This is a genomic window from Pararoseomonas baculiformis (assembly GCF_017813395.1).
Lineage (GTDB): Bacteria > Pseudomonadota > Alphaproteobacteria > Acetobacterales > Acetobacteraceae > Roseomonas > Roseomonas baculiformis.
Genome location: NZ_JAGIZB010000003.1, coordinates 1 through 114,630 on the forward strand (window position 1 = coordinate 1; position 114,630 = coordinate 114,630).

Here is a 114,630-nt window from a genome sequence, read left to right on the forward strand (position 1 = left end):
ATACCGTCAGCTGCAGCAGGTTCACCACAAGGCTGAACACACCAACGGCACCAAACTGAACCCGGCACCCCGACAAAGCACTCTCAAGCGCATTCAGCCGCGGCGGTACCATCCAATGCTCCTACAGGCACTTGCACGGGGCGATGCACCAGGGCGGTCATTTCGCCACGCCATCGTCCGATAGCACAAGTCATGATTCGAAAAGCAAACTATCGCTTTGCACCCGGGGCAGGTGAGCTCCATGCCGTTTCGAGGGCCTCTGGCCCGCCAGGGGCGGGCTGCGCCAGATACGCGATGCGCTTGGCCTCAATTCGCCCGCGGGTGACCGTATCGAGCACCAGGCCGCAGGTCAGGCAGAGGAAGGCCAGCAGCATGAACATGGTAGAGGCCAGGAAAGTAGGCAGGCGCGGCACCAGCCCGCTCACGAGATAGGTTTCGAGCACCGGCAGGAAGAGTGCCACGGAGAGCAGGGCCAGGAAGAGGGCAAGGAGCCCGAAGAAGAGCCGCGGCCGCTCCCGCTGCACCAGCGCCAGAATCATCCGCAATATCTTGAAGCCGTCCCGGTAGGTCCGCAGCTTGGAGACGGAGCCGGCGGGCCGCTCGCTATAGGCCGTACGGATCTCCCCCACAGGCATGCGCAGCTCCAGCGCATGCACCGTGAACTCGGTCTCGGTTTCGAAGCCCTGGGCGAGGGCAGGGAAGGACTTCACGAAACGCCGGGAAAAGCAGCGATAACCCGAGAGCATGTCTGTGACCCGGTTGCCGAAAACCTGCCGAACCACCCCGGTCAGCACCCGGTTGCCCAGGCGGTGGCCCAGGCGGTAGGCAGCCTGTGCCTCCGTGACCCGAACCCCCGTCACCATGTCCAGCCGCTCCTCCCAGAGCCTGCGGAGCATGGCCGGGGCGGCGATGGGATCGTAGGTGCCGTCCCCGTCCACCAGGACATAGATGTCGGCTTCCACATCGGCGAACATGCGCCGGACAACATTCCCCTTGCCCTGGAGAGGCTCGGTGCGGACGACCGCGCCCGCGGCGGCGGCCCGCTCGCGCGTGCGGTCGGAGGAGTTGTTGTCATAAACATAGACGACCGCCTCCGGCAGCGCTGCCCGGAGACCTGACACGACCTCGCCGATCGCCGCCTCCTCGTTGTGGCAGGGAATCAGGACGGCAATGCGGGTCAATGTCATGCGGGGCGGAAGACGAAGCGGCGCGAGAGCAGGAAATTCCCGCCCATTCCGGCCAGCGCCCCCGCGGCAACGGCCAGGACGGGGTGAGCAGCCGCCAAAGGCAGCCTCGCGACGAGCAGCGCGTAGGTGCCGTAATTCACGGCGAAGCCCACCAGGTTCACCAGGACGAAAAGCGCCCATTGCCGCCCGATCGTCCCGTGCCCCGTCTCCCGCGCCGCGTTGCTGAATGTCCAGGCCCGGTTGAGCGCCCAGGTTGTGCTGGCAGCCACCAGATAGGAGAGGGCGCGCCCGCCATAGAGCTCGGCCCCGGCCGCCAGGGCAGCGTAGAGCACCACGGTGTCGACGACGAAGCCTGCCGCGCCCACCACCCCGAAGCGGAGGAACTCGGCGGTCAGGGCACGATGCCTGGGCGACAGAATCCGGTCCGGCCGGAGGGTGCAGCGCATCAGGCCGGTGTAGCGGCTGCCCGGGCTGGCGTGAAGGCAGGGCTTGCGCGCCGGGCGCGGCTGCGCTTGCCTCTCCGGATTCCGCCCGAAAGGATCGAAAGAGCGCATGCCTACGGATCGACGTCGCTTCCTCGCCGGCGGCGCCGGCCTTGCCCTCGCAGGCACCGGCCCGATCGGCCTCGCGCGCCCCGCCCTGGCCCAGCCGGCCGGCGCGCGCGTGCTCAAATTCATCCCCCAGTCCGACGTGACGGTCACGGACCCCATCATCACCACGGCCTATGTGACGCGCCACCATGGGTACGCGATCTGGGACACGCTGTACGGCTTTGACGAGGACTTCAACCCGCAGCCGCAGATGGCCGAGGGCCACCGGGTCGAGGATGACGGGAAGCGCGTGACCATCACGCTCCGCCAGGGGCTGAAGTGGCATGATGGCGGGGCGGTGACCGCCAAGGACTGCGTGGCCTCCATCCGCCGCTGGGCCGCGCGCGATGCGCTCGGCCAGGTGCTGATGGCGCGCACGGACGCACTGGAAGCGCCGGATGACCGTACGATCGTCTTCCGCCTGAAGCAGCCCTTCCCGATGCTTTTCACGGCGCTCGGCAAGCCGAGCACCCCGGTCTGCTTCATGATGCCCGAGCGCATCGCCAGCACCGACCCCAACCAGCCCATCCGCGAGCTGATCGGCAGCGGCCCGTTCCGCTGGAAGGCGGACGAGCGCGTGCCCGGCTCCCGCGTGGTCTATGAGCGCTTCGCCGACTACGTGCCCCGCGCCGATGGGACGGCCAGCTGGACCGCCGGGCCCAAGCGCGTGCATCTTGACCGGGTGGAGTGGCACGTCATCCCCGACGCCTCGACCGCGGCGAATGCGCTCACCAATGGTGAGATGGACTGGTGGGAGCAGCCGACCGCGGACCTGCAGCCCACGCTGCGCCGCAACCGCAACGTGGTGATGGAGATCCCGGACCCGACCGGCCTCTGTGCCATTGCGCGCTTCAACCACCTGCACCCGCCCTTCAACAACCCCGCCATTCGGCGCGCCCTGCTGGGTGCCGTGGTGCAGGGCGACTACATGACGGCCGTGATCGGCACCGACCGCTCGCTTTGGAAGGATGGCAACGGCTTCTTCCCGCCGGGCACGCCGCTGGCCAGTGATGTGGGCATGGAGGCGCTGACCAGCCCGCGCGACATGGAGAAGGTGAAGCGCGACCTGGCCGCCGCCGGGTATAAGGGGGAGAAGGTCGTCGTCATCGCCGCCTCCGACTTCCCCTCGCTCAATGCGCTGGCCCAGGTCGGCAACGACATGCTGACCCGGGCGGGCCTGAACGTGGAGTTCGTCTCCACCGACTGGGGCAGCGTGGTGCAGCGCCGCGCCAGCCGCGAGCCGGTGGAGCGTGGTGGCTGGAGCATGTTCTTCACCTTCTGGGCGGGGCTGGACATGATCAACCCCGGCGTCAGCCAGAGCCTCCGCGGGAATGGGCAGCAAGCCTGGTTCGGCTGGCCGACCATGCCCCGCATCGAGGAGCTGCGGACGGCCTGGTTCGATGCGCCGGACCTGAATGGCCAGAAGAAGATCGCGCAGGAAATCCAGCAGGTCGCCTTCCAGGAGGTGCCTTACCTGCCGCTCGGCCAGTATTTCCAGGCCACGGCGTACCGCCGGAACATCTCGGGCGTGCCGAAGGGCTTCCCGATGTTCTGGAGCCTGCAGAAGGCAGCCTGACCTATTCCTGGGACGTCGGGCTTGCCCCGGCGTCCCGCATGCTGCTCACATGACGGCGACGTTAAGGAGCAGGACGGATGATTCGACGCCGCCACCTCTTGGGTGCCGCGGGGGCCGCCGCTGTTGGGCCGGCCTCCTTCGCTCCCTCTAGCCCGGCCCTGGCCCAGCCTGCGGGGCAGCGCGTCCTCAAGATGGTTCCCCAGGCCAACCTGACCAGCCTGGACCCGATCTGGACCACGGCGAACATCACCCGCAACCATGGCTACATGGTCTATGACAACCTCTACGGCATGGACTCCCAGTTCCGGCCCCAGCCGCAGCTGGCCGAGGGCCATTCGGTGGAGGACGACGGAAAGCGCGTCATCATCACCCTGCGCCAGGGGCCGAAGTTCCATGATGGCGAGCCCGTGCGCGCGGCCGATGCGGTGCAGAGCCTCAAGCGGTGGATGCGCCGCTCTCCCTCCGGGCAGAAGCTCGCGGAGTTCGTGGATGAGCTCTCGGCTCTCGATGACCGGCGCCTCCAGTTCCGGCTGAAGCGGCCTTTCCCGTTCCTCTTCTCGGCGCTTGCCCAGGTCAGCAACAGCCCCGCCTTCATCATGCCTGAGCGGCTCGCGCAGACCGATGCCTTCCAGCAGATCCGGGAGTCCGTTGGTAGCGGCCCGTTCCGCTTCAAGGCGGACGAGTTCAACTCCGGCAGCCTCGTTGTCTATGAGCGGAACCCAAATTACAGCCCCACCCCGGTCGGCACGCCGAGCCTGACGGCCGGTCCGAAGGTGGTGCATTTCGACCGCGTCGAGTGGCAGATCATCACCGATGCCTCCACGGCCGCCGCTGCGCTGCAGGCCGGCGAGATCGACTGGTTCGAGCAGCCGCCCCCCGAAATCCAGCAGCTTCTCCGCCGCAGCCGCGCCCTTTCCGTGGAGGCGATCGACCCGCTTCCGCTGACGGGCATCCTCCGCTTCAACCACCTGCACCCGCCTTTCAACGACAAGAAAATGCGCCAGGCCTTGCTGCCGGCGATCGACCAGGCGGACTTCATGCAGGCCATCGTGGGCACGGAGCCCGGCCTGTGGGAGCCCGCTGGCATCTTCACCCCCGGCACGCCCCTGGCGAGCGATGTGGGGATGGAGCCGCTGAAGGGGCCGCGCAGCCTGGACCGTGCGAAGGCGCTGATGCGCGAGGCCGGCTACACGAACCAGCCGATGCGGCTCGTCGGCCCCACCGACATCCTGGCGCCCTCGGCCATGACGCAGGTCTGCGCGGATCTCGTCCGGCGCCTCGGCTTCAACGCCGATATCGTGCTCACGGACTGGGGCACCACCGTGCAGCGCCGCACGAGCCGCGAGCCGGTGGACAAGGGCGGCTGGAGCATCATCCTCACTGCCTTCTCCTCTTTCGATTTCGTGGACCCGTCCGCGCACTTCCCGCTGCGCGGCAACGGCACCAGCGCCTGGCCGGGCTGGCCGAACATCCCCCAATTGGAGACGCTGCGCGACGAGTGGTTCGTGGCGCCGAATCTCGAGGACCAGAAGCGCATCGCCCAGCAAATGCAGCGCGTGGCGATGGACGAGCTGCCCTATATCCCCGTGGGTGCCTATAAATCCCTCACGGGCATCCGGCGCGACCTCCGGGATCGCGTGCCGGGCTTTGCCATTTTCTGGAACATGAAGCGGGCCTGAGGGAGAGAGTCGATGCTGCACCGCCGCGACGCCTTCAAGGGACTTGTTGCGGCGGCTGCCGCAACAGGCCTTTCCTCACCGGCCCTCGCCCAGGGAAGTGCCGCGCGCGTGCTGCGCGTGGTGCCCCAGGCCAACCTCACCAGCCTGGATCCGGTCTGGACGACCGCGGTCGTCACCCGGAACCATGCCTATCTGGTCTATGACCAGATCTGCGCGGTGGATTCCACGAACACCCCCCGCCCGCAGATGGCGGAAGGGTGGGAGATCGGGAATGACGGTCGGGAATGGACCTTCACGCTCCGGACAGGGCTGAAGTTCCACGACAACGAGCCTGTCCGCGCGCAGGACTGCGTGGCCAGCCTGAAGCGCTGGATGGTGCGGGATGTCTTCGGACAGGCACTCGCGGCCCAGACTGACGAGCTTTCGGTGCTGGACGACCGGCGCTTCCGCTTCCGGCTGAAGAAGCCCTTCCCCTTCCTCGCCCTCGCCATCGGGAAAAGCCAGAACCCGTGCTTCATCATGCCGGAGCGGCTTGCGGCCACCGATCCGTTCACGCAGGTCCGGGACGCGACGGGCTCCGGCCCTTTCCGCTTCGTGCCGGGTGAATGGAACCCGGGCCAGACCGCGGTATGGGAGAAATTCGCCGGATACCAGCCGCGGCAGGAGGAGCCTGACGGCCTTGCGGGAGGGCGCATGCCGCGCCTGGACCGCATCGTCTGGACCGTGATCAGCGATCCCGCGACCGCGGCCTCGGCCATGGTCAATGGCGAGCAGGACTACTGGGAATATCCGCTGCACGACCTGCTGCCGTTGCTGCGGCGCTCGCGTGACCTGGTGGTCGAGCAGCGGCTGCTCGAGGGCACCTATGGGGTGATGCGCTTCAACCAGCTGCACCCACCCTTCAACAACCTCGCGGTACGGCGCGCCGTGGCCATGGCGGTGGACCAGCGCGACTATCTGCGGGCGGTTGCCGGCGACGACCCGAAGGGCTGGGGCACCTGCGAGGGTGTCTTCACCTGCGGCACCAGCCTGGCCAGCGATCAAGGCAGCGATATCCTGCGGACCCGCAACATCGACCGTGCCAAGGCCGCGCTGCGGGAGTCAGGCTACGCGGGGGAACGCGTGGTGCTGATCGCGCCCAGCGACTATCCGCAGATCAACGCGCTCTCCCTAGTCACCGCCGATCTGATGACCCGGATCGGGCTGAACGTGGAGGTCGTCTCGGCCGATTGGGGCACGGTGGTTCAGCGCAGGGCCAGCCGGGAGCCTGTGGAGAAAGGTGGGTGGAGCGTGGTGCACACCACCTCCTCGGGCAGCGACCTCGGGGTGCCCACCATCCATCTGTTCCTGCGCGCGAACGGGCCGAATGCCTGGTTCGGCTGGCCTCAGGACGACCAGATCGAGGCACTGCGCGCCCAATGGCTGGACGCCCCCAGCGAAGCCGAGAGCAAGCGCATCGGGGCGGCGCTGAACCAGCGTGCCATGGAGGTGCTGCCCTATATCCCGCTGGGCTTCTACTGGCAGCCCAGCGCCTGGCGCCGCAACCTCACCGGGGTGTTCCGCGCGCCCGCCACGGTGTTCTGGAACATCTCGAAGACCTGAATGGCACGCGCCGTGCTTGGGGCGGGTTGTCATCCGTCCGTCACGCTGGTGCGATGGATGAAATTCCGGCAGGCTCGCCGGGCAGGGAAGATGGGCACGGCGAAGGCCGGCCCGATGGGGGCTTGGAAATGGATCGTCGTTCGTTCTTGAAGGCTGGATCGGGGCTCGCCGCCGCCGGGCTTTCCGCCCCGGCGCTGTCACAGGGGGCCGATGCCCGTACCCTGCGCTTCGTGCCGCAGGCGAATCTCGCGAATTTCGACCCGATCTGGGGCACGCAATATGTGGTCCGCAATGCGGCGGCGATGGTGTGGGACACGCTCTATGGCGTGGACGCCCAGCTCCAGCCGCAGCGCCAGATGGTCGAGAGCGAGGAGGTTTCCTCGGATGGCCTGACCTGGACCTTCAAGCTGCGCACCGGCCTGAAGTTCCATGACGGCGAGCCGGTACTGGCCAAGGATGCCGTGGCCAGCATGAACCGCTGGGCCGTGCGCGATCCGATGGGCCAGATGATCCGCGCCATCCAGAACGAGTTGGTCGCGGTGGATGACCGGACCTTCCGTTGGTCCCTGAAGCAGCCCTATCCGAAGATGTTGTTGGCCCTGGCCAAGAACAACGCGCCCTGCAGCTTCGTCATGCCCGAGCGGATCGCACGGACGGATCCGTTCCAGCAGATCACGGAATATGTCGGTTCCGGGCCGTTCAAGTTCGCCCGTGGGGAGTGGGTGCCCGGCGCCAAGGCCGTCTTCGAGAAGTTCGGCGATTACCAGCCGCGCAGTGAGCCTGCCTCCTGGCTGGCCGGCGGCAAGCGCGTCATGGTGGATCGCGTCGAATGGGTGGTGATGCCCGATCCCGCCACGGCGGCCGCGGCCCTGCAGAATGGGGAGGTGGACTGGTGGGAAAACCCGATCAGCGACCTGATGCCGCTCCTGCGCCGCAACCGGAATGTCCAGGCCGATATCGCCGATCCGCTCGGAAATATCGGCACCTTCCGCATGAACCACCTGCACGCGCCCTTCAATGATGTGCGTGCCCGCCGCGCCGTGCTCATGGCCATCGACCAGGCGGACGTGATGCGCGCCATCGCCGGCGATGACGAGAACATGTGGAAGCGCCTGCCGAGCTTCTTCACCCCGGGCACCCCGCTCTATTCGGAAGCGGGCGGCGACCTGCTGAAGGGGCCGCGGAACTATGACGCCGCGAAGAAGCTCCTGATGGAGAGCGGCTACAAGGGCGAGCCGGTGGTCATGCTCGTGGCCCAGGACCAGCCCATCACCAAGGCCCAGGGCGACGTGACCGCCGAGGCCATGCGCAAGATCGGCATGAATGTCGATTATATCGCGACCGACTGGGGCACGGTGGGCAGCCGCCGCGCGATGAAGAACCCGCCCAGTCAGGGCGGCTGGAACGTGTTCTTCTCCTGGCATGCGGGGGCGGACTGCATCAACCCGGCCGCCTACACCGCCATTCGCGCGAATGGCGACAACGCCTGGTTCGGCTGGCCGAGGAGCGAAGAGGTCGAGGCCAAGCGCGATGCCTGGTTCGCCGCGACCACGCTGGACCAGGAGAAGGCCGCCATGGCCGAGCTGAACAAGGCGGCGATGGACCATGTGATCTTCGCGCCGACGGGCTTCTTCACCTTCTACACCGCCTGGCGCCGGAACGTGTCCGGCATCGTGAAGGGGCCGTTGCCCTTCTTCTGGGGTGTTTCCAAGAGCTAGGGTATCAGGATGTTCGCCTACGCCATACGCCGGATCATCGCCACCATCCCCGTGATGGCGGTCGTGGCCCTCTTCGTCTTCAGCCTGCTCTACATCTCGCCGGGTGACCCGGCGGCGGTGATCGCGGGCGACCAGGCCACGCCCCAGGATGTCGAGCGCATCCGGGCGAGCCTGGGCCTCGACCGGCCCTACCTCGTGCGCTTCGGCGAATGGGTCTGGCACATCGTGCGGGGAGACCTCGGGGTCTCGATCTTCACGAACCTGCCGGTCAGCACCATGATCCAGCAGCGGATCGAGCCGACCCTGTCGCTCATGGTGATCACCCTCATCCTGGCGGTCAGCATTGCCGTGCCGATGGGGGTCATCGCCGCCTGGAAGCAGGGCACCTGGATCGACCGGGCCGTGATGGGCTTCGCCGTGCTCGGCTTTTCGGTGCCGGTCTTTGTGGTCGGCTACCTGCTGGCCTATGTCTTCGCGCTCGAGCTCGACTGGCTGCCGGTGCAGGGCTACACGCCCTTCTCCCGTGGGATCTGGCCCTGGTTCCAGAACCTGATCCTGCCGGCGGTGGCCCTGGGCGGCGTCTATATCGCGCTGATCGCACGCATCACCCGTGCGACCATGCTCGAGGTGCTGCAGCAGGACTACATCCGGACCGCCAGGGCCAAGGGCGTCGCCCAGCCGGGTATCCTGTTCCTGCACGCGCTGAAGAATGCCGCCGTGCCCATCGTCACCGTCATCGGCATCGGCGTCGCGCTGCTGATCGGCGGTGCGGTGGTGACGGAAAGCGTCTTCGCCATTCCGGGGCTTGGCCGGCTGACGGTGGATGCCATCCTCCGCCGAGACTACCCAGTGATCCAGGGCGTGATCCTGCTGTTCTCCTTTACCTATGTTCTGGTGAACCTGGTGATCGACCTCCTCTACACCCTGTTCGATCCGAGGATCCGGTATTGAGCACCACCACCATCGCACCGGGCGCCCTTCGGGCTGAGGACGTCGCGGCTGCCGCGCCGCTGCCCGACGTGTTCCCCCCCGTGAAGGCCAGGCGCGGCTTCATCGGCTATATCCGCCGTAATCCGATCATGGCCTTCGGCGGCCTGCTGATGATCCTCATCCTGCTCATGGCGATCTTCGCCCCGTTCCTGTGGACGGTTGACCCGACGGCACTCGCCCCGGCCCGCCGCACGCGCGAGCCTTCGGCCATGTACTGGTTCGGCACGGACATGCTGGGCCGGGATGTGTATTCGCGCGTGCTCTATGGCGCTCGCGTCTCGCTGATCGTCGGCTTCTCGGTCGCCTTCTGCGCATCAGTGATCGGGCTGACCATCGGCCTGATCTCCGGCTTCGTGCGCTGGGCCGACGCGATCATCATGCGGATCATGGATGGGCTGATGTCCATCCCCTCCATCCTTCTCGCCATCGCCCTCATGGCGCTGACGCGGGGCAGCGTGGGGAACGTGATCCTGGCCATCACCATCGCCGAGGTTCCGCGCGTCTCCCGCCTCGTGCGCGGCGTCGTGCTGTCCCTGCGCGAGCAGCCCTATGTCGATGCGGCGGTCGCCTCCGGTACCACCACGCCCCGGATCATCATCCGCCACATCCTGCCCAACACGCTCGCGCCGCTCACGGTGCAGGCGACCTATATCTGCGCCAGCGCCATGATAGCGGAAAGCATTCTCTCCTTCATCGGCGCGGGCACGCCGCCCATCATCCCGTCCTGGGGCAACATCATGGCGGAGGGCAGGGCCCTCTGGCAGGTGAAGCCCTACATCGTCTTCTTCCCGGCCATCTTCCTCTCGCTCACCGTTCTCGCGGTGAACCTGCTGGGCGATGGGCTGCGGGATTGGCTCGACCCCCGTATGGCGAAGAAGGTCTGATCATGGCCGAGACACCTCTCCTCGACGTCCGGATGCTCCAGACCCATTTCCGCACGCCGGACGGCGTCAACCGCGCGGTGGACGGTCTCTCCTTTCATGTGAATGCGGGTGAGACCGTCGCGATCGTCGGTGAGTCGGGCTGCGGCAAGTCCGTGACCGCGATGTCCATCCTCCGGCTCATCCCGGAGCCGCCCGGGAAGATTGCCGGCGAGATCATGCTGCAGGGCAAGGATCTGCTGAAGCTGTCGGATCGCGAGATGCGCGCGATCCGCGGCAATGATGTCAGCATGATTTTCCAGGAGCCGATGACATCGCTGAACCCGGTCCTCACGGTCGGGCGGCAGATCGGCGAGACGCTCCGGCTTCACCAGGGGCTCAGCAGCCAGCAGGCCGAGGACAAGGCGGTGGAGATGCTGAAGCTGGTCGGCATCCCGGCGCCTGAACGGCGGGTCAAGGAATATCCGCACCAGCTCTCGGGCGGCATGCGCCAGCGCGTAATGATCGCCATGGCGCTTGCCTGCAACCCGAAGCTGCTGATCGCGGATGAGCCGACCACGGCGCTCGACGTGACGATCCAGGCCCAGATTCTGGACCTGATGAGGGATCTGAAGCACCGGGTCGGCGCCGCGATCGTCCTCATTACCCACGACCTAGGCGTGGTGGCCGAGGTCGCGGAGCGGGTTATCGTCATGTATGCGGGCCGGAAGGTCGAGGAAGCGCCGGTGCAGGAGCTCTTCAGCGACCCCAAGCACCCCTATACCCAGGGGCTGCTCGGGGCGGTACCGAAGCTGGGTTCCTCCCTGGATGGAACCACCGAGCGCCTGGCTGAGATCCCCGGCCTCGTGCCCAGCCTCAAGAAGCGCATCGATGGCTGCGTCTTCGCCACCCGCTGCCCCAAGGTGACCGATCTCTGCCGCGCCGTCGCGCCCGCGCTGGAGCCCAAGGCCCCGAACCATGTGGCCGCCTGCCACTATGCCGAAAAGGAGCTGATGGCGGCATGAGTGCCAAGCTTACCAACACCTCCGTCTCTCACGCATCCGCGCCCGGCCAGCCGATCCTGCAGGTCGATGACCTGAAGAAGCATTTTCCCCTCCGTGGCGGGCTGTTCGGCGGCGTCACGGGGCAGGTCTATGCGGTCGATGGCGTGTCCTTCGAGATCGCGAAGGGCGAGACGCTCTCCCTCGTGGGTGAGTCGGGTTGCGGGAAATCCACCGTCGGCAAGGCGGTGCTGCGCCTGTTCGACATCACCGCGGGCCAGGTGGTGCTCGACGGGACGCGGATCGACACGCTGCCCGCATCCACGCTGCGCCCGATGCGGCGGCGGGTGCAGGTGGTGTTTCAGGACCCCTTCTCCAGCCTCAACCCGCGCATGCGGGTGAAGGACATCCTGGCCGAGCCGATTCGCAATTTCGGCATGGCGAAGGATTCGGCCGATCTCGACCGGCGGCTCGCTCATCTCATGGACACGGTCCGCCTGCCGCGCGACGCCATCAACCGCTGGCCCCATGAGTTTTCCGGCGGGCAGCGCCAGCGCATCGGGATCGCCCGGGCGCTCGCGGCGGAGCCGGACCTCATCATCTGCGACGAGGCGGTCTCCGCCCTGGACGTGTCCGTGAAGGCGCAGATCGTGAACCTCCTGCAGGATCTGCAGAAGGAACTGGGCCTCGCGCTGCTCTTCATCAGCCACGACCTGGCGATTGTGGAGCACATGACCCATCGCGTCGCGGTGATGTATCTCGGCAAGATCGTGGAAGTGGCGCCCCGCCGCAGCCTCTTCGCCGCGCCGAAGCATCCCTACACCCAGGCGCTGCTCTCCGCCGTGCCGGTGCCCCAGCCCGGGGCGGCGCGCCAGCGCATCATCCTGAAGGGCGATGTGCCGAGCCCGATCAACCCGCCCAGCGGCTGCCGCTTCCACACCCGCTGCCCCTATGTCTTCGACCGTTGCCGGGTGGAGGAGCCGTTGTTGAAGCCCACTGAGCCCGGCCATACGGCGGCGTGCCATCTGCACGACCTCCCGGCCGCGCAGAACCCCCTCTCGGGAGAGGCATCGCCCCTCCATTAGGGCGAGGCTCGCTTGACGCCCCGGAGCCTCCGCGCGAGGTTCCGTGGCATGATTTGCGCGGGGAGGTGACCATGCCGAGTGTCAGCCTGACGGTGAACGGCCAGCGCCACAGCGTGGAGGTGGAGGGGCGAACCCTCCTTGTGGAACTGCTCCGGGAGCAGCTTCGCCTGACCGGCACACATGTGGGTTGCGACACCAGCCAGTGCGGCGCCTGCGTCGTCCATGTGGATGGCGAGAGCGTAAAGTCCTGCACCATGCTGGCCGTGCAGGCGGATGGCAGTTCCGTGACGACGATCGAGGGCCTGGCCGCCGCCGACGGCACGCTGCACCCGATGCAGGAAGCCTTCCGCGAATACCATGCCCTGCAATGCGGCTTCTGCACCCCGGGCATGGTGATGTCCGCGATCGACCTCGTGCAGAAGCACCCGCAGGGCATGACGGAGCACGAGATCCGCGAGGGGCTGGAGGGCAATCTCTGCCGCTGCACGGGCTACCACAACATCGTCAAGGCGATCGCGGCCGCGCAGGAGGTCATGCATGGCCGCCGCGAGGCGCTGGCTCCTGCCGAAGCGTGAACCGGAGGCACGATCGCCATGTATGATTTCGCCTTCCACAAGCCCGCCAGCCTCTCCGAGGCGGTGGCCCTGCTGGCCGATCCGGATGCCCGCCCGATCTCCGGCGGGCAGACCATCCTGCCGGCGCTGAAGCATCGCCTGGACCGCCCCTCGGCCCTCGTGGACCTTTCCGGCATCGCCGAACTCCGCGAGATCCGGCGGGAAGGGGACAAGCTGGTCATCGGTGCCATGTCCCGCCACGCCGAGATCAGCGCGGATGCGACGGTGCGGGCCGCCATTCCTGCCCTGGCCCGCATGGCCGGCAGCCTCGGCGATACCCAGGTGCGCAACCGTGGCACCATGGGCGGCTCCCTGGCCAATAACGACCCCGCGGCGGACTATCCCGCTGCCGCCATGGGCCTGGGTGCCACTTTCGTCACGAACCGCCGGCGCATCGGCGCGGATGACTATTTCCTCGGCATGTTCACCACCGCGCTGGAGCCGGGGGAGCTGCTGACCGCGATCGAGTTCCCGATCCCGGAGAAGGCAGGCTACGCGAAGATGCGGAACCCAGCTTCCCGCTACGTGATGACGGGCGTTTTCGTTGCGCGCGGGCCGGCGGGCGTGCGGGTGGCGGTGAATGGTGCCGGACCTGGCGTCTTCCGGCAGGCCGAGATGGAAGCGGCCCTGGCCGCCAATTGGTCGCCGGAGGCGGTGGCAGGGATCCGCCAGTCCCCCGACGAGCTGAATGGCGACATTCATGGCAGCGCGGAATATCGGGCACATCTCGTCAACGTGATGGCGAAGCGCGCCATCCTGGATGCCGGCTGAGACCGGGCCCCCGGCTGCGTTCGGAAGCGCGCCGCCGGGGGCGCACCTCGTCGTCATCGGCGCCGGAATCCTGGGCGCCACCACGGCCCTGGCCGCATTGGACCGGGGCTTTCGGGTCACGATCCTGGACCCCGGCCCGCCCGGCGGAGAGCAGGCTGCTTCCTACGGGAATGGCTGCTGGCTCTCGGTGATGTCGGTCATCCCGCCCGCCGTTCCCGGGCTCTGGAAGCAGGTTCCGGCTTTCCTGCGTGACCCGCTCGGGCCGTTGGCGATCCGCTGGTCCTATCTACCGCGCGTTCTTCCCTGGCTTTGGGCCTATCTCCGATCTGGTTGGACGGAGGCGCGGGTCCTCGAAACTGCGCGGGCCCTCCGGACTCTGCTGGCGGATGCACCGGCACTTCATAAGGCCCTGGCCGAACGCGCCGGGGTAGGCGATCTCATCCGGCGCGACGGGCTCGTGTATGTCTATCCCTCCCGCGCCGAGTTCGAGCGGGAAGCCATGGGTTTCCGCATCCGCCGCCAGGTCGGGCTGAACTGGACGGAGATCGGCCCGGAGGAGATGCGACAGATCCAGCCGGAGCTGGACCCCCGCTACGGCTTCGGCGCCCTTTTCGAGGAAGCCGGGCATTGCACGGATCCCGGCGCCTATGTCGCCGCCCTGGTGGAGCAGGCGGTGTCGGAGGGCGCGATCCTGCGCCGCACGGCCGCGACGGGCTTCCGGATCGAGGCGGGGCGGCTGAAATCCGTCCGGACCGGTGAGGGCGAGATCGCAGCGGACCGGGCAGTGATCGCAGCAGGGGCGCGCTCAAAGCACCTCGCCGCGGCAGCGGGCTCCCGCGTGCCGCTTGAGACGGAGCGCGGCTACCACGCTGTCGTCCTCGATGCGGAAGTCGGTCCCCGTATTCCCATCATGCCGTCCGACGGGAAGATGGGCATCACGCCCACCCGCGCCGGGCTGCGCGCCTCGGGGCAGGTGGAGATCGCCGGGCTCGAAGCCGCGCCGAACTGGCGCCGCGCGGAAATCCTGCTGGACCACCTGCTCCGGGCCTTCCCGAAGCTGCCGCGCGATCTTCCGCCCGAGCGCATCGCGGTCTGGATGGGGCACCGCCCCTCCATGCCGGACGGGCTTCCCTGCCTTGGCGTTTCGGCCGCCACGCCGGATGTGGTTCTCGCCTTCGGGCACGGCCATGTCGGGCTGGTGGCCGCGCCGCGCAGCGCGCTCGCGGCTGCGGCCCTCGCAGCGGGTGTCAAGCCGGAAATCGATCTCGGGCCCTATGACCCCCGCCGATTCGGCTAGCATTCCTTGCCGGGGCATGCCAGCATGACGATACCGGTCCTGCATCCCGTCGGGCCGATCTATGCGGATAGTGAGATACAGTGTTCCCCGAGAATGAATCGCAGGGTGGCACCGGGCCCGTCGAGGCTGAGGTGAAGTGGTACAACGGCCGCAAGGGTTTCGGCTTCGTGCTTGGGCCCGACGGACAGGACGTTTTTTTCCACGCTTCGGCGATGGCCGAAGCCGGCATTCAGTCGGCTGATACGGGTGACAAGCTCGTCTGCGAGATCGGCACGGACCGGCAGGGCCGTCGCCTTGTGACCCGGATCATGGAGCTGAAGCCGGGCCCTGGCGGTGGCGCCGGTGGTGGTGGTGGCGGTGGCTTCGGTGATCGTCCGCGCCGTGAGTTCGGCGGTGGTGGCGGCTTTGGCGACCGTCCGCCGCGCCGTGACTTCGGTGGCCCGCCGGGCGGTGGTTTCGGTGATCGTCCGCGCCGTGAGTTCGGCGGTGGTGGTGGCTTCGGCGACCGTCCGCCGCGCCGTGACTTCGGCGGCCCGCCGGGTGGCGGCTTCGGCGGTGACCGTGGCGGCTTCGGCGCCCCGCGCCGCGAGTTCGGTGATCGCCCGCCGCGCCGTGACTTCGGCCGTGACGAGGGTGGCCCGACCTATGCCGTGAACGGCACCGTGAAGTGGTTCGACCAGGTTCGCGGCTTCGGTTTCGTGACGCCGGATGATGGTGGCCAGGACGTGTTCCTGCACTCCTCCGTTCTGCAGCGCGCCGGCGTGACCGATGTGCAGCAGGGCCAGAAGGTGGCGCTGGACGTGCGCGACGGCCAGCGTGGCCGCCAGGCCGTGCAGTACAAGGGCTGATTGGCCCATCCTGCCGGATGAACGGGAAGCCCTGGCCTTGCGCCGGGGCTTTCTGATTCAGGGATGACATTTCCCGATCGAGGTTAGGTCTTCCTTCACGCATTGCGGCCAATCTCCCCCTGAGGGCGGGAGAGCCGCCAACGCGAAGGGAAGACCCCGATGGCGATGAACTCGGTCAATACGAACCTCGGCGCACAGGTGGCGCTGCAATCGCTGAACCGCACCAATGAAGCGCTCTCCATCACGCAGAAGCGCGTCTCCACCGGCTACCGCGTCGCGGACGCCAAGGATGACGGCGCGGCCTTCGCCGTGGCGCAGGCGGTTCGGGCCGACATTGCCGGCCTGACCTCCGCGAATGAGCAGATGGGCAGCGTGCAGGGCATTCTGGACACGACATTGTCCGGCCTGAACAAGGTTTCGGACACGATGACCGAGATCCGGGGCGTCTTGGTCAAGCTGGCGGACGGAACCCTCTCTTCCTCGCAGCGCACGCAGTACCAGTCCCAGTATGAGTCCCTGCGAACCCAGGTTCAGAACTACATCGCGGATGCGACCTATAACGGCCGCACGCTGCTCACCACCTCCACCGGCGCAGGCGGCGGCAATATCGCGACCACCCGCAACGAGCAGGCGACGCTCTACACCCTCTCGGCGGTCGAAGGCGCGACCAGTCTGGTGGTGGCTACGGCTCCGACCGATGCCGCGGCCGCCGCTTCGGCGCTGGCCTCAACGGGCGACTTCGTAACGAAGATGACGGCGGTGAACACCGCCCTGAACACCTTCGGCTCCAATTCCACCTATCTCGAAGCCCAGATGAGCTACAACAAGGAGAAGCTGGACGCGCTGGAGACCGGCCTGGGCTCGCTGATCGATGCGGACCTCGCGAAGGAGAGCGCCAAGCTCCAGGCGCTCCAGATCAAGCAGCAGCTCGGCACCCAGGCCCTTGGCATCGCCAACCAGTCGCCGCAGGGCCTGCTCAGCCTGTTCCGCGGGTAAAGCGGCGCCGGAAGGCCCGCTGCAACGCCGTGTTGGACAGGGCTCCCGAACCACCTATCTTTCCCGCAAGCACGGGAGGGATGAGACATGTCCGGAGCCGGAATGGGCGGGGTAGCCGCCGGGGCCTGCATCGTGGGCTGGTCCCATTCGCCTTTCGGCCGGCTGGAGGACGCTCCGGATGCCGAAACGCTGATCGGCCGGGTGGCCCGGGCGGCGATCGAGGATGCCGGGATCGACCCTCAGGAGGTCGATGCCATTTATGTCGGCCACTTCAATGGCGGCTTCCAGAAGCAGGATTTCCCGGCCTCGTTGGTGCTGCAGTCCCTGCCGGAGCTGCGCTTCAGGCCCGCGACGCGGGTAGAGAATGCCTGCGCCACCGGTTCCGCCGCCATCCACGGGGCAATGGATTTCCTGGCCGCAGGGCGCGGCCGCTTCACGCTGGTCATCGGTGTCGAGAAGATGACGGCCATCCCCGGTGCCCAGGTCGGCGATGTTCTGCTGGGCTGCGCCTATCGCCGGGAGGAGGGGGAGATCCCCGCTGGCTTTGCCGGTGTGTTCGCCCGCATCGCTGAATCCTATTTCCAGCGCCATGGGGACCAGTCCGATGCGCTGGCGGCGATCGCGGCGAAGAACCACCGCAACGGGGTGGATAATCCCTACGCCCAGATACGGAAGGATCTGGGCTATGAATTCTGCCGCACCGAAAGCGAACGGAACCCGATCGTGGCCGGTCCACTCAAGCGCACCGACTGCAGCCTTGTTTCCGACGGTGCCGCGGCGCTGGTGCTGACGGACGCCGAGACGGCCGCCACGATGGGGAAGGCCATCCGCTTCCGCGCCGCAGCGCATGTGACGGATTTCATGCCCATCTCCGCGCGCGACATCACCCGCTTCGAGGGCGCGCGCGAGGCTTGGCGACGCGCCTACGACGGCGCCGGGATCAGCGTCTCGGACCTCTCCTTCGCCGAGGTTCACGACTGCTTCACCATCGCCGAGCTGATCGATTACGAGGCCATGGGACTGGTGCCCGAAGGGCAGGGGGCCCGCGCCGTGCTCGACGGCATGGTGCAGAAGGGCGGGCGGCTGCCGGTGAACCCCTCCGGGGGGCTGAAGTCCAAGGGGCACCCGATTGGTGCGACCGGCGTCTCGATGCATGTTCTCAGCGCCATGCAACTCGCCGGGGAGGCCGGCGCGATGCAGGTCCCGGGTGCCACGCTGGGTGGCGTGTTCAACATGGGTGGGGCAGCCGTCGCGAATTATGTCTCGATCCTGGAGCGGCTGCGCTGAGGCACCCGCTCCTTATCGGTTCGGAGATCTACCGGGGTTCCACCTATGGGCCGAAGCACCCGCTGGCCATCCCGCGGGTTCCGGCCATGCTGGACCTGGTGCGCGCACTCGGCTGGCTGGATCCGCAGCGCTATCTCGACAGCCCGCGCGCCACAACCGCGCAGCTGACGCGCTATCACACCCCTGACTATATCGCAGCGCTGCAAAGGGCGGAGGAGGAGCAGTCCGTCCCCGCGGAGGTGCGGGAGCGCCACCACATCGGGGCCCACGGGAACCCTGTCTACCGGGAGGTGTTCCGCCGCCCGGCCACGAGCGCGGGAGGCGCCATCCTGGCCGCCCGACTCACGCGCAGTGGCGGCATCGTCCATGTGCCCGGCGCCGGAACGCACCACGCCTTCCCCGATCGCGCGGCGGGCTTCTGTTACCTGAACGACCCTGTGATCGGGTTGCTGGAATGGCTCGATCTCGGCCTCGACAACATTCTCTACGTCGATATCGACGCGCATCACGGGGACGGCGTGGAATACGCGTTTCGGGAGGACCCGCGCGTCTTCACGCTCTCGGTGCATGAGGCCGGGCGCTGGCCCTTCACGGGGCGGCTGGAGGACCGGGCGGGCGGGCATGCCCGGAACATCCCGGTCCCGCAGGGCTTCAATGACACGGAGATGGAGCATGTGCTGCATTCGGTTATCCTGCCCATCCTCCGGCACCTTCGGCCCCAGGCCGTCATGCTCCAATGTGGCGCCGACGGGGTGGAGGAAGACCCGCTGGCGCGACTCTCCCTTTCCAACAACGCCCATTGCGCCGTGGTCCGGGCCCTCATGGCGGAGGCGCCGCGTCTGATCGTGACGGGCGGCGGCGGCTACAATCCCTGGACGGTGGCGCGCTGCTGGGCCGCCGTCTGGGGCACGCTGGACGGGCGCGCAATGCCCGCCCGCCTGCCGCCCGCGGCGGAAGCGGTGCTCCGTGCGCTGGACTGGTCCCGCGCCGCCGGCCGCAATCCGCCCGAACACTGGTTTACCACCCTGGTGGACGCCCCGCGTCCCGGTCCCCTCAGGCCGGAAGTCGTGGAGGCCTGCCAGGCGGTGCTGCAAGGCCTCCCGCCCGCTGTCAGGCCGGCACGAGCAGGCTGACCGCTGCCTGGGCCGCGATCCCTTCCTCCCGCCCGGGGAAGCCGAGCCGCTCCGTGGTCGTCGCTTTCACCGAGATACGGTCTTCCGGCACTCCCAGCAGCTCGGCGACGCGGGCGATCATCGCCGGGGCATGCGGGGTGATCTTCGGGCGCTCGCAGATCAGCGTCACATCCGCATTGGCCAGCATCCCGCCACGGGCGGCGATCCGGCCGGCCGCGTGGCGCAGGAACTGCGCACTGTCCGCATCCTTCCACTCCATCTGGCTCGGCGGAAAATGCCGGCCGATGTCCCCTTCGGCCAGGGCGCCGTAGATGGCGTCGCAGAGCGCGTGCAGGCCCACATCGGCATCAGAATGCCCGTCCAGCCCCAGCGAGTGGGGCACTTGCACCCCGCAAAGAAAAAGCGGCCGGCCCTCCACTAGGCGGTGCACATCGAAGCCAGTGCCGGTGCGCGGGATGTAGCGCGGCAGCAGGCCAGCCTCGGCCCGCTCGAGGTCGCCGGGATAGGTGATCTTCACATTGCTCTCCGATCCGGGGACGATCCGTACAGCGTGGCCCGCCGCTTCCAGCAGCGCGGCGTCATCGGTGGCGCCTTCGGGCGCGCTGCGATGCAGGGCAAGCAGGGTTCCGAAACGGAAGCCCTGCGGCGTTTGGGCGCGGTACAACCCTTCGCGTGGCACCGTCCGCAGGATCTTGTCTGCTTCTGCGAGTTTCAGCGTGTCGGCCACAGGCTGGGCGGGGATGGCGCCTTCCGAAGTCTCCAATGCCGCCAGCACCGCGGCCACCGTTCCGGCCGGGACCACGGGCCGCGCCGCGTCATGCACCAGCACGATCGCGGGGCCCAGCGCGGACAGGGATTCCAGCCCTGCGCGCACGCTGTCCTGCCGCGTGGCACCACCCGTAACGGCCGGGAGCGCCGGAAGGCCGGTGAGCAGCGAATCCACCCGCGCCCGCTCCGGCTCTGCGCAGACGGGCTGGATCGCATCCACCAACCCATCGCGCAGCAGGGCCTCGGCGGCGTGGCGCAGCACCGGGCGCCCGAGAAGCGGCAGAAACTGCTTGGCCTCGTTTCCGCCGAGCCGCTCTCCGCGCCCGGCCGCCATCAGCAAAGCCGCCACCCGCATGCCGTCATTCCCCTGTCCTGCGGCGGAACCTACCCGCAGTGGGGCCGAAGGCCCAGATCGGCTCAGGCAGGCCTCTCATGCAATGGCGCTTGACCGGGCGCCTGCACAGTTGATAGGCACAATACATGTCCACATCATCACGCGTCGGAGAGACTGCCCAACTCGAAGGCACGCCCCGGTTGCGCCCGATCGTTCTGGGGAACGTGCGGATCGCGCGGCCGGTGATCCTCGCCCCCATGTCAGGCGTCACCGACCTTCCTTTCCGCCGCATCTCCCGCGCGCGGGGCACGCCCATGGTGGTGAGCGAGATGATCGCGAGCCAGGCCATGGTGCGCGAAAATCGCCAGACCCTGAAGATGGCCGAGGTGGATGGCTTCGGCGGCCCGGCCAGCGTGCAGCTTGCCGGATGCGAGCCGGAAGTGATGGCCGAGGCGGCAAGGCTCGCCGTGGATCGCGGCGCCGCTCTGGTGGACATCAATTTCGGCTGCCCCGTGAAGAAGGTGGCGATTGGCCAGCAGGCCGGCAGCGCCCTGATGCGGGACGAGGTCAAGGCCGCGCGCATCCTGGAAGCCACGGTGCGCGCCGTGAACGTGCCGGTCACGCTCAAGATGCGTATGGGGTGGGACCATTCCAGCCTCAATGCGCCGAACCTCGCCCGCATCGCGGAATCCTGCGGGATCCGGATGGTGACGGTGCATGGGCGCACGCGGCAGATGCTCTACACAGGCACGGCGGACTGGGCCTTCGTGGCAAAGGTGAAGGCGGCGGTCGGCATCCCCGTGATCGTGAACGGCGACATCCTCGGCCCGCTCGACGCCGAGGAAGCGCTGCGGCAATCCGGTGCGGACGGCGTGATGATCGGGCGCGGCGCCTATGGCCGTCCCTGGCTGGCCGGGCTGGTGGCGGAATACCTGGCGACCGGTACCATGCCCGCGCCCCCGTCCCTGGCGGAGCAGCACGCCATGCTGCTGGAGCATTACGCCGACATGCTCTCGCATCACGGCAGCAACCCCGGTCTGCGCCTCGCCCGCAAGCATATCGCCTGGTACTCGCGCGGCTTGCCCGGCAGCGCCGAGTTCCGCGTCCGCATCAATGCGGCCGACACGGTCGAGGAGGCGATGGCGGCCATTGAGTCCTTCTACCGCCCGCTGCTTGAGGCCGGGGTGGAAGGCGTGCGGGACATGTTCCGCGAGGCCGGCCGCGACGCGGCGGCTGCGGACGGCGCCGAAGACGAAGCCCTGGCAGCCTGAGAGAGAACCATGCCCGACAGCATCGATTTCTTCCAGAAGTCCGGGCTGCCGGGAACCGCCCATCTCCTGTCGGCCCTGCCGGTCCCGGTGGTGCTGCTGGACGTGGAGGAGCGCTTCTGCTTCGCAAACCCGGCGGCCGAGCTCTTTCTCGGCCTCTCTTCCTCCACCCTGGCGCAGATGCACCTGACCGACCTGCTGCCGGAGGATTCACGGCTTCCGGCGCTCGTGCGTCAGGTCCGCGCGGCGGATGCGCCTGTCTCGGACCATGACCTGGTTCTGCATTCCCCTCGCCTCCATCGGGAAGGCGTGGCGGCCCATGGCGCCCCCTTGCCCGAGATGCCCGGTGCCGTGGTGCTGACCCTGCAGGATGGCTCCACCGCCCAGAAACTGGACCGCCAGCTCAACTTCCGCGGCGCCGCCCGCGGTGCCAGCGCCATGGCCGCCATGCTGGCGCATGAGGTGAAGAATCCGCTCTCCGGCATCCGCGGGGCCGCCCAGTTGCTGGAGCAGGCGGCGAGCGAGGCGGATCGCGAGCTCTGCGTCCTCATCCAGGACGAGGCGGACCGCATCCGTGACCTGGTGGAGCGGATGGACATGTTCTCCGAGCGCCCGCTGGAGCGAGAGGCGGTGAACATCCATGAGGTGCTGGACCATGTGCGCCGCATCGCTGCCACCGGCTTCGCCGCCCATCTGCGCATCCTGGAGGAATACGACCCCTCCCTCCCACCCGTCTGGGGCAACCGCGACCAGCTGGTGCAGATCCTGCTGAACCTGGTGAAGAACGCTGCCGAGGCGGTGGACCCGCGCGAGGGCGAGATCGTCCTCACCACCGCCTATCGCCACGGCGTCCGCCTCGCCATTCCCGGCTCGCGCGAGCGGGTGCACCTGCCGCTGGAGGTGACCGTGCGGGACAATGGCCCCGGCATCGCCGAGGATGTGCGCGCGAGCCTCTTCGAGCCCTTCATCACCACCAAGCGGGGCGGGCAGGGGCTGGGCCTGGCGATGGTGGCAAAGCTGGTGGCCGATCATGGCGCGCTTATTGAATGCGACAGCCGGCCGGGCCGGACGGTGTTCCGCCTCTCCCTGGCGAAGCCGCCGGCTGGTGCCGCCCTGGCGCAGCAGCGTGCCCGCATCCGCCAGCCCGCCTGACCCTTCCCCTCCCAGCCCGGAAGAAGAATGACCGAACGCACCATCCTCATCGCGGATGACGACCGGGCCATCCGCACCGTCCTCGCCCAGGCCCTTGGGCGCGCCGGCTACAATGTCCGCGCGACCTCCTCGGCCGCCACGCTCTGGCGCTGGGTCGAGGATGGGGAAGGGGACCTGGTGATCACCGACGTGGTGATGCCGGACGAGAACGGGCTGGACCTCGTCCCCCGCATCCGCCGGGTGCGGCCGGAGTTGCGCGTGGTGGTGATGAGCGCGCAATCCACCTTCGCCACGGCGCTGAAGGCGGCCCAGCGCGGTGCCTTCGACTACCTGCCCAAGCCCTTCGACCTCAAGGACCTGCTCTCCCTCGTCCAGCGCGCCCTGGCCGCGCCCGCGACCGCCACTGAGGAAGATGGCGATGGCCCTGAAGAGGAGCGCCTGCCCCTGGTGGGCCGCTCCGCCGCCATGCAGGAGATCTACCGGACCGTCGCGCGGCTCACGACGACCGACCTGACGGTCATGATCACGGGCGAGTCAGGCACCGGCAAGGAACTTGTCGCCCGCGCCCTGCACGACTACTCCCGGCGCCGTTCGGGAAATTTCGTGGCCGTGAACATGGCCGCCATCCCGCGCGACCTGATCGAGGCGGAGCTGTTCGGCCATGAACGCGGGGCATTCACCGGCGCCATGGCGCGCGGCATCGGCCGCTTCGAGCAGGCCGCCGGGGGCACCTTGTTCCTCGACGAGATCGGCGATATGCCGCCGGAGGCGCAGACCCGCCTCCTTCGCGTCCTGCAGGAAGGGGAATTCACCACGGTCGGCGGCCGCACGCCCATCAAGGCGAATGTCCGCATCGTGGCCGCGACCCACCGGGACCTGCGCCAGGCCATCCGCGCCGGGGTGTTCCGCGAGGACCTGTTCTATCGCCTCAACGTCGTCCCGATCCGCCTGCCGCCGCTGAGGGAGCGCGCGGAGGACATCCCCCTGCTCGCCCGCCACTTCCTCGACCGGGCGAAGGCCGCGGGGCTCCCCGCGAAATCGCTGGACAACGAGGCGGTGGAGCGGTTGAAGGCCCATCCCTGGCCAGGAAATGCCCGCGAGCTGGAGAACCTGATGCGCCGCCTCGCCGCCCTGTACCCCCAGGAGGTGATCGGCGAGGACGCGGTGGCGGCCGAGCTGATGGAGGCCGAGGCCGTGCAGGGCGCCCCGGCCGCGCCGGCCATGCCCGAGACGCTGGAGCAGGCCGTGGAGCGCCATCTCACCACCTTCATGAGCGCCCAGCGGGACGGGCTTCCGGTGCGCGACCTTTATGAACGCGTGCTGGCTGAGGTGGAGCGCCCGCTGCTCCGCCTGGCCCTGGCGAACACGCGCGGCAACCAGATCAAGGCGGCGGCCATGCTCGGGCTGAACCGGAACACGCTGCGCAAGAAGATCCGGGAACTGGAACTTCCGGTCGTGCGGGGCCTCTCATGACGGGTCACCCGTGAACAGCGCGGCCCCGGGGGGCGGGCGCAAGAGCATCTTCCGCCGGGCGGCGGACCTGCTTCTCGGGCGGGGGATGACGCTCGGGCTGGCGCTCGGCGCGCTGCTGGTGGGCATCGCCTCCTTCGCCATGCTGGCGGGTGGCAGCCCCTTCGGCCCGGCCAGCCCGGCACAGACAGCGGCGCTGGTGCTGGTGAATACCGCCTTCGTTCTCCTCCTCACGGCCAGCCTCGCCGGCCGGCTCGTGCGCGTCTGGGCGGAGCGGCGGCGCGGCAGCGCCGGCTCGCGGCTGCATGTCCGGCTGGTGATGCTGCTCGGCGGGGTCGCCGTGGTGCCGGCGCTGCTGGTCGCGGTCTTCGCCACGGTGTTCTTCCAGCTCGGCATTCAGGCCTGGTTCGGAGACAAGGTGCGCGACACGCTTGAGGCCAGCCTCGTCGCCTCCCGCGCCTATCTGGACGAGAACCGCAACACCATTCGGGCCGATGCGCTGGCGATGGCGGCCGATCTCAACCGCGCGGGGCCGCTGCTGCCGGACAACACCCTGGCCTTCAGCCGTGTCCTCGCCACCTACACGGCCCTGCGGAACCTGACCGAGGCGTCGGTCTTCGAGCCGGTTCTCGGCCGGGTCATCGCCAATGCCGGCCTCGGCACCGCCCTGGTGATCGATCCTCCGCCGGCCTGGGCCATGGAGATCGCGCGCCAGGGCGATGTCGCCGTCCTCTCCGCGGATGGGGAGGAAGGGCGGGTGCGGGGCTTGGTGCAGCTGGATATCGAGCCCGGGCTGATGCTGATGATCGGCCGCCCGCTCGATCCCTCGATCATCGAGCACATGCAGCGGACCGAGCTGGCCTTCCAGGAATACGACCAGCTCGACCGGAACCGGTCCGGCCTTCAGATCACATTCGCCATGATCTTCGCCATCGCCACGCTGCTCGTGCTACTGGCGGCGGTGCTGATCGGCCTTGTCATGGCGAACCAGATCGCCCGGCCCATCTCTCGCCTCATCAACGCGGCGGAGCGGGTGAGGGGGGGCGACCTTTCCGTTCGGGTTGAGGAGGGCCGGTCGGACGACGAGGTCGGCAGCCTCTCCCGCGCCTTCAACCGCATGACGAACCAGCTTGCCGCCCAGCGGAGCGAGCTGCTGGAGGCCTACCGCCAGCTGGATGACCGCCGCCGCTTTACGGAAAGCGTGCTCGGCGGCGTCTCGGCCGGGGTGATCGGCCTGGATGCGGAAGGCCGCATCAACCTCCCTAACCGCAGCGCCAGCGAGCTTCTGGGCCAGGACCTGGAAGCGGCCGCCGGCGTGTCACTGGGGGAGGTGGTTCCGGAGTTCCGCGCCTTCCTTGCCGCCGCCGCCGCCACCCCCGAGAAACCGCGGACCGAGGAGATCCCGGTGCCCGGCCCGTCCGGACGCCGCACCCTCCTGGCCCGGATCAGCGCGGAATTCGATGCCGGGGGCGTTTCCGGCTATGTGCTGACCTTCGATGACATCACGGCGCTCCTCTCGGCCCAGCGCATGGCCGCCTGGGCGGATGTGGCCCGGCGCATCGCCCATGAGATCAAGAACCCGCTGACACCCATCCAGCTCTCGGCCGAACGCCTCAAGCGCCGCTACCTCAAGCAGATCAGCGACGATCCCGACACCTTCCGCGCCTGCACGGACACCATCGTCCGGCAGGTCGGCGATATCGGGCGCATGGTGGACGAGTTCTCCGCCTTTGCCCGCATGCCCCAGCCCGTGATCCGGCCCGAGAACCCGGTCCAGCTGGTGCGGGAGGCGCTGGTGCTGCAAAGGGACGCCCATCCCTCGATCACCTACGAGCTTCGCACGCCCGACCAGGCCCTGCCGGTCCGCTGCGACCGGCGGCTGATGAACCAGGCCCTGACCAACCTTCTCCAGAACGCCGCCGACGCCATCGCCATGCGGCCCGAGGGCGAGGCCGGGGGCCGTGTTCTCGTGGAGGTGACATCCAGCCAGGCCTGGCTGCAGATTGCCGTGGAGGATAACGGGATCGGGCTTCCGGACGATGCGGAGAGGGATCGCCTCACGGAACCGTATGTCACCCATAAGGCGAAGGGCACCGGGCTCGGGCTTGCCATCGTCAAGAAGATCATGGAGGACCATGGCGGCGGGCTGGCGCTCGCCGACGGGGTGGAGGGGGGCGCGCGCGCCACACTGACCCTGCCGCTGGAAGAGACATCGGAGCAGGACGGATTGCAGGAGAGAGGAGAGATGCTGCGCCATGGCGCATGACATCCTGATCGTCGATGACGAGCCGGACATCCGCGCCCTGATCGACGGCATCCTGGCGGATGAGGGCTATGAGGTCCGGCAGGCCGCGAACAGCGACCAGGCCCTGGCGGCCTTCCGCCAGAAGCGCCCGAACCTCGTCATTCTCGACATCTGGCTCCAGAATTCCCGGTTGGACGGTCTCGGCATCCTTGAGGCGCTGCACCGCGAGGAGCCGCGCGTGCCCGTGGTCATGATTTCCGGCCATGGCACCATCGAAACCGCCGTGCAGGCCATCCAGCAGGGCGCCTATGACTTCATCGAGAAGCCCTTCAAGTCGGACCGGCTTCTCCTGATCGTCGCCCGGGCCCTCGAGGCCGCGAGGCTGAAGCGCGAGAACAGCGAGCTGCGACTGCGAAGCGGCTCGGAAACGGAGCTGGTCGGCAACTCGGCCCTCATCGGCCAGGTCCGGAACGCCATCGAGAAGGTGGCGCCCACCGGCTCGCGCGTGCTGCTCACCGGCCCGGCCGGTTCGGGCAAGGAGGTGGCCGCGCGCATGATCCATGCCCGTTCCCGCCGTGCCGACGAGCCCTTCGTTGCCCTGAACTGCGCCACCTTGAACCCGGCCCGCTTCGAGGAGGAGCTGTTCGGGGTGGAGGGCGGCCCCGACCCGATCGCCCAGCCGCGGCGCCAGGGTGTGCTGGAACGCGCCCATGGCGGCACGCTGCTGCTGGACGAGGTGGCGGACATGCCGCTTGAGACCCAGGGCAAGATCGTCCGCGCCCTCCAGGAACAGGGGTTCGAGCGCATCGGCGGAGCGACCCGGGTAAAGGTGGATGTGCGCGTGACCGCCACCACCAACCGCGACCTTTCCGCCGAGATCGCTGCCGGCCGTTTCCGGGAGGACCTGTACTACCGACTGGCGGTTGTGCCGATCCGCATGCCTTCCCTCCGGGAGAGGCGGGAGGACGTGCCTGCGCTGGCGCGGCACTTCATGGCCAGGTCGGCCGAGAATTCGGGCGTCCCCCCGCGGGAGATCAGCGAGGACGCGATGGCGGCGATGCAGGCCTATGACTGGCCGGGCAATGTCCGCCAGCTCCGGAACCTCGTGGACTGGCTGCTGATCATGGCGCCGGGCGGGCCGAGCGACCCGATCCGGCCGGAGATGCTGCCGCCTGAGGTCGGCTCCGCCGCCCCGGCCATGCTCAAGCTGGACCGGTCCAGCGAAATCATGACCCTCCCGCTGCGCGACGCGCGGGAGCTGTTCGAGCGGCAGTATCTGGAGGCGCAGCTGCTCCGCTTCGGCGGGAATATCAGCCGCACCGCCAATTTCGTCGGCATGGAACGCTCCGCCCTGCACCGGAAGTTGAAGTTCCTGGGCGTGCAGGCCGAGGACCGGGCGAGCGTCTGATGTCGAGAACGGCCTATGTGAACGGGCGCTATGTCCCGCAGCGCGACGCTTGCGTGAACATCGAGGACCGGGGCTACCAGTTCGGGGACGGCATCTATGAGGTGGTGAACCTCGTCGATGGCCGCTTCCTCGACGAGGACCTGCACCTGCAGAGGCTGGAGCGGTCCCTTGGCGAGATCCGCCTGCCCATGCCGATGCCCATGGCCTGCCTGAAGCTGGTCATCCGCGAGGTGGCGCGGCGCAATCGTGTGACCGAGGGGCTGGTCTATCTGCAGGTGAATCGTGGCGTGGCCCGGCGCGACCATGCCTTCCCCAGGAAGCCTGTCCCGGTAAGCCTCGTCGTCACCTCGCGCCACGGCCTTCCCTATCCGTCCAGCATCGAGGGCTGGAACATCGCGACCATCACCCATCCGGACCTCCGCTGGGCGCGGCGCGACATCAAGAGCGTGAACCTCCTCCCCAATGTCCTGGCCCGCCAGGCCGCGCGCGAGGCCGGGGCAGGGGAGGCGATCCTCTTCGACCCGCAGACCCGGATGGTGACGGAGGGCGCGGCCACCAGCTTCTGGGCCGTGGACGCCGAAGGGGCCATCCGCGTCCCGCCGCTCGGCAACACCATCCTGCCCGGCTGCACCCGTGCCGCCCTGCTCGCGGAAATGGCCGAGCACGGCATCCCCGCCGATGAGCGCCCGATCTCGGTCGACGACCTGCCCACGCTGCGCGAGGCCTTCATCACCTCCGCTGGCTCCTTCGTGAAGCCGGTGCTGTCGATCGATGGGCGGGCAGTGGCCGATGGAAAACCCGGCCCGGTCACTCGCCGCCTGTTCGAGATCTTCACGCGGCATGTGAAGGGCGCGCCGCGCAACGCGGCGTGAAGCGCCCGCGCGCCATCGTTTGGGACTGGGACAACACCCTGGCCGATGGCTGGCCGGCCATCCGCGCCGGGCTGAACGCCGCCTTCCGCGACGCCGGGCTTCCGGAATGGACGCTGGATGAGGTGCGCGAGCGGGTCCGGCACTCGCTACGGGACAGTTTCCCGCATCTCTTCGGTGCCCGCTGGGAACATGCCCGCGACATCTTCTACGCCGGGGTCCGCGCCACCCATCTGGAGGTGCTGCGGCCCATGCCCGATACCGAGGCGCTGATCCGCGGGGCTGCCCAGATCGCGCCCATGGCCGTGCTTTCCAACAAATCAGGCCCCCTGCTCCGGGCCGAGGTCTCGCATCTGGGCTGGGCACCGCTTTTCCGTGCCCTGGTCGGGGCAGGGGACTGCGCCGGGGACAAGCCCGATCCCCGCGCCATGCGCGTGGCCTGCGCCGCCTGCGGCGTGCCGGCGGGCGAGGGGGTCTGGTATGTCGGCGACAATGCGCTGGACATGGATGCGGCGCGGCGGGCGGGCTGCGTCCCCGTGCTGCTCGGCGACGCCGCCCATGATGGCGGCCCCGGCGTCTCGAACCCTGCGCTCCATTTCCTGAACGCGACGCAGATGACCGATGCGTTATCGGCCCTGGACAAGCTCCCGGTCGGCAGGTGAGTTTGTCCCTCCCAGGGCGAGGGTGCGCGCCCGGGAACGCGGTGCGCCGTGCGGGCGTGCAACGAAGAACAACCGCCCCGGATCCACCACGGCAAAGCCGGGTGGAGAGCAAGAAGAAGGGCATCAGCCAATGGCTGCCGACAAGTCCCAGAACGTGCAGGACGTGTTCCTGAACCATGTTCGCAAGAGCAAGACCCCGGTCACCGTCTTCCTGGTGAACGGCGTGAAGCTGCAGGGCATCATCACCTGGTTCGACAATTTCTCGGTCCTGCTGCGCCGTGACGGGCACACCCAGCTCGTCTATAAGCACGCCATCAGCACCGTGATGCCCGGCGCTCCGATCATGCTCTTCGACGCCGCTTCCGCCGGCGCGCAGCAGCCCAGCCAGGGCGGCGCTCCGATCCGGGAGACCACCATGACCCTCTCACCGCGCGAGCCAAGCCCTGTCGGACAACAAGACTGAATCTGGGGCGGGGGGTCCTACCCCCGCCGCGGTCATCCTCCCCTGGGAGAAGCCCCCCCACCTCGTGGAACGGGGCCCTTCAGATGGCCGCGGTGCCACCCGTGCGGCGGAGGCGCGCCTGGCGGAGGCCGTGGGTCTTGCTGCCTCGATCGGGGTCGCGATCGTCCATACCGGCATCCATCCGCTGCGCACACGCCGCCCAAGCACCCTGCTAGGGGAAGGGCAGGTCGAGGCTGCGGGCGCCGCCATGGCGGAGCATGGGGTGAAGGTTGCGGTAGTCGATGCCGCGCTCACCCCGGTGCAGCAGCGCAATCTGGAGCGCGCCTGGGGCTGCAAGGTGATCGACCGCACCGGCCTGATCCTGGAGATCTTCGGCGAGCGCGCCCGCACTCGGGAGGGCTCGCTGCAGGTCGAACTGGCGCACCTCTCTTACCAGCGCACCCGCCTTGTCCGGTCCTGGACCCATCTGGAGCGCCAGCGCGGCGGCTTCGGCTTTCTCGGCGGCCCCGGTGAGTCGCAGATCGAGATCGACCGCCGCCTGATCGACGAGCGGATCGTCAAGCTCAAGAAGGAACTGGAACAGGTCCGACGGACGCGTGGCCTGCACCGCAAGGCACGTACCAAGGTGCCCTATCCGGTCGTCGCGCTGGTCGGCTACACCAATGCCGGAAAATCGACTCTTTTTAACGCGCTGACTGGCGCCGGCGTCTATGCGCAGGACCAGCTCTTCGCGACGCTGGACCCGACCATGAGGGCGATCCGGCTGCCTTCCAACCGCACCGTCATCCTCTCGGACACGGTCGGCTTCATTTCCGAGCTGCCGACGCAGCTGGTGGAAGCCTTCCGCGCCACTCTGGAGGAGGTGGCCGCGGCGGACATCATCCTGCATGTGCGGGATGTCGCCCATCCGGACAGTGCCGCCCAACGCGCCGATGTGCTGAACGTCCTGGCGGAAATGGCCGAGGGCCCGAATGCCGCGCTGGACGAGGGTTGGGAGGCGCGAATGGTCGAGGTCCTGAACAAGACCGACCTGATGGATGAGCCGCCGCCGCCCGCGCCCGGCACCATCCCCGTCTCGGCCCTGACCGGGGAGGGGCTGGATGACCTTCGCCGCCTGCTCGACGAGAGCCTCGCCGCCAGCCTCGTGATCGAGCAATTCTCCATCTCGCCCGAGGACGGCGCGAGCCTCGCCTGGCTGTATGAGCACGGCGAGGTGCTGGAGCGGCTCGACGCCGATGAGGCGATCAGCCTGTCCGTCCGCCTCTCTCCGGCTGATCTGGCCCGCTTCGCCCAGCGCGGCGCTGAGTGACGCGCTTCGACGCCGCCGCCCTGGCGGAGGTGGACGGGGTTCTCCGTGCCGCCGCCCGGGCGGAAATCATGCCGCGCTTCCGCCGCCTGGCGGCCGGGGACGTCCGACTGAAAACCGGCCCGCTGGACATGGTGACCGACGCCGATGAGGGTGCCGAGCGCCTGATCGTGGCCGCCCTCGCGGAGCGCTTCCCGGGCTGCATCGTGGTGGGGGAGGAGGCCTGCTCGGCCGATCCCGGCTTGCCCGACCAGCTTGCCACCGCGCCACTGGCCTTTGTGGTGGATCCGGTGGACGGCACCGCGAATTTCGCGGCCGGCATGGCCATCTTCGGCTGCATGGCCGCGGCCTTCGTCCATGGGGAAGTCGTCGCCGCCTGGATCCACGACCCAGTTGGTCACGATAGCGTGATCTCAGCCACGGGGCAGGGCGCTTGGATTGCCGGCGAGAATGGCGAACGGGGGCCGCCTTTGCAGGTGGCCAGACCGGTCGCGATCGGCCGGATGGTCGGCTGCGTCTCCTATGGCTACCTTGCCGAGCCGCTGAAAAGCCACGTGGCCGCCCGGCTGCCGCGGCTGGCCAAAACCTGGCAGCTCGGCTGCGCAGCCCATGAATACCGGCTGCTCGCCAGCGGTCACACGCATCTCTCGCTATATAACCGCCTGATGCCGTGGGACCACGCTGCGGGATGGCTGATCCACCGCGAGGCCGGGGGTTACGCCGCGCATTTCGACGCAAGCCCGTATAAGCCGGCGACGGACCGGTCCGGCGGGCTGATCTGCGCGCCGGACCGGGAAAGCTGGGAAGCGGCCAGGGCCGCTCTGCTCGGCGACTAGAGGCGTTCCGCCCGCTTGGCTTCCTGCCAATGGGCCTCCATTTCCTCCAGTGAAGCGTCGGCGGGGCTCCGGCCCTCTGCGGCCAGCCTTGCTTCGATCACGCCGAAGCGCCGCTCGAACTTCGCATTGGCGCCGCGCAGGCAAGCCTCCGGGTCAAGGTCGAGCTTGCGGGCGAGGTTCGCCAGGACGAAGAGCAGATCGCCAAGCTCATCCGCGATGCGGGAGGGCTCCGCTCTGGGCAGTTCGGCCCTGAGCTCGGCCGCTTCTTCCTCCAACTTGTCGAGCACCGAGGCGGCATCGGGCCAGTCAAAGCCAACCCGGGCGGCGCGCCGGGTCAGCTTGGCCGCGCGGGTAAGGGCAGGGAGGTTCACCGCCACGCCGGACAGGGTGCCGGTCTCGGCCCGTTCTGCGCGTTCAGCGGCTTTTTGCACCTCCCAGGCCTCGATCTGCGTCGCGGCATCCCGCGCAGCATCCTCTCCGAAAACATGAGGGTGTCGGCGTATCATCTTGTCATTGATGGATTTCGCCACGTCCGCGAAGGCGAAATCCCCGGCCTCCTTGGCCATTTGGGCGTGATACACGACCTGAAGCAGCAGATCCCCCAGTTCGTCCTTCAGCGCGGGGCGGTCCTGCCGGGCAATAGCCTCGGCGACCTCATAGCCTTCCTCGATCGTGTAGGGGGCAATGGAGGTGAAGTCCTGCTCCTGGTCCCAGGCGCAGCCATCCGGGGCACGAAGGCGCGCCATGATGGACAACAGCCGAGACAGCTCGGAAAGGGCGCGATCCTCGCTCAAAGCGTCGGCCCCTCAGATCGCGTAATATAGATTATGTAAAAATCGCCACATGCCATGTCAGGCCGTCTCCAGCACCATGCCGTCAAAGCCCGGCTCCATTCCATGCGGAAGCGCGCCGCGCATCCAGGCCCAGTCCAGGTCCGGCCCCATATGGGTCAGCACCGTGCGTGCGGGCTGAAGCCGCCTGGCCCAGTCCACCACTTTCGCCACATGGGCATGCACAGGATGCGGCTGGCGCTGGAAGCAGCCGACCACCCAGTCCCGCACGCCGTCCAGTTCGGCGAAGCTGGGTTCCGGCATCTCGACCACATCGGTCGAGTAGCCGAACCCGCCGATCCGCAGCCCCAGCGTCTCCATGACCCGGTGATCCTGGGAGAACAGCCGGATATCGAAGCCCGCGATGTTCACCCGCTGCCCGGCCCGCACCTCATGTTGCTCCAGCGCCGGGCGGAAGAAGCCAGGCGTGACGGGCCGGAACGCATAGTCGAAGCGCCGCGTCACGTCCTCCAGCGTCGCCGCATTGGCATAGAGCGGCAGCGCCCGGCCCATGATGCGGTTCATGATCCGGAGCTCGTCCAGCCCCATGACATGGTCGGCATGGCTATGAGTCAGCAGAACCGCATCCACGCGGCCGATGCCATGGGCCAGCAACTGGGCCCGCAGATCCGGCCCGGCATCCACCAGCAATGTCGTACCATCAGGCGCCTGGATCGCGATGCTCGAACGCATTCGCCGGTTCCGTGGCTCAGACGGGTCGCAGGCACCCCAGGCGCCCCGAGCATCGGCGCCGCCGAGCAACGGTACGCCTCCGGAGCCGCCGCAGCCCAGAATGGTAACCCGCAAGATCAATGCCCTAGGCGCATCGGCTGAAGAGGCGTTCGAAGTTGCGCGTCGTGATGTCGAGAGCCTTCGCCACTTCCCACCCCCTCACCCGCGCCAGCATGGCCGCGGTATGGGCCACCAGTGCCGGTTCGTTGCGCTTCCCGCGCAGTGGAACGGGCGCCAGGTACGGGCTGTCCGTTTCCACCAGCAGCCGGTCCTCGGGCAGGTCGGCGACGATGCTCCGAAGCTCCTCGCTTTTCGGGAAGGTGAGAATTCCTGAAAGCGAAACATAGCCCCCATCCGCCACAACCTTCTCCGCCAGGGCGCGCGTGGAGGAGAAGCAATGAAGCAGGGCCGGGAAGTCGCCGCCGACCTCCCGTTCCTCGGACAGGATGGCGGCGATGTCGTCATCCGCGTCCCGGGCATGGATTGCCAGCGGCAGGCCGGTCTTCTGGCAGGCGCGGATATGCCGCCGGAAGCTCTCCTGCTGCACTTCGCGGGGTGCCTTGTCGTAGAAATAGTCCAGCCCCGACTCCCCGATGCCGATGATCCGGGGGTGGTCCGCCAGGGCGACGATCTCCTCAACCTCCGGCACGGGTGCTTCGCCAACATTCTGGGGATGCACGCCGACCGTGCCCCAGACCTGCGGGAAGCGCTCGGCCAGTTCCTTGACCTTGGCGGCCTGTTCCATGCGCACGCCGATGGTCACCATCCGGCTGACGCCAGCCTCGACCGCCCGGCTGATCACCGCCTCGATCTCGCCCTCGGCGTAGTAATCGAGATGGCAGTGGCTATCGACCAGCATCAGGCCGCCTCCTCGATCTTCCGGAAGAGCGGCGCCGGGGCCGGCAAGGCGGTTCCCTCTTCCAGAGGGATCGTGAGATCGGAAAGGGCGCGCGCCCCCTGCCCCACCCCGAGCTGGTCGAGCATCGCGGCCATGGTGCCGGGCATGAAGGGCTGGAGCACCGTGGCCAGAGTGCGCAACGCTGTGTGCAGGCTGCGCAGCACCGCTGCCATACGCACGGGGTCCGTTTTCTTCAGGGACCAGGGCTTCTGGGCATCGATCCAGGAATTTCCCAGTCGCACCACCACCCAGATCCGCTCCAGCGCCTCGCCGAAGGCTTGGCGGGAAATGGCTGCCTCGACCTGGGCGGTCAGAGCCTCCACGGGCCCAAGCAGCTCCCGGTCCGCGTCGGTCGGTGGTGTCAATGCGGGAAGCCGTCCCTCGTAGTTGCGCTGGATCAGCGAGAGGACGCGGTTCGCCAGGTTGCCGAAATCATTCGCCAGCTCGCTGTTCAGGCGCCCGATCACGGCGCGGCGGGAGAAGTCGCCGTCGTTTCCGAAGGGCACCTCCCGCAGGAGGTAGTAGCGCAGGGGATCCAGCCCGAACTCCTCGGCCAGCTGAAGCGGATCCAGCCCGTTGCCGAGGGACTTGGACATCTTCTGGCCCTCGATGGTCAGCCAGCCATTCGCGAAGACACGTTTCGGCGGCTCAAGCCCCGCGGCCATCAGGAAGGCCGGCCAGTAGACGCAGTGGAAGCGCGTGATCTCCTTGCCCACCATGTGGACATCGGCCGGCCAGAAGGCCCAGTTCGCGGATGAGGTATCCGGGTATCCCAGGGCCGTGATGTAGTTCGTCAGCGCATCCAGCCAGACATACATCACATGGGCATCGTCGCCCGGCACAGGCACGCCCCATTTGAACGACGTGCGGGAGATGGAGAGGTCCTGGAGCCCGGCCTTCACGAAGGCCGTCACCTCGCGCCGCGTGCTGGCCGGGGCCATGAAATCCGGATTGGCTTCGTAGAAAGCGAGCAGCTTCTCGGTCCAATTCGACAGGCGGAAGAAGTAGGAGGGCTCGCGCGTCCACTCGACGGGCGCGCCGGAGGCGATGGCCACCTTCTTGCCGTCGCGTTCCTCGATTTCGTCCGGGCCGTAGAAGGCCTCGTCCCGCACCGCGTACCAGCCTTCGTAATGGCCCAAATAGATGTGCCCGCCCGCCGCCAGCTTCTCCCAAAGGGCTTGGCAGGAGCGCTTGTGGCGTTCCTCGGTGGTGCGGATGAAGTCGTCGAAGGAGATGCCGATCTTCTCGGCCATCCCGCGGAAATCGCCCGCCAGCCGGTCCGTGAAGTCCCTGGGCGAGAGACCTGCGGCAATCGCCGCCTGCTCCACTTTCTGCCCGTGCTCATCCGTGCCGGTAAGGAAGAACACCTCGTTGCCCGCCAGCCGCTTCCAGCGCGCAAGCACATCCGCCGCGATGGAGGTGTAGGCATGGCCGATATGGGGCTGGCCGTTCAGGTAGTAGATCGGCGTCGTCAGGAAGTAGCGCTTCCCGCCGGCAACCTTGTTGGCCTCGCTCATCATCCAGTCCCGCGCCCCGGTTCAGCGTCCTTCGCGCTGGCGCGACCTGGCCCCGGCTAAACCGAGAGCCTGGAGAGACCGGTCAGCACCGCCTGCTTGCGGTCCAGGTTCAGCGTGTCGGTCTCGTCGGCCAGCCGGCCGAGCATGTCCCACAGCCCCGCCCACTCGGCAAGGCCGCGCCCGGCCAGCCAGGGTTCGGCCCCCTGCCCCCGCGCGGCCCGGCGCAGCGCGCCGGCGATCGCGTCCCGCAGCAGGTTGAAGAACGTCGTGAAGGCGCTGCCGTCGCGCTTCGCGGCAAGCCGGTCTGCCAGGGCATGCAGCTCTCTCGGCTCCGGCCGCGGCAGGCGGGCGAGGAAAGCCTCCACCTCCCGCGCCATGGCCAGCCCCTCCCCCTCGGCCAGGGCAAGGGCCCGGCCGGGACTCCCGGCGGCGAGCCGGGCCAGCGAAGCCCTGTCCTCGCCCGTGAGGTCAGGCAACCAGCCGGCCAGGACATGGTCCATCAGCCCCTGCTCGAGCGGGAAGAGGTCCAGCCGCCGCACCCGGCTGCGAATGGTGGGCAGCAGCCGGTCTGGCGCGGAGGCCGTCAGCATCAGCACCGCCCGTGGCGGCGGCTCCTCCAGGGTCTTGAGCAAGGCATTCTGCGCCTGCTCGTTCATCGCCTCCAGCTCCTCGATCACCACCACGCGCCAGCCTCCCTCTGCGGGCGTCATGGCCAGGAAGCGCGTCAGTTCGCGCACATCCTCCACGCGGATGAGGACCTTCTTGCCCTTCTCCCCCGTGCTCGGGCTCAGCGACCGAAGATCGGCATGCGCGCCGGCGGCCACGCGGGCGAAGAGCGCGTCCGAGCCGGGCACGAAGAGCGGGGCTTCCCCGGGCGGCTCATGGCGCGGCATGCCGGCCAGGACCCAGCGGGCATAGCGCCAGGCCAGGGTAGCCTTCCCGACGCCGCGCGGCCCCGTCAGCATCCAGCCGTGATGCATGCGGCCGGAGAGCGCGGCATCCCGCAAGGCGGCCGCGACATGGCCGTGCCCGAACAGAGACGGGTTGGCGCGGGGCTCCAGCGGCAGGCTCAAAGCGCGAAGCCCAGCCGCCCGTGGATGGCGCCACGGGCGAGCTCAAGCACCTGGGCAACCGGCCTGGACGCGTCGAGCACAGCGCAGCGCCCCGGCTCTCGCCCCGCAATGTCGAGGAAGGCGGCGCGAACCCGGGCGTGGAATTCGTCTCCCTGCATCTCATAGCGGTTGGCGTCGCCGCGCGAGAGCGCCCGGTCCATGCCGCGCTCCACCGGCAGGTCCAGCATCAGCGTCAGATCGGGCCGCAAGCTCCCCAGGGCGAGGTCGCACAGGCGTTCCCATGCGTCCCGCGAGAGACCTTGGCCAGCTCCCTGGTAAGCCAGCGTGCTATCGGCGAAGCGGTCGCAGACCACCCAGACTCCGGCCGCCAGTGCCGGCTCCAGGCTGCGCGCCACATGCTCGCGCCGGGCAGCGAAATGCAGCATCGCCTCTGCCATCGGATCCCAGGGCCCCTGCCCCAGGATGAGCTTCCGCAGCGCCTCCGCCCCCGGTGCACCGCCCGGCTCGCGCGTCCGCAGCACTGGAAGCCCGGCCTCCGCCAGCATGGCCGCGAGTGTCCGGGCCAGGGTGGTCTTGCCGGCGCCCTCGCCACCCTCCAGTGTGATGAAGCGCCCGCGCGCCGTGCCCGGGCCGGCGGCCCTAGGCGCCACCGATCATCCGCCCGAGCACCGCCGGAATGCGCGGGATCAGCCCCAGCTTGGCAACATCGGCCCCGGCCAGCAGCGGCACGGTCATGGGCGGCACGCCTGCGCCGGATACCTCCAGCTTGCCCAGTTCCTGCCCCTTCGCCACAGGTGCCGGGACCGGGCTGTCATAGCGGAGCTTCACCTGCAGGTTCCGCCGCCACTGGCGCGGCAGGGTGAGCAGCACGTCGCGCCCGCCGACCAGCGGCACGGTCAGCCGCTCCCCGAGATAGACCGGCGCCTCCTCGATCGTGTCGGACGCCTTGAAAAGCGAGACATTCTCGAATTCGCGGAATCCCCATTCCATCAGCCGCTCGGTCTCCTCGCGGCGGGCGGCCATGCTCGGCAGGCCGTTCACCACCAGGATCAGCCGGCGCTCGCCGCGCTTGGCGCTGCCGGTCAGCCCGTAGCCAGCCTCTTCCGTATGGCCGGTCTTCAGCCCGTCGGCCCCGGCAACGCGTCCGAGCAACGGGTTGCGGTTCTCCTGGCTGATGTCGTTCCAGCGGAAGTTCCGCTCCGCATAGATGCGATAGTATTCGGGGAAGTCGTTGATGATGTGCTGGGCCAGCGTCGCCAGGTCGCGGCAGGTCATGCGGTGCTCGGGGTCAGGCCAGCCGGTGGCGTTCCGGAAGGTGCTGTTCTCCAGCTTGAGCCTGCGCCCATAATCGTTGAGCAGCTCCGCGAACTGCGTCTCGCTGCCCGAAATCCCTTCGGCGAGCACGATGCAGGCGTCATTGCCTGACTGGACGATGACGCCGCGGATCAGGTCCTCGACCTTCACATTGTTGCCGATGCCGACGAACATCTTGCTGCCGCCCATGCGCCAGGCGCGTTCGCTGACCGGCAGTTCCTGGTCCATGCGGAGCCGGCCCTGCTTCAGCAGGTCGAAGACGACATACATCGTCATCAGCTTGGACATGGAAGAGGGCGGCATCCGTTCGTCCGCGTTCTTCTCCAGCAGCACGGCGCCGGTATCGGCATCCATGATCAGCGCCTGCCGCGCCAGCGTGTCCACCGGGCCCAGCGGCGTGGTGGCGGGCGTGCCCGCGGGCGGTGCAGGTGCGCGCGAACCGCGCTGCCCGCCCCTTGCCTGCGCCTGCGCCTCGCGCGCCACAAACCCACCCGAAAGCCCGATCGCGGCCACCGCCCCGATCATGTCCCGACGCTTCGGCATCCCCATGCCCCCCACAGCTCTGGCGGCCACGCCTGCCATTGGGCAGGCCGGGCCGTCTTAATCGACGATGATCCGCGCTTCCGATACGCCAGCCCGCAACGCTCCGTCGAGCGCCCTGTCAGCCTCCGACGGGGAAGCGAAGGGCCCGAGCCGCACGCGCCACTCGGTCTGGCGGGCGGGCCCGAAGGCCTCGATGCGTGCGCCGCCCAGCTTTGCCGCCTGCCGCTGCGCCGCGGCGCGGCTGGCAAAGCTGCTCCCCTGCACAAACAGCCGCCCGGGCATGGCCGGCCCCTGCGAGACATCCTCCCGCAGCGTCACCGAAGCCGGGGCACGCTCCGCGGCCGAGGCAGCTGCCTGGATGGCCGGCCCCCGCCCCTCCCGCAGGCGCTCCGCCTGGCGTGCGCCAGCAATCGGCGCCAGCGCCTCCCGCTCCACCCGGCCGGTCGGCGCCGTGGCAATGACGGGCCGGCTGGCTTCGTCAGCAGGCAGCCCGCCGGCCAGGCTCCGGGAGAGAGTGCCCTCCACCGCGAGCCGCACCTGCACCGGCCGACCTGCCATGATGCCCAGCAGCTCCCCGGCCCGGCGGGAGAGCTCGATCACGCGCCCCGGATCGGCCGGCCCACGGTCATTCACGCGCACGGCAAGCGACCGCCCGTTCTCAAGATTGGTCACCACGAGCACCGCTGGCAGCTGCAGCGTGCGATGGGCCGCCATGAGCCCTGCGGGATCATGCACCTCGCCATTCGCCGTGCGCCGGCCGGCGCGAGGATCGGCAGCGATGCTGGCGAGCCCGGTATCCACCAGCCCGAAATCCTCGCGCGGGTAAGACCAGACGCCGCGCAGCTGATACGGTTCCCCGACCACATAGCGGGGTTCCCCGGCGGGAGGCGGTGGCTCAGGCGCCTTGCAGCCGGAGAGGAGCGCGAGCCCCAACCCCAGCAGGAGGCCGGCGCGCCTCACGCCACTCGGTCGGACAGCAGTCCAACCGCGAGGGCGTAGAAGTTCGAGGGATTGTAGCGCCGGATCACGTTGAAGTTGTGATAGACCAGATAGGCCTGGAGGCTGTCCGAAGGCCCGCCCGGGAGGATCACGGCCCCCTTCATCTCCAGCGCCGGCACCGAGGTGCCATCGGCAAAGGTGACGCCGCGCTGCGCCCATTCGCGCAGCGGCCGCATGTTATCGCGCGTGGCTTCGGAGGGGTCGAAGCCCTCGGGCAGGGTGACCTCCCGGCCCCAGCGCTCGTCATCGCGCCAGCCGGAGCGTGCGAGGTAGTTGGCGATCGAGCCAAGCGCGTCGGCGCGGCTGTCCCAGATGTCCTTGCGGCCGTCCCCATCGGCGTCGACCGCCAGGCGCTCGAAGCTCGTCGGCATGAATTGCGGATGGCCCATGGCGCCCGCCCAGGAGCCGCGCATCCGCTGGGGCGAGACATGGCCTGCATCCAGGATGCGCAGCGCCGCCATCAGTTCAGCCCGGAAGAAGCTGGCCCGCCTGCCCTCCCAGGCAAGGGTCGCCAGGGCCTCGATCACGCCGAAGCCGCCGGTATTGCCGCCGTAATTCGTCTCCATCCCCCAGATGGCGACCATAAAGCGGCCGGGCACGCCGTAGCGCCCCTCGAGCGACTGCAGCAGCGCGCGGTTCTCCGCATAGGCCCGGCGCCCCTGGTCGATCCGCGCCTGGCTGACGATGCGGTCGCGATACTGGCTCCACGTCAGGGTGCTTTCTGCCTGGCGCCGGTCCAGTTCGATCACCCTGTCCACTGGCCGGATGCCGGACAGGGCGCGTTGCAGGGTCGCGTCGGAAACCCCGCCGCGGCGCGCCTCCGCCCGGACACCCTCCAGGAAGGAGTCGAAGCTGCCGCGCTGCGCCAGGGCGGGGCGCGCCAGGAGAAGGGCGGGGGCGCAGAGGACGGACCGGCGGGTCGGGCGGTTCATGCCGGAGAGGTGCCACTTCCAGCCGCGCGGGGCAACGGAGGTGTTGCAACAAGCCGTTGCAGCCCGGCCTCCGTAGTCGACCTTGCCTGTTTCTTCCCGGATGGCGTGCCCGGTCCCCCTCCCGCCTAACCGAATGCTTCAGAAGCGGAAGGAGACGCTGAACGACCCGAAGGACTGCACGCCCTTCTGGCCATAGAACTCCTCGCTCCGGAGCACATGGGTGTAGGCGAAGCGGACGCCGCGCCACATCACGGCCGCGCCTGCCTGCAGATCACCCAGCAGCACGCGCCGGTCCACGCGCGGGCCGTCGCGCCAGGTGTTGCCGTCGAGGAATATGTCCCGGGCAACCGCCCGCCCTTCCAGCCCCGCGAAGACATACCAGCCGAAATCCTGGCGGGGCTGGAAGAAGCCGGACCCTGCCAGAGCGGGCCGGATCCGCACCGGGCCCCAGTCCGCGTCCAACCCGTCGCCGATCCGGAACAGCGCGCCGGCCGAGGCATAGGTCTGGACATTGCCCAGCGCACCGGCGACGACCGGAATGGCCTCTGCTTGGAGCGGCCCCACCTGCCCCATGGGTATGCGCCAGCGGCGTTCCAGCAGGATGGTTGCCGCGGGCTCGTCCTTCAGCTGCCGGTCCCAGCCCTCAGCGTTCCGGATGTTCAGCACGTCGTGCCAATTGTTCTGCACGAACTCCCCAAGCGCGGAGGGCCCCACCACGCCCAGCTGGATCTCGGCCAGGGTCTGGGTGCGCTCCGTCGTCCGGGTCAGGCTGGCGGCGCCGTAAAGATAGCCGGCATAGGGCCGGTCCCGCGGGTCCGGCCGGCGTGTGCTGGTGTCGCGCGGCGTGTAGATGTTCTGCCCCAGGGACAGGCCCCAGCGCAGCGCACCGGGCTCAAAGGCCAGGTCCAGCGCTCGGTCCATGGCGTTCAGTGGCCAGGGCAACTCCGCCGAGGGGGAGCGCCATGTGAGCAGCAGCCCGTTGGTGTAGTAGCGGTCGGACCCGCCAAAAAGGTCGTTCTCGACCGTGAGGCTGAGCGTCCCGCGCCAGTCCGGCGCTTCCTGCGCGAGAGCAGGGCTGGACGAAAGCATGGCGGCGAAGATCAGGCCCAATCGGCGCATCATGGTTCCCTTGCTGCGTCAGCCGGTGTAACCCGCGCCTGAGCGGCTGTCGTCGCGCGATTGCGTGTCCGGATGGGTGGCAGAGCGGTCGATTGCTCCGGTCTTGAAAACCGGCGTGGGCGCAAGCCCACCGTGGGTTCGAATCCCACCCCATCCGCCACGCCGCCTCACGGGCTCGAAGTAGATGCTGACTCCCGCAAAGAACCAACGTAGTTTCCGGCCTTCTACTCCAGGATTATTTGGCGCTGCGCCCGGCACCTCTTAAGTCAAAACAGCAGAAAGCCCTGCGCACTACAATCTGGAGGCAGATGACCACTCAGTCTCCACTGCCCCGGCGCATAAGCTTGACCGGCACCAAATCACAACGGAATAGTCAGTACCTCAGGACTCCGGCGCCCACTGCTCCAGCACAAGCTGCCGATACTGCTGTCGTGCCACCAGTCTCCGGCCCGGTATTGGCGCGACAGCTCCGTCAGGCCCCCGCAACCGGAACAACTGCCCGCCCATTATTGCCGGCATCGGCTGCTGACGGTCCCAGAGCAGCGTAGTTACTCCGTTGACCAGCCGAGTTCGATCGTTCTCTCCCAACCCGAGTAGCGGCGTCAGCACTGGTGGCAGGCGCTGCATCACTCGTGCCCAATCAGCATTCATGATGAAGGCCTGGCGCGGGCTCCCCCAATCGGGGCCTTTGAAGTACCAGAGAAAGCACCAGTAGGAGAAATCGCTCTCGAACAGGATCGTGTCGCCTGGAACGGCCTGTTGCTGCACCGCCTCGGCGGCCAAGCGGAAGCCGTCACCCTTGCTCCGCGGAATCTGGTAGCGCAGGTCCAGTCCGAGCCAGATAACAGCCAGGGCCAGCAGGAGCGCTGGACCAATGCGCCTCTGCGTTTGGTCCCTCACCGCCGTACGCTCTGCGTCCGCACCTCGTCCGGTCAGCTCGTCCTGCAGCGTCCCGGGAACGGCCGCGATCGGCGTTACCGGCCTCAGGCATGCGCGGGCCAAGCACAGACAAATGAAGGGAAGCACGGGCACGAAGATGCGCTCGATCCAGACAGGCCGGTGCAGGTAACTCAGCAAGGCTGCCAGCAGGAGTGGCAGCAGGATCAGCGTCAGCGCATCACGCGCCAGCAGACGGTCGCGCAGCGCGGCAGCCACCAGCCCGCCCAGAATCGCGAGGCTCAGCAGGATTGCAACCGGCAGCGGCGCGTCGGCGGCGCCGGCCAGGAAACGCAGAACCTCCAGCACCTCCGTGGTGCCAGGTACGGCAAGATGGGTGACGCCGCGCATCATGCCAATGAGCAGGGGTAGGAGCGAGAGGACCAGGACCAGCAGTTCAATCGCCAGCCAGCGCAGCATTCGGCCCCTGCCCTGCTGCATCACAGTGACCGCGCCCAGAGTAACGCAGCCGGAAAGCATCAGCAGCCCCGCGGTATGGCTGTTGGTCACCGCTACCTGGCTCAATGCTATCCAGAGCCAGCCCATACGGCCGCCGCGCCCCTCCAGCCAGCGCGTCTGCGCGTGCCAAACCCACACGATCATCGCCATGATGAAGGCGTACATTCGAACTTGGTCGGCATAGGCGAGAGCGGCGGGGGAGACGGCAAGCAGCAGCCCCGCGCCAAGTCCGACGCGAGGCCCATAGCGCCCGGCTGCCGCCCAGGCCAGCAGTGCAACCGCCACCCCGTGCCAGAGGACGGAGTTGGTCATCAACCAAGCATCGTCCTGCCAGGGCAGCATCCAGAGGCTGAGTTGCAGGTAATATAGCGGGGGATGCACATCGAAGCGCAGCACTGTGACCAGTGTCGCCCAAGGCCCCTCGGCAGAGAAATTGGCCGAGAGCAACTCATCCAGCCACAGCCAACGGCCGGGTATGCCGAACAGCGAGAGGAGCGCAGCGAGGACGACCAGCAGCATGATCCCGCCGCCAAAGCGAGGCCCTTGCGGCGCAGCCAGAGGGGCGGGCATCACAGCTTCATCCGCTTGAAGATTTGTTCCGGAATCAACCTGATCACGGTCATGATCGGCCACCAGACGCGGCGGACATAGATGGCGTCACGCTGCCGCGCCGCTGCCTTCACCACGGCCGCGGCCACCTCCTCCGGCTGGGCGGTCAGCGCCTTGGGCAGGTCCATGCCCTCAGTCATACGAGTGGCAACGAAACCCGGCTTCACCGTCAGAACATGCACACCCTGACGCGCCAACCGGTTGCGCAGGCCTGATAGGAAGGCGGTGAACCCAGCCTTGGCGGAGCCGTAAACATAGTTGGTGGCGCGGCCCCGGTCGCCGGCAACCGAGCTAATTCCGATGATGGTGCCGCTGCCGCGCCGCTCCATGCGGTTGGCAACCTCGCCCAGGAACAGCGCCGGTGCCTCGTAATTGCTGCGCATGATCTCGGCGGCATGGACGATCTCGGCCGCGGCACGCGGCTGTTCACCGAGCAGGCCGGCCACCATTACCACCGTATCCGGGAGGACAGGCAGTGCATCGAGCACCCGCGCATGGGCCGGCGTGTCGAGCAGGTCGAGGCCGACCACACTGACGGTGGTGCCGTGGCGTAGCCGAAGGTCCTCCGCGTCGCGCTCCACCGTTTCCGGCCGGCGGGCGCATAGCACGATCGACTGTCCCTCCGCGGCATAGGCGCGCGCCAGGGCCCGGCCGATATCGGAAGTGGCGCCGACGATCATTGCCGTCTGCGTAGCCATCGCGGCGCGCTTGGTGTCGCTCACAGGTCGAGCCTCTGCGAAAGCAGCGAGCGGAACTTCCGCCCAGGATCGGCCGCCGCCCGCGTGGCACGGAAGGCGTCGAGTTGCGGATAGCCGGCCCGCAGCATGCCCGCGCCCATGCGTGCATCCTTGGCCAGATAGAGGCGGCCGCCATGATCGGTGACGATGGCATCGAGGGCCAGCAGCAGGTTGAAGCTGTCCGCATCAGCGGGAAAGTCGAGAGCGAGGGTCCAGCCCTCCATCGGGAAGGAGAGCGGCGCCTTCGCCGCGCCCGGCCCGAACAACTTCAGCACGGCCAGGAAGGATCCGCGACGGGATTGCACGATCCGCCGCAGCAATGCCGCCATTCCGCCTTCCCCGGCGGCATAGGGAAGCACGCACTGATACTGCACGAAGCCGCGCCGGCCGTAGATGCGGTTCCATTCCAGCACTGCGTCCAGCGGATAGAAGTAGCTGTCGTAATCGACGAGCGTCGTGCCAGGCCTGCCACTCCGCCAGTACAACTCGTTGAACGCGGCAATGCTCCAGCGGTTCAGCGCAACGGCTGGGAAGTCGAGCGGGATACGCCGGCTGCGCCGCTGCGGCACGGCGAGCGCTGCATGCGGGGCCTCCGCCCGCGTGGCATGCTCGCCGACATAGATCAGGGAACGCCCGAAATTGCGTCCACGCGCCTGGCAGTCGATCCAGGCGACGGCGTAGGTGGCGCCGCGCGTCTCCTCCAGCGCTGCCAACGCCGCTCCCAGATCAGGCGCTCGTCGGGTCTCCTGCCGTATCGCTGAGGTCTCGATCGGAATGAGCCGAAGAGTCAGGTCGAGAATGACGCCGGTAAGCCCCATGCCGCCGCGCGTCGCGGCGAAGAGTGCGCCCTCCTCCGCGGGTGAACAGCGGCGGAGGCTGCCATCGGCCATCAGCAACGTCATCTGCAGGACGTGATCGCCGAAGCTGCCGGCGCCGTGATGGTTCTTGCCGTGCACATCGGCGGCCATCATGCCGCCCAGGGTTACGAACTTTGTTCCTGGCGTCACCGGCACGAACCAGCCGCGCGGCACCAGCACGTCCAGCAGGTCGGCGAGCAGCAGACCCGCCTCGCATGTCACGCTGCCGTTATCCGCATCGAAGGCCAAAATCCGGTCTGCCGGCAAGGTGGAGAGCACGCCGCCGGCGCCGATCGCAGCATCGCCGTAGCTGCGGCCGTTGCCACGGGCGATCAGACCGGGCAGTGCCTGCAGCGCGGCGCGCCCTGCCTCAAGGTCTCGCAGCGCGCGGCAGGGCAGCTCGGCGACCGGAAAGCGCCCCCAGCCCGCGATCTTCACGTGGCGGCCCTCATGCGCGGCCGAAGACCATATGCCGGTCGAGGTGGTATTTCGCCCAGTAGCCGAGGCCTAGGCCAAGTGCTGCGCCGACATAGCGCAACGGCCCGCCGTCGCCGAGCCAGTGGAATGTGATCTCAAAAGCCCAGAACAGCAGCGTCGTCACCACCGACAAGAGGCCGTACAGGATGAACTGCCGCAGTCCGCGCAGCCGGCCCGGCGCGCGGTCATAGAAGATCCAGTACTTGTCCAGCAGGAATTTTGGCGCGAGCCCTGCCGCGGTTCCGGCGGCCATGGCCAGCAGAAGCGCCCAAGGTCCGTGATAGAGGCCCATGACGGCCATCTGCACGAGGAGATTGAGCGTGCTCGCCAACAGGGCAAAGGCAACATAGCGCGCAGCCAAGCTGAAGCCGCGCGGCCGCGCGGCGAGAATGCCGTCGAGCATGGTTCAGACACTCACCAGCACAATGCCGAGGCATACGAGCGCACAAGCCTGGCTGACCCGGTCTGTCGCCGCGAACAATACCGGGTCGTCATGCATCCGGTTACGATGCGTCAGCATCAGGACACGGCCCACCCAGTACAGCAGCACGACGCAGATCAGATAGAGGCGGTTAGGCGAGGTGTAGAGCGCCCGCACCGCAGCGCTGTCGGCATAGAGGGCCACGACCAGCACGGCGGTAAAGCCGCTCGCAGCCGCCATGGCGAACAGCACCGGCAGGTCGGCGATCTGGTAATCGCGTCCGGAGGGGTTGCCACGGCCTGCTGTGCTGCGCTCGACCAGTTCCGCACAGCGCTTCACCAGCGCCAGGCAAGTAAAGACGAACAGCGCGAACGTTCCGAGCCAGGCCGAGAGGCTAATGCCTACCGCAATGGCGCCCGCGTAAAGGCGGATACCATAAAGGCCGGCAAGGGTCACAACGTCCAACAGCATCTTGCGCTTGAGCAGCAGCGAATACGCAAGAGTCGTGACGCAATAGGCCAGGAGAACCAGCAGAAAGAACGGCCCCACGAGTGCCGCCGTGAGCAGGCCTGCGATGAGCAGCGCCGGGATCATGAATACGCCGTGAATCGGCGGAATATCTCCGGCGGCGAAGGGCCGGTGCCGCTTTGTGGTATGTTCGCGGTCCCGCGCCAGATCGACCAGGTCATTGGTGACGTAGACACTGGAGGCGGTAAGGCCAAAGCTCACAAAGGCGAGCAAACACGCCGCGATGTCTCCGAGGCCCCAGCGATGCCCGGTCATGGCCGGCACGAACAGCAACAGGTTCTTCGCCCATTGATGCAGCCGCATCGCCTTGAGGTACGCAGGCGGTGAGATCGTCCGCTCCACGATGACCCGCGCATTCGGCCAGCGAGCCATCGCCTCCCGCTCGACTGCCACCGGCGCATCGGCCACCAGCACGGAGCGTGCCTGTTCCCAAACCGGAAAGTCGACGGAGCCGTTGCCGATATAGTCGAAGCCCTTCGCGCCGAATGCCTCGACCAGCACGGCCGCCTTGGTCTCACCCTTCAGATTAACGTCGCCATGGGTGGCAAAGACCCCATCGAACACGCCGAGTTCCGTCGCGACACTCTCGGCGATGCGTCGGTCCGCGGCGGAGGCGAGATACACACGGCGGCCGCGGGAACGCTCAGTCTCAATGAAATCGACGATTTCCTTGTTGAGCGGCAAGCTCGCTGGGTCGGGGAGCGCGATATCGGCCAAGCGCGCCTTCAACGCCGCCTTGCCTTCCCGCAGGGCTAGCATGGCCCGCAGCGCTCCAAGTGGCCAGATTCCCAGGCTGGCGAAAAAGCTCTCGATCAGCGTGTCAGAACGGATGAGTGTGCCGTCCAGATCCACGACCAAGGGGGGCTCGGCCGCTGCGGTCTCGACAGGCATGGCCTCGGGAACCGTCAGGGACATGAAAGCTCGCCTCATTCCAGACTCTTGCGGGTCTAGCTTAGCGCCGTTTCTCTGTCCACAAGCGGGGTCAAATCGCTTTAAGCCCAGAGATCAGCCCGGCTCCCGGGTGGACTTGCTTCGGCCTCATAAACAAGGGCCAATTAGTTGGCGATCATTATCTGAAACAGGGCAGGTAACCACCGATGGTCTACACGGCCTCCTAGAGGGCTGCGATGATAGTGTACCAGACGAGTTCCGAATTTAGTTTCTTGAAGATCGTCTCCGCCATCGTGTTTCTATTATAGTTCCCCTTGCGGATGGTAGAGACCATCGCGGCCGGCCCGGTCGACAGCCCTGCGGAAGCCCTCAACCGAGCGCCAAGTCGCGCGGGCCGTCCTGCGGTCCGTCCGCGGGCAAGCCGCTGGCGAGCACGCTCCGTCGGCCCGGAACTGCCATCCCCACGACCAGTCCCTCCTCGCCCCAATTCCATTCCATTCGGCCGCCGAGCTGACCCCGGATGGTCATGTCCACGACCCGGGATCCGAAGCCTTTCCGCGCCGGGGCTTCCGGCAGGCGCGGCCCGCCCCGCTCCTCCCAGCGCAGGCGCAACTCCTCCGCCTCCAGCCACCAGCTGACGCGCAGCAGGCCTGAGGGGCTGGAGAGCGCCCCGTACTTTGTCGCATTGGTCGCCAGCTCATGCAGCGCCATACCCAGAGGCTGGGTCACCGTCGCGGTCAGCGTCACCGGCGGCCCCTCCAACTCGGCCCTTGGCGCGGTATCGCCCAGGAACGGGGCCAGGGTACCCTCCAGGACCATCCTGAGGCTCGTGCCGGACCAGTTCGTTTCCGCCAGAAGGGACTGCGCCTGGGCCAGCGCATCCACGCGCCCCTCGATCGCCTTCCGGAAGCTGGCGGCATCATTGATGGGTGTGAGGCGCAGCGCCGCTTTCACCACGGCCAGGGCATTCTTCCCGCGGTGGTCCACCTCGCGCATGAGAAGGGTCTGCCGCTCCTCTGCCAGGCGTCGCCCGGTGATGTCCACGGCACCGCCGAGCGCGCGCGTCGCTTCCCCGGTCCCCGGATCGCGATAGACTCGCCCGCGGTCCCAGGCCCATGCCCAGCCCCCATCGGCACGCCGCACGCGGTACTCCATTGAATACCGGTCCCGCAGCGGATCGGCCATGCAGCCATCAAGCTCCGCCTCTACCCTCTCGCGGTCCTCGGGATGAACCCTTTCCGTCCAGGCTTCCGGGGTCGCCGGGATGTCCTCTCCAAGCAGCGTCGCCGCCCCGGCGATGCGCGTGACGGAGGCGCCGGGAAGATCCCATTCGTAGACGAAGCCTTGCATCGCGGTTGCCGCCGCCTCCAGCCGCTCGATCGAGCGGCGGCTTTCCGTTACGTCGAGATCGATGCCGAACAGCGTTGCCGGCTCGCCATGTCCGGCCGGGTAGAAATGCCCCTTGCAAAGCAGCCATCGCTCTTCCCGCCCGCCGCCAGGCCGTCGGCGGAACACGCGGAACTCCGCTGACATACTGCCCTCGCGCAGCGCCAGCTCCAGCGCCTCCCTCAGCCGCAGCTTGTCCTCGGGATGCACACAATCCATGAAGACATCGAAACCCGCGGCGACCTCTGCGGGATCGAGGCCGAGCAGGGCGAACATCTCGGGCGACCAGTGCACCACGCCGGTCTCAGGCTCCCAGGACCAGGGGGCTGCCTGAGCCGCACCTTGCGCCAGCCTGGTCAGCCGCTCGCTCTCGGCTAGGGCTCGGGTGCGTTCCGCCACTCGCCGTTCAAGCCCGAGATTAGCCGCCTCAAGAGCCCGCTGCCGCTGAACGATGCCGCGCGCAAGCAGCAGGAGCAGGAGGAAGCAGCACAATGCGATGGCGACCGGAGCCGCTACCTCCCTCGCCCATCCGGCCAGGATGGCGGAGTGGGCGCGGGAAGCGATCACATAGACCGGCCATCCCCCGCCAATACGCCGGAACGCCGTGGCGCGCTCCACCCCATCCACGTTGGAGGCGCCGCTGGCCAGCTTCTGCTCCCCAGCTCGCCGCATAGCGGCCAGCATCCAGCTGTCAGGCCGAAGCCACAGATCCTCCGGCGCGCGATCCCCGAAGCCGGAGGAACGGGCGAGCAGCGCGCCATCCTCGCGCACGAGCGTGATCACGTCGCCCGGGCCAGTCGCGAGCGCTGCGAGTGCGGGGTTCACATGGTCGAGGTAGAGGGAAGCGTTCACGACCCCGTCATAGGTATCGGGCGGAAGCCCGTTGCCCGTCCGCGCCCGCCGGGCCGTAACGGTGGCGAAAAGTCGCTGCGTGTCCCGCCCATGATAGACCGGGCTGACATGGAAGGGCGGCGCGTCCGGCCCGCGCAGCGCCTGGTTGAATTCGCGGTCCTGCATGGGCCGGTTCGCGGCAACCGGCAGGACATTGCTGGAGGCTAGCGCGTAGCCGTCTCGGTTATAGATGAAGAGGTAGAAGTTCTCCCCCGAGCGCGATTCCCGTTCCCCGGCCACATCCCGGAGTGCCTCATGGAACTCGGCCTCTCGCGCCCGGATCTCCTCGTCGCTCAACCCTGCCAGCAGGTCGTTTGCGCGGTGGATGCGCAGGATCTGCCCTTCGAGCATGCGCCGCGCATATTGCTCAGCAGCGTCCGACATACGGGCCACGTCCGTTTCCACCCCGCGCCAGGCGCCGCGCCAGGCCTCCAGAGAGAAGGCGGCGGCGAGCAGGAGCGGCGCCATCACCACCGCGGCCAGGGCAAGGCGCATGGACAGGCGGACAGACGCGGCCCGTACGGGCTCCGCCGTGGGGTCGGCAGGGGTGCCTTGCACCTGATCCGCATGCCTCAGCCGCTGTCCGGCCGTTTCAGGAATCACCTTGGTCTCCGCCGAGTCCTCCTTGCTTAATGCAAACGACCGGCGCTGTCGCCCGGTGGCACCGGCGGCACCGGCGCAGCCGAGCCGGTGCCGACCGCGTTCCACCGGCATGCCAGCCGCATCCCAGCCCCGCCCCTCCGCAGCGGCCCCGACCGGCCCGGAGAAGCACCCCTTCGATCCCGACGAGGCCTTTCGCCGCCTCCGGATCATGGTGGCGGACCTGCCGAAGGCGGCGATGTTCGAGTTGCGTGACCGCGGATACGGCTCCCCTTACGAGCAGCTGGTCGCCAGCCTGATCTCCGCTCGGACGCGGGACGAGGTGACCACGCCCGTCTGCCTCCGCCTCTTCGCCGTTGCGCGCCGGCCCGAACAAATGGCGGCCCTGGACGAGGCGGAACTGGTGGAGCTGCTGCGGGGCGCAACCTTCCCCGAACCCAAGGCCCGGGACATCCTGGCACTGTCGCGGCGCATACTGGCCGAACATGGCGGCGAGGTGCCCGACACCTTGGAGGGGCTGACCGCCTTCCACGGCGTCGGCCCGAAGATCGCCGCCCTGACCCTCGGCGTCGCCTTCGGCAAACCCGTCATCGCGGTGGACATCCATGTGCACCGGATCACCAACCGCTGGGGCATCATCGCCACCGCCACGCCCGAGCGCAGCATGGCCGCGCTGGAGGCGGTGCTGCCGCCGCACTATCGGATCGAGATCAATGAAAGGCTGGTGCCTTTCGGGAAGTTCGTCTGCACCGGGGTGCGCCCGCGCTGCTCCGCCTGCCTCCTGCTCGACATGTGCCGGCAGGTCGGGGTGACAACGGCGCGCTGAACGCCTCAGCCCAGGCGGAGCATGGCCTTCAACGCCTCCGCCGCCGGCTTTGCACGCGGATGGCGCTCCACCGCCTCCGACACGCGTTCCGGCATGCCGCGATAAATCTCGAAGCTGCGGGCGACGAAGAGTGGCAGGTCCAGCGGGCGCATTGGCTGGTCGCCGCGGATGGTATCCCGGAAGAAGTAGTGGCCCGGCAGCCCCAGGCGCCGCCCGATCTCGGGATAGAGCGGAAAGATGGGCATGCGGGAGAGCGGATCGCCCAGCACGTCGGAAACATCCGGCATCTCCGGCGGGGTGAATCCTGCCTTCTCCAGCGCCAGCCGGGCGATATCGGCCAGCACGATGCAGCGGGGATGGTTGATCGTGTACATGAAAGGCCGATCGCGTTGCCACAGCGGCAGCCTTTCGCCGATCTCGTATCCCATGCGCCGGAAATGCGCGACCATCGCGCCGCTGGCCTTCGCATGCTCGTCGAAATAGCCAAGGCGCGAAAACACCAGCGCGTTGAACAGCGACACGGCCCGCTCCTCCTCCAGCCCAAGGGTGAAGGCGGCGGCGGCGAGCGCGGAGTGGTACACCTCCACCGGCGATGGCAGCGTGCCCTTGGCGTCGGCCAGGTAAATGCAATCGGGCTGGAAGCCGCTGAAGGCCACGCCGGGCATGAAGACGGTGCGCGGGTGCGTCTCGCGCAGGATGGCGTGGCGCAGCGGGCCCATGCGCTCGCTCATCTCGGCATGAGCGAACACATGGTCGAAGCCATGCAGCTCCTCGGCGATCCCCGCCGCGCGCTCGGCCGTCGCCGGGTTGCCCGACGCGTAGCGCACCACTTCGGCGCCGGGGAAGTAAAGCGCGATGCAATCGGCGATGGTGCCGGTCTGGCAGTTCCCGAGAACAGCGAAGCGCATCGCGGCCCTCAGCGGCCCGGAAGCGACGCCTCGATCGCCTCCTCGTCGCAGACCACGCGCAGGGTCGCCTCCGTCTCCGCGTCGATCGTCCCGGCCTCCACCCTTCGCCGCGGCTCGGGCGGAGCGGCCTTCCGCTTCGCCCCGGCCAGATAGTGGCGCTCGAACACGCCCATCACGGCTGTCACGCCCTCCTCCGTCACGGACCGAAGATTGGGCGCGAAATACCGCCCGCGCGCCTGCGGTCCCGTGATGATCTCGTAGGACGGGAAGTAGGCCACGTGCCGGAAGCGCTCCACCGCTTCCTGCGCCGCGACCCGCAACACGGATTTGCTGTAGATCGTCGCGGGAAGCACATGGGCCGCGCTCATCGTGGCCACCAGCGGCACGGGCGAGACGGTCAGGATCACCCGCGCGCCCGGATTCACCTCGCGCAGCCGCTCGATGGCGGCCAGCAGGTCCTGCCGCACCTCCTTGATGCCGAGGTTGCGGAAACGGAGCCTCCTGCCCTCCGGAGGCTCCGCCACCACGCCGGGCGCCACGGGATAGGCCGTGCCGTCCTCTCCCAGCCAGGCCTCGGTCAGACCCAGGGTGAAGACGAGGGCGGTGCAGTCCTCGAACACCCGCCGCACCGCGGCGAGATGAGCCCGCCGCACGGCCCGCACCTCCTCCGGCGTGGCGTAGCCAGCGGCCGGGATGCGCGGCCGCAGCGCATCCACGAAGCGCCCGTCGGGCCGCTGCCACACGTCGTCGGCCGGGCGGTGCAACCCGTAGGCCTCATCCATCAGGAAGAGCAGCTGGCGCGCGGTGTAGATGTTGCCGTAGCGCGCCGAGAAGCCGCCATCCTCCTTGGGGTCCCCCGGCTCGGTCCGCAGATGCCCGTAGCCCGATGCCGCGAGGTGGCGCGCGATATGCTGGGCGAAGCAGCTTCCGGCGGTGGCCACCCGGTCCCCTGGGGTCAGGGTGAAGGGGGCGCGGGCCACCGGATCCACCTCACCCCCTGGCGGGTCGGCCACGGCCCTGGACCAGAAGGCATGGTCGGGCCTTTCGGCATAGGGGTTCGGCATGGACGCTCCCTGGGCTGCCCGCCCCTTCTACAGCCCCGGCCGGCATGGCGAGAACCCTGGCCCCGCGGCCGGCCGCGGCGCTAGACTGGCGCGGTGAACGCCCTCACCCCGCCCCGCGCCCGGCTACCCATCGAGGTGGTCTTCGATCTGGTCTGCCCCTGGTGCTTTCTCGGCACGCGTCGCCTGCGCCGCGCGCTCCGGGCCAGGCCCGAGATCGTGGCGGACCTGATGTGGCGCCCCTTCCTGCTGAACCCGGACCAGCCGGCCAGCGGCCGCGAAGGCTTCAGCCGGCGCTCGGGCGGTGCGGACCGCACGCGGCGGCTGCATGCCACCCTGGCCGAGATGGGCCGGGCCGAGGGCGTGCCCTTCCGCTTCGATCTCATCCACCGCACCCCCCCTTCGCTCGATGCGCACCGCCTCGTGCGGCTGGCCGCCCGGCGCGGCGCGGCGGAAGAGGTGGTGGATCGCCTCTTCCTGGCCCATTTCGCGGAGGGGGCGGATATCGCGGACCATGCCACCCTGGCCGGGATCGGCGCCGCAGCCGGGCTGGACCGGGCGGCCACGCGCCGCTTCCTGTCCGGCGAGCAGGAGGTTGATGCCGTGCAGGCCGAAAACCTCCGCGCCCATCGGCTCGGCATCAACGGGGTGCCATGCTTCGTGCTGGCGGGGCGCCACGCCATCGCCGGAGCGCAGGAGCCCGAGGTGCTCCAGCGCCTGCTGGACGTCGCTTTGGTCGAGGCCGCGTGAGGCCGGGCGGCATCGCGCGCCGCGCAGCGCTTCTCATCCCGCCAGCCCTGGCAGGAGGGAAAGCGCTGGCGCAGGACGCCGCGGTGGACCTCCTCCTTGTCCTGGCGGTGGATGCCTCCGGCAGCATCGACGAGGACGAGTTCCGGCTTCAGCGGGAGGGCTGCGCGGAGGCCCTGACCCATCCCTCCGTGCTCTCCGCCATCGGCGCCGGCCCCCGCGCCGCGATCGGGGTGGCCATGGTGGAATGGGGTGCCCCGGCCGGCGCCGCCACGGTGGTGGAATGGCACCGCGTCTCCGGTGCTGCATCGGCCGCGGCGCTGGCCCGGGCCGTGATCGGCGCCCCCCGCTCCCGCCAGAGCTGGAACGCGATGGGCGATGCGCTGGACCATTCGGTCGCGCTGATCGCCGCCGCCCCATGGTGGGCCACCGAGCGGGTCATCGACATCTCGGGCGACGCACCGGACATGCGGAGCGTGAACCCGGTCGCCATCGCCCGGGAAGCCGCTGCGGCACAGGGCATCATCGTGAACGCCCTTGCCATCGAGGCCGGCCGCCCCGGTCTTACCCAGACCTATGAGGAAACGGTGATCGCCGGCCCCGGCGCCTTCGTCATGACGGCGGAGAGCCGCGCCGACTTCGCCCGCGCGATGCGCGCCAAGCTGATCCGGGAGATCGCCTCCCGGACCACCGCAAGCTTCGCCTGAACCTGGCCAGCGCGCCTTAAGCCTCGAAGCGCAGCCGGAGCTCCCGCCGCCCATCCGGCAGGCCTGCTTCCCGCAGGCGCCCGGCGCGGTGGCGCAGCACCGCCAGGGCCAGCGCCACCGGGTCCTCGCCCGGCTCCGCCCGGCCTTCCGGCAGCGGTTTGCCCTGCCAGCGCAGGCGCAGGTCCAGCGCCAGCTCGTCCCAGCTCGCCTCCATCTCCACGGCGCTTCCCGGCTCGGCCAGGGCTGGCGCCGCATGGGCGAACTCCTCCAGCGCAGCTGCCGCACGCTCCACAACGGCCGCCACGGCGCCCCAGCGCCGCCCCTGCTCCAGGATGAAGGCCGCCGGCGCGGACAGGTCCTCGTCGTCGCGGTTCCAGCTCAAGCTGGCGCGGGATGCCGTGCCGATGCGGAAGAGCGCGTTGAGAAGGAGGGCCGTGAGGAGGGCGAGAACGAGGGAGGAGCCGATCATCCCCCCGAGCCAGCCGGGCATGCGCGCATAGAACTGCGGCACCAGGTCATAGGAGAGGCCGAGAATGACGGCGAGCCCGATGGTGGCGGTGCGCCGGGCATCCAGCAGGCGCTGCGCCACGATCCCCATCCCCGCGGCCACAACGAAGGCCGCCGAAAAGAGCAGCGTGGCGCCCAGCACGCTCCGCGGGATGGCGAGCACCAGCCCCGCCGTGCCCGGAAGCAACGCCATGGCGCACCAGAACAGCCCGACGGCGATGCCCACGCGCCTTGCAAGGATCCGGGTGGCGACCGCTAGGCCGATGCTCGCCGAATAGGTGTTCAGCCCGGGCACCCCCAGCAGCCCCGCCGCCAGCGTGCCCAGCCCATCCGCCATCGTGCCCCGCCGGATCTGCTCGAAATCCGGGGCCGTCCAGTTCGGGTCGTTCGCCCGCTGGGCCGTGACGATGTCACCCGAGGCCCGCGCCAGGCAGGCCAGCGCCCCCATCAGGAAGCCGGGCAGCAACGCGCCATGCGTGAAATCCGGCAGCACGACCGGCCAGCTGATGAAGCTCGCCCCGGGAGAGGCGGGGATGCCGCCGCCCTGTGCGCCCCCATCCAGGAAGAAGGTGAGCGCCGTGCCCGCCGCCAGGCCGCAGAGAGCGGCCACCGGCCGCAGGCGCGCATTGCCCCAGACCGTGACCGCCAGCACCACCGCAAGCGCGGCGACCCCGCCGGCAAGCGAGCCGGGCGTCTCCGGCCCTGCACCATGGCCGATCCCCAGCATAAGCCGGAAGCCCAGCAGGCCCAGGATGAGGCCGATGAGCAGCACCACAATCCCCATCACCTCTGCCGGTACCCAGGCGCGCAGGCGGCGGATCTGGGTAGAGAGCAGCATCTCGGCGATCCCTGCCGCGATCGTCATGGCCGCCACCGCGCCCAGCCCCCCGGTGCGGGCGGCCAGCAGGGCGGGCGGCACATAGGCGGCGGTGAAGACGGCCGGGATGAGGAAACCTGAGCCAATGCCGCGCCAGCGCCAGGCCTGGAGCAGGGTGCCGACCCCCAGTGCGAGCATCGCCAGGTCGAGATAGCGCGCGCGTGTCGCCTCGTCCGCGCCCGCCGCATCCGCGACCAGCAGCGGAAAGACCAGGGTGACCGACATGATCGCGGCGTGCTGCAGCGTGGCGCCGGCCAGGGTGAGCCAGGGCGGGCGGGATTCCAGCGGCCATGAGGCCGGCACCTTCGGATCCCGCATTCGAACTCCCCTGGACTCGCCCCCGCCCGCAGGCGGAGGCTAGGCTGCCTTGGCCTGAGCGGCGACGCGCAGCAAGGCCTGCAGGATCTCGCGCGCCACCTTCACGCGCTGCGCCAGCTCCATCTCGCGCACCACGGCCAGCTTGTGGTCCGGCCGCAGCTTCACCGCGCCCTTCTGGGAGACGACCCAGGCGGCCAGCCCGCCGGGATTGGCGAAGTTGTTGCGCCGGAACGCGAGCACGATGCCCTTGGGCCCCGCATCCAGCTTCTCCACCCCGGCCTCCCGGCACATGCGCTTGATGGAGACGACCTGGAGCAGATTCTCGACCTCCGGCGGCAGCGGGCCGAAGCGGTCGGTGAGCTCCGCCGCCATCGCCTCCAGCTCCGCCTCGTTCGCCAGCCCGCCGATGCGGCGATAGAGGCCGAGGCGCACGGGCAGGTCGCGCACATAGTCCTCCGGGATGAGGACGGGCAGGCCGAGATTGATGTTCGGCGTCCAGTCCCGGTCCGGCGCCTCGCCCTTCTGCCCCTTGCCCCGCTGGCGGTTGCGAATGTCCTGCACAGCGTCTTCCAGCATCTGCTGGTAGAGTTCGATGCCGACCTCGCGAACATGGCCGGACTGCTCGTCGCCCAGCAGGTTGCCCGCGCCGCGGATGTCCAGGTCATGCGAAGCAAGGGTGAAGCCGGCGCCCAGGTTGTCGAGCGTCTGCATCACCTCCAGCCGCTTCTGCGCGGCGGCCGAGAGCCGGTGCGTCTGCGGCCAGGTGAGATAGGCATAGCCGCGCTGCTTCCCGCGCCCGACGCGCCCGCGCAGCTGATAGAGCTGCGCCAGGCCGAACATGTCGGCCCGGTGGATCAGCAGCGTGTTCACCGCCGGCATGTCCAGCCCGGACTCGACGATGTTGGTGGAGAGCAGGATGTCGTATTTCTGGTCGCCGAACTCCGTCATCACCCGCTCCAGCTCCGTCGGCGTCAGCCGCCCATGGGCCTGGGCAACTCGGATGTCGGGCACGATCTCGGCCAGCCGCGTCGCGACCTTCGGCAGGTCCTCCAGCCGGGGGACGACGCAGAACACCTGGCCGCCGCGGAAGCGCTCGCGCTGGATGGCCTCCCGGATCACCACGCTGTCCCAGGGCATGATGAAGGTGCGCACGGCCAGCCGGTCCACCGGCGGGGTCGCGATCACGCTCATCTCCCGCACGCCGGACAGCGCCAGCTGCAGGGTGCGCGGGATGGGAGTCGCGGTCAGGGTCAGCACATGCACATCGGCCTTGAGCGACTTCAGCCGCTCCTTGTGCGCCACGCCGAAATGCTGCTCCTCATCGACGATGACGAGGCCGAGATCGGCGAATTCCACGCCCTTCGCGAGCACCGCATGCGTGCCGACGACGATGTTCACGGTGCCGTCCTTCAGCCCCGCCTTCACCGCCGCCTGCTCCTTAGCGGTCGCCATGCGCGAGAGCTGGCCGATCTGGATCGGCAGCCCCTCGAAGCGCTTGGTGAAGGTGCGGTAGTGCTGGCGCGACAGCAGCGTGGTCGGCACGACCACGGCAACCTGCGCGCCGGTCATGGCGACCACGAAGGCGGCGCGGAGCGCCACCTCCGTCTTGCCGAAGCCGACATCGCCGCAGATCAGCCGGTCCATGGGCTTTCCGGCCGCCAGATCCTCCAGAATGTCGGAGATGGCGCGCAGCTGGTCCTCCGTCTCGGCGAAGGGGAATCGTGCGCAGAACTCGTCCCAGGCGCCCTCGGGCGGGGCGGCGAGCACCCCTTCCTTGGTCTGGCGCTCGGCGGCGGTGCGGATCAGCTGCGCCGCCATGTCCTGGATGCGCGACTTCGCCTTCGCCTTGCGGTTCTGCCAGGAGACGCCGCCGAGCTTGTCCAGCGAGACGCCCGCGGCGTCGCTGCCAAAGCGGGTCAGGACCTCGATGTTCTCGACGGGAAGGTAGAGCTTGTCCCCACCATCATAGATCAGACGCAGGCAGTCATGCGGCGCGCCGCCGGCATCCAGCGTCTCCAGCCCGTCATAGCGGCCGATCCCATGATCGGCATGGACGACAAGGTCACCCTCCTCGATCTCGGTCGCGTCCGCGATGAACTGGTCCGCGCGCTTCCGGCGGCGGGGCGGGCGGGCGATGCGGTCGCCCAGCAGGTCCTGCTCGCCCGCGACGGAGATGCCCGGCTCGCCATCGGCACCCGAGGCGCCGATGAAGCCGCGCTCCAGCCCCCAGACGGCCAGGCCCACCACGCCGGGCGGCAGCTTCTGCACGCCGGGCCAGTCCTCCACCTGCTGGGTCGGCACATTGGCCTCACGCAGGAGATTGGCGAGGCGGTCGCGGGAACCCCGGGTCCAGCCGGCCAGCACGGTCCGCCGCCCCTGCCCCGCCATGGCGCGGGCATGTTCGTGGAAGGCCTGGAAGACATTGCCCCCGGCCTGCCGCACCTCGGTGAAAAGCCGTCCCTGCCGGCCGCCAGCCTCGATCCCTTCAGTGCCATCCGGCTTGCCGAAGGGATTGAAGCGAAGCACCGGCCCGCCGGAGAGCATCCGGTCCCAGCCCCGGCGGTCCAGGTAGAGGCGGCGGGGCGGTGCCGGGCGATAGGGCACTTCCCCCTCGCGCGGCGGCATGCGGCGCGCCTCGTAATGGTCCTCGATCATTTCCAGCCGCGCTTCCAGCGCGTCCTCGGCCTGGTGGTCGAGGCTGGTCGAAGCCGGACCGAGATAGTCGAGCAGGGTTTCCATCGACTCGTGGAACAGCCCGGCCCAGTGCTCCATGCCCGGGTGGCGCTGGCCCGCCGAGACGCTGACATAGAGCGGGTCGTCCCCCGCTGCGGGCCCGAACAGGTCCCGGTACTCCGTGCGGAAGCGGGTGATCGAATCGGGGTCCAGGAAGACCTCGCCCATCGGGCGCAGCCAGAGCTCCTGCAGCGCCTCCGCACTGCGCTGGGTGCCCGTGTCAAAACGCCGGAGGCTCTCGATCTCGTCGCCGAACAGGTCCAGCCGCACCGGGTCCGGCTCGCCCGCCGGGTAGAGATCGATGATGCCGCCGCGCACGGCGTATTCGCCCGGCTCCATCACCGTCCCGGCGCGGCCATATCCATTGGCCTCCAGGAAGGCGATGAGCTTGTCCGGATCAGCCCGCCCGCCCTTCGCCAGTCGCAGGGTCGCGCCCGCGAAGACGGCGCGCGGCGGCACCTTCTGCACCAGGGCGTTCACCGTGGTCAGCACGATCCGGGGCCGCGCGGGCGGCTCCATCAGCCGGGTCAGCGTCGCAACCCGCTCCGCGATGATCTCGGGGTTCGGGGAGACCCGGTCATAGGGAAGGCAGTCCCAGGCCGGGAAGGTCAGGACATCCGCCTCTGGCGTCAGGAAGGCCAGGGCGTCCGCCATGCGCTGCATCCGGGCATCATCCCGGCACACATGCAGGACCGCCCCCTGCTCCTCCGCCCGCCGACGGGCGACCAGCAGCCCGTCATACCCCTCGGGGGCGCCGTAGACGTCCAGGGCCATTCAGTTCTTCCGCATCTCTTCGGGGATGCCCGCGCCAGGCAGGGCGCTGGCCTCCATGAGGCGCATCATCATCGGGCTCTGCAGTTCCGCCGGAACCGGGCGGCGGCCTGAAAGCCAGTCCGTAAGGTCCACATCCGGCAGTTCCAGCAGCTCCTCCAGGGCGTCGAGCTCCTCCTCGGAGAAGGACGCGATCCGGTCGGACACGAAGCCCCCGACCAGCAGATCCGTCTCCTTCGTGCCGCGATGGCGTGCCCGGAAGAGCAAACGCCGCCGCCGCGGGGAGAGTTCGTTCGGTTCGTCATCCATCGCGGGTGCCCCGTTCGGCATTCGTTCGTGGCGTGCCATATACGCCCCGCGCCAGATCATGCCAGCCCAGCCAGACCACCTCTCCCCGCTTCTTGCCCCCATTGAGAGCCTGCCCGAGGCCGCGGGGAAGGCGCGCCAGCTCGCGGCTGCCGCCGGGCCCCGCGTGCTGGATCTGCTACTCCACCTGCCCGAACGCTATGTGGACCGGCAGCGCATCACCCGCCTGGCCGATGCGGCGGATGGCGACATCGCGACCGTGCCGCTGCTGGTGGAAGCGGTGAACGCCCCCCGGAACCCCTCCCAGCCCTGGGTTGTCAAATGCCTGAGCGAGCGGGCCATGATCGACCTCGTCTATTTCCTCCGGGCGAAATGGGTTGGGCCCTGGCTGCACCGGGCCTTTCCCGAGGGCGCCGCCCGCACCGTCTCCGGCCGCGTGCGCCGCTACGGCCCGCGCTGGCAGATGGACGCGCCGGATTTCGTCTCCCCACCCGACATCATCCCGCCGATCCAGCCGGTCTGGCCGCTCGTGAAAGGCCTCGGGCCGCGCGATGTGCAGAAGGCGATGCAGGCCGCCCTGGCCCGCCTCCCCGCCCTTCCCGAATGGCAGGACCCCGCCCATCTGCGCCGCCGGCGATGGCCGGGCTTCGCCGAGGCGCTCCGATTCCTCCAGTCCCCGGAGGCGGTGCCGCCACCCGAGGTGACCGACCGCCTGGCCTATGATGAGCTGCTGGCCGGCCAGATCGCGATCGGCCTCGTGCGCCGGGCCGTGCTGGAGCGTCCCGGGCGCTCCCTCCACGGCGATGGCGCCCTGCGCGCCCGCGCGCTGCAGGCCTTCGGGCATGAGCCCACCCCGGCCCAGGCCCAGGCGATCGCGGAGATTGACCGGGACCTCGCGGCCCCGCGCCGGATGCTGCGGCTGCTGCAGGGCGATGTGGGAAGCGGCAAGACCCTGGTTGCCCTCATGGCGATGCTCCGGGCCGTCGAGGCGGGGGCGCAGGCGGCCATCATGGCGCCCACCGAAATGCTCGCGCGCCAGCATCTGCGCACCTTCCAGCGCCTGGCCGGGGCGGCGGGGGTGGAATGCGCCCTGCTGGCCGGCAGCGTGAAGGGAAAGGAGCGCACGCGGGTGCTTCGGCGCTTGGCGGAAGGCTCTCTGCCCCTGGTGGTCGGGACCCATGCCCTGTTCCAGGAGGGCGTGCAGTTCCGGGATCTCGCACTGGTGGTGGTGGATGAGCAGCACCGGTTCGGCGTCGCCCAGCGCCTGATGCTCACCGAGAAGGGCACGGAAACCGATGTCCTGGTGATGACCGCCACGCCCATCCCCCGCACTCTGTTGCTGACCCAGTGGGGGGAGATGGCGGTTTCCCGCCTGGAGGGCCGCCCGGCCGGGCGAAAGCCCATCGTCACCCGGATCGTTTCCCGCGACCGGCGGGCCGAGGTCCTGGCCGCGCTGCGCCGGGCCTTCGCGGCGGGCGACCGCGCCTACTGGGTGGTGCGTGCCATCGAGGAAGGTGAGGCGCATGACAATGCCGCCGCCGAAACCACCTTCGCCCAGCTGCGCGAGGTGTTCGGCGAAACGGTCCGCCTGGCCCATGGCGCACAGAGCCTGGATGTGCGCGAGGCAGCCCTGGGGGACTTCGCGGCCGGCCGCGCCCAGCTTCTCGTCGCGACCACTGTGGTGGAGGTTGGGGTGGACGTGCCGGAAGCCACCATCATGATCATCGAGCAGGCGGAGCGCTTCGGCCTCTCGGCCCTGCACCAGCTGCGCGGGCGGGTCGGGCGCGGCACCGCCCAGTCCTACTGCCTCCTCCTGCCCTCCGCCGAGCTGCTGGAGGGTGAGAAGCGCCGGCTGTCCGTCATCCGCGACACGGAGGACGGCTTCCTGATCGCCGACGCCGATCTCGACCATCGTGGCGGCGGCGACGCGCTGGGCACACGCCAGGCGGGGCAGATCGGCCGCCGCATCGCGGACCCGCAGCGCCATGGGGGTCTGGTGCGCGTGGCGCATCAGGAGGCGGAGCTGCTGCTGCAAAAGGATCCGGGCCTTTCGGCCACGGAGCGGGGCCGGGCCGCGCGGAGCCTGCTTGCCCTCTTCGACCATGATCCCAGCCTGAAGCCCCTGGCGGCAGGGTAGCCACCCGCGCGCGGCGGGGTCTTGCGCCCCTTCCCCGCCCGCCGTAACCCGGCGGCGCGGGGGCTCCGACGTCTTCGGCGAAATGGCCCCCGCCCCAGGGGAAAGTGACCGTGGACGCCGCGCATATCGAGATCGACCGCCTGACCAAGCGCTTCGGCGCCTTCACGGCCGTGGACGACGTCTCCTTCACCGTCCGGGCCGGCGAGGTTCTGGGCTTTCTCGGCCCGAACGGCGCCGGGAAATCCACCACCATGAAGATGCTGGCGGGCTTCGTGACACCCACGGCCGGCACGGCGCGAATCATGGGAGAGGATGTGGTGGACCGCCCCGTGGCGGCGAAGCGCCATCTCGGCTTCCTGCCGGAAGGCGCGCCGACCTATCCGGAGATGACGGTGCAGCGCTTCCTTGCCTTCACCGCCCGCGCCCGCGGTTTCCGCGGCACCGATGCCGCGGACCGGGTGCATGATGCCATGCGCATGACCCAGCTGGAGGAGGTCCGCCTCCAGCCGATCGAAACCCTGTCCAAGGGCTTCAAGCGGCGCGTCGGCCTGGCCCAGGCGCTGCTCCATGATCCGCCCGTGCTGGTGCTGGACGAGCCGACCGACGGGCTGGACCCGAACCAGAAGCACGAGGTCCGCAACCTCATCGCCCGGATGGCGCCCAGCAAGGCCATGATCATCTCGACCCATATCCTTGAGGAGGTCGGCGCGGTCTGCACCCGCGCCATCGTCATCGCGCGCGGCCGCGTGGTGGCGGACGCGACGCCCGCGGAACTCGCGGCGCGGGGCCCGGACCTGGACGCGGTGTTCCGCAGCCTGACGGAGGCCGCGTGATGGGCGGCGCGATGACCGTGGCCCGGCGCGAGCTGGCCTCCTATTTCGCCACCCCGGTGGCCTATGTTTTCATCGTCATCTTCCTCGTCATGTCGGGGGCGCTGACCTTCACCCTGGGCGGCTTCTTTGCCCGCGGCACCGCGGACCTGCAGCCCTTCTTTGCCTTCGTACCCTGGCTGTTCCTGTTTCTCGTCCCGGCCATCACCATGCGGCTCTGGGCGGAGGAACGGCGGCTCGGCACGATCGAGCTGCTGCTGACCCTGCCAATCGCCCAGTGGCAGGCGGTGCTGGGGAAGTTCCTGGCGGCCTGGGCCTTCTGCGCCATCGCGCTCGCGCTCACCTTCCCGCTCGTCATCACCGTCAATATCCTCGGAAATCCGGATAACGGGGTGATCGCCGCGGGCTATCTTGGCTGCCTGATGGTGGCCGGCGCCTTTCTCGCGATCGGCGCAGCCATCTCGGCCCTGACGAAGAACCAGGTGATCGCCTTCGTGCTCGCTGTCGCCGTGTGCTTCCTCTTTGCCGCCGCCGGCTCCCCGGTGGTGATCGAGTTCCTCAGCCGCAACACACCGGTCCTGGCCGAGGTGGCGCGCGGCCTCTCCGTCACGGACCGCCTCGCGGCCTTCTCGCGCGGCGTCGTCGCGCTGCGCGATGTCATCTTCTTCGCCAGCTTCATTGGCACCTGGCTTTTCGCCAATGCCATCGCCGTCGATCTGCGGAAGGCGGACTGATCCCGTGAGCGACACCACCCTTCCCAAGCCGCGCGGGCGCGGCACCTGGCTCTCCGTCGGCGCGCTGCTGGCCGTGCTGGCCCTTGCGGTGGCCGTGAACCTCCTCGCGGACCGGCTCCTCGGCCGCGCGCGGATCGACCTGACGGAACAGCGCCTCTACACTCTATCGGACGGCACGCGGCAGGTCGTCTCCAACCTGCGCGATCCCATCACGCTCAGGCTCTTCTATTCCCGCCGCCTCGGCGCGGCCGTGCCGGTCTTCGGTGCCTATGCGGACCGCGTGCGGGAAATGCTGCGCGAATATGTCGCGCTCTCCGATGGCAGGATCCGGCTGGAAATCCTCGATCCCGAGCCCTTCTCCGAAACGGAGGACCGCGCGCTCGCCTATGGGCTTCAGGCCGTGCCGCTCGATAATGCGGGGGAGCAGGTCTATTTCGGGCTCGCCGGCACCAACCTGCTGGATGACGAGCGCACCGTTCCGTTCTTCCAGCCGGACCGCGAGCGTTTCCTCGAATACGACCTGACGCGGCTGGTGCATGAGCTGTCGAACCCGACGCGGCCCGTGCTCGGCGTGCTCTCCTCCCTGCCGCTGAATGGCGATCCGCGCGCACTGATGATGCGCGTGCCCGGCGCAGGGCAGCCCTTCCAGGTCATGACGCAGCTGCGCCAGTTCTTCACGGTGAGGGAGGTGGCGGCGGACGCCCAGCTCATCCCGGCCGATGTGCAGGTGCTGATGGTGGCGCATGCCCAGGACCTGCCCGAGCCGACCCTCTACGCCATCGACCAGTTCGTGATGCGCGGGGGCAAGCTGTTCGCGCTGACCGATCCGCATAGCGAGAGCCAGGCCGCGCGCCCGGACCCGACGGGGCGTCCGCCGGCCTCCACCGCCTCCAACCTGGACCGGCTGTTCAATCCCTGGGGCATAGAGGCCCCCTCGGACAGGGTGGTGGTGGACCAGCGCGGCGCCTGGCGCGTCCGCGCCGGCCCGAATGACCGGGTGCAGGGCGTGGACTACCTCGCCTGGTTCAGCGCCCAGGGCGACAGCCTGAACCGCACCGACGTGGCCAGCGCAGAACTCTCGCAGGTCACTTTTGCCAGCGCCGGCGCGGTGCGGAAGCGCGAGGGAGCCGATCTGGAGGTCACGCCGCTCGTCACCTCCTCGGCGCAGTCCGCGCTGATCGAGGCGGAGCGCGTGCGGCAGGCCCCGGATCCCGCGCGCATCCTGGCGGAGTTCAGGCCCAATGACGGGCGCCACGTCCTGCTCGCCCGGGTGCGCGGCGTGCTGAACTCGGCCTTCCCCGATGGCGCGCCCGCCCTGCCGGAAGGCGTGCAGCGCGCCGAAGGGCTTCCTGCCCATCTCCCGCGGACCAGCGGCCCCGCCAACCTCGTGATCGGCAACGACACGGACATACTGGAGGACCGCTTCTGGGTCCGCGTGCAGGACTTCTTCGGCCAGCAGGTCGCCACGCCCACCAGCGACAATGGCGCCCTGGTGGCGAACCTGGCCGACACGCTGGCTGGCGGCGACTCCCTCATCTCGCTCCGCTCCCGCGGGGAAAGCCTGCGGCCCTTCACCCTGGTGGAAGCCATGCGGGCCGAGGCCGAGGCGCGCTACCGGCAGACCGAGCGCGGGCTGACCGAGCGCCTGCAGGCCACGGAGCGCCGCCTGCGAGAGTTGCGCCAGGGGCCGGCCGGCAACAACCAGGCCGTCATCACGCCGGAGCAGCGCGCGGAGATCGAAGCCGCCCGCGCCGAGATCGTGAGCACCCGCCAGCAGCTGCGCGCCGTTCAGCGGGAGCTGCGGCAGGGCATTGAGGGGCTGGAGAGCCGGCTGCGACTGGTAAACATCGCCCTTGTCCCGGTGCTGATCACGCTCTTCGCCATCGGGCTGGCCCTTCTCAGGACCCGGCGCCGCGCGGCGGCCCGGGGGTAACGCCATGCCGCTGAACCGACGCCATCTCTTCACCCTCGGCGGCACGGCGGTGGTCGCGGCCGGCGCCGCCGCGCTTCTCGTGCCGGAGGAGGCGCCCGGCCCCGCGCCTTCCGAGTCCCCGCTCGCCTTCCCCGGCCTGCCCGGGCGCCTCGATGCCGCGCAGCGCATCGAGATCCGGCAGGGACCACAAAGCCTTGTGCTGCAGCGCGGCCCGGATAACGCCTGGCTGCTGCCGGAGAAGGGCGGCTATCCCGCCCGGGGCGAGCGGGTGCGCGAGCTGCTGGTCGGGCTCACCGAGCTGCGCCTCACCGAGCCCCGCACCGCTGATCCCCAGTCCCTGGCGCGGCTCGGGCTGGAGGAACCCGGCCCCACATCCACGGCCGTGCTCCTCCGCGTGCTCGACGGCGCGGGCACGCCGATCGCCGCGCTCGTCATCGGCCGCCGCCGAACCCGCACCCAGGGCGGCGTGCCCGAAAGCGCCTATGTGCGGCGCCCCGGCGAGAATCAGTCCTGGCTCGCCGAAGGACGGATCCCCGTGGATGCGGATGCCCAGCTCTGGATCGACCGCGAGATCGCCAACCTGCCGGAGGAGCGCGTGCGGCGCGTGATCGCGGTGCGCGACGGCCGGACCGTGGAGCTGTTGCGGGAAGAAGGGCCCGATGGGCGGCTACGCATCGTGCTGCCCGGCGATGCCCCGGCCGCCGACGAGGTTTCGCTGGACGAGGTGGGCCGAGCCCTGGAGGGGCTCACGCTTCTCGATGTCCGCCCCGAGGCGCAGATCCCCGGCCAGCCCGCCGGTGAGGGTCGCTTCATCCTGACCGACAATCTCACCATCACGGCCAGGCTGCGGCAGGATGGCGGGAATGTCTGGATGACCATCGCCGCGACCGGTGACGAGGAAGCCGCGCGGCTCAACGCCCGCTGGCGCGGCTGGGCCTATCAGGTCGGCACATGGAAGCTCCCGGCTTTCGCGCCGAGCATCGAGACGCTGCGGAAGCGCGAGGGGTGAGCGGGCGGGAATATCCGGACCGGCCCTGGGTCGGCATCGGCTGCCTCGCCTTCCGCGGCGAGGACGTGCTGCTGGTTCGACGCACCCGCCCGCCGCGCATGGGCGAGTGGACGGTGCCCGGTGGCGCGCAAAGCCTGGGCGAAACCGCCGAGGATTGCGCCCGGCGCGAACTGCGCGAGGAAACCGGGGTCGAAGTGGGCCCCCTCACCCTCGCTGCCTGCGTGGACATCGTCATTCCCGGTGACTCGGGCGGCATCCGCTTCCACTACACCATCGTGGACTTCGCCGGCCGCTGGGTATCCGGCGAGCCCGTGGCGGGAGATGACGCGAGCGAGGCCCGCTTCTTCTCTCCCAGCGAACTCGGCGCGCTGAGCCTGTGGGACGAGACGATCCGGGTGATCGCCGAGGCGAGGCGGCGCCTCGCCCCGGAATAGGTATCAGGCGTAAAGCCGCTCGTTCTGCAGGTTCTTGTAGATATCGGCGACGAACTCGCCATAGCCGTTGAAGATCCGCGTCGGCACCCGCTCGTTCGAGCCGAGCAGGCGCTCGCTCGCCTGGCTCCAGCGGGGATGCGCCACTTCCGGGTTCACATTGGCCCAGAAGCCGTATTCGCTGGCCTGCAGCTTTTCCCAGTATCCCACCGGGCGCGCGGCCTGGAAGGTGACGCGCACGACGGATTTCGGCGCCTTGAACCCGTATTTCCAGGGCATGATGGCCCGGATCGGGGCCCCGTTCTGTGGCGGCAAGGCCTTGCCGTACATCCCCGTTGCAATGAAGGCGAGCTCGTTCCGCGCCTCCTCGATGGTGAAGCCATCGGTATAGGGCCAGGGATACCAGGACTGCCGCAGCCCGGGCATGGTGTCGCGCTGGGTCGCCGTCTCGAACACGACGTATTTGGCTTCGGGCCTGGGGGCCGCCAGCCGCACCAGCTCCGCCATCGGGAAGCCGGTCCAGGGGACGGTCATGGCCCAGGCCTCCACGCAGCGGAAGCGATATACCCGCTCCTCCAGGCTTACCTGCTTCAGCAGGTCCTCCAGCCCGATCTCGCGCGGGTTCTCCACCAACCCATCGATGCGGATGGACCAGGGGCTGACCTTCAGGCGCTGTGCCGCGGAGGCGATGCTCTTGGAGGTGCCGAACTCATAGTAGTTGTTGTAGCTCGCCACGTCCTTTTCGGGCGTCGGCTCGCGCCCGGGCTGGTAGCGCGTGTTGCGCATGGCCTGCGCGGCCGGCTGGGCCCATGCGGGTGGGGCCAGCGCCGCGCCCGCCAGCAGCGCCCCGGCTCCCAGGGCCGCGCGCCGTCCCATCACCACCGCCTCGGGCGTCGCGGCGCTTTCGGGCAGTTCCCACCCGCGGCGGATGCGGATCAGCATAGTGGCCTCCGAAAAGGGGTCCCCCTGAACTCGGTGGCCCGGCGCAGGGTTCAAGGGCCGCCCTTAGCGACCCAGTCGTAATTCCGCACGCTGGACGATCCCGCGGAACTTCGCCAGTTCCGCCGCCAGGAAGGTACGGGTTTCCTCCGGGGTGGTGGCGGGGGCGGGATCCACCCCGGCGGAGGCCAGCCGCTCACGCACGCTGGCATCGCCGAGGCTCGCTATCATCGCGGCGTTGATCGTGTTCAGCACGGGCTGGGGCATGCCCTTGGGCCCCAGCAGGACGTTCCAGGTGGTCACGTCAAAGCCCGGCGCCACCGTCTCGGCCACGGTCGGGATGTCCGGGAACAGCGGATGCCGTGCGCTGGAGGTGACCGCCAGCCCGCGCGAAAGGCCGTCCCGCAGATGAGGAGCTGCGGAGGCCAGCACCTCGAAGGAATAGGCAACCTCTCCCTTTGCCAGCGCTTCCATCACGGCCGAGCCGCCGCGATAGGGCACATGCTCGGCTTCCATCCGGCCCACCGAGATCTTCAGATACTCCCCGGTGAGATGCCCGACGCCCCCGACGCCGGATGTGGCCCAGGAGAGCGCGCCGGGCCGCATGCGGACCTCCGCGACCAGCTCGGCGAGGCTGCGGTGAGGCGAGGACGCGGGAACCACCACCACCAGCGGCCCGCCGCCGAGCACCGCCACCGGCGAGAAATCCGCCACGGGATCATAGGGCGTCTGGGAGGGAAGCGCGGCCGGGTTGGTCGCATGGGACGAGGCGGTACCGACCAGAAGCGTATAGCCGTCGGCGGGCCGCTGGCGCACCCACTCGCTGCCCACGGCGCCACCCGCCCCGGCGCGGTTTTCCACGATCACCCGCCCGCCGGGCCCGAGGCGCGGCCCCATGCGCTCGGCCAGCACGCGGGCCGCGATATCCGTGGACCCGCCGGCCAGGAAGGGCACCACCAGCGTGATCGGCCGATCCGGAGCCCATCCCTGCGCGCGGGCGGCCAGGGCCGGGGTGGACAGGGCGGCGGCAAGCAGGGCGCGGCGGCGCATCGGCGTCTCTCTCCATCGCAGCCCTCCTGCCCGCAGGCGTGGGCCTTCCCCGCTACATTGTCAGCACCTGGGCCGGTTTGGAACCGGGCCGCCTAGCGCGGTCGGGGCAGCAGCGCCATCGGCTGCTCGCCCGCAGGCGTTTCAACCCGCAGCAGCCGGTAGCACTCCGCCTCCACCCCTGAGCGGGAGCGGATGATCTCTCCGATCGGCGCCGCGCCCGGCCAGAGGGAAGGTCCCTCGCCGCGCCGGAGGCTGCGCAGCATCACCCCGCCCTGCCCGTCGGGCGGCGCGGGAAGGTTGAACAGGTCCCAGCGATCTCCGATGGCCACCACTGGCACGCCCGGGGGCAAGTGCAGGGCCAGCTCGGCCGCCAGCCCATACTCCTCGGCCGCGATGAAGCTTGCGCCTGCCTGCAGCCGCGCCTCATTGACCTGCCGGGCCAGATCGGGCCAGCCACCGAGCCGCGCGAGCGTCGGGTCGGCCGATCGTGGCAGGGCCAGCGGCGCGAGGCCGGCCTGGAGGAGGACGACCGCGCTCAGTGCACCGCCCAGCCATGCCCCGATGCGCTGCCAGCGAAGCGCGGTGAAGGCGGCCGCCGCCAGGGATGCGCCGGGGTAGAGGATGGCGGGCCAGTTCCCCTGAACCCGGCTTCCGAGTGCCTGCCAGAGGAACAGCAGCGCCGCGGGGAAGACCAGCGTCGCGATCAAGCCCGCCCCGGCGTCGCGCCGCCGCACCCAGGCCATGGCCGCCGCCCAGCTTCCCACGGCGCAGAGGATGAGAAGGATCGGAGAGGCGAGGCCGAGCTGGCCGGCAAGCAGTTCCCCCAGATAGCGGAAGCCGAAATCCGCGCCCGCCCCGGCCCTCCCGCCCTGCTTGGCGAAGGAGGCCCAGCCATGCGCCGCGTTCCAGACAAGCACGGGCGAGAAGACCAGCACGGCGAGGAGCCCGCCCGCATAGAGCCGCCAGTCCCGCCACCAGCGTCGGGCAGAAGGTTCCGCCAGCAGCCAGAGCACCAGCCCCGCGCCGAGCAGCACCGCCGTATATTTGGAGAGCAGCGCGCAGCCGGCGAACAGCCCAACCGTGAACCACCAGTTCCCGCGACCTGAGGCATGCAGCCGCGCGACGGCCCAGATCGTGCAGCACCAGAAGACGAAAAGCGGGGTATCCGGCGTCATCAGCACGGCGCCCGCATTGGTCACGGGCATGGCGTTCAGCAGCAGCGCTGCCCAGCGGCCCGGGCGATGCTCCGGCATCAGCCGGTCGCCCGCATCCGCCAGGGCCAGGGATGCGGCCGCCAGCCCGAGCGGGCCGAGCAAGCGTATCCCGGCCGGCCCATCCCCTCCGATGAAGGTTCCGGCCGCGATCCAGAGCGCGACCATGGGCGGATGGTCGAGATAGCCGGGCTGCAGGGTCCGGCCCCAGACCCAGTAATAGGCCTCGTCCGGGGAAAGCGGCAGGAGCACCGTCGCGCCGAGGCGCAGCAGCGTCAGCGCCAGCAATCCGGCCAGCCAGGGGTTCACCGGCTGCGCCATACGAGGGTGGACGAGATGGCGTAGTTCCAGACCACCGTCAGCAGTGCCCCGGCCGCCCCGGCCAGCCCCCATCCCGCCAACTCTTCCCGCAGCAGCATCCCCGCCACGCCCACATTGGCGGCCGCGCCGATGCCACAGCCCAGGTAGAAGATGACGAGGCCACGGACCAGCCCTGCCCCGCGCAGCCGCATGTCGCGGTAGGTGATCCGGTTGTTCAGCAGGAAGTTCACCGTCATCGCCACGAAGGTCGCGATCCACTGCGCGGTCTCGAACCGGATCCCCGGAACCTGCACCGCCAGGAACAGCGCGGCCATGTGCACCACCACGCCCACCGCCCCAACGGCGGCAAAGGAAACGAAGCGCCAGGGAAGCCACCCGCCCAGCGCCTTGTCCATCAGCAGCCCGAGGAATTCGAGCAGCACGGTGGCATCGAGCTTCGACTCGCCCGCCAGCCGCGGGCGGAACTGGTAGGGGATTTCGGCAACCCGCAATGGGCGCCCGGCGGAGAGCAACAGGTCCAGCAGGATCTTGAACCCGCGCCCCGAGAGCTTCGGTGCCAGTGCCTCGAACAGGGCGCGCGGCATCAGGAAGAAGCCGCTCATCGGGTCCCCGACCGGGGTGGGCAGCAGCAGCGCGGCCAGCCGCGTGCCCGCATCGCTCACCTTCGCCCGTGCGGCCGAGAAGCCGCCCTCGGCCTCGCCACCTTCCACATGGCGGCTTCCGATCGCCACCTCCGCTCCCTCGCGCACGGCGGCCAGCATCGCGGGCAGCGCCGTCTCGTCATGCTGAAGGTCGCCGTCGATCACGGCCACGTAGCGGGCGGATGAGGAGAGCACGCCCTCCGTCACCGCAGAGGCAAGGCCGCGCCGCCCGATGCGCCGCAGCCCGCGAACGCGCGGGTCCCGTGCCGCCAACTCGCGGACCTCTGCCGTGGTGCCGTCCGGGCTGTCGTCATCGACGAAGACCACCTCCCAGGCGATCCCGCCCAGGGCCGCGTCCAGCCGCGCCACCATCGGAGCGACATTCGCCGCTTCCTTGTAGCAGGGTACTACCACGGTGAGTTCCGCGGGCAGATCGGCAATGTGGGTCTCGGCCGGCACGGCGGCGGCTTAGCCCGCGCCGCCCGGCGCAGGAAGGGGTTGGCGGCGGGGGCAGCCTCGCATAGCCGGACCTTCCGGCCCGGCGGCGATGGCGGTAGCGGGGCGCAACCAGCCGGAGTGCCGCATGCCCGACCTTTCCTTCCTGCCGGCAGGCATGCCGTCCATCGGCGCCATGGGCCCGGCGATCGCCATCATCGGCCTCTCCGCCGTCTTTCGAGGGTTCACCGGCTTCGGCTTCGCGATCATTGCCGTCCCGCTGCTCAGCCTGGCGCTTCCGCCGCTCCTGGCGGTGGCCCTGGCAGCCGGGCTGCAACTTCTGGGCGGGCTGATGGACCTGCCCCAGGCCTCGCGCAGCTGCCACTGGCCCTCGGTGCGCTGGCTCCTGGCGGGGGCGCTGCTTGCCTCCCCACTCGGCACTCTCCTCCTGGCCTGGCTTCCCGCCGACTGGGCGCGGCTTGCCCTGGCTGCCGCCTGCGGCGCGGCCGTACTCGCCCTCGCCTCGGGCTTCGGCTTCCGCCACATCCCGGGCCGGGCGGCCACGGCCGGTGCCGGGGTCCTTTCGGGCCTGTTCAACGGGCTGGCCGCCATGCCCGGCCCACCCGCCCTCGCCTATTACCTCGCCCTACCTCTCGCCCCAGCGCAGGTCCGCGCCTCGCTGATCGCGTTCTTTGCCTTCTCCGCCATGGCCTCCACCGCAAGCCTGACCGTGATCGGGGCCATCGGCTGGCGCGAGCTGCTGCTCGTCCTGGCCGGTCTCCCGCTGATGATCGGCGGGTCCCGGCTGGGTGCGGCCCTGTTCCGCCGCGCGGGCGGGGCCCATCGGGGCATTTCCCTGGCGACCCTCGCCCTCGTCGCGCTCCTCACTGCCGCAAGGGGGCTTTCCGGCCTGATCGGCGGCCCCTGAGGGATCGGCCTGTGCACGAAAGCGTGTAGGCTGGGTCCATGCTCGAACTCACGGATGTCACCCGGTCCTTCAAGGTCGGTCCCGGCCAGATGCCCATCCTGCGCGGCATCTCGCTCCGGGTGGAGAAGGGGGAGCTGGCCTCGATCATGGGCGGCTCGGGGTCGGGCAAGACCACGCTGATGAACATCATCGGCCTTCTGGACAAGCCGAGTAGCGGATCTTACGCGGTGGGCGGCCAGGATGTTCTGCGCGCAGAGGCGAATGAGCTCTCGCGCCTGCGGAACCGCCTTATCGGCTTCGTCTTTCAGTCCTTCTTCCTGCTGCCCCGGATGAATGCCTGGCGCAACGTGGCCCTGCCGCTGATGTACCGTGGCGTGCCGGAGGCGGAGGCACGCCGCCGCGCCCTCGCCATGCTGGAGCGGGTCGGGCTGGCGGAACGCACTGACCACATGCCGGCCCAGCTTTCCGGTGGGCAGCGGCAGCGCGTCGCCATTGCCCGCGCGCTGGTGGGCGAGCCCGCGGTGGTCCTGGCCGACGAGCCGACCGGCGCGCTGGATCCGAAGGTCTCGCAGGAGATCATGGAACTCTTCCTCGAGATGAACCGGGAATTGGGCGTGCTGATCATCATCATCACCCATGACCCCGGCGTGGCCGCTCAGTGCCCGCGGCGCATCCATCTGGATGCCGGCCGCATCGCCTCGGACACGGGGCCGGGAAGCGGGCTCGGCGGCATGCCCATCCGGCGCGTGGCATAGATGTTCGGCCGCGTGATCCGGGAGGCCCTGGCCGGCCTTCTCGCCGCCCGCCAGCGCGCCGTCCTCGCGCTGCTCGGCATCGTGGTCGGCGCCGGCGCCGTGATCGCCATGCTGAATGTCGGCGCCATCGCGCGGAATGAGACCGTGCGGCAGTTCCGGGAAATGGGCACGGATATCCTCATGCTCCGCACTGGAGGCTTCAGCGGCGCCTTCAACCCGGCCGACCTGGAGGCGCTGCCCGCCCTGGTACCGGCCATCGAGGATGTGGCGCCCTTTGCCATCGGTGGCGGCGTGGTAGGCCATGAGGGCATGACGCAGACCGTGTCCACCCTGGGCACGACAGGCAGCTTCGCCCGCGCGGCACGGCTGCCGCTGGCGCAGGGCCGCTTCCTCACGGAGCATGACCGCTACGAGCTGTTCGCGGTGCTCGGCGCGCGGTTGGCGGCCGATCTTTCCTCCCCCTTCGCACCGGTGCGCATCGGCAGCCAGCTCCGGATGGGCCGCTATGTCTTCACCGTGGTTGGCATCCTCGCCCCGGTCCTGCCCAGCCCGATGATGCCGGTGGATGTGGACGGCACCCTCTTCGTCTCCATCCCCAATGCGCGGCGCGTCATGCCGGATTCGGGAATCAGCACGGTGATGGTGCGGCTCCGCCCCGATGCGGACCCGGAGGCGGCCACGATCCCCATCCGGCGGCATCTCGAGCCAAGGTTGCGCGATGGCGGGCTGAACGTGCAGAGCGCGCGGCAGCTGATCGCGGGCATGGCGGGCCAGATGCGCCTCTTCACCGTGCTGCTCGGCGCCATCGGGGCCATCGCGCTCCTGCTCGGCGGAGTCGGGGTGATGAACATTATGATCATCTCCATCGCCGAGCGTAGGCGGGAGATCGGGATACGCTTGGCGATCGGAGCGCGCCGGGCGGAGATCCGCAGCCTTTTCCTCGCCGAAGCCGTGATCCTCGCCCTTGCCGGCGGGCTGCTCGGCATCGCCGTCGGGATTGCCGGCGCCTATGGCTTCGCGCGGGTTTCAGGGTGGGAATTCATCCTCTCTCCGGCCGCGGCGCCCCTCGGGGCCGGAGTCTCGGCGGCAGTGGGGATCTTCTTCGGCTTCTACCCCGCCGTGATGGCCTCCCGCCTGGATCCGATCGAGGCGCTGCGCTCGGAATAGGCGAGCCAGGGCAGCCTACGGCACAAGCTCCGGCATCGAGCCGCCATGCGGCGCGCGGTTTGGCCGGTTCGGCAGGGAGATGGGCGGCGCGCCGGTCGGCTCTGCGAGCCGAAGCACGGGCACGGCGCCGCCAGCGACAGGGGCCGCCATCTCCGGCCGGGCCACGGGCTGGCTGAGCACCGCCGGCGGGGCGCATCCGCCCAGGAGCAGCAATGCCGCCAGAAACACCTTGGGGCTTGCCCGCATCACGCCTCCTGTGACCGCCGCGCCATCCCATTCCGGAATCGCACGGGCTCCGCCGCCCCGCCCAATCCACCGGCCGTGGCGGCCTTGCCGGCCCGGGAGACAGGGTGAGATAAACCTTTCATGAGCCCTCCGGAACAGACGAAGGGGCCTGCCCGCGCGGAACCGCTCGGCGGAGGGCCGGCGGCATGGCGCCATCTTGCCGCACCCATGCTGGCATTCGCGCTGCTCGCCCTCCCCGCCGCCGGGCCGGCTTCAGCGCAGTCCCACGGGCGCGCTCCGGCCCAGCTGCCCGGCCAGGAGGCACCGGCCGGCGCCGCCGCCCTCAGCCTTCCGGAAGCCGTGTATCTGGGGTTGCGGAACAACCGGGTGATCCGTTCCGAATATCTCCAGCGCGTGGCGGACCGCTTTGCTCTGCGCGTAGAGGAGAGCCGCTTCACGCCGCGCCTCGACATCGCCGCGACCACGAACCGGTCCCGCTCCGCCGGGGTGAACACGACCGCAGCCAGGCTCGGCCCCGTGCTGAGCTGGGACGCACCCACAGGGGCTCGCCTCAACTTCGGCTGGCAGGCGGCGCAGACGAATATCCGCGGCCAGCCCGGCAACGGCGCGGGCAACCTCTCCTTCGAGTTGGTCCAGCCACTGCTTGCAGGCGCAGGGATCGACTACGCCACGGCTCCGCTCCGCATTGCCCGCATCAGCGAGCAGAATGCGCGGCTGCGCGTGAAGCAGACCGTCTCCGAGCAGGTCACCTCCATCGTCCTGGCCTATCGCACGCTGCTGCAAAGCCAGGAGCAGCTGCGCATCGCGGAGGACGGGCTGCGGCGCGCACGCGAACTCGTGGAGGTGAACCGCCTGCTGATCGCCGCGGGCCGCCTCGCCCAGGTCGAGATTGTTCAGTCCGAGGCGAGCGTCGCCCAGCAGGAACTGGCACTTCTCGCCGCGCAGAACGCGAATGAGGAGGCCAGGCTGGCGCTCCTGGTCCTCATCGCCGCCGACCCGGCTTCCCGTATCTGGGCCGCGGACCGTCCCTCCGCACCGTCGGTGCGCGTGGACCTCCAGCGGGCGCTTGCCACGGCCTATGCCAACCAGCCCGCCTATCTCGGCCAGCTCTTCAACATCGAGATCAACCGCATCAACCTCGATGCGGCGCGAAACCAGCGGCTCTGGGAACTGAACATCGTCGCCGGGGCGGGGCAGCAGGCCACGCGGCGGAACGTGCTGGATACGGTGGACGCGCTGCGGCAGGTGCGGTCGGACTTCAACATCGGCCTGCAGCTGAACATCCCCATCGGCTATCTCGCGCGCGAGCAGCTGGAGGTGAACGCGACCACCGCGCTGCGCCAGTCCGAGCTTGCGGCCGAGCAGGCGCGCGACGCGCTGCGTAAGAGCGTGGAGGACGGCGTACGGAACGTGGAAACCCAGCGCCGCCAGGCCGAGTTGGCGCGGCGCGCACGGGAACTCGCCCGGCAGCAGCTGGAGGTCGAGCTTGCCCGGCTGCAGGCCGGCCGCTCCAGTAATTTCCAGGTGGTCTCCTTCCAATCAGCGCTCCAGCAGGCCGAAAGCGCGGAACTGGGCGCGGTGATTGCGTATCTGAACGCCCTGAACCAGCTGGACCTCGTTCTCGGCACCGTGCTCGAAACCTGGCAGATCACGCTGAACGAGTGATGTTCCCCACCCTCCCCGCCACTGCGCAGCCGCCCGAGGGAGCATCGGAGCCGCATGGGGCCGATGCCGCGCTCGATCGCCTGGCGCAGGACTACCGCAGCGCGCTCGACAGCATGGCGGATGGCGTGCTCACCGTCGGGCCAGATGGCCGCATCTCCACCCTGAACCGCGCGGGCGCCGACATCCTGGCCTGCGATCCGGAGACGGCGATTGGCGGCACGCTGCAATCCCTCCTTCCCGAGGATGGCAGTGCGGATGCGTTCTTCGACGCGGTGCTGGAGCCTGTCGGGCAGGAAGGCGCGGTCGCTCGGCACCGGGTCGAAGCCCGTCTCGGTGACCGGGACCGCCATCTTGAGGTCACCAGCCGGGCCTACCGCATCCGTATCGGTCCGCAAGCTGGCCGCCTCGCTCTCACCGCCGTCTTTTCGGACGTCACCGAGCTCGCGCGGCTCTCGGAGGCCGAGGCCGCGCTGAACCGTGAGCTGCGCGAGCAGCACGCGAAGCTCCAGGCGGCCTATCTGCAGCTGGAGCAGTCGGCCGAGCGGCTCCGCACCACGGGCCGTCGCCTGGCCGCGATCCGCTGGGCGGCAACGATCGGCGTCTTCGCCCTTTTCGTCGGCGCCGGGCTCTATGCCTGGGAGCCCGGACCCGGCTTCGGCAGGGCAGTTACCGCAGAGGCGCTGCCCTCTTTCGGCACGCTGCCGGTCACCACCCAGCCGGTCTCGCTCCGGATCGCTGTGGTGGGGGTGCTGGATGCGGGCTCCCTCGTCTCGGTGGTGGCGCCCTTCGACGGTCTCGTCCGGGAGCGGAACTTTCGCTACGGCAACCAGGTGGAGCGCGGTACCTCCCTGATCCGGCTCGACGTCAACGACGTCGAGGTTCGCCTGCGGGAGGCCCGCTCGGCACTCATCCGTGCGCGGCAGAAGGTTGAGGAGCTGCGCGGATGGACCACGGGGCAGGAGGTGTCCCGCGCCCGCCGCCAGCTCTCCGCCGCCGAGATGGAGGCGAACGACATCCGCGCGCGCCTTGCCCAGACGAAAATCCTGCTGGACCGCGGCATCGTGCCCGCCGAGGAATACCGCACCCTCCAGCAGCAGCAGCGAAACCAGCAACTGCAGCTGCAGGCCGCCCGGGCCGATCTGGAAGCCACCCTGGCCCGCGGGGACTCGGAGCATCTCCGCATCGCGGAGTTCGAGATGGCGAATGCGGAGGTGAAGGTGCGCGAGCTGGAATCCGATCTCGGCAGCGCCGTTGTCTCCGCTCCCGTGACCGGCGTGGTGCTGATGCCGCCCGATCCGGGCGGCGGCCGCCGTGCCGAGACGATGGAGCCGGGCAGCCGCGTCACGCGTGGCCAGGCCATGTTCACCATCGGCGATCTCGAAAGCTTCCAGGTGCGCGCTTCGGTGGATGAGATCGACGTGGGCAAGGTCCGCGTCGGCCAGCCCGTCTCCGTAACCGGCGACGCCTTCCCGGGCATCGAGCTTACGGGCCGCGTCACCAGCGTCGCGGCGCAGGCGAGCGGCGAGACCTCCGCACGGACAGGCATGCCTGTCTTCGGGGTCACGGTCGCGATCGAGAACATCCCGCCGGAGGAGCGGCGCCGCCTTTCGGTCGGCATGTCGGCGAACCTCTCCATCATCGCCTATGACAATCCTGAAGCGATCGTCCTGCCCCCGGACGCCATCCGCACCGAGGGCGAGCAACGAGTGGTCCAGCTGCGGGATGCGCTCGGCGCGGTGCGACGCGTGCCGGTGAGGCTGGGCATCAGCACGCCGGGGGGCATCGAGATCCGGGAAGGCTTGTCGCCCGGCGACACGGTGGTGCTGTGGTGAGCGGAAAAACGGTGCAATGAACCTGGCTGGGCTGAGCTTCCGCGACCTCGAATACCTCGTCGCGGTCGCGGACCACCTGCATTTCGGCAAGGCCGCCACGGCCTGCGCGGTCAGTCAGCCGACTCTGTCCGCGCAGATCCGCAAGCTGGAGGACTATCTCGGCGTCCAGGCGTTCGAGCGCGCGAGTCGCAGCGTGATGGTGACGGAACGCGGCGCGGAGATCGTGGCGCAATGCCGCACCATCCTGGCCGAGGGCCGGCGCCTGCTGGAGATGGCGCAGTCCCGCGGCGAGCCGCTGGGCGGGCAGTTCCGGCTCGGAGTCATTTCCACCCTGGCGCCCTATCTCGCCCCGATCATCCTGAACCCGCTGCGCAGCCGCTTCCCCAACCTACGCCTCCACCTCGTGGAAGGGCTCACGCATGGCCTCGTCCGCACGCTAGAGGCCGGCGAGATCGATGCGCTGCTCGCCTCGTCACCCATCCGCGACATCGAGCTTTCCGAGCTGCCGATCTTCCATGAGAGCTTCGTCCTCGCGGTTCCGCGGGACCACAGGCTCGCGGTGATCGACCGCGTGACAATGGAGGATGTGCCCGCGGCGGAGCTGATCCTGCTAAGCGAGGGCCATTGCCTGCGTGACCAGACACTCGCCCTCTTCCCCGCCTGCCAGCGAGCCGCGCAGAGCGGCACGGGGGTGCAGGCCACCAGCCTGGAAACACTGCGCCAGATGATCGGTGCCGGGATGGGCTGCTCCCTCCTGCCCCAGCTTGCGGTGCAGGTCGGCACGCTCCTGGACGACATGGTGGCCTACCGCCTCGTTCGGGCGACCCCCCTGCCCGGCCGCGACATCTCCCTGTTCCATCGGCCGAGCTTCGGGCGAATCCGGGAGGTGCGCCTGCTTCGCGACGTGGTGCGGGACGCGATCGCGGGGCTGGGCACGGTGAAGGTGCATGGCAGGCCGGAAACCCGCGCTCTCGTGGCTGCCTGAGACGACCCCTTGTTCTGCACGGCTGTGCTGGAAGCGGGGGCGGCCGTCTCAGAAGGCTCGCATCTATCGGAATCATAGACGCCCTCTCCTGGCAACGGGACACGATCCGGCGCATCGTTCCGCTACCGGATCCCAACACGGGATCGCGAGAACGAGACACGGAACGCCGCATATGAGCCGCTTTACGAAGCCCCTGGCCGCCTTCGCGACCGCAGGTGCCATCCTGGCCCTTGCCGCCCCGGCCAGCGCGCAGCAATCCCGCTACTGCGACGGCAACCTGACCGCCAACTCCTTCTACTCCAACGTCCTGTCCGATGGCACGACGGCGCGTGTGGAGTATCACGGACAGTTCCAGAACGTGGACCGGCAGCGCCGCGTCATCACCGCCACGATGATCCAGCTGCGTCAGGTCGGCCAGTTCACGGTGATCTCGCAGATCCAGCGCTTCGAACTGAAGCCCTTTGAGCAGAAGGACATCACCCTGCTCTCCGTGCGGACCAACAACCCCGGCGGCTCTGGTGCTCCCAGCCCGTCCCAGGTGGGCCAGCAGATCCGCTTCACCTGCGCATACCGCGCGCAGTAGCCGGACGGGCCCGCTGCCCTCGCGGCGGCGGGCCGCCCCATGTGGCGGGGCCGGGCGCAACCCTTCGCACCGCCCAAGCGATGGAAGCCGGAACTCCGTGATCCGAGCCGATGCGGTCCAACCTCACCCAGCGTCCAGACGCCGGCCATGTCCGGGACGCCCCCGTAGCGGAGGGCAAGGCGCGCTTCCGGGCACTCGCGCAGCGGCTCGGCCGCTTTCGCGACTGGATCCGCGCGACGGAGCCCGGCCTTGTCGTCCTCGCGATCCTGATCGGGGTGGCGAGCGGACTCGTCGCCTCGGCTATGAGCGGCATCGCACATGCCATGCAGGCCCTCCTCTTCGACACCGATCATGGGCTCAGCGCCTCCGGGCTGGACGAGCCCTGGCGCCTTCTTTTTCCCGCCTTAGGGGGAGCCCTCCTCGGGCTTCTCAACCTGGCGTTCGCACGCTGGCAGCTCCGCCAGCCGATCGATCCGATCGAGGCCAATGCTCTTCATGGCGGCCGGATGGCCATGCGCGATGGCGCGGTGGTCGCCAGCCAGAACCTGATCTCCAACGGCTTCGGCGCCTCGGTCGGGCTGGAGGCAGGCTATACCCAGGTGGCGGGCGGCCTCGCCTCGCGCTTCGGCAGCCTGGCCGGGCTCAGGCGGGGTGACCTGCGCGTGCTGGTCGGGTGCGGCGCGGCCGGCGCCATCGCCGCCGCCTTCGATGCTCCGCTCACCGGCGCCTTCTATGCGTTCGAACTGGTGATCGGCACCTATGCCATCGCCAGTCTCGCTCCGGTGGTGGCAAGCGCGGTCGCGGCCACCCTCGTTGCACGAGCGCTGCATGGTCAGACCTATCTGGTGCAGCCGGGCGGGGTTGCCTCCCCGGGATGGGACGGCCATGCCCTGGCCATCCTGCTCGGCATCGTCTGCGCCCTGGCTGCCATCCTGCTCATGCGGAGCGTGGGCTGGATCGAAACACTGATGAAGCGTGGCATCCCCTGGTCCGGGCTGCGCCCGGCCCTGGGCGGGCTCGTGGTGGGTGGGCTCGCCATGCTCACCCCGGCGGTTCTCTCATCCGGCCATGGGGCGCTGCATCTTGCCTTCAGCACGGAAGGCCCGGTCCAGGCGGCGCTGACTCTCCTGCTGCTGAAAGCGCTCGCCTCGGCCGTCTCGCTCGGTGCCGGCTTTCGCGGTGGGTTGTTCTTCGCATCCCTGCTGCTCGGGGCCTTGCTGGGAAAGGTGGCGGCGCTCGGCATGATGCTGGCGGGGCTGCCGCTGGTGGACCCTCTCTTCCTGGCGGTGGTGGGCATGAGTGCCTTCGGTACGGCCGTGATCGGCGCCCCTCTCGCCATGACCTTCCTCGCCCTGGAGACGACCGGGAATTTCCAGGTGGCCGGAGCTGTGCTGGCGGCGGTTGCCGTTTCGGGGATCGTGGTGCGGCGTCTCTTCGGCTACTCCTTCGCCACCTGGCGTTTCCACCTGCGGGGGGAAGCGATCCGCTCGGCCCATGATATCGGCTGGCTGCGGGAGCTGACGGCGGGGCGCATGATGCGCCGGGATGTCCGGACCGTCCGCGCCGACACGCGCATTTCCGCCTTCCGGCGCGACTTCCCCCTCGGCTCGACGGAGCGCGTGGTCGCCCTCGACGATTCCGGCCTCTACGCAGGGGTCGTCATGGTGGCCGAGGCTCATTCGGCCCCGCCGGAGGTGGAAACCCTGGCCCCCCTGCTCCGGCACCGGGACCGGGCCCTTCTTCCGGCCATGAATGCGAAGGAGGCGATGGCCGCCTTCGACGCCACCGAGGCGGAGGCGCTGCCGGTGATCGACAGCAAGGAGGGGCGCCGGGTCATCGGCCTGCTGACCGCAAGCCATGTGCTGCGCCGCTATGGGGAGGAGGTGGACAAGCGGCGACAGGAGGAGGTCGGGCTCACCTGAGGCCCCGCGCCGGCCGCACGCGCCTCACAATCCTGCCAGCCCATGCCGGCTGTCGATGCGGGCGGGCCCCCGCCTTCCCAGATGGCGGGCATGGACTGGAAGGGAAATGCGGCTTGAGGCTTTGGGGGATGCTGGTTCTGAGTGCCACACTGGTGGCCGGCTGCATGGGCGTAGCGCCCGCACTGGCAAAGGCGGCTTCTACGACACGGGGTAAGGCGGAGCATGCAAGGCCCCATCCGGCGGCCCAGCACGGCCATGCCTCGATCTATGCGAGGAGCCTCGCCGGGCGCCGCATGGCCGACGGTACCCGCTTCGACCCCCGCGCCGCCACGGTGGCCAGCCGGACCCTGCCGCTGGGCAGCCGGGCACGGGTAACGAATCTGCGGAACGGGCGGAGCGTCACGGTGAAGGTCACCGACCGCGGGCCGCATATCCGCCAACGTATCCTGGATGTGAGCCCGGCCGTCGCGAGCAGCCTTGGGATGGGTGGATCCGGCACGGCGCTGGTTTCCGTGATCCCGGTCAGCATGATCGCAGTGACCGGCCGCGCCGAGGCAGCCGCCCCACCGGCGCGCCGGGGTCGTTCCAGGCGCTGACCCGGCTGCCCCCGCGACCCGGAGGCTGAATTATCTGCCCCAGCCGCGCCCGATCCGCGTCCAGCGCCGGCTGGGCCCGACATCCAGGTGCACGAAGCGCGGGTAGACGCCGATCCCCATGAAGCCGAGGCGCTCCGAGAGGGAAAGCGCAACCAGGGCGAGGTCCGGGTGGTCGATCCCGGGCATTGAGACATCCGCGGCAAGCCCGCGCAAGTGCAGGCTCGCCGGCGCGGCCCCTTCGGACATGGCATTCGTGCGGGGCGTGCGGAATCCGGAATTCAGCAGAAGCGGCAGGGCGTAGCCCCAGGCCTCCTGCAGCACCGAGAGCATGTCCACCAGCATCTCCGGCAGGGGACCCTGGGTTCCTTCGTGCAGGTCCCGGAACAGGTGCCGCAGTCGTTGCAGGACCGCTGCGTCATAGGTTTCGCCGTGACGATAGGCGGCGCGGACTTCCTCGCCCGCACGATTCTGCATCCAGATCTGCCGTGATGCGCCCGTGGCCGCGCGGGCCGGAACATCTGCCAGGGCAAGCAGCATGGCGGAGCGGGCAAGGAGCCCGCGCCGCGAAAGCACGAACCCGCCTGTCGAAGAAGCAGGAAAGAAAGGTGGTGCGCCCGCTGGGGCTCGAACCCAGGACCCCAAGATTAAAAGTCTCGTGCTCTACCGACTGAGCTACAGGCGCCGAAGCGGGGCCGACCTTTGGAAGGCCCCGCTCATTTCGTCAAGCCAGGAGATCAGGCGGCCGTCGCCGGGCGCATCTTCACGATGCGGTCCGGGTTCTGAACCATGCCCGAGCTGCCGGAGCCGCGCTTGATCTTGTCCACATGCTCCATGCCGGAAACCACGCGGCCCCAGATGGTGTACTGGCCGTCCAGGCTCGGATAGGGCCCGAACATGATGAAGAACTGGCTGTTCGCGCTGTTCGGGTTGCCCGAGCGCGCCATGCCACAGGTGCCGCGCAGGAAGCGGGCCTTGGCCGGCGGCGTGAACTCGGCGGGCAGGTCCGGAAGCTGGCTGCCGCCCGTGCCGGTGCCCGTCGGGTCGCCACCCTGGGCCATGAAGCCCTCGATCACGCGGTGGAAGGGCGTGTTATCGTAGAAGCCCTGGGAGGCCAGCGTCTTGATACGCTCGCAATGCTTCGGCGCCAGGTCCGGGCGAAGCTCGATCACCACCCGGCCATCCTTCAGGTCGAGGTGAAGCGTGTTCTCGGCATTGGCCTGCGCCTCAGCCTCATTGGTGGTGGCGTCGCTCATAAGGGCTCCCGTGGCGGTCGCAAACGAAGTGGCAAGAAGGGTCCGGCGCCGCATGGCGTGTGACTCCCGGTTCTGTAGGCGTTTCCCGCCGCCGATCAGCCGGGGCGGACGCGGGCGAGCGTGCGCTCGAGCGTCAATTGGGGCACGAAGCTCGAAATGTCTCCCCCCAACCGCGCGATCTCCTTCACGAAGCGCGAGGAGATGAACTGGTTCCGCTCGCTCGCCATGAGGAAGACGGTCTCGACCTCCTGGTCCAGCCGGCGATTCATGCCAGCCATCTGGATCTCATAGTCGAAATCCGAAACGGCGCGGAGGCCGCGGACGATCATGTCCGCCCCGACCTCCCGCGCCAGCGTCACCAGCAGGCCGTCGAAGGGCACCACCTCGATCCGGGCACCGGTCTGGGCGGCGATCCCGCCCGTCTCGGCCCGGACCAGCTCCACCCGCTCGTCTATCGGGAAGATGGGGCCCTTCCCGGCATTCATCGCCACCCCGATCACCAGCCGGTCCAGCAGGCGCGCGGCCCGGTGGATCACGTCGAGATGCCCGTTCGTCACGGGATCGAATGTGCCGGGATAGACCCCAACCCGTTCACGCATCGGCGCCGTTTCCGTCATCCACCACGGGGAAGCAGGAGGTGACCGCCTCGTCCTTGTCCAGGCGGAACAGGGTCACGCCGGCGGCCTGACGGCCCATGACGCGGACCTGGTCGGCCGGCATGCGGATCAGGCGGCCATTATCGGTCACCAGCATCACGTCATCGCCCGGGCGGACGGGGAAGGTGGCGACCACCGCATGGCCCTTGCCACGGCCGAGCGGGATACTGGTGATCCCCTGCCCGCCCCGGCCGGTGCGGCGATACTCATAGGCGGAGCTTCGCTTGCCGAAGCCGGTGTCGGTGACGACGAGGAGGATCTCCTCCGCCTCCGTCAGCTCCTGCGCACGCTCGTTGCTCAGCACCACCTCTTCGGTGCCCTCCTCGCCCTCTTCGGCGGCGGCGGAAGCCTCCGCCGAGGCAGCCGCCTCAGCGGCTTCCTCGGCCGTAGCCTCGCCCTGAGCGCGGCGACGCGCGGCGGAGAGCTTGAGATAGGCGGCACGCTCGCCTGGCGAGGCCGGCACGTTCCGCAGCACGGAGAGCGCGATCACCGCGTCGCCCTTGCCGATGAGCTTGATCCCCCGGACACCAGTGGAATCTCGCCCGGCGAAGACGCGCAGCACCCCCTCCTCCGCCGTGAAGCGGATGGCGCGGCCGAGACGCGTCGCGAGGAGGATGTCATCGCCCTCACGGCAGGTCTGCACGCCCACCAGGCTGTCGCCCTCGTCCAGCTTCATCGCAATGAGGCCGGCGGCCCGGACATTGCGGAAGTCTGAGAGCCGGTTGCGCCGGACATTGCCGCCTTCGGTCGCGAAGACGAGGTGCAGGTTCTCCCACAGGCTCTCATCCTGCGGCAGCGGCAGCACAGCGGTCACATGCTCGCCGTCCTGCAGCTGCAGCAGCTGGCGCAGCGAGCGCCCGCGCGCCGTCGGCCCGGCCTCCGGCAGGCGCCAGACCTTCTCGCGGAAGGCGATGCCGCGGCTGGTGAAGAACAGCACGTGCTGATGGGTATGCGCGTTGAAGCTGCGGATGACGACATCGTCCTCCCGCGTGCCCGCGGCGCTCCGGCCCCGCCCGCCCCGGTTCTGGGCGCGGAAGGTCTCCAGCGGCGTGCGCTTCACATAGCCGTCTCGGGTCAGCGTCACGACCATGAGGCCCGGCTCGATCAGGCTCTCGTCGTCCTGGTCCGCCAGCCCGTCCACGATCTGCGTCATCCGCGGCACGGCGATCTGCGCGCGCACCTCGGCGAGTTCCTGGGCCATCAGCTCCAGGCGCCGGGGGCGCGAGGAAAGGATCTCCAGCAGCTCACGGATGGAGGCGGCGATCTCGTCCAGCTCCTGCTGGATCTTCTCCCGCTCCAGCCCGGTCAGGCGGCGCAGGGTGAGTTCCAGGATGCCGCGGGCCTGCGCCTCCGTCAGGCGGACCGTGTCCTCCTCGACGATGTTGCCGGCGTCATCCACCAGCGCCAGCAGCGCGCCGATATCGCCCGCCGGCCAAGCCTTTGCCATCAGCGCGGCGCGCGCCTCCGCGGCGTCGGCGCTGGCGCGGATGATGCGGATGACCTCGTCGATATTGGCCACCGCGATGGCCAGGCCGATCAGAATATGGCCGCGATCCCGCGCCTTGTTCAGGCGGTAGCGGCTGCGGCGGCTGATCACCTCCTCGCGGAAGCGGATGAAGACCTGCAATGCGTCGCGCAGGCCCATCTGGCGGGGTGTGCCGTCATCCAGCGCGAGGAAGTTCACGGCAAAGGAGGTTTGCAGGTTCGTGAAGCGGTAGAGCTGGTTCAGCACCACCTCCGCCGTCGCGTCCTTCTTCACCTCGATGACGATCCGCATGCCGTCGCGGTCGCTCTCGTCCCGCAGGTCGGAAATGCCTTCCACCTGCTTGGCGCGGGCGAGATCGGCGATGCGCTCGATGAGCGTCGCCTTGTTCACCTGGTACGGAACCTCGGAGACGATGATTGCCTGGCGGCCGCCCCGCATCTCCTCGATCTCGCAGCGGGCGCGGACGGGAATGGATCCGCGGCCGGTCTCGAAGGCCGCACGGATCCCCGCCCGCCCGAGGATGAGGCCACCGGTCGGGAAGTCCGGCCCGGGCATCTTCTCCATCAGCTCTTCGAGCGTGATGTCGGGATTGGCGATCATCGCCAGCGTCGCGTCGATCACCTCGCCCGGGTTGTGGGTCGGGATGTTCGTCGCCATGCCAACGGCGATGCCATTGGAGCCGTTGACGAGAAGGTTCGGATAGGCCGCGGGAAGCACCCGCGGCTCCTCCGCGCTTTCGTCATAATTCGGCTGGAAATCGACCGTGTCCTCGTCGATCCCGGCCAGCAGCGCCGTCGCGGACTTCGCCAGCCGCGCCTCGGTGTAGCGCATGGCCGCCGGCGGATCGCCGTCCATGGAGCCGTAATTGCCCTGGCCGTCGATGAGCGGCACGCGCATGGAGAAAGGCTGCGCCATGCGGACCATGGCGTCGTAGATCGCGCTGTCGCCGTGCGGGTGATACTTACCCATCACGTCGCCGACCACGCGGGCCGACTTCTTGTAGGGCTTGTCCGCCGTGAAGCCGTTCTCGTTCATCGAGAAGAGGATGCGGCGGTGGACGGGCTTCAGCCCGTCCCGCGCATCCGGCAGCGCGCGCGCGACGATCACGCTCATCGCGTAATCGAGGTAGGAACGCCGCATCTCCTCCTCGAGGGTGACGGGCATGGTCTCGTCGAACGGCCGCTCGTCCGAGGGGCCGCCGTTCTCCGTCTCGCTCACTTGTTGTTATCCAATTCGATCAAAACGGAATGTCGTCATCCAGGTCGGCCTTGGGGGCATCCCAGCCGCCGCCGCCGCCGCCGCCGCTGCGCGGCTTGCTCGCGCCGGCCCCGCCCGAGGAACGGCCGCCATAGCCGCCGCCGGAGGATCCCCCGCGCTCACCCCGGTCGCCGCCACCGCCGCCATAGCCGCCTTCGTCCCCGCCGCCACCGCCGGCCTGGTTGCGGCCGCCGATCAGGGCGAGTTCCCCGCGGAACTGGCGCAGCACGATCTCGGTGGAGTAGCGCTCCTGGCCCTCCTGCGTGGTCCACTTCCGGGTTTCCAGCTGGCCCTCCAGATAGACCTGGTTGCCCTTCTTCAGGTAGCGCTCGGCGATCTCGCCCAGCTTTTCATTGAAGATGGCCACGGAGTGCCACTCGGTGCGCTCCTGCTGGTTCCCCTCGCGGTCCTTGTAGCGCTCGCTGGTCGCCACGCGGAGGTTCACCACCTTGCCGCCGTTCTGGAAGTTCCGCACCTCGGGGTCGCGCCCCAGCGTGCCGAGGATGATCACCTTGTTGACGCCGGCCATGCCACCCACATCCCTGTCCGGCCAGGGCAGCCGCTATTGGCAGCCCGGGCCCGAACCTCATCCATACCATGGTTTGGCGCCGCCGCGTGCCGGGGCCGCGCGAATCGCCGTAGCCCGCCCGGGAAACCCTGGCGGGTCGCGGAAGCTACCCCCCAGGAGGCGGCGAGGCCACCCCCCGGGGGGAAAGGATCGGGGCGCCCCCCGGCGACCCCTTTCCGTCACCATTATATGGTGGCACAAGCCCGTGAACACAATGCGAACGAAGGGTCGGATATCCCGTGCCTGACAGCTTGCCCGAGACCACCGCCAACCGCCTGGGCAACCGGGGCGGGCTTGAGATCGGCAGCGGCGGCCATATCCGGATCCGCGGCGCCCGGCAGCACAACCTGAAGAATATTGACCTGGATATTCCGAAAGGCACGCTGACCGTCATCACCGGCCTGTCCGGCTCCGGCAAGTCCTCCCTCGCCTTCGACACCATCTATGCCGAAGGCCAGCGTCGCTATGTGGAAAGCCTCTCGGCCTATGCCCGGCAGTTCCTGGAACTGCAGCAGAAGCCGGATGTGGACAGCATCGAAGGCCTGTCCCCGGCCATCTCGATCGAGCAGAAGACCACTTCCCACAACCCCCGCTCCACCGTCGGCACCGTCACTGAGATCGCCGACTACATGCGCCTGCTCTGGGCGCGGGTGGGCATCCCCTATTCCCCCGCCACCGGCCTGCCGATCGAGGCCCAGACCGTCTCCCAGATGGTGGACCGGACCATGGCCATGCCCGAGGGCACGCGCCTGCTGATCCTTGCCCCCATCGCCCGGGGCAAGAAGGGCGAGTGGAAGAAGGAGATCGCCGAGCTCCAGCGCCGGGGCTTCGAGCGGGTGAAGGTCAACGGCACCCTCTACCGGATGGAGGAGGTGCCCGCCCTCGACAAGAAGAAGAAGCATGACATCGAGGCGGTGGTGGACCGCGTGGTGGTGCGGGACGGCGCGCAGCAGCGCCTGGCCGACAGCTTCGAGACCGCGCTCGGCCTCTCCGACGGGGTCGTCTACCTCGAAGGGGCCGATAACGGGGAGCGGACGGTCTTCTCCTCCCGCTTTGCCTGCCCGGAATCCGGCTTCACCATCGAGGAAATCGAGCCCAGGCTCTTCTCCTTCAACTCGCCCCAGGGCGCCTGCCCCGAATGCGACGGGCTCGGCACGGAAACCTTCTTCGACGCCGCCCTGGTGGTGCCGGATGACGCGAAGAGCATCGCCGAGGGCGCGGTCGCCGCCTGGGCCGGCGGTTCCTCCTCCCCCTATTACGACCAGACGCTCGAAAGCCTGGCGCGGCACTTCAAGGTATCCACGGCCACGCGCTGGGCGGATCTCGCCAGGCCCGTGCGCGAGGCCATCCTGCACGGCACCGGCGAGGTGGTGACCCTGCGGTACAAGGACGGGCTGCGCGCCTATGAGGTGAAGAAGCCCTTTGAAGGCGTCATTCCCAACCTCCAGCGCCGCCTGCGCGAGACGGACAACCCCTGGGTGCGGGAGGACCTGCAGCGCTACCAGTCCGACCGCCCCTGCCATGTCTGCAACGGCGCCCGGCTGAAGCCGGAGGCGCTTGCGGTGAAGGTCGCCGGGCTCGATATCGCCGCCGCCTCGGCCCTCTCCATCCGCAAGGCCATGGAATGGTTCGCGGGCGTCTTCGACCAGCTCTCCCCCCAGCGCCAGGAGATCGCCCGCCGCATCCTGCGGGAGATCAACGACCGCCTGCGCTTCCTCGTCGATGTGGGGCTGGACTACCTCTCCCTCGCGCGCGGCTCCGCCAGCCTCTCGGGCGGCGAGAGCCAGCGTATCCGCCTGGCGTCCCAGATCGGCTCGGGCCTGACCGGGGTGCTCTACGTGCTGGACGAGCCTTCGATCGGCCTGCACCAGCGCGACAACGAGCGCCTGCTCGGCACGCTCCGCCGCCTGCGGGACATCGGCAACACGGTTCTGGTCGTCGAGCATGACGAGGATGCCATCCGGGCGGCCGACTTCCTCGTGGATATCGGCCCCGCCGCCGGTGCCGGGGGCGGCCGCATCATCGCCCAGGGCACGCCGGAGGAGGTGGCCGCCAATCCGGACAGCGTCACCGGTGCCTATATGTCCGGGCGCAAATCCGTCCCGGTCCCGGCGGAGCGCCGCAAGCCCGACCCCAAGCGCATGCTGAAGGTGGTGGGCGCCACGGGGAACAACCTGAAGGCGGTGACCGCCGGCCTTCCGCTGGGCACCTTCACCTGCGTCACCGGCGTGTCCGGCGGCGGCAAGTCCACCCTCGTGATCGAAACCCTCTACAAGGCCGCCGCCCGGCGCCTGATGGGCGCCGGCACGGTTCCCGCCCCGCATGAGCGGCTGGAGGGGCTGGAGCACCTGGACAAGATCATCGACATCGACCAGTCGCCGATCGGCCGCACCCCGCGCTCCAACCCGGCCACCTATACCGGCCTCTTCGCGCCCATCCGGGACTGGTTCGCCGAGCTGCCCGACTCACGCGCCCGCGGCTACAAGGCTGGCCGCTTCTCCTTCAACGTGAAGGGTGGCCGCTGCGAGGCGTGCCAGGGCGACGGGCTCATCAAGATCGAGATGCACTTCCTGCCCGACGTCTACGTCACCTGCGACACCTGCAAGGGCAAGCGCTACAACCGCGAGACGCTGGAGGTGAAGTTCCGGGGCAAGTCCATCTCCGACGTCCTGGAGATGACGGTGGACGAGGGGCTGGAGTTCTTCTCCGCCGTGCCCGCCATCAGGGACAAGCTGAAGGTCCTTTCGGAAGTCGGCCTCGGCTACATCCATCTCGGCCAGCAGGCGACGACGCTTTCGGGCGGCGAGGCTCAGCGCATCAAGCTCGCCAAGGAACTGGCCCGCCGCGCCACCGGCCGCACTCTCTACATCCTCGACGAACCCACCACGGGCCTGCATTTCGAGGATGTGCGCAAGCTGCTGGAGGTGCTGCACGCCCTGGTGAAGCAGGGCAACACGGTGGTGGTGATCGAGCACAACCTCGAAGTCATCAAGACCGCGGACTGGCTCATCGACATGGGGCCCGAGGGCGGTGATGGCGGCGGCGTCATCGTGGCCGAGGGCACGCCGGAGGAGGTGGCCGCGAGCGCGGAAAGCCATACCGGCCGGTTCCTGGCGCCCCTGCTCGCCGGGCGGCCCATCGCGGCGCCGGGGAAGAAGCGCAAGCGTGGCTGAGGGCGCGCGGCCCTATTCCAGCCTCGCCCCGGTGGCCCGCGCCAGCGCGGACCAATGGCGGGCCTCCTGCGCCATGATGCTGGCAAGCTCCTCCGGGCTGACCGGAGCGGCAGGCTGGAGCCCCGCAGTGGACAGGGCGTGGCGAAGCTCGGCATCGGCGGCCGCTTCGGCGCAGGCGGCCGACAGCCGCTCGACCGCGTGCCTTCCCGTGCCGGCCGGGAGAAGCATGTAGATGCCGGGCGCCGCCTCGAAGCCGGGCAGCGTCTCGCCCGCGGCCGGCACATGCGGCAGGCCAGGCAGGCGATTGGCCGAAGTGACAGCGAGCAGATCGACACCTCCCGCGCCGAGCGCCGGCACGATGGAGGGCAGGCTTGCCACGGAAAGCTCCGTCTCGCCGGATCGCAGCGCGGTCACCGCCGGCGCCCCGCCGCGATAGGGTACGTGTTCCAGTTCAACCCCGCTGGCCTGCCGGAGCATTTCACCCACCAGATGGTGCGCCGTGCCTACGCCAGGGGTCCCGAAGCGCCATGGGGCCGGCGCCGCGCGGGCCCGCTCGAGCGCCTGCCGGAGATCGGCCAGCCCAAGGGACGCCGTGGCGGCAATGCCCAGCGGCGCCGTGGCTATGCGCATCACCGGGATGAAATCCGCCACCGGATCATAGCGCGCGGCCGGGTAGAGAACGGGGCCGATGAGCAGCGCAGTTTCGGCCACCATAACGGTGCTGCCGTCCCGCGCTGCCTGCAGCACCTGGGCTGCGGCCAACGTGCTGCCCGCCCCGGGCCGGTTCTCCACCAGTACGGGCAGCCGCAGGACCTCTGTGAGCCGCCGCGCGACGAGCCTTGCCGCGATATCCACCCCGCCCCCGGCGGAAAAGCCCACCACGGCCCGCAGCGGTCGAGCAGGAGTTGTTGCTTCTGTGGCCCCCCATCCCGTTCTGTCGAAAGGGAGGACGGCAGGGAAGGCAAGCAAAGCCCGCCTGGAGATGCCGCGTCCCATCGCTTCTCGTCCTCCCCTCTCGGGCACTCACACCCGGCCGCGCAGGCCGGCCCAGCTGAGTGCCAGCCTGTCCCCACCGCCGCGCGGCGCCGGGGCGGCTGCCCAGTTCCAGTCAGGTGAGGATAGGCGTTTCAGGTCACGATCGGCGAGGATCACCGGCAGGGCAGCGGCGATGGAGCGCCTGGGCAGATCCCGCAGGGCCGACCGGGCTTCCCGTGCGATGCCGAGACCCCAGGCCGCGAGGGCATGGAGCTCCCGCGCCATATCCGGCCCCGGTTTCGCCTCTGTCGGCAGGCAGCCCGGCGGAAGCGGCTGCCGCCCCTGCGCGGCGAGGACCGGCAGGCTCCGCAACGTGCCTGCCAGGCCATAGGCCATCCCGGCCCGGCACAGCGAATCGAAGCAGCTGGCGGGGGCGCCGAGCACCCGCCCCGTCTCGGCCGCCAGCTCTCCCGCCGTGCCGCGAAGCTGCCTCTCCAGGGCCGCGCGATCCTCGGGCGGCTCCTCCGCCTCCCGTGCCTCGGCCATCCGGAGCAGCGCGCCGGGATCGAGCCGTCCCTCCTGCAGCGCAACCGCGACAGGCCCGGCCACCTCATGCCGGCGGGGCGGCTTGCCGGCCATCGCCTCCTCGATCGTGTCCCGCCACCATTGCAGCCGGATCAGTGCCATCATCGGCTCGCGCGCCACCTCCCGCGCCCGGGCGAGCTCGTGGTTGAAGCCGATCAGGGTGAAGATCGTCTCCCGCGCGGCGGAAGGCACGAAAAGCGCGCAAAGGAAGCGGTCCGGGTCCGCGCGCCGGGCCAGCGCGGCCATTGGGGAAAGCGCGTCAGCCTCAGCCATGCCGGCCCCTTGGACCCGCAGCGTCCGCCTGTCCAGCGGGCCCGCCGCCTATCGCGCCGGATTGAGCCTCCCCGGCCTTGGCCTTCGCCGCCACAAGGGCGACATTGCGGCCCGAATCACCCGGAAGGAGATGCCTCATGGCCTTCAGCCTGCCCCCCCTGCCCTATGATGCCGCCGCCCTCGCCGCCCGCGGCATGCAGCAGGAGACGCTGGAGCTGCATCACGGCAAGCACCACCAGGCCTATGTCACCGCGCTGAACGGCCTGATCGAAAGCAAGGGCCTGCAGGGCAAGACCCTGGAGCAGATCGTGGCCGAGGCTGGCAAGGCCGGGGCCGATGGCCTGCCCGTGCTGAACCAGGCCGGCCAGCACTGGAACCATCTGCTCTTCTGGCAGTGCATGTCCCCCGATGGCGGCGACGACAAGATCCCGGGTGCCCTCGCCTCGAAGATCGAGAGCGACCTCGGCGGGCTGCAGAAGTTCAAGGACGACTTCAAGCAGGCCGGCGTGACCCAGTTCGGCTCGGGTTGGGCCTGGCTGGTCCAGGATGGCTCCGGCAAGCTGAAGATCACCAAGACCCCGAACGGCTCCAACCCGATCGCCACCGGTGAGGGCACGCCCCTGCTCGGCGTCGATGTGTGGGAGCACTCCTACTACCTGGACTTCCGCAACCGCCGCCCGGACTACCTGACCAACTTCCTGGACAAGCTGGTCAACTGGGAATTCGTCGCCTCGCTGCTCGACAAGGGCATGAAGTCCGGCCAGACCGCCTGACGCGGGGCTGCCCCGGCTTTATCTCCGGGGCACAACGCCGGAACGGAAAAGGGCGCCACGGGTACTCCCCGTGGCGCCCTTCCCATATCCGGTGAACGGGCGCTCAGCTCTTGGCGGGCGCCGCATCATTGGCGGGGGTGGGGCGGATCACGCTGGCGATCGTCCCGCGCACCACGGTCACCCGCACATTCGGCGCGATCTCGGCCTCCATCTCGTCCGAGCCTTCCTTCACCTTGGTGATGGTGGCGACGAGGCCGCCCGCGGTCACCACGCGGTCCCCGCGCTTGAGCGCCAGCAGCATCTCGCGATGCTCCTTCATCTTCTTCTGCTGCGGGCGGATGAGGATGAAGTAGAACACGACGAAGATCAGGATCAGCGGCGCGAACTGCATGACCAGTCCGGTGGCGCCGCCGGCGGCGTCCTGGGCGTAGGCCGGGGAGATGAACATGGGGCTGGGCTTCCGTCCGGGCGTTTGGGGTGCGAAGGAGGGCGGAAACTAACCCCCCGCCCCCCCGCGTCAAGCCGAGGCGGCGGGCCGGCCCGAGGACTCCCAGGAAACACCATGGACGAAGCCCTGCTGACCCGCATCGCGGAGGCGCTGGAGCGCATGGCGCCCGCACCCCATGCCGCCCCCCGCCTGGACGGCGCCGATGCATTCATCTGGCACCCGACGCCCCTGCCCCGGCTCTCGCCGGTCCGCCGGGTCTCCGCCGTGGACATCGCGCTGCTTCAGGGCGTCGAGCAGCAGAAGCGCCTGCTTCTGGAGAACACGCTGCGCTTCGCCCGGGGCCTGCCGGCGAACAACGCCATGCTCTGGGGCGCGCGCGGCATGGGCAAGTCCTCCCTGGTCAAGGCCGCTCATGGCCAGGCGAACCGGGAGATCCCGGGCAGCCTCGCGCTCATCGAGATCGCGCGCGAGGACATCACCACCCTTCCGGAACTGCTTGAAATCCTGCGGGAACAGCCGCGCCGCGTGCTCGTCTTCTGCGACGACCTCTCCTTCGAGCGGGAGGATGCCGACTACAAGGCGCTGAAATCCGTGCTGGACGGCGGCATCGCGGGCCGGCCGCCGAACGTGATCTTCTACGCCACCTCAAACCGTCGCCACCTGATGCCGCGGGACATGATCGAGAACGAGCAGCAGCGTGCCATCCATGCCAGCGAATCGGTCGAGGAGAAGGTCTCCCTTTCCGACCGCTTCGGCCTCTGGATCGGCTTCCACAATTGCGACCAGACCACCTATTTCGCGATGGTCGAGGGCTACGCCCAGGCGCTGGGCCTGCCGATCGAGCGGGAGGCCCTGCTGGCCCGCGCCAAGGAATGGACCATCACCCGCGGCTCCCGCTCCGGCCGCGTCGCCTGGCAGTTCGCGCTCGACATGGCCGGCGAGCTGGGCGTGAAGGTCCAGGCTTGAGGCTGGGCCGGTGAAGCGGGGCGCGGGCCGCGCGGCCGATGGCCGTTTCCTGAACCCTGAGGGCGAGCAGGCGGGCCATCCGCTCCGCGATGTCTGGCGGATGATGCGGGAAGGCCGGGGCAGTTCCTGGCCGCGGCAGGTCACCGACGCGCCTGAGCCGCCCCCGGCCGCCCCGCCACCCGGCCATGCCGCCATCACCTTCATCGGGCACGCCACCTTCCTTATTCGGATCGCGGGCGGCCCCACCCTGCTGACCGATCCCATCTGGTCGGACCGCTGCAGCCCCTTCGCCTTCGCCGGTCCCCGCCGCGCGCGTAGCCCTGGCCTGGCGTTGGAGGCCCTGCCGCCGATCGACGCGGTGCTGCTTTCCCACAACCACTATGACCACATGGATGTCCGAACGCTCCGGCTGCTGGACCCGCCCCGGATCATCACCGGCCTGGGCAACGCCCCAATCCTGGCGCGCAACGGCATAGGACGTGCCGAGGAGCTGGACTGGTGGGACGAGGTGCGCATCGGCTCCGCCGCCATCACCTACCTGCCCGCCCGCCATTTCTCAGCACGCGGCATCCGGGACCGGGGCTGGGCGCTCTGGGGTGGCTTCGCCATCCGCACCCCCGGGGGCAGCCTCTTCTTCGCGGGCGACACCGCCTATGGCGGGCATCTCGCCAGGATCGGCGCCGAGGCCGGGCCATTCGCCATCGGCCTTATCCCGATCGGCGCCTATGAGCCGAACTGGTTCATGCGCACGGTCCACATGAACCCGGGGGAGGCGCTGCGCGCCCGAGCCGAGAGCCGGACCGCCACCGCCATCGCCATGCATTTCGGCACCTTCAAGCTGACGCAGGAGGCGATCGACGAGCCGCCCCGGCTGCTGGAGGCCGCACGCGACGCCGCGGGGCTGCCGCCCGAGGCCTTCATCGTCCCCCGCTTCGGGCAGACCCTGACCCTGCCGCTCGCCTCCCCGCGGGCCTGAACCTCCGCCTATGAACCACGCCCGATCTCCCCTGCCCCGCGTGACCGTGGTCACGGTCACGCATAACAGCGCCGCCGCCCTGCGCGGCATGCTGGAGGCCCTGCCCGCCGGGCTTGCCGCCATCATCGTGGACAATGCGAGCACGGATGACGGGCCCGAGCTGGCCGAGGCCGCCGGCGCGCGGGTGATCCGCAGCTTGCGCAACCTCGGCTTCGGGGCCGGCTGCAATCTCGGGTTGGAAGCGGCCCTCACCGAGTTCGCACTGGTGCTGAACCCGGATGCCCGGATCGACGAGACCGCGCTGGCCGCCCTGGCGGAGGCCGCCGACCTCTTTCCCGAGGCCGCCATCTTCGCGCCGGTCCAGATGGGCGGGGACGGCCGGCCTCATCGCTCCTGGAACGCCGCCCAGCCCCGGCGGCGCCAGTTCGGCGGCAAGCGGGACGCGGAACCCTGGCCCGAGGGACCCTTCTGCGCCGATTATGTCCAGGGCGCGGCCCTGCTGCTGCGCCGCGAGGACCGGCTGCGCTTCGATGAGAGCTTCTTCCTGTTCTACGAGGATGACGATCTCTGCGCGCAGGCCCGGCGCATGGGCCGAAGCGTGGTGCTGGTTCCCGCGGCCGTCATCACCCATGCAGGGGGGCGCTCCTCGCGCCCGTCACCCGGCCTGCACTGGAGAAAGGCCCGCCACATGGCCTTTTCCCGCCTCCACTTCGCCAGCAAGCATGAGGGCCAGGGAGCTGCCGCGCGCCAGGCCCGCGCCCGGCTGGCGCATCACGCCTGCAAGGCACTGGGCCATACGCTGACCCTCCGGCACCGGAAGCTCTGGACCGACCTTGCGGGGTTGGCCGGCACGATAGGCTGGATCATCCGGCGGCGTTGAGCCACGCCGCCGGGGCCGCCGCGCCCGGCCAGGGGACAAGTCCTAGCGCGTCGTCCCGAAGATCCGCTGCTCCACCTTGTCGCCCACGCGGATGCCCAGCCGCTCCGCCGTGCCGGCTGCCAGTTCCAGCGTCGCCCGGACCGGGCCGTTGGAGCTGACGGTGGCAAGGCTATGCGGCACCGTGCGCTCGGCGATGCGCAGCACCGTCCCGTTCTGTGTGATGAACAGCATGTCGAGCGAGGTGATGGTGTTGCGCATCCACATGCTGCTCTCGCGGGGCTGGCCCCAGTCAAACAGCATGCCCTCCTGCGGGCCGACGGAGGGGCGGAACATCAGCCCCACCATCTGCTGCTGGGGCTCCAGGGCCATTTCCACCTGGAACTCGTGCCGCTTGCCGTCGCGTGTGACAATCACCAGCGGCTCGGTGGGCAGCTTCGGCTGCGGCCCGTCCTGCGCCAGCGCGGCGGCTGGCGCGAGGGCCAGGAGGCCGAGGAGAAGACGGCGCCTCATCGCTGCGGCATCCCCTCGGGGATCACGGTCTTCACCAGCGTCTGATCCAGCGCCTCGTATTCGTGGTAGCCAATGGTCTCGTAGAGCTGCGCGCGGGTCTGCATCCGGTCCACCATGCCCTGGGTACCGCCATCCCGGCCGATCGCGGCGTAGAGCTCCTCCATGGCGCGGTTCGCGACGCGGAGGGCCGAGACAGGCCAGATCACCATGGCATAGCCCATCTCCTCGAACTCCTTGTCCGTGAAGAATGGTGTGCGGCCGAACTCCGTCATGTTCGCCAGCAGCTTCACGCCGGGCATCCGGCGGGCGAATTCCCGGAACATCTCGGCGGTGGTCAGCGCCTCCGGGAAGATCGCATCGGCCCCGGCCTCGAGGTAGAGCTTCGCCCGGGCCACGGCGCCGTCGATGCCCTCGCTGGCCGCCGCGTCCGTGCGCGCGATAATGTAGAGATGCCGCCGCGCCTTCCGTGCCGCCGCGACCTTGGCGGCCATGTCGTGCGGGTCGGCCAGCTTCTTGTCGTTCAGGTGACCACACTTCTTCGGGAGAAGCTGGTCCTCCAGATGCACCGCCGCGGCCCCGGCTTCCTCGAAGGAGCGGACCATGTGCATCACGTTCAGGGCCTCGCCATAGCCCGTGTCGCCATCCACCAGCACGGGAAGGGCAGCGGCGCGGGCCACCTGGCGGATATACCAGCACACGTCGTCCACGGTGATCATGCCGAGATCCGGCAGCCCCATATTCGCCGACATCGCGGCGCCGGACATGTAGAGTGCATCGAAGCCGGCCCGCTTGGCCAGCAGCGCCGCCATGCCGGTATGGGCACCGGGCAGGCGGAGGATGCCGGGGCGTTCCAGCAGGGCGCGGAAGCGACTTCCGGCCGGCGCATCCGGCAGGTCTTCACCGATCACATAGGGCATGGATACCTCCCGGATGCAGCGCGCGGGGCGCGGTTCCCGGCGTTCCGCCGGGGCGGCAGGGCGCCTCCGCCTTGGCCCGAAGGCTATCACCGGCAGGAAAGGCGGGCCAGAGAGGGACCGGCGCCCCTTTCCCCTGGGCCGCCCCTCCCCTAGTTTGCGGCGCGAGACGGCTGGGCGCCGCGGGCGGAAGCCATGCGGCGCGGGCGAGAAAATGGAGCAGCACGCATGGACATGACGGGGAGCCGCCGGATCGAGGCGCCGCGCGAGCGGGTCTGGGAGGCGCTGAACGACCCCGCCATGCTTCAGGCCGCGATCCCGGGCTGCGAGTCGGTCGAGCGCACCGGCCCTGACAGCTTCCAGGCGCGCGTCGCCGTCCGCATCGGGCCGATGTCCGCCAAGTTCGGCGGCAAGGTCACGCTGACCAACATCCGGCCGCCCGAGGGCTACACCATCACCGGCGAGGGCCAGGGCGGCGCCATGGGCTTCGCCCGTGGCGGCGCCGATGTGTCCTTGGTGGAGGAGAGCCCCGGCGTCACCCTCCTCAACTACGACGTCAAGGCGCAGGTGGGTGGGAAGATGGCCCAGCTCGGCGCGCGGCTGGTGGACAGCACCGCCCGCCAGATGGCCGACCAGTTCTTCGACCGCTTCGCCGCCCAGCTCGCCACCGCCCCTGTAACCGAGACCGAAACCATGGCCTCCAACGACACCGTCCCCACCACGCCCGGCGCCATCGGCTCCAATGGCCAGCCCGTGACCGAGCGCCGCACGGCCACGGCCGCGCTGCGCCCCGGCCAGGCCAAGGGTGGCCTCATGGACCTGCTGATGGCGATCCCCCGCGAACCCTACGGGATGCCGATCACCTTCTGGCTCGGCAGCGCGGTGATGCTGGTCATCCTCGCCCTGCTCTTCGTCATTGGCTGAGTTCCCGCCGCCCGACATCGCCGCCACCCAGGCCCTGCTTGAGGCCGGCGGCTATGTCGCGGACCGCGCCCTGGCCACCACGGTGCACTTGGCCCTCGCCATGGGTCGGCCTATCCTGCTTGAGGGTGAGCCGGGCACCGGCAAGACCGAGATCGCCAAGGTCCTGGCGGCGCAGCTTCCGCGCCGTCTCGTCCGGCTGCAATGCCACGATGGGATGGACCTGGCCTCGGCTGCCTATGAATGGAACCATGCGCGGCAGCTCATGGCGATCCGGCTGGCCGAGGCCGCTGGGGAGGCCGACCGCTCGGCGCTGGAGCGTGGCCTTTATGACCGCCGCTTCCTGGAACCGCGGCCGCTGCTCCAGGCGATCGAGGGCAGCCCCGCGCTGCTGCTGATCGACGAGCTGGACCGGGCCGACGAGCCCTTTGAGGCCTTCCTGCTAGAAGTGCTGGCCGATTTCCAGATTACCGTTCCCGAGCTGGGCACCATCCGCGCCCATACCCCGCCGGTGGTGGTCATCACCTCCAACCGCACCCGCGAGGTGCATGACGCCATCCGGCGCCGCTGCCTCTATCACTGGGTGGACTATCCCGACGCCGCACGGGAGCGCGCCATCCTCGCGCGGCGCGCGCCGGACGTGCCGGCGGCCCTTTCCGCCCAGGTCGTTGCCTTCGCCCAGGGTCTGCGCGGGGGTGACACCTTCTTCAAGCCGCCCGGAGTGGCGGAGACGGTGGACTGGGCCCGCGCGCTCACCGCCCTGAACCGGAGGGAGCTGGAACCGGACGCCGCGGAGGCAACCCTCGGCGTGCTGCTGAAGTACCAGGACGACATCGCCAGGCTGCGCGGCGCCGAACTGGCGCGGCGCGTGGAGGAGGCGCGCGAGGCGGCGTCTTGAACGCCCTCGCCCCCAATCTCATCGCCTTTGGGCGTGTCCTCCGCCGGGCTGGCCTGCCCGTCGGTCCTGCCGAGGCGCTGGGCGCTGCCGAGGCGCTCGGCCACGTCCCCTTTTCGGACCGCGAGGCTTTCCGCGCCGCGCTGCGGGCCACCATGGTGCATCGCCGGGACCATTTCGAGGTTTTCGACGCCGCCTTTGACCTCTTCTGGCGGAACCCCGACCTCCCGATCCGCCCTCCCGACCCGGATGAACAGCCACCGGACACCTTTCCCGCCGCGACCAGGCGTGCCTCCGAGGCCATGCTCGGGGCGAGCCAACCCCGTTCCTCGGCGGGCGAGCCGGAGCGGAGGCAGGACGCAGCGCTCACCGTCAGTGACAACGAACTGCTTCAGAGTCTTGATTTTGAAGCAATGTCTGCGGAGCAGCTCTCCGAGGCGAAGCGCGAGATCCGCCGGCTCGTCCTGCCCCTCTCCGAACGCCCTACCCGCCGTTTCCGCTCGGACACGACGGGACCACGCATCGATCTCCGCGCGACCTTGCGCGGCTCGATGCGCCTCGGAGGCGAGATCGCCAGCATCGCCCGGCGACGGCAGATCACCCGCCCGCCGCCGCTGGTTCTGCTCTGCGACGTGTCGGGAAGCATGGCTCGCTACGCGCAGATTTTGCTGCATTTCATGCATGCCGTCGCAAATGACCGGGCGCGCGTGCACAGCTTCGTCTTCGGCACGCGGCTGACCAACATCACCCGCGCCCTGCGCAACCGCGACCCGGAAGTCGCCTTCCAGGCCGTCTCCCATATCCTCCCGGACTGGTCCGGCGGCACCCGCATCGGCGAGGCGCTGGACCGCTTCAACCGCCTCTGGGCCCGCCGGGTGCTCGGCCAGGGGGCGGTGGTGCTTCTGATCACGGATGGGCTGGACCGCAGCGGGGCGGAGGGCCTCTCGGAGGCGGCCGAGCGCCTGTCCCATTCCTGCCGCCGCCTGATCTGGCTGAACCCCCTGCTTCGCTTTGCCGGGTTTCAGCCCCGCGCCGCGGGCATAAGAGCGCTCCTCCCGCATGTTCACGAGCATCGCCAGGTGCATAATCTGAACAGCCTGCGCGCCCTCGTCGCGACTCTGTCCGCCGATGGGCGCAGCCACAGGAGATCCGCATGAGCGGCACCGAGGACATCCTGGAAACCGCCCGCGCCTGGCGGGCGGAAGGGGAGAAGGTGGCCCTGGCCACCGTGGTCGAGACCTGGGGCTCATCGCCCCGCCCTGCCGGCTCGCGCCTCGCCGTCACCGGGACAGGCCGGCTCGCCGGCTCCGTCTCGGGTGGCTGCATCGAGGGCGCGGTGGCCGATGTCGCGCAGCAGGTGATGCGGGACGGCACGCCGCAGCTGCTCGATTTTGGAATCAGCGACGAGCGCGCCTGGGAGGTCGGGCTGGCCTGCGGCGGCAAGCTCAAGGTCTTCGTGGAACCGCTGGCGTGACGCCCGAAACCCTCGGGATTCTTCTGGCGGCCCGGGCTGCGCGGCGCCCCGTGGCGCTGCTGACCCGCCTGCCGGATGGCGCGCAGATCCTCTACCCGGACCAGCCCGCCCCGCCCGCCCTGGCGGAGGCGGCCGAGGCCGCGCTGCGGGATGACAGGGCCGGGCCCGTTTCCCTGGGGGCGGAGAATTGGTTCATCCAGCCCCAGGCCCCGCCGCCCCGGCTCATCATCATCGGCGCCGTGCATGTGGCGCAGGCTCTGGTTCCGATGGCCGCCGCGGTCGGGCTCGCTGTCACCGTCGTGGACCCCCGCCGCGCCTTCGCGACCGAGGAACGTTTCGCCGCAGACGCCACGCTGGTGGATGAATGGCCCGACGACGCGCTGAAGGCTCTCCGGCCGGAGTCGCGGACCGCCATCGTCACCCTCACGCATGATCCGAAGCTGGACGATCCTGCCCTGGATGTCGCGCTGCGCTCCGAGGCTTTCTACATTGGCGCCCTCGGCAGCCGGCGGACCCATGCCAAGCGCGTGGATCGCCTGACCGCGGCGGGCCACGGGCCAGAGGCCATCGCCCGCATCCACGCGCCAGTCGGGCTGGACATCGGCGCCGTCACGGCGCCGGAGATCGCCCTCTCGGTCATCGCGCAGGTCGTGGCCGCCCGCCGCGGGAAGCTCTGATGCTCTTCGGCCCTACCCCGCTGGACGAGGCGCGCGGCGCCATCCTGGCCCATACGCTCCGCCTGCCGGATCGCGTCCTGAAGAAGGGCACGGTGCTCGACGCCGCCGCCATCGAAGCCCTGCGCGCCGCCCGGCACGGCGAGGTGATCGCCGCCAGGCTCGAGTCCGGCGACGTGCCGGAGGACGAGGCGGCGGACCGGATGGCCAATGCCATGCTGCGCCCGCTGGTCGCCCGCAGCCGCGCCGCGACCGGCCGCGTGAACCTGCTGGCCGAGACCCATGGCCTGCTGCGCGTGGATGTTGCGCTGATCGACCGGGTGAATGCCCTGGATGAGAGCCTCACCCTCGCCACCCTGGCCGACTTCAGCGTGGTGCAGCCGAAGGACATGCTCGCCACGATCAAGGTGATCCCGTTCTCCGTGCCTGCGGCGCCGCTGCAGGTGGCCGAGGCCATGCTCCGGGGTGCGCCCGCCCTCACCCTCCATCCCTTCCGGCCGCTCCGGGTCGGACTGGTCAGCACGGAGCTGCCCGGGATGAAGGAAGCCATCTTCGAGAACGGGGTGGAGGCGACACGGGTCCGCATCGAGGCCCTGGCGGGCACCCTCCTTCCGCCTGAGCGCTCCGCGCATGAGACAGCCGCTGTCGCGGATGCGCTCACCCGTCTCCGCAGGGCCGGGGCGGAGCTGCTGCTCATCCTCGGCGCCTCCGCCGTGGTGGACCGCCGGGACGTCGCCCCTGCCGGCATCCTCCGGGCGGGCGGGGTGATCGAACATTTCGGCATGCCGGTGGACCCGGGAAATCTGCTCTGCCTCGGGCGCGTCGGCCCGGTGCCGGCCCTGGTCCTGCCGGGCTGCGCGCGCAGCCCCAAGGTGAACGGCTTCGACTGGGTGCTTGAGCGGCTTCTCGCGGGGGTTCCCGTCACGCCGAAATCCCTGATGCGGATGGGGGTGGGCGGGCTGCTGAAGGAGATCGACACGCGGCCGCTGCCGCGCGGCGATGCGCCCCGCAGCGCCGCCACCACCGCCCCGCGCCGGCCGCGCCGGGTGGCCGCCCTGGTTCTTGCCGCCGGCCGGTCGCGCCGCATGGCGCCGCTCAACAAGCTCATGGTCACCGACCGCTCGGGCCAGGCCATGGTCGCGCGGGTGGTGGACAACGCCCTCGCCAGCCGGGCGCGCCCCGTTCTCGTCGTCACCGGCCATGAGCGGGAGCGGGTGGAGGATGCGCTGGCTGGCCGCCCCGTGCTGATGACCCATGCCGAGGACTATGCCGAGGGACTGTCCTCCTCCCTCAAGGCCGGCATCGCCGCCCTGCCGCCGGATGTGGAGGGCGTGCTGGTCATGCTGGGCGACATGCCCCTGGTCAGCCCGGCGATGCTGGACCGGATCATCGCCGGTTTCGACCCCGAGGAAGGCCGCGCGATCGTGCAGCCGACCTTCCGGGGCAAGCAGGGCAATCCTGTTCTCTGGGGCCGCGAGTTCTTCGGGGAGATCCTGTCGATCTCCGGCGATGTCGGGGCCCGGCACCTGACGGGCCGCCACGCGGAACGCCTCCACAACGTGGAGATGGCGGATGACGGCGTGCTGCGCGACTTCGACACTGTGGACACGCTGAAGGGATTGTAGCCCGGTCAAGGCCTGACCTTCCGGCCCGGGCACCCTATCTCCAGGGCCGAATGCCGACCGCCTATGCCATCCCCTTCACGCCGGAGGCGACGCCGGCCGTGGCCCCGCGCGCGCTCCTTCAGGCCTGGGACGCGGCGCGGGAGGCCGCGACCGCGGCCCTGCACGGCCCGCCCCGCCAGTTCCGCTTCCAGCCTCCTGGCAGCTCTGCCCCCGCACTCGACCTCCTGCTGGAGGACCGGGACGCGTGCTGCTGGGCCGAGGCGCTCGACCGGCGCATCGGCCTCGACCATGCCGAAGGCATGGCCGTTCTCTTTCGTCTCCTCGCCCTCCTCGAGGTGATGAGCCGGGCACCCTGGATGCGCGCCCTGTTCGATATCGGGCGGGAGGGAACGGTGCTGCACCCCGATCTTCTTCGCGCCGCGGCCACGCAGCCCCTGGACGGCGCGGCCCGCTTCGATGAAGAGGGGTTGCGGCACCGCCTCGCGCGCCCGCGCCTGACGAAGCCGAACGAGACCACTGGAGCGACGCCCGCATGAAGTCCCTGACCTTCGCGCTGATGCCCGCGCTCCTGCTCGCCGCCTGCGCGAACCAGGCGCCCGCGCCTGCGCCCGTGAGCGGCCCCCAGGGCGCCAGGGCCGCGTTGAACGCGGCCTGCACGGCCGAGGCCGAGCGCGTGGTGCGCTACCGCGACCGCGGCCAGCTCATGCGCCAGGACGAGTACAATGCCCGGGTCGGCACCACCTCGCATCTCGGCCCGCAGGTGATCTCCGACCAGCTCGCCCAGGTTTATGAGCGCGATCGCATGGCCGCCGAATGCGTGCGCGGGGCGAATGCAGCCCAGCCCGCGAACGCGCCTGCCGCGGCGGTGCAGCCGGACGCCGTTCCTGCCGCGGCCACCCCGGCCCCGAGCCGTCGCCGCGGGGGTGCGACCGGGCGCTGAGGCGCCCTTGCGCTCCCCCTTCTCCCGAATCGTCGCCGGGCCGCTCAGCCGGGCCTTTTCAAGCCGCAACGCGCGCATCTTCTTCGGCGCGAGCCTGAGTGCCTGGACCGGGCTCTGGATGCACAGGATCGGCGTGGCCTGGCTCGCCTGGGAGCTGACGCGCAGCCCCGCCTGGGTCGGGCTCATCGCCTTCGCCGACCTTGCCCCGGCCGTGCTGGTGAGTCCCATCGCCGGTGCCGTGGCGGATCGGGTGGACCGGGTGCGCCTGACCATGCTGTCCCAGGGCACCATCGCGGCCGAGGCGGCGGTGGTCGCGGCCCTGGCGGCGACCGGCAACATCTCCATCGGCCTTCTCTTCGCGCTGGAAATGGTCAGCGGCACCGCCGCCTGCTTCTCCCAGCCCGCACGGCAGACCCTGATCCCCGCCCTGGTGGCGCGGGAGGACCTTCCCGCGGCGGTGGCCGCGAACAGCCTTCTCTTCAACGTCGCCCGCTTCGTTGGGCCCGGCCTGGCCGGCCCTTTGATCGCGGGCTGGGGCGTGGCCCCCGCCATCTTCTGCAACGCGATCGGGCATGGCTTCGCCACGCTGTCCATGCCGTGGCTCCGCGTGGACGCGGCCCAGCGCCGGGGACATCCCGCCACCACCTCCCTGCTGGCGGAGACCCTGGAGGGGTTCCGCTACGCCGCGCGGCACCCCGGCCTCGGGCCGATCATCGCCTTCTCCGCCCTCAGCTCCGTCCTTCTCCGCGGCGTGCAGGAAATCCTGCCGCCCTATGTGGAACGCCTCTTCGGGCGTGGCGCCGAGTCCCTGGCGATGCTGACAGCCGCTTTCGCCGTCGGGGCCCTCGTGTCGGGGCTGGTCGTCGCCTCGCGCGGGCGATTGCAGGGCACCACGCGGATCGCGGTGCTCGCCATCCTGGCGCAGGCCGCGGCCACCGCGGGCTTTGTCGCCACGAACCATTTTGCCTTCGCCCTGCTCTGCGGGGCGGCGATCGGGGCGGCGGCCTCCGCGCACGGCATTTCCGTCCAGGTCCTGGCGCAGACGGCGGCCTCGCCATCCATGCGCGGGCGGGTCATGTCGCTCTGGGCCCTGGTCACCCGAGCCTGCCCTGCGCTCGGCGCCCTGGCGCTGGGGCTGGCCGGAGAGGCCATGGGGCTGCGCATCCCGACCCTGGTGGCGGTCACGCTCACGCTGCTGGTCTTCGCCTGGGGCATGTCCTGCCGGAGCAGGATCGCGGCATCGCTTGAGACATCGCCGGAGAGGAAGCCGGCCACGACCGAGGGGGAGAAGCACTGATGCTGGATGCTGCGCTGGTGGGAATGGGCCGCTGGGGCCAGGTGCTGGTGAACAGCGTGCAGGGGCGAAACGGCACGGGAATCCGCTTCGTGGCCGGGACCACCCGCACGCCGGAGAAGGCGCGGGCCTGGGCCGCCGAGAAGGGTGTGGACCTGCTGCCCGACTATGAGGCGGTGCTCGCCGATCCACGGGTCCGGGCCGTGGTCCTGGCCACGCCCCATGGGCAGCATGTCGAGCAGGTGATCGCGGCCGCCCGTGCGGGCAAGCATGTTTTCGTGGAGAAGCCCTTCAGCCTTTCCCGTGCGAGCGCCGAGGCCGCCGCCGCGGCCTGCCGCGAGGCCGGTGTGGTGATGGCCCTGGGGCATAACCGCCGTTTCCTGCCGGCCGTGGCGGAGATGAAGCGCATGCTGGCGGATGGGGCGCTCGGTACCCTTCTGCATGTGGAGGGGCAGATCAGCGGCGCCGCCGCCGATAACTGGAAGCCCGGCATGTGGCGCGCAGACCCCCGCGAGAGCCCGCTTGGCGGCATGGGCGCCATGGGCATCCACATGATCGACATGATGATCAACCTGGCCGGCCCGATCGAGCAGGTCTCCGTCATCAGCCAGGCCCGGGTGCTGACCATCGGGCTGGACGACACCACCGCCATGCTCTGCCGATTCCGGGAGGGCCCGACGGGGCTCTTCGCCACCCTGGCCTCCGCGCCGCGGATGTGGCGCGTGGGGCTGTTCGGCACCCAAGGGCGGCTGGAGCAGCGGGAACCGGAGACCCTGGTCTTCCACCCGCGGGAGGGCGAGGGCTGGGAGCGCCGATTCGACACGGTGGATATCGAGCGGGCCGAGCTCGAGGCTTTCGCCGCTGCCGTGGCGGGCGGCCCCGCCTATCCGCTTTCCCCGGAAGAAGCCGTTCATGGTGCGAGTGTTTTCGAGGCGATGATCCACGCCAAAGCCAGCGGCGGCCCGCAACTGGTGGCCTGAAGCATGGGTTCGCGGGGGCGGCTCGCCTTGTCGCCCCCCTTTCCCGCGCCCTAGAAGCGCCAGGCCATTCCGGCATGGAGCTTCCAGATATGAGCGCGATCATCCGCAAGGGCGGCGGCCCGGTCCTCTCGACGTCGGTCGAGTATCACGGCTTTGTCTACCTGGCCGGCATCACCGCCGACGACCTCTCCCAGGACGTCTCGGGCCAGACCAAGCAGATCCTCGACAAGATCGATGCCGCGCTTGAAGAGCACGGCACCGACAAGACCCGGCTGCTCCAGGCCCAGGTGTGGCTGAAGGACATCCGGGACCGCGACGCCCTGAACAAGCTCTGGACGGCTTGGCTGCCGCAGGGCGGCGCTCCGGTCCGCGCCTGCGTGGAGGCCAACATGGCCGATCCGCGTCATCTTGTTGAAATCATGGTCACTGCCTGCCGCTGAGCGGGGCCTGTGAACGGCGCCGGGAGTCCGGCGTCGTTCCGGCAACGGCCTGTGGCCACACGGCCGCAACACTGTGTCCCGAACCTTCCCGAGCCTGTTTTTGTAGGAATTTGCTCCCGATACCTCGCCGTGGAGCTTGGCCTGACGGGCTAATCACGCCTCGTTGCGGCCTGAAACAGCATCGCTTCTTGCCCGGGTTTCACCGCGCCGGGTAACACCCCCGTGACATCACCGGACCGAGAAGTGCCGTTCAAGGCGCGCCGGGCTGGTTGGGAAACGAGGCTTGATGCTGGGGGACTACATGCAGGCAAAAAGCGCCGCCGTTGCCATCGCCACCATTTGCGGCCTGATGCTGGTGCCGCAGCTGAGCTCGACGGCCGACGCTTCCTCGCCCAACCGGGGGGGCGCCAAGCACAGTTCGGCTTCCCGGCAGGCGGCGCCTGTGGTGCGCGAGGCCTCGGTCCGTCCCACGCGCTTCTCGGGCGCCAAGGCTGCCTCCCGCCGCGTCGAGCGGAGCGAGAGCGAGGTCGCCTCCTTCGGGCGCATCTCCTGCGTTCCCTATGCCCGCATGGTCACCGGCATGCAGGTCAGCGGTAATGGCGGGACCTGGTGGCACAATGCCGCCGGCCAGTATGCCCGCGGCAACCGCCCGGAGGCCGGTTCGGTCCTCGTCTTCCGGTCCTCGGGCGGGATGCGCGCAGGCCACGTTGCAGTGGTGGAGCGCCAGGTGAGTGCCCGCGAGATCACGATCCACCACGCGAACTGGGAGGGCCCGGGAATCCGCAAGGGCACCGTGACCCGGAACGTGTCGGTGATCGATGTCTCCGACGCGAATGACTGGACCGCCGTGCGGGTGCAGGTGGGCTTCGATGGCAGCACGCATGGCCGCGTGTATCCGACCTACGGCTTCATCTTTAACCGCCCCGACGGGGTTCCGGCCGCGCGTGGCCCGATGATGGTCCGGAACGAGGGCAGCAGCCTTCAGGAAGTGGCCGAGGCCCCGGCGCAGAGCTCGCATCGCCGCTTCATCAACACCTCGGTCGGCGGCCTCGGGATCGAGTCCGCCCGCTGAGGGGATCCCCGTAAGGGGTATCGGGAGGGGGCAGCGGATAGGGGGTCCGCTGCCCCCTTTCTTTTTGCGGGCCAGATGCGGCGCAGCACGGGATGACGGCGCAGGCGCTCCGGGCGGCCGCGGGGCCGGTGTTCAGGCCTCGCTACGCGCCCAGTCGCTGGGTTCCGCGATCTCAACCCGGTTCCGGCCGAGCGCCTTGGCCCTGTAGAGCGCGATATCGGCCGTGGCTGCCAGCTCATCCACCGTGCAGTCCGGCCGGGCCACAGCCACGCCGATGCTGATGCTGATATCGAGTGACTTGTCGCCCACCTGCACCGGCCGCTCACAGACGGCAAGCCGCAGGCGCTCCGCCACCAGCCCGGCGTCGTCGGCTGGCTGGGGCGCCATGGCGACCACGAATTCCTCACCGCCAAAGCGGGCGACGACATCCACGGCGCGGAGATGCAGGCGCAGGCGCTCTGCCACCTCGCGCAGGACGGTATCGCCGATGGCATGGCCATAGGTGTCGTTGACGGATTTGAACCGGTCCACGTCGATCAGCAGAAGCGTCGCACCACCGGCGCGCAGCAGCCCTTCCAGGTGGCGGGTGACATAGCGGCGGTTGCGGAGGCCGGTCAGGCTGTCCGTGACCGCCATCTCCAGGCTGCGCTGCAGGTCCGCCCGCAGCCTTTCCTGGTAGCGCTTGCGTCGGATCTGGTTGCGCGCCCGGGCGCGCAGCTCATTGGCATCCACGGGCCGCAGCACATGATCGTTCGCGCCAAGGTCGAAGCCCCGTAGCACCTGGTTCCGCTGATCCGTATCGGCCACCAGCAGCACCGGCACCTCGCGCGTCGCGGATTGCGCCCGCATGCGCGAGGCCAGACGCAGCCCTTCGCCGTCATCGAGCCAGAGGCTGAGAACAGCGATGTCGAACTCCTCGTGCAGCAGGCGGTCCCAGGCGATGTTCACATCCGAGGCGCGGGTCACCACGATGCCGTCCTGGGCGAGGATACCGGACAGCGCCGTGGCTTCCGCTTCATCCTCGGTCGCGAGAAGGGCATGGGCTCCCGCGACGCTGCGGGACGGGTCCGGCATCGGTTCGAAGCCCAGGTCCCTCGCCGTCTCGGCACGAAGGCGGAAGGCATCGAGCACCTGCTTCGTCCGCAGAAGGGCCCGGAGCCGCGCGAAGAGGGTGGCGTGGTCCACGGGCTTGGACAGGAAGTCATCCGCCCCTGCCTCCAGCCCCCTCACCCGCTCGGCCTGATCCACCAGGGCGGTGATCATTACGACCGGAATATGGGCGGTGACAGGCGATGCCTTGAGCAGCCGGCACACCTCGTAGCCGTCCATCCCAGGCATCATCACATCCAGCAGGATGACGTCCGGCCCCCAGGACTGTGCCTGGCGCAGCGCCTCCGGCCCCGAGCTCGCAAGCGAGACTTCATAATACTCGGCATTGAGCCGGGCTTCGAGAAGCTTCAGGTTGGCGGCGATGTCATCGACCACCAGGACACGCGCGGTCATTGGGCGGCTTTCCCGCCTCCGGCCTGCCGGGACCGAGTCGTTGGGTCACATATGAGGCGAAGGCTGCAACGCACTGTATGTGTAGCCATCGTCGGACTGGAAGCCATCAAGCTCTAACGACTCCCGCCAGATGCACAGCGCAGCCTGTTCTCAGACCCCCATATAAGCAATAGACGCGCCGAGAGAAATGCCTGCCGGCACATAGGCGCAATCTTCCGCCTGCGTCAGCAACGGCTTCCGTCATGCCGGCCCACCGCGCCGTGTGCGGGCCTGCGCTTGGGGTGCCGGGATCAGAATTGCATCGGGACCGGTGCGGGCGGTCACCGTCACGTCCTTCGTCGTTAAGACAGCGGCCATGTCCCGAAACTCCTGTCATGATTCCAGGAATCTTGGGGCGAACGGGGCGCTGGCAAGACAAGTGCCCCGTCCCTGGAGCCGGATCAGGCGTTGCCGGAGAGGTAATCCATCGCCGCGGCGACGCCGGCAGGCTGGTGCGGCACGCCGGCGACCCGCAATCCCATCTCCACCCCGCTCAGCGTTCCCATGAGCGAAAGGTCATTGAATGTGCCGAGATGGCCGATCCGGAAGACGCGATCGTTCAGCCGCCCCAACCCGTTGCCGAGCGACATGTCGAACCGCTCCAGGATCGTGGCGCGAAGCGCGTTGGCCGAGTGCCCCTCGGGCAGCCGCACCGCCGTGAGCGCGGAGGAGTAGTGCCGGGGCTCGGCGCATTGCACCTCAAGCCCCCAGGCGCGCACGGCGCGGCGGGTGGCCTCGGCGTGGCGGTCATGCCGGGCGAAGACATTGGGCAGGCCCTCGGCCATTAGCATGTCCAGCGCCGTGTCCAGGGCGTAGAGCATGTTCGTGGCGGGGGTATAGGGGAAATAGCCCGTGGCGTTGGCCGCCAGCATCGGCTTCCAGTCCCAGAAGGCGCGGGGCAGCTTCGCCGTCTCACTCGCCTTGAGCGCCTTTTCCGAAACGGCGTTGAAGGACAGGCCCGGCGGAAGCATCAGCCCCTTCTGGCTGCCGGAAACCGTGACATCCACGCCCCATTCTTCGTGCCTGTACTCGATCGAGCCGAGCGAGGAGATCGTGTCCACCAGCAGCAGGGCCGGATGCCCGTCCGCGTCCAGGGCGCGGCGGACCTCATCGATGCGGGAGGTGCAGCCGGTGCTCGTCTCGTTGTGCACCACGCAGACGGCCTTGATCTCATGCCCCTTGTCGGCGCGCAGCGCGGCCTCGATCGCGGGCACATCGGCGGCCTGGCGCCAATCGGTCTCCAGCAGCCGGGGCTTGAGGCCGAGGCGCTCCGCCATCTCGCGCCAGAGATGGGCGAACCAGCCCGTCTCGCACATCAGCACGGTGTCGCCCGGCGAGAGGGTGTTGACCAGCGCCGCTTCCCAGGCGCCCGTGCCGGAGGCCGGGTAGATGATCACCGGCCCGGTGGTGCCGAAGACCGGCTTCAGCTTGTCCAGCACCTGCTTGCCAAGCAGCCCGAAATCCGGGCCACGATGGTCCATGGTGGGGTTGTCGAGCGCACGGAGCACGCGGTCCGGCACATTGGTCGGGCCGGGGATCTGCAGGAAATGCCGGCCGTTTTCGGGCCGGGTGCTGAAATAGGCCATGGGCGTCCTCCGCTCTCGGCGCCGGTCTAGCCCCCTGCCCCACGAAGTGCCAATGAGTTCGGCATGTTCGATTGATGAGGATTATGGATGCGACGGCCCAGCCCGCCTCGGCTAGTTTGCCGTCCGCAGGAGACGCCCGAATGAATGCCATCACCCGGTCGCGCATCACCCCCGGCGACAGCCGCCTGGCCGCGCGCCTGAAGAAGGAGACGCAGGGGGAGGTGCTGTTCGGCACCGGTGACCGCGGCCGCTACGCCACGGATGCCAGCATCTACCAGGTCGAGCCCATCGGCGTGCTCATCCCCCGCAGCGTGGAAGACGTGGCGGCCGCCATGGCGATATGCCGGGAGGAGGGCGTGCCGGTCCTGCCGCGCGGCGGCGGCACCAGCCAGTGCGGGCAGACGGTGAACCGCGCCCTGGTGCTGGATTGCAGCAAGCACCTGCGGAACGTCACCTCGGTGGACAAGGCGGCGATGCGGGCAACGGTGCAGCCCGGCATCGCGCTCGGCGCGCTGAATGATGCGTTGAAGAAGGACGGGCTCTTCTTTCCCGTCGATCCCTCCACATGGGCGCGCTGCACCATCGGCGGCATGGCCGCCAACAATTCCTGCGGCTCCAAGTCGATCCGCTACGGGCTGATGGCCGACAACGTGAGCGCCATCGATGCCCTCCTGCCCGGAGGGGAGCGCTTCACCTTCGGCGAACTGCCGGACAACCTGGGCGAAGGCGTGCCGGGCAGCGTGGCCGAGCTGGTGAACCGGCTGCGCGCCCTAGGCGCGGCGGAGGCGGCGGAGATCGCGGCGCGCTTCCCCAAGGTGCTGCGGCGCGTTGGGGGCTATGATCTGGAATCCCTCACGCCCGGCGCGCGGGCCAGCGGCCGCGGCAATCTCGCCCGCATCCTGGTGGGCAGCGAGGGCACCCTGGCCTTCTCGGCGGGGCTGGAGCTGAAGCTCTGGCCGATCAAGCCGCGCAAGGCGCTGGGCATCTGCCAGTTCCCGACCTTCCGTGCCGCCATGGCGGCCTCCCAGCACCTCGTCACCCTCGATCCCGAGGCGGTGGAGCTGGTGGACCGGACCATGATCGATCTCGGCCGCTCCATCGGCATCTACCGCCCGACCATCGACCGCATGGTGATCGGCGAGCCGGACAGCCTGCTGATCGTCGAGTTCCACGGCCATGACGACGCGGTGCTGGCGCGAGAGCTGAAGCGTCTCGACGAGATGATGGGCGATCTCGGCTATCCCGGCGCCGTGGTCGAGTGCATCGACCCCGGCTTCCAGGCCGCGGTTGCCGAGGTGCGCGAGGCCGGGCTGAACATCATGATGTCCATGAAGGGCGATGGGAAACCCGTCTCTTTCATCGAGGACACGGCCGTGCCGCTGGAGGATCTGGCCGACTACACCGAGCGCCTGAACGAGGTTTTCGAGCGCCACGGCACCAAGGGCACCTGGTATGCCCATGCGAGCGTCGGCTGCCTGCATGTCCGCCCCGTGCTGAACATGAAGGATGGCGAGGATGTGCGCCGCATGCGCCAGATCGCCGAGGAATGCTTCGCCCTGGTGCGCGAATACAAGGGCAGCCATTCCGGCGAGCATGGCGACGGCATTGTCCGCTCCGAGTTCCATGAGGAGATGTACGGACCCCGCATCGTCCGTGCGTTCGAGGCGGTGAAGGACGCCTTCGACCCTACAGGGCTGATGAATCCGGGCCGCGTTGTCCGCGCACCGCGCATGGATGACCGCAGCCTGTTCCGCTACCTGCCTGATTACTCGGCCGATCCGGCCGTGACTCCGGTGCTGGACTGGTCGGCCTGGCCTGGTCCGCAGGGCGGTTTTCTGGCCGCCGTGGAGATGTGCAACAACAACGGCACCTGCCGGAAGTTCGATGCCAATGTCATGTGCCCAAGCTTCCGGGCCACGCGGAACGAGCGGGATCTGACGCGCGGCCGCGCCAACACGCTGCGCCTCGCCCTCACCGGACAGCTCGGGCCCGATGCGCTCGCTTCGGACGAGGTGGCGGAGGCACTTTCGCTCTGCGTCTCCTGCAAGGGCTGCAAGCGCGAATGCCCGACGGGCGTGGACATGGCCAAGATGAAGATCGAGGCCCAGTACGCCCGCGCGAAGAAGCATGGCGTCTCTGCCAAGGACCGGCTGATCGCAACGCTTCCCCAATGGGCGCCGCTAGCGTCCCGCGCGCCGGTCCTGGCCAATGCACGCGAATGGGTGCCGGGCGCCCGCGCCATCGGGGAGAAGCTGCTGGGCTTTTCGAAGGAACGCGCCCTGCCCCGCTTTGCCCCGGATCCGTTCCGCGACCTGGGCGGGGAGGCGCCGGCACCCCGCGGCGACGTGCTGCTGCTTGCTGATACCTTCAACCGCTATTTCGAACCGGAGAACCTGCGCGCTGCCGTGCGGGTGCTTCGCGCGGCCGGTTACCGCGCCGTCTCGCCCAAGGCGGCGGACAGCGCTCGCCCGCTCTGCTGCGGCCGGACCTATCTGGCGGCCGGCATGGTGGAGGAGGCGCGGGCCGAGGCACGGCGGACCATGGATGCGCTCTCCGGCTCCGACCTGCCGGTGCTGGGGCTGGAGCCCTCCTGCCTGCTGACCTTGCGGGACGAGTTCA

General features: G+C 69.4%; 102 protein-coding genes and 2 tRNA genes (1 of these 104 only partly in view). 62 read left to right on the top strand and 42 right to left on the bottom strand.

The features are described 5' to 3' along the window. Nucleotides 1-209: 209 nt before the first annotated feature. Together J8J14_RS03570 and J8J14_RS03575 are read right to left on the bottom strand one after the other, a co-directional pair. Nucleotides 210-1,187 (bottom strand): glycosyltransferase, encoded by a 978-nt coding sequence (locus J8J14_RS03570; RefSeq protein WP_209378093.1) that lies wholly within the window; start codon nt 1,185-1,187, stop codon nt 210-212. After that, on the bottom strand, nt 1,184-1,741 hold the full coding sequence (locus tag J8J14_RS03575) for a GtrA family protein (protein ID WP_245215350.1): 558 nt from the start codon (nt 1,739-1,741) through the stop codon (nt 1,184-1,186). The genes J8J14_RS03570 and J8J14_RS03575 overlap by 4 nt, the downstream gene beginning before the upstream one ends. On the opposite strand from J8J14_RS03575, the gene J8J14_RS03580 reads away from it, so the two are divergent. The 15 genes from J8J14_RS03580 (at nt 1,740) to J8J14_RS03650 (ending at nt 19,234) form a co-directional block, all read left to right on the top strand. Continuing rightward, nucleotides 1,740-3,353 (top strand): ABC transporter substrate-binding protein, encoded by a 1,614-nt coding sequence (locus J8J14_RS03580; protein WP_209378094.1) that lies wholly within the window; start codon nt 1,740-1,742, stop codon nt 3,351-3,353. The two genes, J8J14_RS03575 and J8J14_RS03580, sit on opposite strands and share 2 nt — an antisense overlap. A 77-nt stretch (nt 3,354-3,430) precedes the next feature. After that, on the top strand, nt 3,431-5,032 hold the full coding sequence (locus J8J14_RS03585) for an ABC transporter substrate-binding protein (protein ID WP_209378095.1): 1,602 nt from the start codon (nt 3,431-3,433) through the stop codon (nt 5,030-5,032). A 15-nt stretch (nt 5,033-5,047) separates the two neighbouring features. Continuing rightward, on the top strand, nt 5,048-6,634 hold the full coding sequence (locus J8J14_RS03590; RefSeq protein ID WP_408895475.1) for an ABC transporter substrate-binding protein: 1,587 nt from the start codon (nt 5,048-5,050) through the stop codon (nt 6,632-6,634). Nucleotides 6,635-6,762: 128 nt separating this feature from the next. Further along, nucleotides 6,763-8,352, top strand: coding sequence for an ABC transporter substrate-binding protein (locus J8J14_RS03595; RefSeq protein ID WP_209378097.1), 1,590 nt, complete (start codon nt 6,763-6,765; stop codon nt 8,350-8,352). Between the two features lie 9 nt (nt 8,353-8,361). After that, the gene (locus tag J8J14_RS03600) at nt 8,362-9,303 is read left to right on the top strand and encodes an ABC transporter permease (protein WP_209378098.1); all 942 of its coding nucleotides are present in this window, start codon (nt 8,362-8,364) and stop codon (nt 9,301-9,303) included. Continuing rightward, on the top strand, nt 9,300-10,226 hold the full coding sequence (locus tag J8J14_RS03605; protein ID WP_209378099.1) for an ABC transporter permease: 927 nt from the start codon (nt 9,300-9,302) through the stop codon (nt 10,224-10,226). The genes J8J14_RS03600 and J8J14_RS03605 overlap by 4 nt, the downstream gene beginning before the upstream one ends. Nucleotides 10,227-10,228: 2 nt before the next feature. Continuing rightward, complete coding sequence (locus J8J14_RS03610) at nt 10,229-11,227, top strand: ABC transporter ATP-binding protein (RefSeq protein ID WP_209378100.1); 999 nt, start codon at nt 10,229-10,231, stop codon at nt 11,225-11,227. Next, a complete protein-coding gene (locus J8J14_RS03615; RefSeq protein WP_209378101.1) occupies nt 11,224-12,288 on the top strand; it encodes an ABC transporter ATP-binding protein in 1,065 nt (354 codons plus the stop codon). Before J8J14_RS03610 ends, J8J14_RS03615 begins: the two co-directional genes overlap by 4 nt. 71 nt (nt 12,289-12,359) lie before the next feature. Further along, a complete protein-coding gene (locus J8J14_RS03620) occupies nt 12,360-12,863 on the top strand; it encodes a (2Fe-2S)-binding protein (protein ID WP_209378102.1) in 504 nt (167 codons plus the stop codon). Nucleotides 12,864-12,881: 18 nt separating this feature from the next. Then, complete coding sequence (locus J8J14_RS03625) at nt 12,882-13,673, top strand: FAD binding domain-containing protein (RefSeq protein ID WP_209378103.1); 792 nt, start codon at nt 12,882-12,884, stop codon at nt 13,671-13,673. Next, nucleotides 13,663-14,970 carry an NAD(P)/FAD-dependent oxidoreductase gene (locus tag J8J14_RS03630; RefSeq protein WP_209378104.1) on the top strand — a complete coding sequence of 436 codons (1,308 nt, stop codon included), beginning with the start codon at nt 13,663-13,665 and terminating at the stop codon, nt 14,968-14,970. Before J8J14_RS03625 ends, J8J14_RS03630 begins: the two co-directional genes overlap by 11 nt. A 131-nt stretch (nt 14,971-15,101) precedes the next feature. Then, nucleotides 15,102-15,818 (top strand): cold-shock protein, encoded by a 717-nt coding sequence (locus tag J8J14_RS03635; protein WP_342452387.1) that lies wholly within the window; start codon nt 15,102-15,104, stop codon nt 15,816-15,818. A 159-nt stretch (nt 15,819-15,977) separates the two neighbouring features. Next, a complete protein-coding gene (locus J8J14_RS03640) occupies nt 15,978-16,814 on the top strand; it encodes a flagellin (RefSeq protein ID WP_245215351.1) in 837 nt (278 codons plus the stop codon). Between the two features lie 87 nt (nt 16,815-16,901). Further along, nucleotides 16,902-18,101, top strand: a complete 1,200-nt coding sequence (locus J8J14_RS03645; RefSeq protein WP_245215352.1) for an acetyl-CoA acetyltransferase — start codon at nt 16,902-16,904, stop codon at nt 18,099-18,101. Between the two features lie 68 nt (nt 18,102-18,169). Next, nucleotides 18,170-19,234 (top strand): acetoin utilization protein AcuC, encoded by a 1,065-nt coding sequence (locus J8J14_RS03650; RefSeq protein WP_456307504.1) that lies wholly within the window; start codon nt 18,170-18,172, stop codon nt 19,232-19,234. Here J8J14_RS03650 and J8J14_RS03655 read toward each other — a convergent pair. Then, entirely contained in the window at nt 19,212-20,357 is a 1,146-nt protein-coding gene (locus tag J8J14_RS03655; RefSeq protein ID WP_209378107.1) for a bifunctional 2-C-methyl-D-erythritol 4-phosphate cytidylyltransferase/2-C-methyl-D-erythritol 2,4-cyclodiphosphate synthase, read from the bottom strand. The two genes, J8J14_RS03650 and J8J14_RS03655, sit on opposite strands and share 23 nt — an antisense overlap. A gap of 125 nt (nt 20,358-20,482) precedes the next feature. Between J8J14_RS03655 and dusB the strand changes: the two genes are divergently transcribed. The 10 genes from dusB to J8J14_RS03705 all read left to right on the top strand — a co-directional run bounded on the left by dusB (nt 20,483) and on the right by J8J14_RS03705 (nt 32,015). Continuing rightward, complete coding sequence (dusB, locus tag J8J14_RS03660) at nt 20,483-21,607, top strand: tRNA dihydrouridine synthase DusB (RefSeq protein WP_209378108.1); 1,125 nt, start codon at nt 20,483-20,485, stop codon at nt 21,605-21,607. A 9-nt stretch (nt 21,608-21,616) separates the two neighbouring features. Continuing rightward, entirely contained in the window at nt 21,617-22,756 is a 1,140-nt protein-coding gene (locus J8J14_RS03665) for a two-component system sensor histidine kinase NtrB (RefSeq protein WP_209378109.1), read from the top strand. Between the two features lie 27 nt (nt 22,757-22,783). Then, nucleotides 22,784-24,229: a nitrogen regulation protein NR(I) gene (gene ntrC, locus J8J14_RS03670; protein WP_209378110.1), complete on the top strand. Its 1,446-nt coding sequence runs from the start codon at nt 22,784-22,786 to the stop codon at nt 24,227-24,229. Between the two features lie 10 nt (nt 24,230-24,239). Next, entirely contained in the window at nt 24,240-26,492 is a 2,253-nt protein-coding gene (locus tag J8J14_RS03675; protein ID WP_342452376.1) for a sensor histidine kinase NtrY-like, read from the top strand. Then, on the top strand, nt 26,482-27,879 hold the full coding sequence (gene ntrX / locus J8J14_RS03680) for a nitrogen assimilation response regulator NtrX (protein ID WP_209378111.1): 1,398 nt from the start codon (nt 26,482-26,484) through the stop codon (nt 27,877-27,879). The genes J8J14_RS03675 and ntrX overlap by 11 nt, the downstream gene beginning before the upstream one ends. Further along, nucleotides 27,879-28,751, top strand: a complete 873-nt coding sequence (locus tag J8J14_RS03685) for a D-amino-acid transaminase (protein WP_209378112.1) — start codon at nt 27,879-27,881, stop codon at nt 28,749-28,751. The genes ntrX and J8J14_RS03685 overlap by 1 nt, the downstream gene beginning before the upstream one ends. After that, the gene (locus J8J14_RS03690; RefSeq protein ID WP_209378113.1) at nt 28,748-29,410 is read left to right on the top strand and encodes an HAD family hydrolase; all 663 of its coding nucleotides are present in this window, start codon (nt 28,748-28,750) and stop codon (nt 29,408-29,410) included. Before J8J14_RS03685 ends, J8J14_RS03690 begins: the two co-directional genes overlap by 4 nt. 130 nt (nt 29,411-29,540) lie before the next feature. Continuing rightward, complete coding sequence (gene hfq, locus J8J14_RS03695) at nt 29,541-29,873, top strand: RNA chaperone Hfq (RefSeq protein ID WP_209378114.1); 333 nt, start codon at nt 29,541-29,543, stop codon at nt 29,871-29,873. Then, nucleotides 29,854-31,182, top strand: a complete 1,329-nt coding sequence (hflX, locus tag J8J14_RS03700; RefSeq protein WP_280842862.1) for a GTPase HflX — start codon at nt 29,854-29,856, stop codon at nt 31,180-31,182. Before hfq ends, hflX begins: the two co-directional genes overlap by 20 nt. Further along, nucleotides 31,179-32,015, top strand: coding sequence for an inositol monophosphatase family protein (locus tag J8J14_RS03705; protein ID WP_342452378.1), 837 nt, complete (start codon nt 31,179-31,181; stop codon nt 32,013-32,015). The genes hflX and J8J14_RS03705 overlap by 4 nt, the downstream gene beginning before the upstream one ends. Here J8J14_RS03705 and mazG read toward each other — a convergent pair. From mazG to J8J14_RS03755, 10 genes are all read right to left on the bottom strand, one after another. Beyond that, entirely contained in the window at nt 32,012-32,809 is a 798-nt protein-coding gene (mazG, locus tag J8J14_RS03710; RefSeq protein WP_280842847.1) for a nucleoside triphosphate pyrophosphohydrolase, read from the bottom strand. The genes J8J14_RS03705 and mazG overlap by 4 nt on opposite strands. A gap of 57 nt (nt 32,810-32,866) precedes the next feature. Next, nucleotides 32,867-33,652 carry an MBL fold metallo-hydrolase gene (locus tag J8J14_RS03715; RefSeq protein WP_209378115.1) on the bottom strand — a complete coding sequence of 262 codons (786 nt, stop codon included), beginning with the start codon at nt 33,650-33,652 and terminating at the stop codon, nt 32,867-32,869. A gap of 10 nt (nt 33,653-33,662) precedes the next feature. After that, a complete protein-coding gene (locus tag J8J14_RS03720; protein WP_209378116.1) occupies nt 33,663-34,436 on the bottom strand; it encodes a TatD family hydrolase in 774 nt (257 codons plus the stop codon). Beyond that, the gene (metG, locus tag J8J14_RS03725) at nt 34,436-35,992 is read right to left on the bottom strand and encodes a methionine--tRNA ligase (protein WP_209378117.1); all 1,557 of its coding nucleotides are present in this window, start codon (nt 35,990-35,992) and stop codon (nt 34,436-34,438) included. The genes J8J14_RS03720 and metG overlap by 1 nt, the downstream gene beginning before the upstream one ends. Before the next feature lie 56 nt (nt 35,993-36,048). Continuing rightward, the gene (locus J8J14_RS03730) at nt 36,049-37,065 is read right to left on the bottom strand and encodes a DNA polymerase III subunit delta' (protein ID WP_209378118.1); all 1,017 of its coding nucleotides are present in this window, start codon (nt 37,063-37,065) and stop codon (nt 36,049-36,051) included. Then, on the bottom strand, nt 37,062-37,715 hold the full coding sequence (gene tmk, locus J8J14_RS03735; RefSeq protein WP_209378119.1) for a dTMP kinase: 654 nt from the start codon (nt 37,713-37,715) through the stop codon (nt 37,062-37,064). The genes J8J14_RS03730 and tmk overlap by 4 nt, the downstream gene beginning before the upstream one ends. Then, complete coding sequence (locus J8J14_RS03740) at nt 37,705-38,922, bottom strand: D-alanyl-D-alanine carboxypeptidase family protein (RefSeq protein WP_209378120.1); 1,218 nt, start codon at nt 38,920-38,922, stop codon at nt 37,705-37,707. Before J8J14_RS03740 ends, tmk begins: the two co-directional genes overlap by 11 nt. 57 nt (nt 38,923-38,979) lie before the next feature. Beyond that, nucleotides 38,980-39,882, bottom strand: a complete 903-nt coding sequence (locus J8J14_RS03745) for a septal ring lytic transglycosylase RlpA family protein (protein ID WP_209378121.1) — start codon at nt 39,880-39,882, stop codon at nt 38,980-38,982. Next, on the bottom strand, nt 39,879-40,853 hold the full coding sequence (locus J8J14_RS03750; protein ID WP_209378122.1) for a lytic murein transglycosylase: 975 nt from the start codon (nt 40,851-40,853) through the stop codon (nt 39,879-39,881). Before J8J14_RS03750 ends, J8J14_RS03745 begins: the two co-directional genes overlap by 4 nt. A 138-nt stretch (nt 40,854-40,991) precedes the next feature. Further along, nucleotides 40,992-41,975, bottom strand: coding sequence for a lipid A deacylase LpxR family protein (locus J8J14_RS03755; protein ID WP_209378123.1), 984 nt, complete (start codon nt 41,973-41,975; stop codon nt 40,992-40,994). 67 nt (nt 41,976-42,042) lie between these two features. Here J8J14_RS03755 and J8J14_RS03760 point away from each other — a divergent pair. After that, nucleotides 42,043-42,132, top strand: a tRNA-Ser gene (locus J8J14_RS03760). A gap of 221 nt (nt 42,133-42,353) precedes the next feature. Here J8J14_RS03760 and J8J14_RS03765 read toward each other — a convergent pair. The 6 genes from J8J14_RS03765 to J8J14_RS03790 form a co-directional block, all read right to left on the bottom strand. Beyond that, nucleotides 42,354-43,886, bottom strand: a complete 1,533-nt coding sequence (locus tag J8J14_RS03765) for a hypothetical protein (protein WP_209378124.1) — start codon at nt 43,884-43,886, stop codon at nt 42,354-42,356. A gap of 50 nt (nt 43,887-43,936) precedes the next feature. Then, the gene (locus J8J14_RS03770; RefSeq protein WP_209378125.1) at nt 43,937-44,698 is read right to left on the bottom strand and encodes an SDR family oxidoreductase; all 762 of its coding nucleotides are present in this window, start codon (nt 44,696-44,698) and stop codon (nt 43,937-43,939) included. Beyond that, the gene (locus J8J14_RS03775; RefSeq protein ID WP_209378126.1) at nt 44,695-46,008 is read right to left on the bottom strand and encodes an FAD-binding oxidoreductase; all 1,314 of its coding nucleotides are present in this window, start codon (nt 46,006-46,008) and stop codon (nt 44,695-44,697) included. Before J8J14_RS03775 ends, J8J14_RS03770 begins: the two co-directional genes overlap by 4 nt. A 10-nt stretch (nt 46,009-46,018) precedes the next feature. Continuing rightward, nucleotides 46,019-46,450 (bottom strand): GtrA family protein, encoded by a 432-nt coding sequence (locus J8J14_RS03780; protein WP_209378127.1) that lies wholly within the window; start codon nt 46,448-46,450, stop codon nt 46,019-46,021. Nucleotides 46,451-46,453: 3 nt separating this feature from the next. After that, complete coding sequence (locus tag J8J14_RS03785; protein ID WP_209378128.1) at nt 46,454-47,911, bottom strand: UbiA family prenyltransferase; 1,458 nt, start codon at nt 47,909-47,911, stop codon at nt 46,454-46,456. 345 nt (nt 47,912-48,256) lie between these two features. After that, a complete protein-coding gene (locus tag J8J14_RS03790) occupies nt 48,257-50,659 on the bottom strand; it encodes a PAS domain-containing protein (RefSeq protein ID WP_209378129.1) in 2,403 nt (800 codons plus the stop codon). Between the two features lie 217 nt (nt 50,660-50,876). Here J8J14_RS03790 and J8J14_RS03795 point away from each other — a divergent pair, with 217 nt between their 5' ends. Continuing rightward, on the top strand, nt 50,877-51,590 hold the full coding sequence (locus J8J14_RS03795; RefSeq protein ID WP_209378130.1) for an endonuclease III domain-containing protein: 714 nt from the start codon (nt 50,877-50,879) through the stop codon (nt 51,588-51,590). Nucleotides 51,591-51,595: 5 nt separating this feature from the next. Here J8J14_RS03795 and J8J14_RS03800 read toward each other — a convergent pair whose 3' ends face one another. Together J8J14_RS03800 and J8J14_RS03805 are read right to left on the bottom strand one after the other, a co-directional pair. Then, entirely contained in the window at nt 51,596-52,498 is a 903-nt protein-coding gene (locus tag J8J14_RS03800) for a WcbI family polysaccharide biosynthesis putative acetyltransferase (RefSeq protein ID WP_209378131.1), read from the bottom strand. A gap of 8 nt (nt 52,499-52,506) precedes the next feature. Beyond that, complete coding sequence (locus J8J14_RS03805) at nt 52,507-53,562, bottom strand: GSCFA domain-containing protein (protein ID WP_209378132.1); 1,056 nt, start codon at nt 53,560-53,562, stop codon at nt 52,507-52,509. Nucleotides 53,563-53,655: 93 nt separating this feature from the next. On the opposite strand from J8J14_RS03805, the gene J8J14_RS03810 reads away from it, so the two are divergent. Next, entirely contained in the window at nt 53,656-54,309 is a 654-nt protein-coding gene (locus tag J8J14_RS03810; RefSeq protein ID WP_209378133.1) for a DsbA family oxidoreductase, read from the top strand. Between the two features lie 83 nt (nt 54,310-54,392). Next, nucleotides 54,393-55,013, top strand: coding sequence for a DUF1194 domain-containing protein (locus tag J8J14_RS03815; RefSeq protein ID WP_342452379.1), 621 nt, complete (start codon nt 54,393-54,395; stop codon nt 55,011-55,013). A 16-nt stretch (nt 55,014-55,029) separates the two neighbouring features. On the opposite strand, the gene J8J14_RS03820 is transcribed toward J8J14_RS03815, so the two are convergent. The 3 genes from J8J14_RS03820 to J8J14_RS03830 are packed head-to-tail and all read right to left on the bottom strand — an operon-like array spanning nt 55,030 to nt 60,528. Beyond that, nucleotides 55,030-56,715: a solute carrier family 23 protein gene (locus J8J14_RS03820; protein WP_209378135.1), complete on the bottom strand. Its 1,686-nt coding sequence runs from the start codon at nt 56,713-56,715 to the stop codon at nt 55,030-55,032. A 39-nt stretch (nt 56,716-56,754) separates the two neighbouring features. Then, the gene (gene mfd, locus J8J14_RS03825; protein ID WP_209378136.1) at nt 56,755-60,222 is read right to left on the bottom strand and encodes a transcription-repair coupling factor; all 3,468 of its coding nucleotides are present in this window, start codon (nt 60,220-60,222) and stop codon (nt 56,755-56,757) included. Then, nucleotides 60,223-60,528, bottom strand: a complete 306-nt coding sequence (locus J8J14_RS03830) for a succinate dehydrogenase assembly factor 2 (RefSeq protein WP_209378137.1) — start codon at nt 60,526-60,528, stop codon at nt 60,223-60,225. 58 nt (nt 60,529-60,586) lie between these two features. Between J8J14_RS03830 and recG the strand changes: the two genes are divergently transcribed. From recG to J8J14_RS03860, 6 genes are all read left to right on the top strand, one after another. Further along, nucleotides 60,587-62,662, top strand: a complete 2,076-nt coding sequence (recG, locus tag J8J14_RS03835) for an ATP-dependent DNA helicase RecG (protein ID WP_209378138.1) — start codon at nt 60,587-60,589, stop codon at nt 62,660-62,662. A gap of 110 nt (nt 62,663-62,772) precedes the next feature. After that, nucleotides 62,773-63,495 carry an ABC transporter ATP-binding protein gene (locus J8J14_RS03840; RefSeq protein ID WP_342452380.1) on the top strand — a complete coding sequence of 241 codons (723 nt, stop codon included), beginning with the start codon at nt 62,773-62,775 and terminating at the stop codon, nt 63,493-63,495. Continuing rightward, entirely contained in the window at nt 63,495-64,226 is a 732-nt protein-coding gene (locus tag J8J14_RS03845; RefSeq protein ID WP_209378140.1) for an ABC transporter permease, read from the top strand. Before J8J14_RS03840 ends, J8J14_RS03845 begins: the two co-directional genes overlap by 1 nt. A gap of 4 nt (nt 64,227-64,230) precedes the next feature. Further along, complete coding sequence (locus J8J14_RS03850; RefSeq protein ID WP_342452381.1) at nt 64,231-66,159, top strand: Gldg family protein; 1,929 nt, start codon at nt 64,231-64,233, stop codon at nt 66,157-66,159. Between the two features lie 4 nt (nt 66,160-66,163). Next, a complete protein-coding gene (locus J8J14_RS03855) occupies nt 66,164-67,168 on the top strand; it encodes a DUF4340 domain-containing protein (RefSeq protein ID WP_245215353.1) in 1,005 nt (334 codons plus the stop codon). Then, nucleotides 67,165-67,602 (top strand): NUDIX hydrolase, encoded by a 438-nt coding sequence (locus J8J14_RS03860; protein WP_342452382.1) that lies wholly within the window; start codon nt 67,165-67,167, stop codon nt 67,600-67,602. The genes J8J14_RS03855 and J8J14_RS03860 overlap by 4 nt, the downstream gene beginning before the upstream one ends. Before the next feature lie 3 nt (nt 67,603-67,605). Here the strand turns inward: J8J14_RS03860 and msrP are convergent, their stop codons facing one another. The 4 genes from msrP to J8J14_RS03880 form a co-directional block, all read right to left on the bottom strand. Continuing rightward, the gene (gene msrP / locus J8J14_RS03865) at nt 67,606-68,541 is read right to left on the bottom strand and encodes a protein-methionine-sulfoxide reductase catalytic subunit MsrP (protein ID WP_209378143.1); all 936 of its coding nucleotides are present in this window, start codon (nt 68,539-68,541) and stop codon (nt 67,606-67,608) included. Between the two features lie 63 nt (nt 68,542-68,604). Beyond that, nucleotides 68,605-69,588 carry a Bug family tripartite tricarboxylate transporter substrate binding protein gene (locus tag J8J14_RS03870; RefSeq protein WP_209378144.1) on the bottom strand — a complete coding sequence of 328 codons (984 nt, stop codon included), beginning with the start codon at nt 69,586-69,588 and terminating at the stop codon, nt 68,605-68,607. A gap of 92 nt (nt 69,589-69,680) precedes the next feature. Then, nucleotides 69,681-71,120: a glycosyltransferase family 39 protein gene (locus tag J8J14_RS03875; protein WP_209378145.1), complete on the bottom strand. Its 1,440-nt coding sequence runs from the start codon at nt 71,118-71,120 to the stop codon at nt 69,681-69,683. Beyond that, on the bottom strand, nt 71,105-72,220 hold the full coding sequence (locus tag J8J14_RS03880) for a glycosyltransferase family 2 protein (protein WP_342452383.1): 1,116 nt from the start codon (nt 72,218-72,220) through the stop codon (nt 71,105-71,107). Before J8J14_RS03880 ends, J8J14_RS03875 begins: the two co-directional genes overlap by 16 nt. A gap of 124 nt (nt 72,221-72,344) precedes the next feature. Between J8J14_RS03880 and J8J14_RS03885 the strand changes: the two genes are divergently transcribed. The 3 genes from J8J14_RS03885 to J8J14_RS03895 are packed head-to-tail and all read left to right on the top strand — an operon-like array spanning nt 72,345 to nt 75,046. Beyond that, on the top strand, nt 72,345-73,124 hold the full coding sequence (locus J8J14_RS03885; protein ID WP_209378146.1) for a TSUP family transporter: 780 nt from the start codon (nt 72,345-72,347) through the stop codon (nt 73,122-73,124). Nucleotides 73,125-73,162: 38 nt separating this feature from the next. Continuing rightward, nucleotides 73,163-73,879 (top strand): ABC transporter ATP-binding protein, encoded by a 717-nt coding sequence (locus J8J14_RS03890; protein ID WP_209378147.1) that lies wholly within the window; start codon nt 73,163-73,165, stop codon nt 73,877-73,879. Next, nucleotides 73,880-75,046 carry an ABC transporter permease gene (locus tag J8J14_RS03895; RefSeq protein WP_209378148.1) on the top strand — a complete coding sequence of 389 codons (1,167 nt, stop codon included), beginning with the start codon at nt 73,880-73,882 and terminating at the stop codon, nt 75,044-75,046. A gap of 15 nt (nt 75,047-75,061) precedes the next feature. Here the strand turns inward: J8J14_RS03895 and J8J14_RS03900 are convergent, their stop codons facing one another. Next, entirely contained in the window at nt 75,062-75,292 is a 231-nt protein-coding gene (locus tag J8J14_RS03900) for a hypothetical protein (RefSeq protein WP_209378149.1), read from the bottom strand. Nucleotides 75,293-75,499: 207 nt separating this feature from the next. Between J8J14_RS03900 and J8J14_RS03905 the strand changes: the two genes are divergently transcribed. From J8J14_RS03905 to J8J14_RS03930, 6 genes are all read left to right on the top strand, one after another. Further along, the gene (locus J8J14_RS03905; RefSeq protein WP_209378150.1) at nt 75,500-76,957 is read left to right on the top strand and encodes a TolC family protein; all 1,458 of its coding nucleotides are present in this window, start codon (nt 75,500-75,502) and stop codon (nt 76,955-76,957) included. Beyond that, nucleotides 76,957-78,789, top strand: coding sequence for an HlyD family efflux transporter periplasmic adaptor subunit (locus J8J14_RS03910; RefSeq protein ID WP_209378151.1), 1,833 nt, complete (start codon nt 76,957-76,959; stop codon nt 78,787-78,789). The genes J8J14_RS03905 and J8J14_RS03910 overlap by 1 nt, the downstream gene beginning before the upstream one ends. Nucleotides 78,790-78,805: 16 nt before the next feature. Then, complete coding sequence (locus J8J14_RS03915; protein WP_209378152.1) at nt 78,806-79,774, top strand: LysR substrate-binding domain-containing protein; 969 nt, start codon at nt 78,806-78,808, stop codon at nt 79,772-79,774. A gap of 172 nt (nt 79,775-79,946) precedes the next feature. Then, on the top strand, nt 79,947-80,357 hold the full coding sequence (locus J8J14_RS03920; RefSeq protein ID WP_209378153.1) for a hypothetical protein: 411 nt from the start codon (nt 79,947-79,949) through the stop codon (nt 80,355-80,357). Nucleotides 80,358-80,467: 110 nt separating this feature from the next. Continuing rightward, nucleotides 80,468-82,279, top strand: coding sequence for a chloride channel protein (locus J8J14_RS03925; RefSeq protein WP_209378154.1), 1,812 nt, complete (start codon nt 80,468-80,470; stop codon nt 82,277-82,279). A gap of 128 nt (nt 82,280-82,407) precedes the next feature. Then, nucleotides 82,408-82,875, top strand: coding sequence for a septal ring lytic transglycosylase RlpA family protein (locus J8J14_RS03930; protein ID WP_209378155.1), 468 nt, complete (start codon nt 82,408-82,410; stop codon nt 82,873-82,875). Between the two features lie 30 nt (nt 82,876-82,905). Here J8J14_RS03930 and J8J14_RS03935 read toward each other — a convergent pair whose 3' ends face one another. The 6 genes from J8J14_RS03935 to ssb form a co-directional block, all read right to left on the bottom strand. Further along, on the bottom strand, nt 82,906-83,448 hold the full coding sequence (locus tag J8J14_RS03935) for a YcbK family protein (RefSeq protein ID WP_209378156.1): 543 nt from the start codon (nt 83,446-83,448) through the stop codon (nt 82,906-82,908). A 33-nt stretch (nt 83,449-83,481) separates the two neighbouring features. Beyond that, nucleotides 83,482-83,557, bottom strand: a tRNA-Lys gene (locus J8J14_RS03940). Between the two features lie 52 nt (nt 83,558-83,609). Then, nucleotides 83,610-84,128 carry a peptidylprolyl isomerase gene (locus tag J8J14_RS03945; RefSeq protein ID WP_245215355.1) on the bottom strand — a complete coding sequence of 173 codons (519 nt, stop codon included), beginning with the start codon at nt 84,126-84,128 and terminating at the stop codon, nt 83,610-83,612. Nucleotides 84,129-84,223: 95 nt separating this feature from the next. Continuing rightward, nucleotides 84,224-84,727, bottom strand: a complete 504-nt coding sequence (coaD, locus tag J8J14_RS03950; RefSeq protein WP_209378158.1) for a pantetheine-phosphate adenylyltransferase — start codon at nt 84,725-84,727, stop codon at nt 84,224-84,226. Then, nucleotides 84,720-87,434: a DNA gyrase subunit A gene (gene gyrA, locus J8J14_RS03955; protein WP_209378327.1), complete on the bottom strand. Its 2,715-nt coding sequence runs from the start codon at nt 87,432-87,434 to the stop codon at nt 84,720-84,722. Before gyrA ends, coaD begins: the two co-directional genes overlap by 8 nt. Nucleotides 87,435-87,507: 73 nt before the next feature. Beyond that, nucleotides 87,508-88,056, bottom strand: coding sequence for a single-stranded DNA-binding protein (ssb, locus tag J8J14_RS03960; RefSeq protein ID WP_209378159.1), 549 nt, complete (start codon nt 88,054-88,056; stop codon nt 87,508-87,510). Between the two features lie 314 nt (nt 88,057-88,370). Here ssb and uvrA point away from each other — a divergent pair, with 314 nt between their 5' ends. Continuing rightward, nucleotides 88,371-91,268, top strand: coding sequence for an excinuclease ABC subunit UvrA (uvrA, locus tag J8J14_RS03965; RefSeq protein ID WP_245215404.1), 2,898 nt, complete (start codon nt 88,371-88,373; stop codon nt 91,266-91,268). 12 nt (nt 91,269-91,280) lie between these two features. On the opposite strand, the gene J8J14_RS03970 is transcribed toward uvrA, so the two are convergent. Next, nucleotides 91,281-92,150 carry a tripartite tricarboxylate transporter substrate-binding protein gene (locus J8J14_RS03970; protein ID WP_209378160.1) on the bottom strand — a complete coding sequence of 290 codons (870 nt, stop codon included), beginning with the start codon at nt 92,148-92,150 and terminating at the stop codon, nt 91,281-91,283. Between the two features lie 141 nt (nt 92,151-92,291). Further along, complete coding sequence (locus J8J14_RS03975; protein WP_209378161.1) at nt 92,292-93,101, bottom strand: squalene/phytoene synthase family protein; 810 nt, start codon at nt 93,099-93,101, stop codon at nt 92,292-92,294. 137 nt (nt 93,102-93,238) lie between these two features. Between J8J14_RS03975 and J8J14_RS03980 the strand changes: the two genes are divergently transcribed. Continuing rightward, nucleotides 93,239-93,874 (top strand): superoxide dismutase, encoded by a 636-nt coding sequence (locus J8J14_RS03980; RefSeq protein ID WP_209378162.1) that lies wholly within the window; start codon nt 93,239-93,241, stop codon nt 93,872-93,874. Nucleotides 93,875-93,977: 103 nt separating this feature from the next. Here J8J14_RS03980 and yajC read toward each other — a convergent pair whose 3' ends face one another. Beyond that, nucleotides 93,978-94,322: a preprotein translocase subunit YajC gene (yajC, locus tag J8J14_RS03985; protein WP_209378163.1), complete on the bottom strand. Its 345-nt coding sequence runs from the start codon at nt 94,320-94,322 to the stop codon at nt 93,978-93,980. Between the two features lie 114 nt (nt 94,323-94,436). Here yajC and J8J14_RS03990 point away from each other — a divergent pair, with 114 nt between their 5' ends. Genes J8J14_RS03990 through J8J14_RS04000 form a run of 3 tightly spaced genes read left to right on the top strand, consistent with a single transcriptional unit; the run spans nt 94,437 to nt 97,144 of the window. Further along, on the top strand, nt 94,437-95,288 hold the full coding sequence (locus tag J8J14_RS03990; RefSeq protein ID WP_209378164.1) for an ATP-binding protein: 852 nt from the start codon (nt 94,437-94,439) through the stop codon (nt 95,286-95,288). Between the two features lie 10 nt (nt 95,289-95,298). Further along, nucleotides 95,299-96,264: an MBL fold metallo-hydrolase gene (locus tag J8J14_RS03995; RefSeq protein WP_342452384.1), complete on the top strand. Its 966-nt coding sequence runs from the start codon at nt 95,299-95,301 to the stop codon at nt 96,262-96,264. Nucleotides 96,265-96,274: 10 nt separating this feature from the next. Next, entirely contained in the window at nt 96,275-97,144 is an 870-nt protein-coding gene (locus J8J14_RS04000; protein WP_209378165.1) for a glycosyltransferase family 2 protein, read from the top strand. 42 nt (nt 97,145-97,186) lie between these two features. Here the strand turns inward: J8J14_RS04000 and J8J14_RS04005 are convergent, their stop codons facing one another. Both J8J14_RS04005 and prpB read right to left on the bottom strand, forming a co-directional pair. Then, a complete protein-coding gene (locus J8J14_RS04005) occupies nt 97,187-97,654 on the bottom strand; it encodes a DUF192 domain-containing protein (RefSeq protein ID WP_209378166.1) in 468 nt (155 codons plus the stop codon). Next, the gene (gene prpB / locus J8J14_RS04010) at nt 97,651-98,571 is read right to left on the bottom strand and encodes a methylisocitrate lyase (RefSeq protein WP_209378167.1); all 921 of its coding nucleotides are present in this window, start codon (nt 98,569-98,571) and stop codon (nt 97,651-97,653) included. The genes J8J14_RS04005 and prpB overlap by 4 nt, the downstream gene beginning before the upstream one ends. Nucleotides 98,572-98,796: 225 nt before the next feature. On the opposite strand from prpB, the gene J8J14_RS04015 reads away from it, so the two are divergent. From J8J14_RS04015 to J8J14_RS04070, 12 genes are all read left to right on the top strand, one after another. Next, nucleotides 98,797-99,492 (top strand): SRPBCC family protein, encoded by a 696-nt coding sequence (locus tag J8J14_RS04015; protein ID WP_209378168.1) that lies wholly within the window; start codon nt 98,797-98,799, stop codon nt 99,490-99,492. Next, nucleotides 99,485-100,387 carry an AAA family ATPase gene (locus J8J14_RS04020; RefSeq protein ID WP_245215359.1) on the top strand — a complete coding sequence of 301 codons (903 nt, stop codon included), beginning with the start codon at nt 99,485-99,487 and terminating at the stop codon, nt 100,385-100,387. The genes J8J14_RS04015 and J8J14_RS04020 overlap by 8 nt, the downstream gene beginning before the upstream one ends. Next, on the top strand, nt 100,384-101,541 hold the full coding sequence (locus J8J14_RS04025) for a vWA domain-containing protein (RefSeq protein WP_209378169.1): 1,158 nt from the start codon (nt 100,384-100,386) through the stop codon (nt 101,539-101,541). The genes J8J14_RS04020 and J8J14_RS04025 overlap by 4 nt, the downstream gene beginning before the upstream one ends. Continuing rightward, a complete protein-coding gene (locus tag J8J14_RS04030) occupies nt 101,538-101,858 on the top strand; it encodes an XdhC family protein (RefSeq protein ID WP_209378170.1) in 321 nt (106 codons plus the stop codon). The genes J8J14_RS04025 and J8J14_RS04030 overlap by 4 nt, the downstream gene beginning before the upstream one ends. Then, nucleotides 101,855-102,535 carry an XdhC family protein gene (locus J8J14_RS04035; protein WP_209378171.1) on the top strand — a complete coding sequence of 227 codons (681 nt, stop codon included), beginning with the start codon at nt 101,855-101,857 and terminating at the stop codon, nt 102,533-102,535. The genes J8J14_RS04030 and J8J14_RS04035 overlap by 4 nt, the downstream gene beginning before the upstream one ends. Continuing rightward, complete coding sequence (locus J8J14_RS04040) at nt 102,535-104,157, top strand: NTP transferase domain-containing protein (protein ID WP_209378172.1); 1,623 nt, start codon at nt 102,535-102,537, stop codon at nt 104,155-104,157. Before J8J14_RS04035 ends, J8J14_RS04040 begins: the two co-directional genes overlap by 1 nt. Before the next feature lie 50 nt (nt 104,158-104,207). Then, on the top strand, nt 104,208-104,693 hold the full coding sequence (locus J8J14_RS04045; protein ID WP_209378173.1) for a hypothetical protein: 486 nt from the start codon (nt 104,208-104,210) through the stop codon (nt 104,691-104,693). Then, nucleotides 104,690-105,097: a hypothetical protein gene (locus J8J14_RS04050; RefSeq protein ID WP_209378174.1), complete on the top strand. Its 408-nt coding sequence runs from the start codon at nt 104,690-104,692 to the stop codon at nt 105,095-105,097. The genes J8J14_RS04045 and J8J14_RS04050 overlap by 4 nt, the downstream gene beginning before the upstream one ends. 7 nt (nt 105,098-105,104) lie before the next feature. After that, nucleotides 105,105-106,394, top strand: coding sequence for an MFS transporter (locus J8J14_RS04055; protein ID WP_245215361.1), 1,290 nt, complete (start codon nt 105,105-105,107; stop codon nt 106,392-106,394). Next, nucleotides 106,394-107,371 (top strand): Gfo/Idh/MocA family protein, encoded by a 978-nt coding sequence (locus J8J14_RS04060; protein ID WP_209378176.1) that lies wholly within the window; start codon nt 106,394-106,396, stop codon nt 107,369-107,371. Before J8J14_RS04055 ends, J8J14_RS04060 begins: the two co-directional genes overlap by 1 nt. Nucleotides 107,372-107,460: 89 nt before the next feature. Beyond that, on the top strand, nt 107,461-107,811 hold the full coding sequence (locus tag J8J14_RS04065; RefSeq protein ID WP_209378177.1) for a RidA family protein: 351 nt from the start codon (nt 107,461-107,463) through the stop codon (nt 107,809-107,811). Between the two features lie 286 nt (nt 107,812-108,097). Next, nucleotides 108,098-108,883, top strand: coding sequence for a CHAP domain-containing protein (locus J8J14_RS04070; RefSeq protein ID WP_245215362.1), 786 nt, complete (start codon nt 108,098-108,100; stop codon nt 108,881-108,883). Nucleotides 108,884-109,015: 132 nt separating this feature from the next. Here J8J14_RS04070 and J8J14_RS04075 read toward each other — a convergent pair whose 3' ends face one another. Continuing rightward, a complete protein-coding gene (locus J8J14_RS04075) occupies nt 109,016-110,386 on the bottom strand; it encodes a PleD family two-component system response regulator (protein WP_209378178.1) in 1,371 nt (456 codons plus the stop codon). Nucleotides 110,387-110,826: 440 nt separating this feature from the next. Further along, a complete protein-coding gene (locus J8J14_RS04080) occupies nt 110,827-112,011 on the bottom strand; it encodes a pyridoxal-phosphate-dependent aminotransferase family protein (protein ID WP_209378179.1) in 1,185 nt (394 codons plus the stop codon). Between the two features lie 140 nt (nt 112,012-112,151). On the opposite strand from J8J14_RS04080, the gene J8J14_RS04085 reads away from it, so the two are divergent. Then, nucleotides 112,152-114,630: the 5' portion of an FAD-binding and (Fe-S)-binding domain-containing protein gene (locus tag J8J14_RS04085; protein WP_209378180.1), read on the top strand. It continues 443 nt past the right edge of the window; the window shows 2,479 of its 2,922 coding nt (coding positions 1-2,479); it begins with the start codon at nt 112,152-112,154; the stop codon falls past the right edge of the window.

Coding starts and splice junctions, on each gene's coding strand:
- J8J14_RS04065 (WP_209378177.1), top strand. CDS start 107,461: ATGAGCGCGATCATCCGCAAGGGCGGCGGCCCGGTCCTCTCGACGTCG.
- J8J14_RS03610 (WP_209378100.1), top strand. CDS start 10,229: ATGGCCGAGACACCTCTCCTCGACGTCCGGATGCTCCAGACCCATTTC.
- coaD (WP_209378158.1), bottom strand. CDS start 84,727: ATGCGTGAACGGGTTGGGGTCTATCCCGGCACATTCGATCCCGTGACG.
- J8J14_RS04070 (WP_245215362.1), top strand. CDS start 108,098: ATGCTGGGGGACTACATGCAGGCAAAAAGCGCCGCCGTTGCCATCGCC.
- J8J14_RS03685 (WP_209378112.1), top strand. CDS start 27,879: ATGTCGAGAACGGCCTATGTGAACGGGCGCTATGTCCCGCAGCGCGAC.
- J8J14_RS03925 (WP_209378154.1), top strand. CDS start 80,468: ATGCGGTCCAACCTCACCCAGCGTCCAGACGCCGGCCATGTCCGGGAC.
- J8J14_RS04075 (WP_209378178.1), bottom strand. CDS start 110,386: ATGACCGCGCGTGTCCTGGTGGTCGATGACATCGCCGCCAACCTGAAG.
- J8J14_RS04060 (WP_209378176.1), top strand. CDS start 106,394: ATGCTGGATGCTGCGCTGGTGGGAATGGGCCGCTGGGGCCAGGTGCTG.
- J8J14_RS03620 (WP_209378102.1), top strand. CDS start 12,360: ATGCCGAGTGTCAGCCTGACGGTGAACGGCCAGCGCCACAGCGTGGAG.
- gyrA (WP_209378327.1), bottom strand. CDS start 87,434: ATGCCCGTCACCCTCGAGGAGGAGATGCGGCGTTCCTACCTCGATTAC.
- prpB (WP_209378167.1), bottom strand. CDS start 98,571: ATGCCCTATGTGATCGGTGAAGACCTGCCGGATGCGCCGGCCGGAAGT.
- hfq (WP_209378114.1), top strand. CDS start 29,541: ATGGCTGCCGACAAGTCCCAGAACGTGCAGGACGTGTTCCTGAACCAT.
- ntrX (WP_209378111.1), top strand. CDS start 26,482: ATGGCGCATGACATCCTGATCGTCGATGACGAGCCGGACATCCGCGCC.
- J8J14_RS03645 (WP_245215352.1), top strand. CDS start 16,902: ATGTCCGGAGCCGGAATGGGCGGGGTAGCCGCCGGGGCCTGCATCGTG.
- J8J14_RS03930 (WP_209378155.1), top strand. CDS start 82,408: ATGCTGGTTCTGAGTGCCACACTGGTGGCCGGCTGCATGGGCGTAGCG.
- J8J14_RS03980 (WP_209378162.1), top strand. CDS start 93,239: ATGGCCTTCAGCCTGCCCCCCCTGCCCTATGATGCCGCCGCCCTCGCC.
- msrP (WP_209378143.1), bottom strand. CDS start 68,541: ATGCTGATCCGCATCCGCCGCGGGTGGGAACTGCCCGAAAGCGCCGCG.
- J8J14_RS03765 (WP_209378124.1), bottom strand. CDS start 43,886: ATGCTGCTGGTCGTCCTCGCTGCGCTCCTCTCGCTGTTCGGCATACCC.
- yajC (WP_209378163.1), bottom strand. CDS start 94,322: ATGTTCATCTCCCCGGCCTACGCCCAGGACGCCGCCGGCGGCGCCACC.
- J8J14_RS03640 (WP_245215351.1), top strand. CDS start 15,978: ATGGCGATGAACTCGGTCAATACGAACCTCGGCGCACAGGTGGCGCTG.
- J8J14_RS03720 (WP_209378116.1), bottom strand. CDS start 34,436: ATGCTGGTCGATAGCCACTGCCATCTCGATTACTACGCCGAGGGCGAG.
- J8J14_RS04030 (WP_209378170.1), top strand. CDS start 101,538: ATGAGCGGCACCGAGGACATCCTGGAAACCGCCCGCGCCTGGCGGGCG.
- J8J14_RS03570 (WP_209378093.1), bottom strand. CDS start 1,187: ATGACATTGACCCGCATTGCCGTCCTGATTCCCTGCCACAACGAGGAG.
- J8J14_RS03800 (WP_209378131.1), bottom strand. CDS start 52,498: ATGCGCTTCGCTGTTCTCGGGAACTGCCAGACCGGCACCATCGCCGAT.
- J8J14_RS03905 (WP_209378150.1), top strand. CDS start 75,500: ATGCTGGCATTCGCGCTGCTCGCCCTCCCCGCCGCCGGGCCGGCTTCA.
- J8J14_RS03795 (WP_209378130.1), top strand. CDS start 50,877: ATGCCAGCCGCATCCCAGCCCCGCCCCTCCGCAGCGGCCCCGACCGGC.
- mfd (WP_209378136.1), bottom strand. CDS start 60,222: ATGGCCCTGGACGTCTACGGCGCCCCCGAGGGGTATGACGGGCTGCTG.
- J8J14_RS03820 (WP_209378135.1), bottom strand. CDS start 56,715: ATGCGGGATCCGAAGGTGCCGGCCTCATGGCCGCTGGAATCCCGCCCG.
- J8J14_RS03915 (WP_209378152.1), top strand. CDS start 78,806: ATGAACCTGGCTGGGCTGAGCTTCCGCGACCTCGAATACCTCGTCGCG.
- J8J14_RS03665 (WP_209378109.1), top strand. CDS start 21,617: ATGCCCGACAGCATCGATTTCTTCCAGAAGTCCGGGCTGCCGGGAACC.
- J8J14_RS03900 (WP_209378149.1), bottom strand. CDS start 75,292: ATGCGGGCAAGCCCCAAGGTGTTTCTGGCGGCATTGCTGCTCCTGGGC.
- J8J14_RS04045 (WP_209378173.1), top strand. CDS start 104,208: ATGCCGACCGCCTATGCCATCCCCTTCACGCCGGAGGCGACGCCGGCC.
- J8J14_RS03625 (WP_209378103.1), top strand. CDS start 12,882: ATGTATGATTTCGCCTTCCACAAGCCCGCCAGCCTCTCCGAGGCGGTG.
- J8J14_RS03890 (WP_209378147.1), top strand. CDS start 73,163: ATGCTCGAACTCACGGATGTCACCCGGTCCTTCAAGGTCGGTCCCGGC.
- J8J14_RS03790 (WP_209378129.1), bottom strand. CDS start 50,659: ATGCGCCTTGCCCTGGCCGCGGTGGTGATGGCGCCGCTCCTGCTCGCC.
- J8J14_RS04000 (WP_209378165.1), top strand. CDS start 96,275: ATGAACCACGCCCGATCTCCCCTGCCCCGCGTGACCGTGGTCACGGTC.
- J8J14_RS03875 (WP_209378145.1), bottom strand. CDS start 71,120: ATGGCGCAGCCGGTGAACCCCTGGCTGGCCGGATTGCTGGCGCTGACG.
- J8J14_RS03755 (WP_209378123.1), bottom strand. CDS start 41,975: ATGATGCGCCGATTGGGCCTGATCTTCGCCGCCATGCTTTCGTCCAGC.
- J8J14_RS03845 (WP_209378140.1), top strand. CDS start 63,495: ATGGGCGGCGCGATGACCGTGGCCCGGCGCGAGCTGGCCTCCTATTTC.
- J8J14_RS03945 (WP_245215355.1), bottom strand. CDS start 84,128: ATGAGCGACGCCACCACCAATGAGGCTGAGGCGCAGGCCAATGCCGAG.
- J8J14_RS03920 (WP_209378153.1), top strand. CDS start 79,947: ATGAGCCGCTTTACGAAGCCCCTGGCCGCCTTCGCGACCGCAGGTGCC.
- J8J14_RS04080 (WP_209378179.1), bottom strand. CDS start 112,011: ATGGCCTATTTCAGCACCCGGCCCGAAAACGGCCGGCATTTCCTGCAG.
- J8J14_RS04005 (WP_209378166.1), bottom strand. CDS start 97,654: ATGAGGCGCCGTCTTCTCCTCGGCCTCCTGGCCCTCGCGCCAGCCGCC.
- J8J14_RS03830 (WP_209378137.1), bottom strand. CDS start 60,528: ATGGATGACGAACCGAACGAACTCTCCCCGCGGCGGCGGCGTTTGCTC.
- J8J14_RS03990 (WP_209378164.1), top strand. CDS start 94,437: ATGGACGAAGCCCTGCTGACCCGCATCGCGGAGGCGCTGGAGCGCATG.
- J8J14_RS03600 (WP_209378098.1), top strand. CDS start 8,362: ATGTTCGCCTACGCCATACGCCGGATCATCGCCACCATCCCCGTGATG.
- ntrC (WP_209378110.1), top strand. CDS start 22,784: ATGACCGAACGCACCATCCTCATCGCGGATGACGACCGGGCCATCCGC.
- ssb (WP_209378159.1), bottom strand. CDS start 88,056: ATGGCCGGCGTCAACAAGGTGATCATCCTCGGCACGCTGGGGCGCGAC.
- J8J14_RS03870 (WP_209378144.1), bottom strand. CDS start 69,588: ATGCGCCGCCGCGCCCTGCTTGCCGCCGCCCTGTCCACCCCGGCCCTG.
- J8J14_RS03630 (WP_209378104.1), top strand. CDS start 13,663: ATGCCGGCTGAGACCGGGCCCCCGGCTGCGTTCGGAAGCGCGCCGCCG.
- J8J14_RS03575 (WP_245215350.1), bottom strand. CDS start 1,741: ATGCGCTCTTTCGATCCTTTCGGGCGGAATCCGGAGAGGCAAGCGCAG.
- metG (WP_209378117.1), bottom strand. CDS start 35,992: ATGAGCGAGGCCAACAAGGTTGCCGGCGGGAAGCGCTACTTCCTGACG.
- J8J14_RS03895 (WP_209378148.1), top strand. CDS start 73,880: ATGTTCGGCCGCGTGATCCGGGAGGCCCTGGCCGGCCTTCTCGCCGCC.
- J8J14_RS03615 (WP_209378101.1), top strand. CDS start 11,224: ATGAGTGCCAAGCTTACCAACACCTCCGTCTCTCACGCATCCGCGCCC.
- J8J14_RS03750 (WP_209378122.1), bottom strand. CDS start 40,853: ATGAACCGCCCGACCCGCCGGTCCGTCCTCTGCGCCCCCGCCCTTCTC.
- J8J14_RS03855 (WP_245215353.1), top strand. CDS start 66,164: ATGCCGCTGAACCGACGCCATCTCTTCACCCTCGGCGGCACGGCGGTG.
- J8J14_RS03910 (WP_209378151.1), top strand. CDS start 76,957: ATGTTCCCCACCCTCCCCGCCACTGCGCAGCCGCCCGAGGGAGCATCG.
- J8J14_RS04050 (WP_209378174.1), top strand. CDS start 104,690: ATGAAGTCCCTGACCTTCGCGCTGATGCCCGCGCTCCTGCTCGCCGCC.
- J8J14_RS03740 (WP_209378120.1), bottom strand. CDS start 38,922: ATGCCGAAGCGTCGGGACATGATCGGGGCGGTGGCCGCGATCGGGCTT.
- J8J14_RS03780 (WP_209378127.1), bottom strand. CDS start 46,450: ATGCTCGACGGCATTCTCGCCGCGCGGCCGCGCGGCTTCAGCTTGGCT.
- J8J14_RS04040 (WP_209378172.1), top strand. CDS start 102,535: ATGCTCTTCGGCCCTACCCCGCTGGACGAGGCGCGCGGCGCCATCCTG.
- recG (WP_209378138.1), top strand. CDS start 60,587: ATGCCAGCCCAGCCAGACCACCTCTCCCCGCTTCTTGCCCCCATTGAG.
- J8J14_RS03655 (WP_209378107.1), bottom strand. CDS start 20,357: ATGCGGGTGGCGGCTTTGCTGATGGCGGCCGGGCGCGGAGAGCGGCTC.
- J8J14_RS03975 (WP_209378161.1), bottom strand. CDS start 93,101: ATGGCTGAGGCTGACGCGCTTTCCCCAATGGCCGCGCTGGCCCGGCGC.
- J8J14_RS04015 (WP_209378168.1), top strand. CDS start 98,797: ATGGACATGACGGGGAGCCGCCGGATCGAGGCGCCGCGCGAGCGGGTC.
- J8J14_RS03785 (WP_209378128.1), bottom strand. CDS start 47,911: ATGTCCCTGACGGTTCCCGAGGCCATGCCTGTCGAGACCGCAGCGGCC.
- J8J14_RS03580 (WP_209378094.1), top strand. CDS start 1,740: ATGCCTACGGATCGACGTCGCTTCCTCGCCGGCGGCGCCGGCCTTGCC.
- dusB (WP_209378108.1), top strand. CDS start 20,483: ATGTCCACATCATCACGCGTCGGAGAGACTGCCCAACTCGAAGGCACG.
- J8J14_RS03585 (WP_209378095.1), top strand. CDS start 3,431: ATGATTCGACGCCGCCACCTCTTGGGTGCCGCGGGGGCCGCCGCTGTT.
- J8J14_RS03805 (WP_209378132.1), bottom strand. CDS start 53,562: ATGCCGAACCCCTATGCCGAAAGGCCCGACCATGCCTTCTGGTCCAGG.
- J8J14_RS03595 (WP_209378097.1), top strand. CDS start 6,763: ATGGATCGTCGTTCGTTCTTGAAGGCTGGATCGGGGCTCGCCGCCGCC.
- J8J14_RS03885 (WP_209378146.1), top strand. CDS start 72,345: ATGCCCGACCTTTCCTTCCTGCCGGCAGGCATGCCGTCCATCGGCGCC.